Here is a 112015-nt window from a genome sequence, read left to right as displayed (position 1 = left end):
TCAGCAGGCAGAAAATCAGCGCCGAATCTTCCGGTTTCCAGTATTCAGGCTTGTAACCGGTGGCCGCGAGGTCCGCTGGCAGCTTGTCGCGGTAGCGGAACAAGTAGGCGTTGACGCCGCGCGCATAGACTTCGAAGAAGCGTTTGAGGCGCGGCGAAGAGGCTTTGTACAACTCGCCGGCGCTTTTCTTCAGATTGACCGCACGCATGTAGCGGTCGGCGTCCAGCAGGTCGGCGCCGGACATTTCTGCCAGACGGCCTTCGGCCAGCAGGCGCAGGGTAACCATTTGCGTGATGCGGTCGCTGGCGTGGACGTAACCCAGGGCGAACAACGCGTCATGGAAGCTGTTGCTTTCGATCAACGGCATGCCCATGGCATTGCGGCGCACCGAAACGTTCTGCGCCAAGCCCTTGAGCGGCTGCACACCGGAGGTCGGCGGGAGGGTGTCCTGAGCGTCCCAGGTCTGACAACCGGACAGGCTCAAGACACCGGCCACTGCTGCGGCAACGCCGAACCGGGGAAGAAAATGTGTAAGGGCTGGCGAGGCCATGGCAAAGCTCCTGCGGGGGTAAAGGCGCAATAAAGGCGCTACGTTAGTGAGCAGGAGGAGGGCGCGCAAGCGGCGGGCGGGGTTATTTCAAGATTTGTCTGATAAACCACAACTTCGGGGGAATGTTGGCCCTTGTGGCGAGGGAGCTTGCTCCCGCTGGTCTGCGAAGCAGACCCAAAACCAGTCACCGCGTTTTAAGCGTCAAATTGCGGTTGCCGGGTTTGCGACTGCTGCGCAGTCGAGCGGGAGCAAGCTCCCTCGCCACAGGAGGAGACGTTGTCTTCAGGATTTTGGTGGGTTGATTTTGGCCACCAGGGCATACGCTTTCACGGTCGCAGGGCGATTCTGGATGTGGTTGAACCAGCGCAGCACGTTCGGGAAGTCTTCCAGATTCTGGCTCTGCCACTTATGGGAAACGATCCACGGGTAAATCGCCATGTCGGCAATGCTGTATTCGCTGCCGGCGACAAACTCATTGTTCGCCAGTTGCTTGTCCAGCACGCCGTACAGGCGCGCGGTCTCATCGATGTAGCGCTTGATCGCGTAGGGGATTTTTTCCGGTGCGAACTGGCTGAAGTGATGGTTTTGCCCGGCCATCGGCCCCAAACCGCCCATTTGCCAGAACAACCATTGCAGCGCCAACTGACGACCGCGCAGGTCCTTGGGCAGGAACCGACCGGTTTTTTCCGCGAGGTACAGCAAGATCGCCCCCGACTCGAACACCGACAACGGTTCACCGCCATCCACCGGCTCATGATCGACGATGGCCGGGATTCTGTTGTTCGGCGAGATTTTCAGGAACGCGGGTTTGAACTGCTCGTTCTGGCTGATGTTGATCGGGTGAACGTTGTAGGGCAGGCCGGCCTCTTCCAGGAATATCGAGATTTTGTGGCCGTTGGGGGTGGTCCAGTAATAAAGGTCGATCATGCAGTGCTCCACATCAGGATGGTGTCAGGTGGGACAGCAACCGCGGGCATCAGGTCGTCCTGTTTGCGTTCGATGGCTTGCCTGTTATTGGAGGTGATGCTGAAGTGGGTGAAATTCAATGACCCCGCAGGAGAAAAAACCGGCATGGAGCTCAAGTCCCGCGCAGCACTGATCATCATCGATCAACAAAAAGGCATTCTGCATCCCCGACTCGGTCGCCGGAATAATCTTCAGGCCGAGGAGCGAATCCTTGATCTGTTGGCGTTTTGGCGCCGAACCGGGCATCCGGTGATTCACGTGCAACACCTATCCCACTCACCGGATTCAGTGTTCTGGCCGCAGCAGTCGGGCGTGGAATTTCAGGAGCGATTCCAGCCAATGGCCAGCGAGCAGCTGATTCAGAAACAGGTGCCAGATGCCTTTTGTGCGACGGGGCTGGAGGCGAGTTTGCGTGAGGCGGGGATTGAGCAGTTGGTGATTGTCGGTGTGGCCACTAACAACTCGGTGGAGTCCACGGCACGAACGGCCGGGAATCTGGGGTTTGAAACGTGGGTGGCGGAGGATGCGTGCTTTACCTTCGACAAGGCGGATTATTTTGGAAATGCGCGTTCAGCGGAGGACGTGCATGCGATGTCACTGGGGAATTTGCACGGGGAGTATGCGACGGTCGTCAGTACTGCGCAGATTCTGACTGGAGAGTGACCTTGGCGGCCTCTTCGCGAGCAAGCCCGCTCCCACATTTAACCGAGATCTTCCAGGAAGAATGCGATCGAATGTGGGAGCGGCGGTGCGACGATTCGACTTGCTCGCGAAGGCGATTCAACAGGCAAAGAAGTTCTTCGCCCGAAGCATCAAGCGCCGTGGCACTTCTTGAATTTCTTGCCGTTGCCGCACGGGCAAGGGTCGTTGCGGCCGACGTCTTTCAGGGCGTTGCGCACCGGTTCCTGGTGAGCGTGGCCGCAGTTCGGGCCGTGAACATGGCCATGGTCGTGATCATGGTGGTCGTGATGCTCGTGATGGTCATGATCGTGGTTGCAGTCAGGGCCATGGACGTGGGGTTGCTGGGTCATCGGGTGTGCTCCGGAATTAAATCGGCGGGGATTATCACGCCATTGCGCGCAAGGTGCACGTCATGCGCGATGAATAAACCGGTTTCCAGTACACCTTCCAGACGATAGGGGATGGGTTGGTCGGGTTTTTTCAGCATTTTCACCAGATCGCGGACCTTGGGCCACAGGTTGGTACGGATCGGCACCTTAAAGTAGGCACTGTGCTTGGGGCTCACCGTAAACCAGTGATCGTACTCACCTTCGGTCAGCAAGATGTCACCCAAATGAATCCGGTATTCGAGGCTGCGCACGGTCAAGTCGCTGTCGTTGGGGTTGTCGATGCGAAAGTGCAGGATGAATTTCTGCTCCAACAGTTTTGCCCGCACCACTTCGACCTTGACCAGATGCACCTCGGGGTCCGGCTCGTCGTCATCGAACCACGACGCACAGCCCGCGAGCCCCAGAAACAGGAGCAGGCTGAGCATATTAAGTGCGTGTCGCCGGGTGATCATGGTCGTGTATCTCCCTTGAACCTGTCGCTCACCTCAACTGTTGAAATATCCCGCGCAACATTTCTTGAATTTCTGCCCGCTGGCGCACGGGCAGGCGTCATTGCGCCCGGCCTTGAGTTGCACTGTCGGGTCGATGAAGTACCAGTGGCCGGCGTTCTGCACGAAGGACGAGCGCTCGCGGTGGCTGTGTTCGCCGCTGCCATCGTGCCAGCGCGCGGTGAAGGTCACGAAGGCGTGTTCCGGCTGGCCGCCGAAGACTTCTGAGCTTTCCACCTCCAGGCCCAGCCAGGTGCTCTGCGCGCTCCAGTCGCTGATCGATTGGCGATTGAGGCCGGCCTGTTGCGCGGGCAGAGTGGTCGCCACCAGATAATCGATCAGCCCCAACACATAGGCGCTGTAGCGCGAACGCATCAAGGCTTCGGCACACGGCGCCGGATGCCCTGCGTGGTAATGACCGCAGCAGGCATCGAGCAGGGTGCCGCTGCCGCAAGGGCAAATGGATGTACTCATTGCATTACCACCAATATTTCCCGAAGTTTTCCGGATTGGCCCAAAAGCGTGAGTTGAGCCAGTCGGGTACTTGTTTGTAGTCAAGCAGATCATAGGTGAACAGGGTCAACACTTGTTCATCGCGCTGGAAGCGCTCGCTGGCTTGCAGGGCCAGGGAGAAAAAATCCGTCTCCTGCCAGCCGCTCGCCGACAAGTCCGCCAGTACCGCAATGCGGCTGGCGTTGAGGTTGCGAATCCCGCCGAGCAGGTTCAGTCCATCGCGCTTGGGCAAATGTTCGAGGCAATCGACCGCCAGCGCCAGATCGAACCGGCGCGCCGCCAGTTGTGCCGGCAACGGTCCCGGTGCCGCATGGGCCACACACGAATCCGGGTGGGCCAGCTTGAATGCTTCGAGGGCGGGGAACTCACTGGCACCGATCAGCAACAGCTGCGCGGGGGCGTAACGGTCGAGCAAAGCGGCCAGCGCCTGTTGCGGCGTGCGCGAAGAAATAGCTGCAGTCATCAAAGATCCTCAATCAGAGCACCAAGACTAGCCTGCCCAAACGTCCGGGCCTAGAGCGGGTTTAGCGCAAATGCGCCAATCCGACGTGTACACAAGATGAAACAGCAATGGCCTATTGCTGGCGGAGTTTAATAGTCGGGTCTTTACTACCAGAATCGGTTCTAAGCCGATCCATCAGGAGAAAACTAGATGAGCATAGTTCGGACAGCATTACCCTTGGTTCTGCTCACCAGTGTGTTGACTGGTTGCGCAGGTTTGCAGAAAACCGACTGGCCGACCTGCGCGGCTGTCGGTGGTGTCGTGGGTGCGGGTCTCGGCGCGACCGAGAGCTCCGCATGGGCAGGCTATGGTGCGCTGCTCGTCGGCGGCACGGCAGCGGCCTATTGCTGGGTTCACGGTGATGGGGACGAAGACGGTGATGGTGTACCGGATAGCCGCGACAAGTGCCCGGGCACACCGCACGGCGTGAAAGTCGATGCCAACGGTTGCCCTCCACCTGCACCGGTGGTTGAAGAGGCTGTAGTGGTCAAGGAAGAAACCATCGTCATCCGCGATGTTCACTTCCAGTTTGACAAAGCCACACTCACACCATCCGACAAGCAGGTTCTAGACAAGATTGCCACTAAGTTGAAGGCGGAAGCGCCTACCGCTCAACTGACCGTTACGGGCCATACCGACAGCGTGGGCAGCGATGCCTACAACCAGAAACTGTCGGATAAACGCGCTCACTCGGTGGTTGAATACCTCATCGCGCAAGGCGTACCACGCAGCAGCTTCGTGTCTGTGGTCGGTGCCGGTGAAAGCCAGCCGGTCGCCGATAACAAAACTGCTGACGGCCGCGCGCAGAACCGTCGTACGGAAATCCATATCCAGCGCTAAGTCCCTCCGCTCCGCGGCTTGTGTAGTCGCGGATGCGGGTCTTTACTCCTGTGTAACCGGTATGGGCCGGTAACACAGGAGCTTTCAATATGAGCGTTCTCACAAGGACCGTCCTACCGGTTCTGCTGCTTGGCAGCCTGTTGACCGGTTGCGCAACTCACAGTGATGGCACTGCCCCCCTCAATCAACGCACCTGGCCGATCTGCAGCGTCATTGGCGGACTGGTCGGCGGCGGCTTGGGCGCCATCGAAAGTGGCGGCTGGGCGGCCGGAGGAGCAGCGCTTGGAATCCTGACTGGCGGCTTGATCTGTTACGCCCAGGATGGCGACGAAGATGGCGACGGCATTTTCGATCGACGTGATCGTTGCCCCGATACCCCGGCCAATACCCCGGTCGATCACCGTGGTTGTCCGCTGCCGCAATACCCGGCCAGCGTGAAACCCGCCGAACCTGTACCCGAGGAAGTCATCACCCTCAACGATGCGGGCGATGTGCTGTTCGCGTTCAATAAATCCGACGTGACCCCGGCGGCGCAAAATCAGCTGAATGCGCTGATGCCGAAATTGCAAAGCGCCGATGTGGTGAGTATCAAAGTGGTCGGCTATACCGACAGTGTCGGTTCCGATACCTACAACCAATTTTTGTCGGAACGTCGCGCCACCAGCGTGGCGGCTTATCTGATGAACCAGGGTCTGGACCCGAACAAACTCACCAGTGAAGGCAAGGGCGAAAGTCAGCCCATCGCCGATAACTCGACTGACGAAGGCCGTTCGAAAAATCGTCGCGTGGAATTGCACATTAATCGCTAAGCCTCGAAATAGAGCCATCGGCACACCAAACCGGTGATGTCGATGGCCATTCGGCGGTCTTCATGAAGAATTTTCCGTTGCCCTCTGGCGCATCCCGCGTGGAAGCCGTTACTGTGCCCCCAAAGAATAATGATCAACGGGGGAGCGTATGAAGGTGTTTTGGGGGCTGGGGAAGTTATTGACCCTGCTGTTCTGGTTGGTGGTGCTGGTCAATCTGCTCACGCCGTTTGTTTATCCGCTGCACCCGTTGGTCAAACTGGCCGGGGGCCTGCTGGCACTATTTCATGTGCTGGAACTGGTGTTCTGCAACCGCAGCCTCAAAGGCCGCGCCCACCCTTGGCGTGACCGTCTGCAGATTGCCATTTTCGGCGTCTTCCATCTTCAAACCATTCCAGCTCCCTCCGCACCGAAGGCTTCCCATGCGTAATCTCTGTCTGCTCGCCGCATTTATCAGTCCATTGGCCTGCGCTCAGGTTGTCAGTGTCGAAGCCAACTCGCTGATGCGCTTGCCCAACACGGCCAGCACCTTGCAATTGGAGCGGCTGGAAGTCGCCGATTACGGCACTTTGCTGATTCCCTCGAACGTCACCGAAGTGACGGTGGGCGAATTGCACCTGGGGCGTGAGGCGCGAATTGCGATCGTGCCGGGTGAACAACCGCTGGAATTTAAAGTGCACCGTGCCGAGTTGTCGGAAGGCAGCCAGATCACCGCGCGGGGCGCGCCGGGGAGCTTCCAGAAGGCGGCACGCTCGGGGCGCAACCTGACTTTGCAGATCAAGGCGTTGAACGCACCGCAATTGTTGGTAGATGCTCGCGGCGGCGCGGGCGCACCGGGGTTTTTCGGTCTTGACGGCGCCAATGGCCAGGACCCGGGTTGTACGTATGGTCAGGCCGGTCGCGGTGCCGATGGCAGCGATGGCAGTGATGGTCAGCCGGGGGCTGCGGGCGCGCTGGTAAAGCTGGAAGTGCCGCTCGATTACCCGGCGGATAAAATCAAGGTGCAGGTCGCTGGCGGTGCCGGAGGTCTTGCCGGTTCTGGTGGCAAACCGGGGGCGGGTGGCCAGTCCAAAGGCTGTCTGGTGTACAAGGCCGATGGCGGCAAAAGTGGCCGTCCGGGTGCGGATGGCCAGCCTGGGCCTACTGGTGCGGCGGGTTCTGTAACCATTCAGCGTCTATAAAACCGACCGGGACCCTTTGTGGCGAGGGGGCTTGCTCCCGCTGGGTTGCGAAGCAGCCCCAAGTGCGTGAGCGTTTCCGAGATTTTGCCAGTGCTGCGCACTGGAGCGGGAGCAAGCTCCCTCGCCACAAGGAGTGAACGACTCAGAACATCGGCCGGGCCGCAGCAATCGCTACCAGCAACAGACCCACCAGCAGATTAATGCCCACCAACCGCCGAATCTTCCCGAGCACCGCAGCACCCGCCGGCCAATCCTGCGCCGTCACCGCTGTGCGCAACTCCGGCAGTATCAACGCCTGGATCCGGATAAACAGCGCCGTCATCACTATGTACAACCCCATCATCACCTGCACATAACGCGGCGCGGTCTCGAACCCGATGTGTTGCAGATGAATCATGCCGACCCCGCTGATCGGCAGCAGCACCACCGCGACCCAGACCCAGCGGAAAAATCCTTGAAACACTTCCACCCACAGCTTCAAGCGGGCCGGGCCTTCCAGCGCTTTCATGGCAGCGGGGCGCAAGACCATCCAGGCGAAAAACATGCCGCCCACCCACACCAGGGCGGACAGGACATGCAGGGTATAAACGATGCCAAAAGGTGTCATTGGGGTACTCCGTTCTGCGCGGGATTCATTAGCGGGGTATGATAGCCGCCGAACTGAACTACTGAAAATTTATCCAGCGTTTTTAGCGCCCGACAATCCATGATCAGCACCGAACTCAAAACCACGATCCAGGGCGCCTATTCGCGTTTTCTCGAAGCCAAGAGCCTCAAGCCGCGCTACGGCCAACGCCTGATGATCGCCGAAATTGCCAAGGTCCTCGGGGATATCGACACCGACGACGAAGGCCGGCGCAGTGGCGACCCCGCGATTGTTGCGGTGGAAGCCGGCACCGGTACCGGCAAAACCGTGGCCTACAGCCTGGCGGCGATCCCGACCGCCAAGGCGGCCGGCAAACGCCTGGTGATCGCCACGGCCACCGTCGCCCTGCAAGAGCAGATCGTCTACAAGGATTTGCCCGACCTGATGCGCAACAGCGGGCTGAATTTCAGCTTCGCGTTGGCCAAGGGCCGTGGGCGCTACATGTGCCTGTCCAAGCTCGACATGTTGCTGCAGGAAGGCCACGCACAAACGGCCACGGCGCAGTTGTTCGAAGAAGAAGGCTTCAAGATCGAGGTCGACGAGGCCAGTCAGAAGCTGTTCACCAGCATGATCGAAAAACTCGCCGGCAATAAATGGGACGGCGACCGCGACAGTTGGTCCACGGCGCTGGAAGATGCCGACTGGGCGCGTCTGACCACCGATCACAGCCAGTGCACCAACCGCCATTGCCCGAACTTCGGCCAGTGCGCCTTTTATAAGGCCCGCGAAGGCATGGGCAAGGTTGACGTCATCGTCACCAACCACGACATGGTGCTGGCCGACCTCGCCTTGGGCGGCGGTGCCGTGCTGCCGGACCCGCGCGACACTATCTACGTGTTCGACGAAGGCCATCACCTGCCGGACAAGGCCATCGGCCACTTCGCCCATTACACGCGCCTGCGTTCGACCGCCGATTGGCTGGAAACCACCGCGAAAAACCTCACCAAACTGCTGGCCCAGCACCCGCTGCCCGGCGATTTGGGCAAGTTGATCGAGCAAGTGCCGGAGTTGGCCCGCGAGATCAAGACCCAGCAACAATTCATGTTCACCGCCTGCGAGCAGGTCGCCGACTTCAAACCCGGCGAAGACGTTGAAGGTCGCGAGCGGCCGCGACACCGCTTCGTCGGCGGGGTGATTCCCGAGCACATGCGCGAGATGGGTGTCGAGTTGAAGAAGGGCTTTGCCCGGCTCACCGACCTGTTCACCCGGCTCACCGAGTTGCTCAAGGAAGGCATGGACGGCGAGGTGAACATCGGCATCGCCAGTAATCAGGCTGAAGAGTGGTATCCGCTGTTTGGCAGCCTGTTGTCCCGTTCCTCGGGCAACTGGGAGTTGTGGGTGGCATTCACCGCTGAAGACCCGGAAGACAACCCGCCCATGGCCCGTTGGCTGACGTTGGCCGAAAGCGGTTCGCTGTTCGACATCGAGGTAAACGCCAGCCCGATCCTTGCGGCGGAAATGCTCCGGCGCAACCTGTGGAACGTGGCTTACGGCGCGTTGGTAACGTCGGCAACCCTGACGGCCCTCGGCACGTTCGACCGTTTCCGCATGCGTGCCGGTCTGCCGAAAAAAGCCGTGACCGCCGTGGTCCCGAGCCCGTTTCACCACGCCGATGCCGGCGTGCTGCGAGTGCCGGACCTGAAGGCCGATCCGCGGGATGCACCGGCCCACACCGCGGCGATCATTCGTGATCTGCCGCAACTGGTTGAAGGCTCCCGGGGCACGCTGGTGCTGTTCTCTTCGCGCAAACAGATGCAGGACGTGTTCGACGGCCTCGACCGCGACTGGCGCAAGCAAGTTTTCATTCAAGGCAACCTGTCGAAGCAGGAAACCTTGAACAAGCACAAGGCGCGCGTCGATGGCGGGGATTCGAGTGTGCTGTTCGGCCTCGCGAGTTTTGCCGAAGGGGTCGACTTGCCGGGTGCGTACTGCGAGCACGTGGTGATCGCGAAGATTCCGTTCTCGGTGCCGGATGATCCCGTCGAAGCAGCGCTGGCGGAATGGATCGAGGCCCGTGGCGGCAATCCGTTCATGGAGATCTCCGTGCCGGATGCCTCGCTGAAGCTGGTCCAGGCCTGCGGTCGCTTGCTGCGTACCGAAGAGGATCGCGGCACCATCACCTTGCTCGATCGACGTCTGGTCACCCAGCGTTACGGCAAAGCCATCCTTAATGCGCTGCCGCCGTTCCGTCGCGAAATTTCCTGATACACCGGTGGGCACATTTGCCCACCGCGTTGTCTATCTCTCTACCATCGCTTTTCCACTGACCATTGAAGGTCGTTAGGGAGAAACACGTTCCTATGATTCGCCGTTCGTTGCCCGCCGTATTTGCCCTGATGTTCGCAGCCCCTTTGCTGGCGGCCCCCGCCGGCCAACAGACGCTGTTCAACTTTGTTCGCCCCGCTGATGTGGTCCAGGTGGCGACTCAGGACGCCAACCTGCCGCAATCCAATGCGGAGCAAACAGCCGAAGGCGAAGTGTTGCGTCGGGTGACATTCAACCCGGTGGCCCAGCCGAGTTTGCGTTTGACTCCGCAAACCGGTGCCTGGGACTGGTCACAGTCGGGCGTCATGAGCCTGCGAATCCAGAGCGCAATGGATTGGGCCGTGACCCTGTACGTGAAAATCCAGAGCAATGACGGCAAGACGCTGGTCAGTCGCGTCGATTTGCCGGCCGGTCCTGCGCAGACCTTGCTGGTACCGTTGGTGGCAAGTTCATCGTTGAGCCAGGGCATGAAAGCCGGGCCGCCGATGCCGATGATGGTCGATGGCCAGCGCATTTTGCTGGCCAGCAGTGCCGGTGAACTGGATCGCCGCCAGGTGGTGTCGGTGACCTTGTCGATGGATCAACCGAAAGTGGCCCAGAACATCTTGCTCGAACGCTTTGGCGTGCAGGACGGTGAGGCCGTGACCCACGCCGTTTATGGCGGGCTGGTGGATGCTTACGGTCAGTCGACCCGGGCCAAATGGCCGGAAAAGATCAGCAGCGATGAACAACTGAAAAGCGCCGCCGCCAAGGAACAGCAACAACTGAAAACCTGGCTGGCCGAGCGTGAGAAATCCTCTCTGGACACCTTCGGTGGCTGGACCAAAGGCCCGACGTTCAAGGCCAGCGGCTTTTTCCGCACTGAAAAGCGCGACGGTCGCTGGTACCTGGTGACCCCGCAAGGGCATCCGTTCTATTCGCTTGGGGTCAACACCGTGACCCCGGACGTCAACCAGACCTACGTCGCCGGCCGTGAGTGGATGTTCGAGTCCCTGCCGAAACCCGACGAAGCGCTGGCCAGCCATTTTGGCGAAGGTGACAACCGTGGCGGTAACGGTGCCGATCAGGGCCGAGGTTACAACGCCGGTCGCTGGTACGATTTTTACGGTGCCAACTTGCAGCGCCTGTATGGCGAACCGTGTGCGCTGGGCAGCGACACCAAGGCCGGCGTTGCCGAAGCGGCCAAGGCCGGTGCGGTCGAAGCGACGGTCGAGAAGGCTGCCGAGCAACCGCTAACCCCTACGACCGCCGAAGCCGGAGTTGCCGAAGCCGCCAAGACCGGCGCGGCCGATGCAACCGTTGCGAAAACGGCTGAGCAGAAACCCTCCGAACCCTGCAAAGCAGTGGTCGATGAGCAACGCTGGACCGGCCACACCCTGGATCGCCTGCAAGCCTGGGGCTTCAATACTATCGGCAACTGGAGCGCCCCGGCGCTCGGCGATGCTGATCGCGTGCCGTACACCTTACCGCTGTCGATCGTCGGCGATTACGCCAGCATCAGCACCGGCACCGACTGGTGGGGCGGCATGCCCGACCCGTTCGATCCACGTTTCGCCATGGCCACCGAACGCGCCGTGGCCATTGCCGCCCGTGATCATCGCGACGATCCATGGCTGATCGGCTACTACGCCGATAACGAATTGGCCTGGGCCGGTCCCGGTGATGACCCGAAAGCACGTTACGCCTTGGCTTACGGCACCTTGAAAATGACCACCGACGTGCCGGCCAAACGGGCGTTCCTCAAGCAACTGCGCGACAAATATCGCAATCAGGCGGGGCTGTCCAAAGCGTGGGGCATCGACTTGCCAGCTTGGGAGTTGATGGAAGACCCGGGCTTCGTGCCGCCGCTGCCTAGCGCTGACCACCCGGAAATCGAGGCCGACTTCACATACTTCCAGAAGGTCTTCGCTGATACCTACTTCAAGACCATTTCCGACTCGCTGAAGTGGCACGCGCCGAACCAGCTGTTGCTGGGCGGTCGTTTCGCCATCAGCACCCCGGAAGCCGTGGACTCCTGCGCGCAGTATTGCGACGTGTTGAGCTTCAACATGTACACCCTGCAACCGCAGGACGGTTACGACTTCGCCAAGCTGCGCAGCCTCGACAAACCGGTGCTGATCACCGAATTCAACGTTGGCTCGGCGGATCGCGGTCCGTTCTGGGGCGGCGTGACGCAACTGGCCAAGGAAGAAGACCGTGGGCCGGCGTACGCGAACTTCCTCAAGCAGGCGCTGAGTGAACCTTCGATTGTCGGCGTGCATTGGTTCCAGTACCTGGACCAACCCGTGACCGGGCGTTTGCTGGACGGTGAGAATGGTCACTTTGGTCTGGTGGGGATTACGGACCTGCCGTTCCAGGGGTTTGTGGAGTCCGTGCGCAAGAGCAACCTAGCGGCTGTCGATCAGTTAGGCAAAGAGGCCGCGAAAGCGGCGGCCGAGGCAGACAAGGCCAGTCACGATGCCGAAGGCGGCAGAAAGGCCGAGGCTGGCAAAGGCCCGGGCAGGGGAGCTGGTGGGCATTCTGGCCAGGGGCACTGAGTCCTGAAATACCGCGTCAACGTTCTTCGCGAGCAAGTCGAATCGTCGCACCGCCGCTCCCACATTTAACCAAGTTCTTCCAGAAAGAATGCGATCGAATGTGGGAGCGGGCTTGCTCGCGAAGGCGTCATCAGCATCAGCAATATGTTCAGGCAAGCAGATAACCTGCCGACCGCCCAGCCCAACCCTGTTCCCAAATCCCTCTAGGGCTGGAACAATGCGGGCCACTTTGTATAGCGATTATCCGGGAGCAATGCGGGTGCAGATTCAGGGTCATTACGAGCTCAAGTTCGAAGCCGTGCGCGAAGCTTTTGCGGCACTGTTCGACGATACTCAGGAACGTGGCGCAGCCTTGTGCATCCAGGTCGGCGGTGAAACCGTCCTCGACCTCTGGGCCGGCACCGCCGACAAGGATGGCAGCGAAGCCTGGCACAGCGACACCATCGCCAACCTGTTCTCCTGCACCAAGACGTTCACCGCGGTCACGGCCCTGCAATTGGTGGCTGAAGGCAAGCTGCAACTGGACGCCCCGGTTGCCCTTTATTGGCCCGAATTTGCCGCCGCCGGCAAAGAATCCGTGACTTTGCGTCAATTACTCTGCCATCAGGCAGGCTTGCCGGCGTTACGCGAATTGCTGGCCCCGGAAGCCCTTTACGACTGGCAAACCATGGTCGACGCCCTCGCGGCCGAAGCGCCGTGGTGGACGCCGGGCCAAGGCCACGGCTACGCCGCGATCACTTACGGCTGGCTGGTGGGCGAGTTGCTGCGCCGCGCCGACGGTCGTGGGCCGGGCGAATCCATCGTCGCTCGCGTCGCCAAGCCATTGGGCCTGGATTTCCATGTCGGTCTGGCCGATGAAGAATTCCATCGCGTGGCGCACATTGCGCGTGGCAAAGGCAACGTCGGCGATGCCGCCGCCCAGCGCCTGCTGCAAGTGACCCTGCGTGAACCGACTGCCATGACCACCCGGGCCTTCACCAATCCGCCGTCGATCATGACCAGTACTAACAAACCCGAGTGGCGGCGCATGCAGCAACCCGCCGCCAACGGCCATGGCAATGCGCGCAGCCTGGCCGGGTTCTACGCCGGCCTGCTGGATGGCAGTTTGCTGGAAGGCGAAATGCTCAATGAGCTGACCCGTGAACACAGTCTCGGCGACGACAAGACTTTATTGACCCGGACCCGATTCGGTCTGGGTTGCATGCTCGATCAACCGGACGTTCCCAACGCCACCTACGGCCTCGGCCCGCGTGCGTTCGGCCATCCGGGCGCTGGCGGCTCCATCGGTTTTGCTGACCCGGAACACGATGTCGCCTTCGGTTTTGTGACAAATACACTGGGGCCGTACGTCTTGATGGATCCACGCGCGCAAAAGCTTGCGCGAGTATTGGCCACTTGTCTGTAAAACCCGCTCAAGGGTTCCAGTACTGGAACCCGGCAGCCTTTTCAGTTTCAAATCGTCAGTTTGTGCGGGCCGCTTCGGTCTGATTTTTCATTACTTCATATTTCGTGGATATCCAATGTCATCCAAACCAACGCTCGCCCTGGCCCTGTGCTTTGCTATCACCGGTTGTGCACAGACCCCAAAAAGTGATTCCGATGGTGGCAGCTGGTGGCCGTTCGGTTCGTCCGACAAAATCGCCGCTAAAGAACCGACCCCAGCCCCGGCCCCGGCACCGCTCAAAGCCGCTGCCACCGCACCTGTTGCCAAAAGTGAGAGCGCCAGCCCTTGGTACTGGCCGTTCGGTTCCGATGATGCCGCTGCCAAGCCTGAAGTAAAACCCGAAGCCAAACCGGTCCCGGTCGCCAAAGCTGATGCCGACGCGGGTAGCCCTTGGTACTGGCCGTTCGGCGGCAAGGATCAGAGCGCTCCCAAGGTTGCGCCAATCGACCCGAAAGTCACCCAGGCCTGGCTCGACGACTACGAGCCGCGTCTGCGCGAAGCGATCAAGGACAGCAATCTGCAACTTGAACGCCGTGAAAACGTGTTAGTGGTGACGGCGCCGGTAGAAGGCTCGTTCAACCCGGATCGTCCAGCCATGCTGTTGCCGGTCACCCTCGGTCCGTTCACCCGTGTCGCGAAAATCCTTGAAGTCGATCCGAAAACGGCCGTGCTGGTACTCGGTCACAGTGATACGACGGGTGCCGCACCGGCCAACGTGAAACTGAGCCAGGAGCGTGCACAAGCCGTCGCCGCCATCTTCCGCCTCAGCGGTTTGCAGCGAGATCGCCTGATGCTCCGCGGCATGGGCGGTGACGCCCCGCGTGCGGCCAACGACAGTGTTGAAGGTCGTGCCTTGAACCGTCGCGTGGAATTGCTGGTAACCCCGCAAAACACCATGGTGGCGTTGTTGGCCAAGTACAACATGCCGGCTCCGGCGCCAGTGACTATGATCGCGTCCAAGGACATCAAGCCAGTGGCCACACCGGTCACCCCGGCACCTGCGGCGAAGAAAGCGGCTGTGCCGGCGACGAAAAAGGCCCCGGCGAACAAAGCCACCGCCAAGAAAGCGCCTGCTAAAGCCGCAACACCGGCGAAAAAGACTGCGCCGGCCAAAGCGACTGCAGACACCAAGAAAGTCGACGTCGCGGCTGACGTCACCAAGAAGTGATTCGTTAACCAAAAGGAATGCGCCATGACCCAGGGCCTGGCTGATATGCGTCGTGACTACACCCGTGATGGTCTGACCGAGGCGCAAGCTCCGGAAGAGCCGTTCGGGCTGTTCCACCAGTGGTTTGCCGACGCGGTGAAAACCGAGCAACCGCCGGTGGAGGCCAATGCCATGACCCTGGCCACGGTCGATCAGGACGGTCGGCCACATTGCCGCATTCTGCTGCTCAAGGGCCTGGACGAGGAGGGCTTCACCTTCTTCACCAACTACGACAGCGCCAAAGGCCAGCATCTGGCGGCGAACCCGTTCGCTGCCATGACGTTCTTCTGGCCGACCCTGGAACGTCAGGTGCGCATCGAAGGGCGGGTGGTGAAGGTCACGGCTGAAGAGTCCGACGCTTATTTTCAGGTCCGACCGCTGGGCAGCCGTCTCGGTGCCTGGGCATCACCGCAGAGCCGGGTGATTGCCGATCGTGCCGAACTGGAAGCGCTGCTCAAGAACACCGAGCAACGTTTCAGCGATACAGCGCCACACTGCCCGGATCACTGGGGCGGTTATCGTTTGCTACCAGAGCGCATCGAGTTCTGGCAGGGGCGTGCCAGCCGTCTGCATGATCGCCTCAACTACCGCCTACAGGGCGCCGACTGGATTCTTGAACGCCTGGCACCCTAGGCAGTCTATCGTTCGGGATACCCTGCTGCAGCGGCCTCAAGCCACTGGGGCAGGTCCCGACGCTTGATTTTCTGTGCGTGAGCGTTCGCCAGTTGCTGGAGCATGAAAGCTTTTTTCTGTTCGTCCTTCCCAGCCAAAGCCAATGCCAGGTCGCGGTCCATCCAGCGTTTTATCCGAACGTACAGCCACCCATGGAAGTACAGACCGGCGACGGTAGTGATGAAAACGATGAAGTAATCCATGACAAGCCTTGGGGCGTGAATGTGTTGTGGCGCCTGTACCTGGCCTGAATCAAAACATTTTTATCCCGGCGATGCCGTGACAGGCGTCAAGCTGCGGGGTTTAATGAATACCTGTCCTTTGGAGTTGATGCTATGCGTAAGTCTGTTTTGTTGGTTGCTTCCTTTTCCACGATGGCGATGTTGCTCACTGGCTGCCAATCCAGCCTGACCGGTGACTCCTACTCCCGTGATGAAGCGCGTCGTGTGCAAACGATTCGTATGGGCACCATCGAAGCGCTGCGCCCAGTGAAAATCGAAGGCACTAAAACCCCAATCGGCGGCATCGCCGGTGCTGCGGTCGGCGGTGTTGGCGGTAGCACCATCGGCGGCGGCAAAGGCAGCATCGTTGCCGCAGTCATCGGCGCAGTCGCCGGCGGCCTGGTAGGTTCGGCGGCCGAAGAAGGCCTGACCCGCACTCAAGGCGTCGAAATCACCGTCCGCGAAGACGACGGCAGCATGCGCGCCTATGTTCAGCAAGTTCAGGAGAATGAAGTGTTCCGCGTTGGCGAGCGGGTGCGGATTGCTACTGTAGATGGCACGAGCCGCGTATCGCACTAAGCGGGAATGGATAAAGAAGAACCCCGATCAGGTGACTGATTGGGGTTTTGTCGTCAGATATCCCAGATTCAATATTGTCAGTCGTTGCTACAGAGACCCATGTAGAACGTCAGGTCTTCTCTTAAGGGGTCACCCACCAAGTCCATAATCACACGGGCTTGATCGGGAGAGATTGTGTGCTCACCCATAGGTACATCCCACAAGGTTGACCAGCCCATGACCTTCAGTACGGCTGTCTCTAAGGCTGGTGGAACATCCTTTTCATATTGCAATGAATTGTCGGGATTCGGCTCGGGTAAAAATCCGGTGATTGCGATAAATATCATTCTTGTCCCTCATCATTACTTTGTTGATGTCCGTCTTTCAGGTTTGCCTTCTCCGGTCTGTTCGCCAGTTTTTGCATCGAACTCCCCTAAGTGATCCCCTGCCCAGTTGTACACTTCGACGGCGCCATGTTGGTAGTCCCATTCATAAATGCGTCTCTTACTTTCCCAGCGTTTTCGACTTCCTTTAGTCTGAACAGGGATCGCATCGGGGAATGCCGACAGCGTCTTTGGCGGAGGATGGTAACTGTGGTCGCCACTAACAGGCCTTGCCACTACCACGTATAAAGGCTTCACCCCCGACCCCACCGGAAACACAAGAATGAAATCCTTGTACTCAGGCGGATACACCGGGTTCACGATAATGCTGGCCGCCGCCGGCGTTGGCGGATACACCCAGATATGCGGCGCCTGCGGGGCGGCCTCCAGCGCTGGAATGCCGAGGATGTCCGAGCCATCCACTGCTGGCGTCCAGATCAGTTCCACACCCTCCCCGAGATCCGCCACCTGCTGGCTGCCGCGCAGTGTGAACTGCACGACATCGACCATTTCCCAGTCGCGGTTCTTGCCGGTATAGAACCCATAGCCCTTGAGACTGCCATCAGCCTGTTGCTCGACCTGAAGCCGAACGCGAGTTCGCGCCTGTTTCAGGGCACGCAGTTGTTCATCGGTATAGAGCGCGCTATCACCCAGGCTCGGCGTCCAGAACAAGGCGACGACACCGGCCAAAGTGGCGGCAGTGGCAGCCTCAAGTGCCAACAAAGGCACAGCGAGCGACGGGGCTCTAAGTGCCAGTCGACCAATGCCGAGCGAGACGGTACTGCCACTGATGGTTTCGAGATTCAGCAGCCCGGCATCGTCTGCACCACGAGCGCCGAGCCAGGCGATTTCGCCGTAATCCTTGAGGCTGTCGGTCGGAACCACACCCGAAGGATTCGAGTAATCGATGATGGCGTCCGGCAGGTTGCAGGACTTGGCAAAGACGCATCCCGCGCGAGGGATTTCGGGTTTTTTCGTCGAGGCCTGAAGCCGATCTTCAAACGCCTGCTGCCGGGCGAGCATGGCGTCGTAAGCGCTTTGTCGCGCATCGCGCTGAGCCAGTTCCGTGGCCGTCATGAAGCGGTAGGTGACGTGATGGCCGTCACCGGAGGGTGGGTTTTTAACCCTGGGAACTTCCTTGTTGCCAGCCACTGATCTTCCTTGTATTCGTCCGTCGACAGCTCCGATAAAGGAGCTGTGCGACGTTAACGAACGAGGTGGATCGTGGCTGTAGGACGAATCCTTGATGCGGTTAGGAGCGTTCTCTTTCGCTCAGGATTGCAGCACGGCGCTCTTGCGACTCGCCATCGCTGTCACCGCATAACCGATCAATGCCGCGAGAATCGAACCGGTCAGAATCCCCATCCGGTCCATCCCGGCGTAGTCGCTGACGCCAGGCTCAAATGCCAGGGAGCCGACAAACAGGCTCATCGTGAAACCAATCCCGCAGAGGATTGCTACACCCAGCACATGGCCCCAGTTGGCGCCTTGGGGCAGGGCGGCGATGCCAATTTTAACTGCCAGCCAGGTAAGGCCAAACACCCCGACGGTTTTACCCAGCAGCAGACCGGCCGCAATGCCCATCGGTACATGGTGGGTGAAGCTTTCAACGGTGACACCGCTCAGGGACAGACCGGCGTTGGCGAAGGCGAACAGCGGCAGGATGCCGTAAGCCACCCACGGGTGCAGGGCGTGTTCAAGGGTCAGCAGTGGCGAGGATTCGGCGTTTTTGGTACGCAGCGGAATGCAGAACGCCAGGGTCACACCGGCCAACGTGGCGTGGACGCCGCTCTTGAGCACGCACACCCAGAGGATCAAGCCGATGATCATGTACGGTCCGAGCTTCACCACGCCGAGCCGGTTCATGGCGATCAGCGCGATGATGCAGGCGCCCGCCAGTGCCAGCGACAGCGTAGACAGGGTGCCGGAATAGAAGATCGCGATGACAATGATTGCGCCCAGGTCGTCAATGATCGCCAGGGTCATCAAAAACAGCTTCAGCGATACCGGTACGCGCTTGCCCAGCAAGGCGAGTACACCGAGGGCGAAGGCGATGTCGGTGGCCATCGGGATGGCCCAGCCGCCCAGTGCTGTCGGGTCGTCACGGTTCAAGAACCAGTAGACCAGCGCCGGCACGACCATGCCGCCAATCGCCGCAGCACCAGGCAGGACGATTTGCGAGGGTTTGGACAACTGGCCGTCGAGAACTTCGCGCTTCACTTCCAGGCCGATCAGCAGGAAGAACATCGCCATCAAGCCGTCGTTGATCCACAGCAGCAACGGCTTGGCGATTTTCAGCGCGCCGATCTGCGCGACGACAGGGGTGTCCAGCAGCCCGTTGTAGAGCCACGACAGGGACGAGTTGTTGATGATTAAAGCCAGGGCTGCCGCAGCGATCAGTAACAGACCGCTGGCAGCTTCCAACTGAAAGAAACGCGTGAAAGTGCTACGCAGAGGCAAGGTCGCTCTCCATCGATGAATTCAAAAGGTGGCACACCCTAACCCGTACTGTTAGTTGTTAAAACAAAAGTTATATTCTTTTTTGTTATATGCCGTAACAACGTGAAGGAAGGGACCGGACTTGAGCCTAGCAGTTGCCGGCCGTATTGAACGTCAGCTGTACCTGTGCGTGCTGTAGGTTTTTTCCTAAGCTTGAAGGCTGAGCCTTAAAAAAAGGCCGACTCAACGAGAAAACCATCATGAGCGACAACCGACAGTGGGCCCGCGAAGCCATCCGGATCATCGAAGCGGACTTCCAGCGCAGCGCCGATACCCATCTGATCCCTTTGGCGCTGCCGGGTTTTCCGGGCATCGAATTGTATTTCAAGGATGAATCCAGCCACCCCACCGGCAGCCTCAAGCACCGCCTGGCGCGCTCGTTGTTTCTGTATGCGCTGTGTAACGGTTGGCTCAAACCCGGTGCGCCGGTGATCGAGGCGTCCAGCGGTTCGACGGCAATTTCCGAGGCGTACTTCGCCAACTTGCTGGATTTGCCCTTTATTGCAGTGATGCCGGCGACCACCTCGAAAGAGAAGATCGCGCAAATTGCTTTCTATGGCGGCAAGAGTCATCTGGTCGACGATCCGACCCAGATCTACGCCGAATCCGACCGGCTGGCCCGCGAGCATGACGGTCATTTCATCGACCAGTTCACCTACGCCGAACGCGCCACCGACTGGCGGGCGAACAACAACATCGCCGAATCGATCTTCCATCAGATGCGTTTCGAAAAGCACCCTGAGCCGAGCTGGCTGATCTCCAGCCCCGGCACCGGCGGCACCACCGCGACGCTGGGGCGTTACGTGCGTTATCGCCAGCATTGCACCCGCGTGTTGTGCGCCGATGCCGAGCGTTCGGTGTTTTTCGATTACTACCAGACCGGCGATGCCAGCCTGCGCCTGGAGTGCGGTTCGCGGATCGAAGGGATCGGCCGGCCACGGGTGGAAGCATCGTTCCTGCCCAAGGTGATTGATGCCATGGTCAAAGTGCCGGACGCGTTGTCCCTGGCGGCCATGCACTATCTGGCGCAGCGGTTGGGGCGGCGGGTGGGCGGATCGAGCGGGACCAACCTGGTCGGTGCCTTGATGGCGGCTCAGCAGATGGCGGCGGCGGGGGAGTCGGGGTCGATCGTGGCGATTCTGTGTGATGGCGGCGAACGTTATGCCACCACCTATTACGATCAGGATTGGCTCAAGGGCCAGGGGTATGAGTTGAGTGGTTTTATGGACGCGGTGGCGGCGAGTGTCGAGCGTGGTGAGGGGCTGCCACCGACGGTACTGCGCGCTAACATCTGACACACCGAAGATCAAATGTGGGAGCGGGCTTGCTCGCGAAAGCGGTGGATCAGTCAACATCTCTGTTGAATGTGAAACCGCTTTCGCGAGCAAGCCCGCTCCCACTTTTAGTTTGTGTCAGGCATCGAGGCCGAGGATGTCGCGGGCTACGGCTTCGGCGATCCGAATACCATCCACACCCGCCGACAGAATCCCGCCCGCATATCCCGCGCCTTCACCTGCCGGGAACAAGCCCTTCACGTTCAGGCTCTGCATCGACTCATTACGCGTAATGCGCAGCGGCGACGAGGTGCGTGTCTCGATCCCGGTCAATACCGCATCATGCAGCGAGTAACCGCGAATCTGCTTCTCGAACGCCGGCAACGCTTCTCGAATCGCTTCAATGGCAAACGCAGGCAAGGCCAACGCCAAGTCACCCAATGCAACGCCCGGCTTGTAGGACGGTTCAACACTGCCCAACTCGGTAGACGGCTTGCCGGCAATGAAGTCGCCGACCAGTTGCGCTGGCGCTTCATAGTTGCTGCCGCCCAGCACAAAGGCATGGGATTCCAGGCGTTCCTGCAATTCGATGCCGGCCAGCGGGCCGCCCGGGTAATCGACTTCCGGGGTGATGCCGACGACGATCCCGGAGTTGGCGTTGCGCTCGTTACGCGAGTACTGGCTCATGCCGTTGGTGACGACGCGGTTCGGCTCGGACGTCGCCGCGACCACGGTGCCGCCCGGGCACATGCAGAAGCTGTAGACCGAACGACCGTTCTTGGCGTGGTGAACCAGTTTGTAGTCGGCCGCCCCGAGTTTCGGGTGGCCGGCGTACTTGCCCAACCGTGCGCGATCGATCAAAGACTGCGGGTGTTCAATGCGGAAACCCACCGAAAACGGCTTGGCTTCCATAAACACGCCACGGCCGTGGAGCATACGGAACGTGTCCCGGGCACTGTGGCCGAGGGCAAGAACCACGTGTTTCGAATGGATCTGCTCGCCACCATTGAGCTCGACGCCGACCAGTTGGCCATCCTCGATCAACACATCGGTGACGCGTTGCTGGAAGCGGACTTCGCCGCCCAGTGCGCGAATCTGCTCACGCATGTTTTCCACTACACCGGTCAGACGGAACGTACCGATGTGCGGTTTGCTGACGTAGAGAATTTCGTCCGGAGCACCGGCCTTGACGAACTCGTGCAGGACTTTGCGGCCGATGAATTTCGGGTCCTTGATCTGGCTGTACAGCTTGCCGTCGGAGAAAGTCCCCGCGCCGCCTTCGCCGAACTGCACGTTCGATTCCGGGTTCAGCACGTTTTTACGCCACAAGCCCCAGGTGTCCTTGGTGCGCTGCCGCACTTCGGTGCCGCGCTCGAGGATGATCGGCTTGAAGCCCATTTGCGCGAGCAGCAGCCCGGCGAAAATCCCGCACGGCCCGAAACCGACGACAACCGGGCGTTGCTGCAGATCGGCCGGTGCGTGGCCGACCACTTTGTAGCTGACATCCGGCGCCACGTTGACGTTACGGTCATCGGCGAACTTGTGCAGTATCGCGGCCTCATCCTTGGCGGTGAGGTCGATGGTGTAGATGAAGCACAGTTCGGAGGACTTTTTGCGCGCATCGTAGCTGCGCTTGAACAAGGTGAAATCGAGCAGGTCATCGCTGGCGATGCCCAGGCGCTGCACGATGGCAGGGCGCAGGTCTTCTTCGGGATGGTCGATCGGCAACTTCAGTTCAGTGATTCGTAACATGGCAGGACCCGGTTCGCGGGGCGCACAACTGCGCCAAGGCGTTGGAAACCGGTGATTATAAGCCCCAAAGACGGATTCCGTGAGGCCTAAACGATCAGTCGTTACGCGCACCACCGAAATACGCGCAACCACGCTGTACCTGGCCATTGATGCGCAGTTCGGCGCTCATGTGCTGGACGCTGCCGGTGGTGTTGTCGGTGCAGCGTTGCGGCGCAACCCACAGTTCAATGTGCTGGTTATTGGCTTCTGTGCTGAGGTTGAAACGGCCGTCGCCCAGCTGTTCTTCCACATAGGGGACGGCCAATGGCGGTTGACCGGCACGATCGATCACCATGCCTTTGCCGCTGACCTTGACGTTCCACTCAGGTGAGTGACCGGCCGCGCGCAGGATCTGCAGTTTGAAATTGGGATCGTCGCACGCCGTGCCCGAACGCTCGACGCGGTACAGCTGCTCGAGATCGAGGCGGCTATCGACGATGCGACCGCGCACATCGGCAAACAACTTGCCCTTGGTATCGGCCAGAGACGCAGCCTGTTGCAGCACGCTGGTGCCGCCGGTGTCGTTGATCACATAGCTGCTGGTCGCATTGCAGGGCTGGAACAGCAATTTGCCGTCCGCCGCCGTCAATTGGCCTTGCATGCGGGTCTGGCCCACGAGGGAAGAGCTTTCACGCGGGCCATCAAACAACTGACAGGCGGCAAACAGCGGCAGCAGGGCAACGACGACTAAGGAACGGGCAACACGCATCTTTGGCTCTCCAGACAAGTGCCGCCACGTTACTCAGGCACGCTCGTGATCACAAGGCTTGTGTGTCAGGGATTGAGTTGCCGGGTTCGTCCCAGCATAGTGGCGCCCTTGTCCAGGATCGGGCCCACTTGCGCATGAACCAACACCTGTCTGTTTTTCCCAAACGGTTGTACGCACTGGATGCGCTGCGCGGTATCGCGGCGTTGGCGGTGGTGTTCTGGCATTGGCAGCACTTCTTTTTTCAAGGGGCGTTGCCTGGCCCGCTGCAAACCGAACAGCAACCGTTCTTCAGCATGTTTGCCTTGTTTTATCGACACGGTGGCGATGCGGTCGCGTTGTTCTTCAGCTTGTCCGGGTTCATCTTTTTCTGGTTGTTCGGTCACGCCGTGGCGCGAGGGGATCTGACCGCAAGACAGTTCTTCGTCGAGCGTTTCAGCCGCATCTATCCGCTGCATCTGGCGACCTTCGCCGCTGTTGCGCTGTTGCAGATGGCCTACACACGGTACACGGGCAACGCCTTTGTTTATCCGTTCAACGATCTCTATCACGGCGTGTTGAACGTGTTTCTCGCCCCAGCCTGGGGATTGGAACAAGGTTGGTCATTCAACGCCCCGGCCTGGTCGATTTCGGTTGAGGTGCTGCTCTACGCGGCGTTTTTCCTGCTGTGGCGCTATTCGCCCCTGCCCATGCTGACCAGCCTTTTCTTGATCGCCGTGGCCGCTTACGTGTTTCCTGCGCAGTACAAAATCACGCTGGGCGTGTTCAGTTTTTTCTGCGGTGGCGTTGGCTATGTGTGGGTGGCGTGGCTGCTGCATCGGTTGCCCCCGCGCTGGGTGGGAACGGGGTTGACGATCGGGTGTGTGGCGGGGTGGTGGTTGTTCGGCGCTGATCAGCCGTTGATCAAGTTTGCATTGTTGTTCCCGCTGACGATCATGGCCATTGCAGCCTGTCATCAGGTACTGGAACCCGTTGCCCGACGCTTGGCGTGGCTAGGGGATATCAGCTACGCCTCCTATTTGCTGCATTTCCCGCTGCAAATTATCGCCGCGCTGTTGGCCGATAAATTCTTTCCAGGGCGAAGCGTCTTTTACCAGCCGTGGACGTTGCTGCTGTTCTTTGTGGTGCTGATCGGTGCCAGCCTGATCTGCCATCGCTGGTTCGAACGGCCAATGCAACAGTGGCTGCGCCAATTTGGGGGCAAGCGTCTGGCGAGCGGCGTGATCGCTCGCCAGTAACGCCCGTCAGAAAGGACGGTCAGCCGACGTGAAAGGTCTGACCTGTCTGCAAGCCTTCTACGCTTTTGGCGTAGGCCAATGCCACATCGGCTGCGGGAACCGGTTTGAATCCACGGAAGTAAGGCGCGTATTTGCCCATGGCTTCCAGCAGCACATTCGGGCTGATCGAGTTCACGCGCAGGCCGCGAGGCAGTTCGATGGCGGCGGCGCGCACGAAGCTATCCAATGCACCGTTGACCAACGCTGCCGAGGCGCCGCTGCGAATCGGGTCGTGGCTGAGCACGCCGGTGGTGAAGGTGAACGAGGCGCCGTCATTGGCGAACTCGCGACCGATCAGCAACAAATTGACCTGGCCCATCAGTTTGTCCTTGAGGCCCAGGGCGAAGCTGTCTCCGGTCATTTCATCCAGCGGGGCGAAGGTCACGTTACCCGCCGCGCAGATCAGGGCATCGAACTTGCCGGTCTGTTCGAACAGCTTGCGGATCGAGCTGCTGTCGCTGATATCCACTTGAAAGTCGCCACTGCTGCGGCCGATGCGGATGATCTCGTGACGCTGGGACAGTTCCTTGTCGACGGCCGAGCCGATGGTGCCGCTTGCGCCTATCAATAGAATTTTCATCGTGCTGATTCTCGATTGGTTGAAAGTGATCTCAGTCTAGAGTGGTTTTTTCCGTTGATAAGCGCACTAATAGGCAACCTTTGGTTTTCAAATGGAAACAATCCATGAGCGAAATGGATGACCTGGCGGCGTTCGCGGTCTTGATCGAAGCGGGCAGTTTTACCTTGGCCGCGCAGCAACTGGGTTGCAGCAAGGGCCAATTGTCCAAGCGCATCAGCTTGCTGGAAACACGGTTTTCGGTGGTGTTGCTGCAACGCACTACGCGCCGTTTAAGTCTGACGGCGGCAGGCGCGGCGCTGTTGCCACAAGCTCAGGCGCTTGTCGTCCAGGTCGAAAGGGCGCGTCAGGCATTGGCGCGGTTGAAGGACGACATGGCCGGGCCGGTGCGCATGACCGTTCCGGTTTCGCTGGGGGAAACCTTCTTCGATGGTTTGTTGCTGGAGTTTTCCGGCAAGTATCCGCAGGTGCAGATCGAACTCGATCTGAACAACAACTTTCACGACCTGTCCCGGGATGGCTTCGATCTGGCGATTCGCTCCGAGGTGGGCAAGGACGAGCGTCTGGTAGCCCGGCCGCTGTTGGCCTGGCACGAGATGACCTGCGCCAGTCCGGCTTATCTAGAACAGTATGGTGAGCCGCTGGCGCCACAGGCCCTGGCCGAACACCGTTGTCTGCTTAACAGCCATTACAGCGGTCGTGAAGAATGGCTCTATCACCAGCAACATGAGTTGCTGCGCGTGCGGGTGTCGGGGCCGTTTGCCAGTAACCACTACAGCTTGCTGAAAAAAGCCGCACTGGCCGGCGCTGGCATTGCGCGTCTGCCGTCGTATTTGCTGCAAGCGGAATTGGCAGACGGGCGATTGCGCTGGCTGCTGCGTGATTATCAGACGCGGCGCATGCCGATGTACCTGGTTCACCCGTATCAGGGCGGTTTACCGAAACGCACGCAAGTGCTGGCGGATTACCTGATTGGCTGGTTCAAACGCAGCGGCGAGGCGCTGGATCGCCTTCAGCGTTAGATTTTAGGTTCGTACACAAATTAAATGTGGGAGCGGGCTTGCTCGCGAAAGCGATGTGTCAGTCAGTATAAATTCTGAATATTGCACCGCTTTCGCGAGCAAGCCCGCTCCCACATTAGATCTTCATCGCCGGAAGTTTTCGGGGTGTTATCAGCGGACGAAGCGTCGGGCGATCAGGTGATCAATAGAGAGTTTCCCCGGCCCGGTCGCCATCAAATACAGCAACGCCGCCGCCCAGGTGCCGTGAGTCGGGTAGGCATCCGGGTACACGAACAGTTGAATCGTCAGGGTCATGCCCAGCAAGGCCAGCGCCGAAAACCGCGTGGCAAAGCCAATCAATATCAGCACCGGAAAAAAGTGTTCGGCGAATGCGGCCATGTGCGCAGCAATTTCTGGCGACAGAAGTGGCACGTGGTACTCACTCTTAAACAATGGAATGGTCGAGTCGGCCAGGCGCGGCCAGCCGAACTGGAACGTGCCGTCGATCAAATCAATGGCGAGGCCTTCGACCTTGGTTTGTCCGGACTTCCAGAACACCGCCGCGATGGAGAACCGCGCAATCAAGGCGATCAGGCTCTGTGGAATCATCTCCAGCAGCGCGATGGCGCGGCTGATCGGGTTCTGAGTGTTCATGGCGATACCTTGTTGTGGTGTAGGTGAGTAATGGCGTTGTGGCTGATCAGTTGGGCCAGGGTTTGGCCGAGGTCGAACGCGGGGGCGGATTCCGCGGCCTGAATCAGCGGCTGGCCGTTTTGCAGGTTCTGAATGAAGGCGCTGGCGCCGGGTTCGATGACGAAGACTTCAACATCCAGACCGTTGCGCAGGATCAACGCGTGTTGCCCGTGGTCCAGATCAATCCCGGCCAATGTTGAATTGTGCTGATGGGCGGCCCAGATCGAGACCACGGCGAAGGCCGACGTCAGCAGTTTGAGCGAGGGGTGAAGTTCGACGGTCAGCTCGCTCAGGGTTTGCGGGTCAGCGAGCGTTGCGCCGATCTGTTCAGGGCTCAACGGCTGGGCGTCGGCCGCGTGATAAGCGAGGGTGCGCAGGCGTTCCAGCCGCGCGACATCGGCCAGATACGGCACGCTGCCCGCCGGTTCGAAGCTTTGGATAAAGTCCGCAAAATCGTGGCCGTAATCCTTGATCAATGGGCTCTGAGGTGCATTGCCGAGCAAATAGATCGCGGCCATGGCACGGAAAAATTCATCGCCAACCAATTGCCCGACCACGGGGTAGCTGTGCGCCAAGGCGTTGATCAGCGAGCTCTGTACGTTATTGCGATACACCGCGAACCGGCTGTCGGGATCGGCGCCGTTGGTACTGAACAAACCCTTGGGACAGTTCAGTCGGGGATCAAGCAGGGCCGCAGCAAATGCGGCTTGCGTGCTCATGACCGACCTCGCGCAAACTGCAACAGTTCATCGGCCTGACGCGCCTCGGCGTGCAAGACGCTGAAGGCCGGCAACTGATTGTCGCGCTCGATCAGGGTCGCTATCGGGCCCGTTCGCTCCAGCACGTGCTGGTACAACGCCCAGACGGCGTGATCGATGGGGGCGCCGTGATCATCGATCAGCAGACGGTCACCGAGGCTGTCGGTGTCTTCGGCGAAGCCGGCCAGATGAATCTCGCCGACGGTATGGAGGGGCAGGGCGTCTATGTAGGCTAACGGATCGCCCTGATGATTGATGCTCGAGACGTAGACGTTGTTCACGTCCAGCAACAGACCGCAGCCCGTACGGCGGATGACTTCGCTGATGAAGTCCGCCTCATCGAACGTCGAGCGTTCAAACGCCAGATACGTCGCCGGGTTCTCTAGCAGCATCGGGCGTTTGAGGGTGCTTTGGACTTGATCAATGTGTTCGCAGACGCGGCTCAGCGTCGGCGTGTCATAGGCCAGGGGCAGCAGGTCATTCAGAAACACCGGGCCATGGCTGGACCAGGCCAGGTGTTCGGAAAAGGATTGGGGTTGATAGCGCTCGATCAGTGCGCCGAGGCGCTTGAGGTGCTGAGAGTCCAGCGGACCCTGGGACCCAATCGACAAGCCGACGCCATGCAGCGACAGCGGATACTGCTCGCGTATCAAACCCAGGTAGTGATGAAACGGGCCGCCGGCCACCATGTAGTTTTCGGCGTGGACTTCGAAGAAACCGATGTCCGGTTGCGAACCGAGCACTTCGCGAAAGTGCTCGGTCTTGAGCCCCAGCCCGGCGCGGGGCGGGAGCCCGAACGGTAGATTGTTCATGGTCGACACTCGGGCGGGGTTGGGATCAGGCTTTGGCTTTGAAGGCTTCCATTTGCCCGAAACCGGTCGGCGAGGTCGTGCTTTCGGTGGTGGCGCAGGTGCCTTTAGGGACCAGTTTCCAGGCGTTAGGCTGGAAGTCGGTTTTCGACGTGGCGGCGCAGGTGGTGCCGGCGCCTGCTGCGCAATCGTTGTGACCTTTCATGGCCACGCCGAAGCATTTTTCCATGTCGTCGGCCGCGTGGGCGGTGGACACGGCGGCCATGCTCAAGGCCGAACCAAGGGCCAGAACCAAGGCAGTGGCGGACAGGGTGCGGGTGGTAGCAGTCATGATGTTTCTCCGGTTTTTGAGGTTTGGGTCAGCAGCGTTTGTGCTGGCTTACCCCTCTAGAGAAAGGTCATGGCGATGCGTTACAGCCGTGCCCAAAACTTTTGAAAAAACTTCAAAACTCCACCAATCTACTGTGGGAGCGGGCTTGCTCGCGAAGGCGTAGGGTCAGTCAGTATGTACGTTGAATGACACACCGCCTTCGCGAGCAAGCCCGCTCCCACAAGGGATCTCCGTTGTCTGGAAGGTTTGTGGCAGGCACAAAAAAACGGCCCGAAGGCCGTTTTTTGTTTACCGCAAAGACTTAACCACCCAGATACGCTTCACGCACTTTCGGGTCAGTCAGCAGGGCTTCACCGGTGCCTTGCATCACCACCCGGCCGTTCTCGAGAACGTACGCGCGGTCGGCAATTTTCAGCGCCTGGTTGGCGTTCTGCTCGACCAGGAACACGGTCACGCCATCCTTGCGCAGTTGTTCGATGATGTCGAAGATCTGCTGGATGATGATCGGTGCCAGGCCCAACGAAGGTTCGTCGAGCAGCAGCAGCTTGGGTTTGCTCATCAGCGCACGGCCGATGGCGAGCATTTGCTGTTCGCCGCCGGACATGGTGCCGCCGCGTTGGGCAAAGCGTTCTTTCAGGCGTGGAAAAAGTTCGAGAACCTTGTCCATCTGTTCCTGATAATCGCCCTTGTCGGTGAAGAAGCCACCCATGGCGAGGTTTTCTTCCACGGTCAGGCGGGAGAACACCCGGCGACCTTCCGGGACCACGGCAATGCTCTTGCGCATAATCTGCGACGAGCTTTGACCGACCAGTTCCTCACCCATGTAGCGGATGCTGCCGCTGTGGGCCTGCGGCGAACCGCAGAGCGTCATCAGCAGGGTCGACTTGCCGGCACCGTTGGCGCCGATCAGGGTCACGATTTCGCCCTGGCGGACTTCCACGTTGACGCTGTGCAGGGCCTGGATCTTGCCGTAGAAGGTGGAAACGTTTTCGAATTGCAGCATTTACGCTTCCCCCAGGTAGGCTTTGATCACTTCGGGATTGTCGCGGATCTGTTCCGGCGTGCCGTTGGCCAGGGGCGTGCCCTGGTTGATCACGACGATGTGGTCGGAAATGCTCATGACCAGTTTCATGTCGTGCTCGATCAGCAGCACGGTCACGTTGTGCTCTTCACGCAGCACGCTGATCAGCGCCTTGAGGTCTTCGGTTTCCTTCGGGTTCAGACCGGCAGCCGGTTCGTCGAGCATGAGGATCCGCGGACGGGTCATCATGCAGCGAGCGATTTCCAGACGACGTTGCTGACCATAAGCCAGGGTGCCGGCTGGACGGTTGGCGAAAGCCTTGAGATTGACCTTTTCCAGCCAGTACTCGGCGAACTCCATGGCTTCGCGTTCGCTTTTGCGAAAGCCCGGGGTCTTGAACAGGCCGGCCAGGAAGTTGGTGTTCAGGTGACGGTGCTGGGCGATCAAGAGGTTCTCGACCGCGGTCATGTCCTTGAACAACCGCACGTTCTGGAAGGTCCGCACCACGCCTTTGAGGGCGATCTTGTGACCCGGCAGGCCTTCAATCGGCTCGCCGTCCAGCAAGATGCTGCCGCCACTCGGCTTGTAGAAACCGGTCAGGCAGTTGAACACGGTGGTCTTGCCGGCGCCGTTGGGGCCGATCAGTGCCACGACCTGTTTTTCCTTCACGGTCAGGGCGACGCCGTTGACCGCCAGCAAGCCGCCGAAGCGCATGCTCAGATTTTCGACTTTAAGGATCTCGCGGCTCATTTGCGCAGCTCCATGTGAGGACGTTGCATGGGCAGCAGGCCTTGAGGGCGCCAGATCATCATCAGCACCATCAAGGCGCCGAACATCAACATGCGGTATTCACTGAACTCACGCATCATTTCCGGCAACAGGATCATCACCGTGGCCGCCAGCACGACGCCCAGTTGCGAGCCCATGCCGCCCAGCACCACGATGGCGAGGATGGTCGCCGACTCGATGAAGGTGAAGGACTCCGGAGTCACCAGGCCCTGACGCGCGGCGAAGAAGCTGCCGGCGAAACCGGCGAAGCACGCACCCAGGGTGAACGCAGAAAGCTTGATCGCCGTCGGGTTCAGACCCAGCGCCCGGCAGGCGATTTCGTCTTCACGCAGCGCTTCCCAGGCACGGCCCAGAGGCATGCGCAGCAAGCGGTTGATGACGAACAGGGCGAACAGCGACAACAACACCGCGATCAGGTAAAGGAAAATCACCTTGTTCACCGGGTTGTAGACCAGGCCGAAGTATTCGTGGAACGTCTGCATCCCCTCTGCGGCGGTTTTATCGAAGGTCAGTCCGAACAGCGTTGGCTTGGGAATGTTGCTGATGCCGTTCGGGCCACCGGTGATGTCGGTCAGGTTCCGCAGGAACAGACGGATGATTTCACCGAAGCCCAGGGTCACGATCGCCAGGTAGTCACCGCGCAAACGCAACACCGGGAAGCCCAGCAGGAAGCCGAACGTGGCCGCCATCAGGCCGGCAATCGGCAGGCAGATCCAGAAGCTCAGGCCGTAGTAATGCGACAGCAGCGCATAACTGTAGGCGCCAACGGCATAGAAACCGACGTAGCCGAGGTCGAGCAGACCGGCCAGGCCGACCACGATGTTCAGGCCAAGGCCGAGCATCACGTAGATCAGCACCAGCGTGGCGATGTCCACCGCGCCGCGCGAGCCGAAGAACGGCCACACCAGCGCACCGATGATCAGCGCAATGATGATCCAGCGCTGGGTGGTCGGCAGGGTCAGGAAGTTACTGGCCTTGGCCGGCATGCCCGGCATGCTTGGCGAGGATTTCCAGGCCGCGCTGATCGACTTGTCGAACAACACCCGCAGGAACATCAGCACCGAGCAGACGGCGATGATGAGCAGCGTGGTATTGCTGGTGCCATGGACTTCCAGGTTGATGCCGACGATGGTCAACTTCAGCCCGAGTACCGGATACGCCACAGCCCAAACTAACAGTGCGCTGAACAACGCCTGTCTAAGATTCCTAGTCATACTTTTTCAACCTCCGGACGGCCCAACAGGCCGGTTGGCCGGAACAACAACACCAGAACCAATAGACCGAAAGCCACGACGTCCTTGTACTGGTCGCCGAAGATGTCGGCACCAAAGGCTTCCGCTACCCCCAGCACGATCCCGCCGAGCATGGCGCCGGGGATGCTGCCGATACCGCCCAATACCGCTGCGGTGAAGGCCTTGAGGCCGACGAGGAAACCGGCGTTCGGGTTGATCACGCCATACTGCATGCTCAGGAGCACGGCCGCGATGGCCGCCAGTGCAGCACCGATGACGAAGGTCAGGGCGATGATGTTGTTGGTGTTGATACCCAGCAGGTTGGCCATCTTGATGTCTTCGGCACAGGCACGGCAGGCGCGACCCAGGCGAGAGCGGGAGATGAACATTGTCAGGCCGAGCATGGCGACGAAGGTCACCACGAACACCACGATTTGCATGTAGGAAATCAGCACTTCATGTGCGCCACCTGGCCCGATGGTGAAGTTCCCAGGGATCAGGTTGGGGATGGATTTGTCCTTGGAGTCTTGCGCCAGCAGAACCGTGTTCTGCAGGAAGATCGACATGCCGATGGCGGAAATCAGCGGAATCAGACGGTTGCTGCCGCGCAAGGGGCGGTAGGCGATCCGTTCGATGCTGTAGCCGTAGGCACTGGTCACGACGATGGTCGCGAGGAAAGCGGCAGTCATCAACAGCGGAACGCTGTCGAGTCCCATCATGGACAGGCCCGCGATGGCGATGAACGCCACGTAGGAACCAATCATGTACACCTCGCCGTGGGCGAAGTTGATCATTCCAATGATGCCGTAAACCATCGTATAGCCGATGGCGATCAGGGCATACGTGCTGCCAATGGTCAGGCCATTAACCAGCTGTTGGAAAAAGTGATAGATGTCAGGCATTACAGCGCTCCTAAAAACCTGATACGCATTTCACTGGTGGAGTCATTTTCCCGCTCGAGCCCCGTGGATCTGCATCCACTTCGAACGCGAGGTTTGCCAGCGAACCGCTGATGACGGTTTTGAGATTTTCAGGTGGGGAGACTGGCGGATCACGCCAGCGCGGCCCAAAACGTTCGTAAAACAAAGCCCACGGCACGCCGTGGGCTTTGTTGGCAGTCAGTCAGGCAAGGCCTTACTGAGGCGAAGCTTCAGTTTTTGGTTTGCCGAAGTGCCACTCGTAAACCACAAATTTGAAGTCTTTCAAGTCGCCCTTGGCGTCGAACTGCAGATCGCCAGTCGGGGTCTTGAAGGTGCCAGCGTGGATGGCAGCAGCCACTTTGGCTGTGTCTTCGCTCTTGGCGGCTTCGATACCACCGGCAATTACTTCAACAGCCGAGTAGGCCGGGAACACGAACGGACCGCTCGGGTCTTCTTTCTTCGCCTTGAACGCGTCAGCCAGGGCAACGTTGGCCGGATCCTGGTCGAAGGATTTCGGCAGGGTTACCAGCAGACCTTCGGAAGCGTCTTTGGCGATCTGCGAAATGGAGTCGTTACCCACGCCTTCCGGACCCATGAACTTGGCTTTCAGGCCTTTTTCCTGGGATTGACGCAGGATCAGACCCAGCTCCGGGTGGTAGCCGCCGTAGTAGACGAAGTCGACGTTGGCTTGCTTGAGCTTGGCGATGATCGAGGAGAAGTCCTTGTCGCCGGCGTTGATGCCTTCGAACACGGCAACCTTGACGCCTTTGCCTTCCAGGGTTTTCTTCACGGCGGTGGCGATGCCTTCACCGTATTGCTGTTTGTCGTGCAGAACAGCAACGATTTTCGGTTTGACGTGATCAGCGATGTAGTTACCGGCGGCAGGGCCCTGGGCGCTGTCCAGACCGATGGTGCGGAACACCATTTTGTAACCACGAGCGGTGATGTCCGGGCTGGTGGCAGCCGGGGTGATCATGATCACGCCTTCGTCTTCGTAGATGTCCGAAGCCGGTTGAGTGGAGCTGGAGCACAGGTGACCGACCACGAACTTGACGCCGTCGTTGACGACTTTGTTCGCGACCGCTACCGCTTGTTTCGGATCACAGGCGTCATCGTATTCAACGGCTTCGAGTTTCTTGCCGTCTACGCCACCTTTGGCGTTGATTTGTTCGATGGCCATTTTGGCGCCACTGAACTGCATGTCGCCGTATTGGGCTACAGGACCGGTCTTAGGGCCGGCGATGCCGATCTTGATGGTGTCAGCTGCGAACGAATGGCTGGCAACCCCGGCCAGAACCATAGCGGCAAACAGTTTGGAAATCTGCTTAGTAGCCTTAGTCATAGTGCTCCACTCTTACTGTTGTAGTTTTTATAGTCCTGGCGCCGTAGCAGCAGAACCGGGTCAGATATCTTCGATATCCTCCGGAAAATGCCCCCGGCAACTGTACCGGTACAGTGTAGAGCGCCAATTGTTAGCCTGGGAAGCTAGCGCCGGGGGGCAAAACCTGAGGGTGTCGCTTTTTTGAAAGAAAAAGACAGAATAGCGGCGGGATGTTAGCTGGCTAATTGCTTGATTCAGCGGCATTCCTTGGCTTTTCTGCTCTTTTCAATCGGTGACTCAATTGCAACCGGGTTTTTCTGGCGGACCACCGACGTTATCATTCGCGTCGATTTCTTTTCCGGACAGGACCCATGACTCAAGAACCTAGCACCCTCTATGCCAAGCTGCTTGGTGAAACCGCATCTATTACCTGGAAAGAGTTGGAGCCGTTCTTCGCCAGGGGTGCCCTATTGTGGGTCGACCCCGGTCTGGATTTGATTGCTGCTGCCGAGGCTGTGGCTACTGACGAAGGCGAGAAAGTGGCCGCCTGGCTGGCTGCCGACCAGGTCGCCAAGCTGTCTGAAACGCGGGCGCTGGATCTTTTTGAGCGTGACCCGCAGCTGTGGGCCGTGGTGGTTTCGCCGTGGATTCTGATCCAGGAAAGGGCGACGAGCTGAATCGCTGCGCCTTCTTGGTGCGTCGAGCGGGCAGGGAAAAGTGTGTAGGTGAGTAGCGTGATGGCATGTTGCCGTAGAGAAAGGCCACAGGCGTGGCCAGCATCACGGTGACGTAAACGTAACGGGAACAGTTTGTCGGGCGGCCTGGGAGCTGCTTAATTGTTTCTGGATGTTGGATTTGTGTTGAATCTGATGCCGCCTTCGCGAGCAAGCCCGCTCCCACATTCGACCGCATTCCTTCAGGAGGAACTCGGTTAAATGTGGGAGCGGGCTTGCTTGCGAATGGGGCGATGCGGTATCGGATCAGACAGTAAACGTCTTGCCCGTATGGTTATTCAGCGAAATAACCTTGGTCTTGCCAATGCGGTGACGGTAGATCTCACGCAAGTACTTGACCGCTTTCTTCACGCAATCACGCGACAGGCGAATGTCGTTGATCGAGACAAACTTGTCCTTGTCGTTGATCAGCTCGCGGTACTTCTTCTCGTACATCGGTTTGATCGCGTACCAGTTGGTATCGAGGATCTTCGCCGGGTTCTCGAATTCGTTGAGCAATTCGTCGATGCGGTCTTCGTCGAATTCTTCATTGATGATGAAGTCGAGGATCGAGTTATCCAGCGTCTCGTCGAAGCGGTACGGGTTCTTCGCGAAGCAGCGCTTGATGAACGCGACGATCAGCGTCAGGAAATCGTCCGACAGGCACGGGCTCTTGGCGATCAGGGTGGTCAGCGACAAGTTGGCCGAGGCGCCGATCACCAGTGCGTAACGCTTGAGCGTGGTGTTCGGGAACAGGCTGTTGAGGTGAGTCTTCAACCGGTTCAAGTCCATGTAGGACAACTTGTAGTCTTTGGGCAACGAAACGATCGACACCACCGACGAGCAGTTCTTGAAGAAGTGCAGGTCGTGCAACGCGGCCGCGTCGTAGCCGGAATTCTTGTACTGCTCAAGCGAGGCACGATAGCGCTTGGACTCGATCGGCAGCAGGCTGATGCCTTCGATCGCCTGGGTCACTTTGTTGAAGTGCGGCAGGTCGATGGAGCGGAAGAACAAATCATCGATGTTCAGGCGCTGCGGCTCTTTCTCGAACACCTTGAACTTGTCGCTGCTTGGCGGCGGGGTTTCCGGCACCACGGACTCGGCGTAGGCAATCGCCACCGGACCGGCCAGGCTCATGAACAGGTCGTTGGCGTCCAGGCGAATGGTTTCGCCGATGTCGATGCCGGCGCGACGGAAATAGTTCTGGTCGTAATCGGTCGTGACCGCCTGCGCCGTCAGAATGTTGAAGATCTGCTGCGAGATGTATTGGTTGGCGTGTTTTTCCATCGCATTGACGTCAATGTTCTGGATGTTGCCGTCATCGCTTTCTTCGGCATAACGCATGATGTCGTTGGAGATCAGCATCATGGCGTTCCATGGGCGGATACGGCCCATGACGCTGGCTTCGCTGCTGTCTTCGTTGTCGAAGTTGTAGGAGAAGTCCCACTCTTCCGACAGGTATTTACACAGCAGGCGACCGGCATTGATGTGCAGCGCCTCGGACATTTCGCTGCGGTGATCGGAAATGTTCGGCAGTACGCAAATGCCGCTGGTGAAAATCGGCTCGAAAACGAAGGAATGACCGCTCTTGCCGTCATGTTCGTCCATCGGCTTGGTGTCGAACGTCTTGTTCATGTACGAGTGCTGCTGGGCCAGGCCGAATTCCGAGGCCATGCCCGAACCGGTACCGCCGCCGGCACTGAAGATCGAGAAATACAGGCGCGACTGGTTGGCCTTGATCCCGCAGCTGTCGATCAGGTACGAGTGAATCATCTTCCAGTCAGGGCTGGAGAAACGCTGGGTGTCCTTGTTCAGGATGATCTTGGCCAGGTACTGACCGAGAATCGGCGCGTTACCGGCACCACCGGCGTGGACTTCCGACAAGTCCATGATTTTCATTTTGCTGTAGTCGCGCAGGAAACCGCTTTTTTCGCCCTTGCGCGAGAAACGGATGCGACCGGCAATGTCTTTGTCGAGGTCACCAAGCATCACCAGCGGTTCCACCAGGAACACCGGTTTGGCGCCCTTGTTGCTGCCCAGGCGCAGGTTGTTACGAATCCATTGCGCCGGGCTGTAGCCCTTTTCCGCAAAGCGTTTGTCCGGCGACAGACGGTCTTCGTTATTGAATTCATTGAGGTAGAACTTGCGGGCGTTGTACACCAGCTCCGCGACGTCCAGGGCAATGTTCGAGCCGCAACGACCGAGACCGATCAGGCACACCGACGGGAATTCCTGGTCGTTGTGCTGTTCGCTGGCGCCTTCCAGATGGGGCGGGCGCGGGAACACCATGTCGCGCAGGCCATCGAGGTTATCGAGGATACGGTCAGTATTGGTTTCAGTGAAATACAGGTATTGCTGAGTGGCCAGCGGGCGCGTCGGGGTCAATGGCTTCGACGATGAGGGGCTGTTCGCCGCGGGGCTCAGAGTCAGATCGGAGACCGTAGCGGCCGGGTTATTTTTAGAAGTCATTGGGCGCCATCTACCTGGACTGGTTGGCTGAGCGACAACTGTCGTCAAACCTTCACGGAATGGGATCTCGCGTCTTTTTTTTGCGCGTATTTGGCCAAAGTCTCAGGGACTCGCCTGAGCAGCAGTGGGTGGAATCCTTTCCTTAGTCATGATGGATCGGCCAATATTCGGCGATCTTTAATCAAAAGGAGGCTAAATGATGTCAACGCTACCTTCGTTGGGGTTCGCCGGAATTGGCCTGATGGGCCTGCCCATGTGTCGGCGCCTGCTGGCCGCGGGCTATCCGTTGACCGTGTGGAACCGCAACCCGGCCAAGTGCGCGCCGTTGGTGGAGGCCGGTGCCCGACAAGTGGCAACCCCTGCTGAGTTGTGCCAGCACGCCGACATCGTCCTGCTGTGCCTGGCGGACACCGCGGTGGTGCGTGAGGTGGTGTTTGGCCCGGCCGGGGTGGCCTCTGGGGCGAAAAGCGCGCAGTTGCTGGTGGATTTTTCCAGCCTGGAACCCAGCGCTACACGCGAAATGGCCAAACAACTGATCGACAGCACCGGCATGAGTTGGCTGGATGCACCGGTGTCCGGCGGCGTGGTCGGCGCCGAGGCTGGCAGCCTGGCGATCATGGTGGGTGGCGAAGCCGCGGATCTGCAGCGAGTGCGTCCGCTGTTGCTGACCCTGGGCCAGCGAGTCACCCACATGGGCGGCGTCGGGGCCGGGCAGGTGACCAAGGCGTGCAATCAGATGATCGTGGCGTGCAATGCGCTGGTTATTGCCGAAGTGGTGGCGTTGGCCGAGAGTTCCGGGGTGGATGCCCGTTTGATCGCCGAAGCGCTGGCCGGTGGGTTTGCCGATTCAAAACCGTTGCAGATCCTCGCCCCGCAAATGGCGAATAGCCAATTTGAACCGGTGAAATGGCATGTGCGCACGCTGCTCAAAGACCTCGACACCGCCGTGAAATTTTCCCGCGAACAGGGTTCGGCCACGCCACTCAGCGGGTTGGCTGCGCAACTGATGCGACTGCATGGGAGCCAGGGCTTCCTGGAAAAAGATCCATCGACGTTAGTGCAGATGTACCGCGAGCCAGGCTCAACGGTGTGACGTTGCACGAATGCCGGCGCTGGTTGATTTCGTTCAGCACCGGACGCAAATCGGCCAGCGGCACCGGACGACTGAGCAGGTAGCCCTGAACAAAGTCACAGCCCAGGCGTTCGAGAAAATCGTACTGCTCAAAGGTTTCGACGCCTTCGGTGACCACCTGCAAATGCAGGCTGTGGGCCATGACGATAATGGCCTGGACGATCTCCATGTCCTGGGCCGCTTTGGGAATGTCCTGGATAAACGAGCGGTCGATCTTCAGCGTGTTCAGCGGCAGGCGCTTGAGGTAGGCCAGGGACGAATAACCGGTACCGAAGTCATCGATCGACAACGAGACCCCGAGGGCACGAATCTGCCGCAGCAGCACCAACGTGTTGGCGAGGTTGCCCATCAGCGCATTTTCGGTGACTTCCAGCTCCAGCCGATGTGGCGCTACACCGGAGGCGCGCAGTGCAAGTTCGATTTCGTCGGCCAGCTCTTCACGCGCAAGGTTCAGCGGTGAGCAGTTCACGGCGATCTTCAGTTCTTCGCAGCCGTGGCGGGACAGTTCACCCAGGTCTTCGCAGGCTTTGCGCAGCACCCAGTTGTCGAGTTCGCGGATAAGGCCGTTCGCCTCGGCAATGGCGATAAACCGATCAGGCGCCAGCAAACCGTGAACCGGGTGTTGCCAGCGAACCAGGGCTTCGAGCTTGCTGACCTGGCCGGTTTTCAGGTCGAAGATCGGCTGGTAATACAACATCAACTCATTGTCTTTACGCAACGCGTGCCGCAGTTCCTCTTCGAGTTGCAGCTCCATCGTGGCGCGGGTTTTGAGAATGGAGCTGAAAAAATTCAGGCCGTTGCGGCCATCGTCCTTGGACTGGTACAGCGCCAGGTCGGCGTTCTTCAATAGTTCTTCACAGGTCCTGCCATCTTGGGGGAACAGGCTGATGCCGATACTGGTGGTCATGACCATGTTGCGCCCGGAGAGCTCGATGGGCTCCTTCATTTTCAGCATGATGCGCTGGGCCATGTGCTGCGCTTCTTCGGGATCGTTCAGGCCGATGAGAATGCAGAATTCGTCACCGCCAAATCGGGCCACGACATCGTTGTGGCTGCGCACCGAACTCTTGATATGTCCGGCCAGCACCTTGAGCAGCTCATCGCCCGCGTCGTGGCCAAGGCTGTCGTTGATGCGCTTGAAGTGGTCGATGTCGAGGAACATCACCGCGAGCATGCCGCCTTCATTGGTCTTCTCGATCAGTTTCTCAGCGAATATCTGATTGAAGCCGCGACGGTTGATCAGGTTGGTCAAGGCGTCGTAATGCGCCACTTGTTGCAGCGACAGGCGCGCCTGATCCAGTTGGCTGAGCAGCGAATTGACCCGCTGCAGATCACGCTCCTTGTGTTGCAGCTTCTTGTCCGCCAGTGCCGCGCTGATGCTGCTGCCGATGATCAGCAGCGTCATGACCGCCACCGTCAACGCCAGTTGCAGATGACTGTGTTCACCGGCCGGCGCCATGACGCTATCGCGGGGCACCACCAGATTGAAGGCAGCCATGCCGGTGAAGTGCATGCTCAGGATGCCGGCGCCAAGGAGGAGGCTGGCGCTGTATTTAAGTAGCTGGTGAAACATTCCGGTGCCGTCACGCAAATAGCGCGACAGCAACAGCGCCGAGAGGCTGGCGCCAATCGCGATGACGATGGACAAGGCGAACAATGCCGGCTGGTAGTAGGCCGTGGCACTCGAATGCATCGAAGCCATGCCCACGTAGTGCATGGCGGTAATGCCCAGCCCGACCCACACGGAAGCCTTGAGGCAATGCCGGACATTCAGGTCGGGGAGACTCAGGGTGTGCATCACCAGCCACGCCGCACACAGGGCGATTGACAGTGAAATCAGAGTGACGGGGAGTTGGTAGTGAATATCGACAGGTGCCTGGAACGCCAGCATGCCGATAAAGTGCATGGCCCAGATGCCGCCCGCCAGGCACCCGCTGCCGACCCAGCGCCAACGGCGTTGCGAGGCCGGGTTTTCCGCATGCGCCACACGCTCTGCCATGTCCAGCGTGGCAAAGCAGCCAACACACGCCACCACATAAGCCAGCAGCACCAGAAAAGGGTCATGCGCGCAATTGAGTATGAATTGCCCGCTCTCTGGTAGCTCGGTAATGAAATGCAGACCAAGCCACTCCATAGCACGCCCCGTCGTTGTCATCCAGGCCGGCACAATGAGCGCTGGCGAATGTCATCGAGTATAGAGGCCTTGCCTGGAGTGCAAGGGGTGATGGCAAAATGGCTCCATATGTTTTTGGCATCACACTAATCGCGTTTGGTACTAAGCCTCAGGCAATTTGTTCGTAAGGTATTTCGAACCCCGGTTGCAAGGGCGCAAGGCCAAATGCCGCCCGGGCAGCATCGCAATCCACGTTGGCCTGACCATTTTCCCAGGACGCCTCAAACTCCCGGCAGGGGCTGGAACGTTCGTTGTAAATCGAGCATTTGACCTCGCTGCCGACTGTTCCCACAAGGCTGATGCAGCGGGCGGGTTTGCAGTCGGTGCCGAGCATCGCCACACGACTGGGGCTGATCGACGCGACCAGATCATCCGGTACCGTCCCCCCGGAAGAGGCGCATTCACCCCAGAAAAAAGACACACGGAAATAGGAACAGCAGGCACCGCAATTCAGACACGGACTGACTTCGGACATGGTCGATTATCTACGCAGGAGGGGGTACGCAGGGGAGCGGACAGGGGGGCTATTCTAGGCTTCGCAACGGGCTTTGGAAGGGGGTATGAAAGGTATTTTTCAGCGACGGACGGCACCGTGAAAATAGCGGCCGGATCCCCGTGAATCCTGGGCCTGGCGATCAGCCCGTCTGCGTGAATGCCATGGCCTGATATCAGCCTTGTAAATAATGACAGACAGTGTGGGTGGGCCTGTCTAGATTGACGATTCCGGGGACAGTGAGGCCCCAATAACAATAAAAGAGACGGACCCCATGCAGAACTCGACCCAAGCGGCGAATGCCTGGCGCATTCTGTTCCTGTTGTTCCTGGCCAACCTGTTCAACTTCTTCGACCGCACCATTCCCGCCATCATCATCGAACCGATCCGCATGGAATGGCACCTCAGCGACTTTCAGCTGGGGATCATCGGCACCGCTTTCACCCTGGTTTACGCAATTGCCGGCCTGCCGCTGGGGCGGATGGCCGATACCGGTTCGCGCAGCAAGTTGATGGGCTGGGGCCTGGCGGTCTGGAGCGGGTTGACGGCAGTCAATGGGCTGGTGGGCAGCTTCTGGAGTTTCCTGATCGTGCGCATGGGCATCGGCATCGGTGAAGCCAGTTACGCACCGGCCGCCAACTCGCTGATCGGTGATTTGTTTCCGGCGCATCGCCGGGCACGGGCGATGGGCATCTTCATGCTGGGTCTGCCGCTGGGGCTGTTGCTGGCGTTCTTCACCATCGGCGCGATGGTCAAGGCATTCGATAGCTGGCGTGCGCCTTTCTTTATCGCGGCGGTGCCGGGGCTGATCCTGGCGATCTTCATGTTTTTCATCAAAGAGCCGAAACGCGGCGCAGCTGAAACCGTGCAGGTGTCGCAGGAGCGCGTGGACCGGCCGATCCGCCGGGTGCTGGCGGTGCCGACGTTCCTGTGGCTGGTGATGGCGGGGCTGTGTTTCAACTTCGCGACCTACGCCTGCAACTCATTCCTGGTGCCGATGTTGCAGCGCTACTTCCTGATGCCGTTGCAGGAGGCTGCGGTGGCAACGGGCGTAATCGTCGGCGTGACCGGTTTGTTCGGCCTGACACTCGGCGGCTGGGTCGCCGACAAGATCCACCAGAGAGTGGCCAATGGTCGGCTGTTGTTTGCAGCGTTCAGCCTGATTATCTCGACCGTATGCACGGCGTGGGCGCTGCACTCCGGACGTATCGAAATTGGCGTGTTTGTCGCGATCTTCAGTGTGGGTTGGTTGTTTGCCTATAACTTCTATACCTGCGTCTACACCGCGATTCAGGACGTGGTCGAGCCGCGTTTGCGCGCGACGGCGATGGCGTTGTTCTTTGCCGGGCTGTATTTGCTCGGCGGTGGATTGGGGCCCGTGGTGGTGGGCGGTTTGTCCGATCACTTTGCGCACACAGCAATGCTGGCGGCGGGTGCCGAACAGATGACCGAGGCGTTCAAGGCCGTCGGGCTGCATGACGCGATGTACCTGATTCCGGTGGCGTTGTTCTTCACCATGGTGTTTCTGTTTATGGCGTCGCGGTGTTTTGTGCGGGATGCGAAGCGGATGAAGGAAGGGTTGGTGGCGGTGGTTGAGCCTGGGGTTTCTGTGGCGACTGCCTGATCGCCTTCGCGAGCAAGCCCGCTCCCACATTTGACCGAGTTCTTTCAGGAGAAATGCGGTCGAATGTGGGAGCGGGCTTGCTCGCGAAGAGGCCTTCTGCATCACCATTACCATCAGCAGCCAAAAAAAAGGCCCGCATCACTGCGGGCCTTCTTTATTTCGCCGGGTAGAGCAGGGGATTTAACCCGCCACCAACACCCGAATCGCTTCCAGCCGCAACGCAGCCTTTTCAAGCATGGCCAACCCTTGCTCGCGCTGTTTACGCAGGGCAACCAGTTCGCTGTCGCGCACGGTCGGGTTCACGGCTTGCAACGCTGTCAGGCGCGCTAGTTCTTCATCGGTATCCGCTGCCAGACGACGCTGCGCCTCGGCCACACGCTCGGCATGACGCGGCAGGATCTTCTCTTCGCCGGCGTTGATCCGTGGCGTCAGCTGATCACGCTGAGCCTGGATAAACTTGTTGGCGCTGGCACGCGGGACGCTTTCCAGTTGATCGTTCAAGGTCTCGAACGACACCCGGGCCGACAGGTCATTGCCGTTGGCATCGAGCAGGCAGCGCAGGGCGGCCGGCGGCAGGTAACGGCCCAGTTGAAGTGAGCGCGGGGCCACCACTTCGCTGACGTAGAGCAGTTCCAGCAACACGGTGCCAGGCTTGAGCGCCTTGTTCTTGATCAGCGCAACGGCGGTGTTGCCCATCGAGCCGGACAAGACCAGGTCCATGCCGCCCTGAACCATCGGGTGCTCCCAGGTGATGAACTGCATGTCTTCGCGAGACAGCGCCTGGTTGCGGTCGTAGGTGATGGTCACGCCTTCGTCGTCGCCCAGCGGGAAGCTGGCGTCGAGCATTTTTTCGCTCGGCTTGAGGATCAGGGCGTTTTCCGAATGGTCTTCGCTGTCGATACCGAAGGCGTCGAACAGGGTTTCCATGTAGATCGGCAGGGTGAACTGATCGTCCTGCTCAAGAATGTCTTCGACCAGCGCATCGCCTTCGCCAGCGCCGCCGGAATTGAGTTCCAGCAAGCGGTCACGGCCGGTGTGCAAGTCGGCTTCCAGACGCTCACGCTCGGTGCGGGCTTCGTCGATCAGCGCTTGCCACTCGCCGTCGTCGGCCTCTTCCAGCAGCGGCAGCAGGCGCGGGCCAAACTGATGCTGCAAGGCGTTGCCGGTCGGGCAGGTGTTGAGGAACGCGTTCAGCGCTTCGTGGTACCACTGGAACAGACGCTCTTGCGGGCTGGTTTCCAGGTACGGCACGTGCAGCTCGATGATGTGCTTCTGGCCGATCCGGTCCAGACGACCGATACGCTGCTCCAGCAGGTCCGGGTGTGCCGGCAGATCGAACAGCACCAGGTGGTGCGAGAACTGGAAGTTGCGACCTTCACTGCCGATTTCCGAGCAGATCAGCACTTGTGCACCGAATTCTTCGTCGGCGAAGTAAGCAGCGGCGCGGTCACGTTCGAGGATGTTCATGCCTTCGTGGAACACCGTGGCAGGGATGCCGGAACGCACGCGCAGGGCGTCTTCCAGGTCCATGGCGGTTTCCGCGTGGGCGCAGATCACCAGCACTTTGGTGCGCTTGAGCATCTTCAGGGTGTCGATCAGCCACTCGACGCGCGGGTCGAATTTCCACCAGCGTTCTTCTTCGTTTGCGTCCGGCTGAGCCTGGAAGCTGACTTCCGGGTACAGCTCGGCGTGATCACCCAATGGCAGTTCGAGGTATTCGTCGGGGCATGGCAACGGGTACGGATGCAGTTTGCGCTCCGGGAAACCCTGCACGGCGGCGCGGGTATTACGGAACAGCACGCGGCCGGTGCCGTGGCGATCCAGCAGTTCACGCACGAGGCGCGCGCTGGCTTCTGTGTCGCCATCGTTCACGGCGGTCAGCAAGGCTTCGCCTTCGTTGCCGAGGAAACCGTGAATGGTCTTGTGTGCTTCCGGCGACAGGCGCCCCTTGTCCAGCAGCTCCTGAACGGCTTCAGCCACCGGGCGATAGTTTTCGCTCTCGGCGCGGAAGGCGGCCAGGTCATGGAAACGGTTCGGGTCGAGCAGGCGCAGACGAGCGAAGTGGCTGTCCTGGCCCAGTTGTTCCGGGGTCGCGGTCAGCAGCAGCACGCCGGGAATAGTCTCGGCGAGTTGTTCAACCAGGGTGTATTCCGCGCTGGCCTTGTCTTCATGCCACACCAAGTGGTGGGCTTCGTCGACGACCATCAGGTCCCAACCGGCGGCAAACAGTGCGTCCTGGGCTTTCTCGTCTTCGACCAGCCACTCCAGCGCAACCAGCGCGAGCTGGGTGTCTTCGAAGGGGTTGGTGGCATCGCTTTCGATGAAGCGCTCTTCGTCGAACAATGCGACTTGCAGGTTGAAGCGACGGCGCATCTCGACCAGCCACTGGTGCTGCAGGTTCTCGGGAACCAGGATCAGCACGCGGTTGGCGCGGCCCGAGAGCAGTTGGCGATGGATCACCAGACCGGCTTCGATGGTTTTACCCAGGCCGACTTCGTCGGCCAGCAGAACACGCGGCGCAATGCGGTCGGCGACTTCGCGGGCGATGTGCAGTTGGTGCGCGATCGGTTGTGCACGCACGCCACCGAGGCCCCACAGCGCGGACTGCAACTGGAGGCTGGTGTGTTCCAGGGTGTTGTAACGCAGGGAGAACCAGGCCAGTGGGTCGATCTGCCCGGCGAACAAACGGTCGCTGGCTAGACGGAACTGAATGAAGTTCGACAGTTGGGTTTCCGGCAGCGTCACGCTTTCGTTCTGCGCGTTGAGACCGTGGTAGACCAACAGGCCATCGACGTCGTCGACTTCCTGGACCGTCAGCTTCCAGCCTTCGAAGTGAGTGATCGAGTCACCGGGCGAAAACCGCACGCGGGTGAGGGGCGCATTCCGTAGCGCGTACTGGCGAGTCTCGCCAGTGGCCGGGTAGAGCACGGTCAACAAGCGGCCGTCCTGTGCCAGAACGGTGCCTAAACCCAGCTCGGCTTCGCTGTCACTGATCCAGCGTTGCCCCGGTTGATACTGCTGCGCCATGCTGCCTGACTCCCACCTTGAAAAAGCGGGCTATCTTAACGGAAGGAGGCCCTCAGGGCCAAAGGACTCTCATAAAAACTCGCAGTCTTACGTTAGCCCAATGAGGTCGCGCTTGCCGGACAGGGCACCTAATCGTGCCAAACGGGTCACAGTTTGCGACCGATGGCTAAAGTCGTCATCCCCGCAGCCGACAGCCTGCTGACAGGAGACTAAAAATTATGCTGCTACCGATGCTCCCCTTGAGTGCCGTGCCGATCACCTCACAGCACGACCCGATTCGCCAGCGCCCGGATATTCCGCCGGTGGTGCCGGTGCAGGAAAGCTCGAACGAAAGCACGATCGACCTGCAGCAGCGCGATCCCGAAGAAGCGGCTTTTCAGCTGCGCGAGGAACAACGCCGCAAGCTCGAGCGCGAGCGTCGCCGCCGCGAGGCCGATGAAGACCCTGAGGAGCACCTGGCCATTCCCGGTGACGAACTGAATGCCGATAACACCGTGCCGGTGGCGCCGCTGATGGAAGATCAGCCGCGTCAGGGTTTGTGGGTTGATATTCAAATTTGAGTTGTGGCGGGTCAGACCGCATTATTGCGATATACCTGTCAAACGATGCCCTGAGCACCATGAGCCAAGACGATAAGCTGATTGATCTCAACTCTGAACGCGCCAAGCGGGTTCACGACCTTAATGAAAAACGTTTGAACGAAGTTCGTCAGGCGTTTGAGCAGGCAATGCCTTTGGGCAAAGCCAAGAAGAAACCGAAGAACAAACCGAAAAAGCGTTGAAACCTCCTGCATCTTTTGATGCAGGTCAGTTATTACCCCGCCTTTACGCCCGGTCTCGGGCGACATTGATCCAGGTCAATTTTCTCTTCTGCCTGTTTGGTTAACTTAGCCCTATCGCAACAGGGCAAGCCCAGGAGGCCAGTCATGTTTTTCGACAACGTGGTGATCGCCGGAGTGCTGACTGTCGGCCTCATGGTTATGTTTTTCGCAGGGTTTGGATTTTTTATCTGGAAGGATTCGCACAAGCGCAAACCGTAGTTCTTTCTGGATGTAATGAGCACGCAAGGCATTTTGGGCAACTTCGGTTGCCTTTTTTTTGCCTGCAATTCTTATGGGTAAACAGAGATTAAATGTGGGAGCGGGCTTGCTCGCGAAGGCGGACTGAGCGCCAACAAGGATGTTGAATGTTATGGCCTCTTCGCGAGCAAGCCCGCTCCCACAGGGGATTTGTAGTGATTGATCGATTGCAGATGCAAAAAAGGCGCGAACCTCACGGAACGCGCCTTTTTATTGAGCAGCGATGTATCAGCTACCCAGCGCCTTCGACGCCAGCCAGAACAGGCCGGCCGACAGGCCCACCGTCGCAGGCAGGGTCAGGATCCAGGCCAGCAGGATGGTTTTCACCGTGCCGCCTTGCAGACCGCTTTTGTTCGCGACCATGGTCCCGGCCACGCCCGAGGACAGCACGTGGGTGGTGGAGACCGGCAGGCTGAAGATGTTGGCCAAGCCGATCATGCACGCAGTCGTGATCTGCGCCGACATGCCTTGGGCGTAAGTCATGCCTTGCTTGCCGATCTTCTCGCCGATGGTCAGTACCACGCGTTTCCAGCCCACCATGGTGCCCAGGCCCAGTGCCAGTGCGACCGCCAGAATCACCCAGAACGGCGCGTATTCGGTGGTGGTGGTCAGGTCTTTGCGCAGTTTGTCCAGGTCAGCCTTTTCACGGGCATTGAGGCTAGGCAACTTGCCGACTTTCTTCGCCGTGTCATCCAGGCAGAGCAGGTAGCGACGCACTTCGATGCGGCTTTCCGACGACAACGAGTGGTAGTCCGATACACCTTTAAGCGTGCCGAGCAGGGCAGTGATGGTCGGTTCGGTCTGTTGCGGGTTGCAACGGAATTTCTCCGGCAGATCACCTTCGATGCTTTTGCCCAGTGCCAGGTATTCACCCAGAGTGTCGGCGTTGCGCTTGTAGAACTGGCTCAGGTGCAGGGTCGCATCGCGGGTCCGTTCGATCTGGTACGTCGTACTGCCCAGGTCGAGGACGAACTGCGCCGGCACGATACCGATCAGCACCAGCATGATCAGGCCGATACCTTTCTGGCCATCGTTGGAGCCGTGCACGAAGCTCACGGCCATGGCCGAGATCACCAGGACCAGACGGTTCCAGAACGGTGGGTGCTTCTTGTCATCGAGCTTGCGACGCTGATCCGGTGTCTTGTGCATCTTCGACAGTGGACGCCACCATTTAAGGCCGATCAACACCAGTGCCGCGACGAGGAAGCCGGCCATTGGCGAGAACACCAGGGAGGCACCGATGTCGATCGCCTTCTGCCAGTTCACGCCATCGGCCAACGGAATGTCGTTGATCAAGGCGTTGGCCAGGCCGACACCGAGGATCGAACCGATCAGGGTGTGGGAGCTGGAGGCCGGGATACCGAAGTACCAGGTGCCCAGGTTCCAGGTGATGGCGGCAGCGAGCAGCGAGAACACCATGGCCAGTCCGTGACCGGTGTTCACATTGATCAGCAGTTCTACCGGCAGCAGGTGGACGATGGCATACGCCACGCCAACACCGCCCAGCAGCACGCCGAGGAAGTTGAACACCCCGGAAAAGAACACCGCCAGATGGGGCGGCATGGCTTTGGTGTAGATAACAGTGGCCACCGCGTTTGCGGTGTCATGAAAGCCGTTGATGAACTCGAAGGCGAGGACAAAGGCCAGGGCGAGCAAGAGGCTCACAAGCACCCAAGCATCCAGTCCGCTGAATAAATCGATCATGAAGGTTTTCTGACCCGGTCGTAAGGGGGCGCGATTATGCCAGAAAAGACTGCTAATCAATGCACTTGCTGCTCATCGGTAACATTCTTCAACGAATTAATTGGCAAGGGACGCCAATCTCCCAGCGTTTTACCGGGTTTTGTAAGTCGTTGAATTATCTTGAAAATACCGCAGGCGCAAGGGTTTCTCTCGTGCACTCGAGAGGCTTGAACGCTTGTGTGAAATATCTGAGAAGAGGGTCAGAAACGAGCCATTTGCCTCATCCGAGGGGTGAGGTGGCCGCTGCCCGCTTGTAGCGGGCACGAAAGGCTTGATCGATGCCACACGCTTTTTAGCGGGAGCCGACGCAGACCCCTGAAAGAATTCAGGCCGAGGCGGTCAAGGCTCTTCGGCTTTGAGTTCCTTTTCCATCTTCTGCAGTTCTTGGGTGAACGCCTGGTCCTGAACGGTGGCGCGTTTACGCCAGGGTTTACGTTCCGGTTCGGGCTGGGCGGCGTAGGTGGTGACTTCCCCGCCGTAAACTTCCTTGTAACGTTGTTCCTGGCGCTCAAGTTCCGCGCGCAGTTCGTCTTTCGTCACAGTGCTACCTGTATGAGTTGGGATAATTTCCGGTGAAACGCGCTGCATCGAGTCGATTGACCACGCTCGTAGAAAGGGAAATGCCTGAGAAGGCAACCTTTTGACGGCATGTGAACAATACTTCCATGTTGCAGGCGGCCACGACACCAGAGAAAAACAGCTGACGCAGCATCAGGTTCCTGTTTCAGCGAGCGCATTGGCGGAGCATATAAAATGAACGTCAAGCGCTTGCTGCGGGCAACGACAATGGGACATCGCGCTGCCGGGTGACAGAGTCGGTGGATAAAAAACCGTTTCGCCACTGGATTGCATTATAGCGGTCGATTCGAAGAACACTATCACCGAGGCGTTAAAAGTAGTTCGTCATGTGTGATTGTTTTGTTACTGACAAGTGTTAACGGCAACTAGGATGCCGATGATGTCATTGTGCAGCGATGTCTTTCTGGCGCCATTAAGGTGAACAACTTAAACCCGTTACATCGACCTTTAAGAAGTCGATCAGACAAAAATAAAAACCGGTAGTTAATGGCGTGAGTCGCATCAGGCTCTGTATGGCATCGATTGCGATTATCGGCCTGTCGTCCGATAATCGCCCAATCTTGGCGGTCCCGGTCTTGTGTGCAGGAGCAGGGGCCGCGTGTAATAGCCGCTGATCCGCCTCGGAAAGGTCCTGTCATGAACGATCAAATGCGCAACTCTTTCACTTCAGTGGCGCCGCCGATCGTCGCCTCACCCGCGAAGCGAATCCAGGCCCTGACCGGCGACCCTGACTTCATGACCTCCCTGGCGCGTGGCCTGGCGGTGGTGCAAGCGTTTCAAGAGCGCAAGCGTCACCTGACGATCGCCCAGATCAGCCACCGCACGGAAATTCCCCGCGCCGCCGTGCGCCGTTGCCTGCACACCTTGATCAAACTCGGCTACGCCACCACCGACGGCCGCACCTATTCGCTGCTGCCCAAGGTGTTGACCCTGGGCCATGCCTATTTGTCTTCGACGCCGCTGGCAGTGTCGGCCCAGCCGTACCTGGACCGTATGAGCGAGCAACTTCATGAGGCGTGCAACATGGCCACGCTGGAAGGCGATGACATTTTGTACATCGCGCGCTCGGCGACCACGCAGCGTCTGATTTCGGTCGATCTTTCAGTGGGCGGCCGCTTGCCGGCGTATTGCACTTCGATGGGGCGGATTCTTCTCGCCGCGCTGGACGACACTTCGCTGCGAGAATACCTCGATCACGCAGAGCTGCAAGCCAAGACCAGCCGCACCCTGCACACGCCCGAGGCGTTGCTCGAATGCCTGCAAGAAGTACGGCAACAAGGCTGGTGCATCGTCGATCAGGAACTGGAACAGGGCCTGCGTTCGATTGCCGTGCCGGTGTACGACGCGTCCGGCCAGGTGGTGGCCGCCTTGAACGTCAGCACCCACGCCGGCCGTGTCAGTCGCAACGAACTGGAGCAACGCTTCCTGCCCGGACTGCTCAGCGCCAGCCGCGACCTCAGCGCACAGCTCTTCGCCTGAGCTTCTGTCTAAGCTGTTCGATAAACGCACAGACTTGCGTTTATCGAATTGACGCTCTTTCCCTTGGATCATTACTGTCGCGGCAGCGCCAGCTCAGGCTGGCACCTGTCCGACTGCGTTCTTGCGTGGAATAAAAATAATGAACCAGCCCCAGTCTGCTGTAGGTAACTGCCTCGACGTGCAGTCCTTCATCAATGCTCAACCCATTTCGCGCTATCAGTGGCGAGTGGTGATCCTGTGTTTCCTGATTGTCTTCCTCGATGGCCTCGACACCGCGGCCATGGGTTTTATCGCGCCTGCGTTGTCGCAGGATTGGGGGATCGACCGCGCCAGTCTCGGCCCGGTCATGAGTGCTGCGCTGATCGGCATGGTCTTCGGCGCACTGGGTTCCGGCCCGTTGGCTGACCGCTTCGGGCGAAAAGTCGTACTGGTTGGCGCGGTGTTTTTGTTTGGTGCATTCAGTCTGGCGTCGGCCTACAGCTCCAATGTCGATCAATTGTTGGTGCTGCGTTTTCTCACCGGCCTGGGCCTTGGCGCCGGCATGCCGAATGCCACCACGCTGCTGTCGGAGTACACCCCGGAACGCAAGAAGTCCTTGCTGGTGACCAGCATGTTCTGCGGCTTCAACCTCGGCATGGCCGGCGGCGGGTTTATCTCGGCCAAGCTGATCCCGGCGTTTGGTTGGCACAGTTTGCTGTTGATCGGCGGGATTCTGCCGCTGATCCTCACCGTCGTGCTGCTGTTCTGGCTGCCGGAATCGGCGCGTTACCTTGTAGTCCGCAACCGCGGCACCGACAAAGTACGCAAGACTCTGGCGCCCATCGACCCGACCGTCGTCGCCCAAGCCTCAAGCTTCAGCGTGCCGGAACAGAAAACCGTGAAGGCGCGTAACGTGTTCGCGGTGATCTTCTCCGGCACCTACAGCACCGGCACCTTGCTGCTGTGGCTGACCTATTTCATGGGCCTGGTGATCGTGTACCTGCTGACCAGTTGGCTGCCGACACTGATGCGCGACAGTGGCGCGAGCATGGAGCAGGCCGCGTTCATTGGCGCGCTGTTCCAGTTTGGCGGGGTGCTGAGTGCGGTGGGTGTAGGCTGGGCGATGGACCGGTTCAATCCGCACAAGGTCATCGGTATTTTCTACCTGCTGGCCGGGGTGTTTGCCTACGCGGTGGGGCAGAGCCTGGGCAACATCACGCTGTTGGCGACGTTGGTGCTGGTAGCGGGGATGTGCGTCAACGGTGCGCAATCGGCGATGCCTTCCTTGGCGGCGCGGTTTTATCCGACACAAGGGCGGGCGACCGGGGTGTCGTGGATGCTCGGGATTGGCCGGTTTGGCGCGATTCTCGGGGCGTGGATGGGCGCGACGTTGCTCGGGTTGGGCTGGAATTTTGAGCAAGTGCTGACGGCGCTGGTGATTCCGGCGGCGTTGGCGACTACGGCGGTGGTGATCAAGGGCATGGTCAGTCATGCGGATGCGACCTGACAGCATGATCCGGAATATCGAGTGGTTTTGAAGGCCCCTTCGCGAGCAAGCCCGCTCCCACATTAGAACGCGGTCAACTGTGGGAGCGGGCTTGCTCGCGAAGCTTTTGATCTTCAATAAGCAGCCAACAATCTGTTCGATAAACGAACACATAGTCGATTATCGGATTGTTTGGTGTTTTGCACAGGCTTAACCTTCAGTCATTCCGGCGCTGCGCATCGCGCCTTTTTCATCCACTGTCGGTTGATAACAAAACGGGAGCCTGCCCCATGGCTGAAATCCTTTCGCTGCACGACGCGGTGAAGCAATTCGTAAACGACGGCGATACGGTCGCGCTCGAAGGCTTTACCCATCTGATCCCTACGGCGGCGGGTCATGAAATTATTCGTCAGGGCAAGAAAGACCTGACGCTGGTGCGCATGACCCCGGACCTGATCTACGACCAGTTGATCGGCGCCGGTTGTGCTCGCAAATTGATTTTCTCTTGGGGTGGCAACCCGGGTGTAGGTTCGCTGCACCGTCTGCGTGATGCCGTTGAGAAGCAGTGGCCGCATCCACTGGAGATCGAAGAGCACAGCCACGCCGACCTGGCCAATGCCTACGTCGCCGGCGCCTCCGGCCTACCGTTCGCGGTGCTGCGGGCCTACGCCGGTTCCGACCTGCCGAAAGTCAATCCACTGATCAAAACCGTCACCTGCCCGTTCACCGGTGAAGTGTTGGCGGCCGTGCCGTCGGTGCGTCCGGATATCACCGTGATTCACGCGCAGAAGGCCGACCGCAAAGGCAACGTGCTGCTGTGGGGCATTCTTGGTGTGCAGAAAGAAGCCGCACTGGCCGCCAAGCGTTGCATCGTTACCGTCGAAGAAATCGTTGACGACCTCAATGCACCAATGAACTCCTGCGTCCTACCGACCTGGGCCTTGAGCGCGGTTTGTCACGTCCCTGGCGGCGCGCATCCGTCCTACGCCCACGGTTACAACGAGCGTGACAACCGCTTCTACCAAGCCTGGGACCCGATTGCCCGCGACCGTGAAACCTTCACCGCGTGGATCAACGAATACATCCACGGCTGCGCTGACTTCAGCGAGTTCCAGGCCAAGCTGGCCGCTGCTTCGGAGGCCAAGTAATGACTTACACCACCAATGAAATGATGACCGTCGCCGCCGCTCGCCGTTTGAAGAACGGTTCGGTGTGCTTCGTCGGCATCGGCCTGCCGTCGAAAGCGGCCAACCTGGCGCGACTTACTTCTTCGCCAGACGTCGTCCTGATCTACGAATCGGGTCCGATTGGCGCCAAGCCAAGCGTACTGCCGCTGTCGATTGGTGACGGTGAGCTGGCGGAAACCGCCGACACCGTGGTCCCGACGGGTGAGATTTTTCGCTATTGGTTGCAGGGCGGGCGCATCGACGTCGGTTTCCTCGGCGCTGCGCAAGTCGACCGTTTCGGCAACATCAACACCACCGTGGTCGGCGACTACTTCTCGCCGAAGGTCCGCCTGCCGGGTGCCGGTGGCGCGCCGGAAATTGCCGGTTCGGCCAAAAGTGTGTTGATCATCCTCAAGCAGTCGGCGCGTTCGTTTGTCGACAAACTCGACTTCATTACCTCGGTCGGCCATGGCGAGGGCGGTGATTCGCGTAAGCGTCTTGGTCTGCCGGGCGCAGGGCCAGTCGGCATCATTACCGACTTGTGCATCATGGAACCGGAAGCCGGCACCCATGAATTTGTGGTCACCGCGCTGCACCCGGGTGTGACCCGTGAGCAAGTGGTCGCCGCCACCGGTTGGCCGATTCGTTTCGCTGACACGGTTGAAAACACCGCCGAGCCCACCGACGTCGAACTGACCGCACTGCGCGACCTCGAAGCCCGCACCGCCGCCGCCCACGGCCAAGCACCCGGAGAAGCCTGATGCGTGACGTTTATATCTGCGACGCCATTCGCACCCCCATCGGCCGTTTCGGCGGCGGTCTGTCCGCCGTTCGTGCGGACGACTTGGCCGCTGTGCCGATCAAGGCGCTGATGGAACGCAACCCGTCGGTGGACTGGACGGCGGTGGACGAGGTGTTCCTCGGCTGCGCCAACCAGGCCGGCGAAGACAACCGTAACGTGGCGCGCATGGCATTGCTGCTGGCCGGGCTGCCGGAAAGTATTCCCGGTGTCACGCTCAATCGCCTGTGCGCGTCGGGCATGGACGCCATCGGCACGGCGTTCCGCGCCATCGCCAGCGGTGAAATGGAGTTGGCGATTGCCGGCGGCGTCGAGTCGATGTCCCGCGCACCGTTCGTAATGGGCAAGGCTGACGCGGCGTTCTCGCGCAACATGAAGCTGGAAGACACCACCATCGGCTGGCGTTTCATCAACCCGTTGATGAAAGCGCAATACGGTGTGGATGCGATGCCGCAGACCGCCGACAACGTCGCCGACGATTACGAAGTGTCCCGCGAGGATCAGGACGCGTTCGCGCTGCGCAGCCAGCAGCGCACAGCCGCCGCGCAGGCCGCCGGATTTTTCGCTGAAGAAATCGTCGAAGTGCGGATTGCCCACAAGAAGGGTGAAACGGTCGTGACGCAGGATGAGCATCCGCGCGCCGACACCACTCTGGAAATGCTGGCCAAACTCAAACCGATCAATGGCCCCGACAAAACCGTCACCGCCGGCAATGCTTCGGGCGTCAACGACGGTGCGGCAGCGTTGATTCTGGCCTCGGCCGAAGCGGTGAAAAAACACGGCCTCACTGCCCGCGCTAAAGTGCTGGGCATGGCGAGCGCTGGTGTCGCTCCACGGGTGATGGGCATCGGCCCGGTCCCGGCGGTGCGCAAACTGACCGAGCGTCTAGGCGTGGCGGTCAGCGATTTCGACGTGATCGAACTCAACGAAGCCTTCGCCAGTCAAGGCCTGGCGGTGCTGCGCGAACTGGGCATTGCCGACGACGCGGCCCAGGTCAACCCGAACGGTGGCGCCATTGCCTTGGGCCATCCGCTGGGCATGAGCGGTGCGCGCCTGGTCCTGACCGCGTTGCATCAATTGGAAAAAACCGGCGGCAAGAAAGGCCTGGCGACCATGTGTGTCGGTGTCGGCCAAGGTCTGGCGCTGGCGATCGAACGCGTCTGACACGCCGCGTCGACAAATAAGAACAGAGGAAAGCGCAATGACTGACAAGCCTGGTTACCGTCGTCCGCAGGAAGGCACTCAGCCGGAATACCTGCACCCGACGTATCAATCCACCAACCTTCGCTCGCCGTCCAAACCGTTGGTGTTTCTGCCGCACTCGCTGTCGGAAATCACCGGCCCGACCATCGGCGCCGAACGCGTCAACGAGAAGGACAACGACCTGACCGTTCAGCACAAGGGCGAGCCACTGGGTGAGCGCATCATCATTCACGGCCGCGTGCTGGATGAAAACGGTCTGCCGGTGCCGGGGATTCTGGTGGAGATCTGGCAGGCCAACGCCGCCGGCCGCTACAACCATGCCCGCGACCTGCACGATGCGCCGCTGGACCCGAACTTCACCGGCACCGGCCGCACCGTGACCGATGCCGATGGCTGGTATCAATTCCAGACCATCAAGCCCGGCGCCTACCCATGGGGCAACCACCACAACGCGTGGCGCCCGGCGCACATCCATTTCTCGCTGTTCGGGCCAAGCATTCTGACGCGGCTGGTCACGCAGATGTATTTCCCCGGCGATCCGCTGCTGGCTTATGACCCGATCTACAACTGCGTGCCCGACACCCGCGCCAAAGAGCGCTTGATCGCCACGTTTGATCTGGAAAAAACAGTCCCTTCCTATGCCCTCGGTTATCGCTGGGACATCGTCTTGCGCGGCCGCGACGCCACGCCGATGGAGAAATAAGATGACGCTGAACGCGACCACATCCCACACCGTCGGGCCGTATTACCACATCGGCCTGACCTGGCTGAACCGCGAAGACCTGACCGTTGCGCAAACCCTTGGCGAACGCGTGGCGATCACCGGGCAAGTCATCGACGGCAACGGCGATGTCGTCAACGACGCGATGCTGGAAGTCTGGCAAGCCAACGCCGCCGGCAAGTACGACCACCCGGAAGACGATCAGGACAAACCGCTGGACCCGAACTTCGAAGGCTTTGGCCGGGTGCCGGTGGATGCGCAAGGGCGCTTTCGTTTCACCACCATCAAGCCGGGCACGGTCGAAGGCCTGAAAGGCTCGACCCAGGCGCCGCATTTGGTGGTGCTGGTGTTTGCGCGCGGGTTGGTGAAGCATTTGCTGACGCGGATTTACTTTGACGGTGAAGCGGCGAATGTGTCGGATCCACTGCTGGAGTGCGTACCGGCCGAGCGTCGCAGCACGTTGCTGGCGAAGCAGGATGCGTCGGGTGTTTACCAGTGGAATGTGATTCTGCAAGGCACTGATGCCGAGACGGTGTTCTTCGATTATTGAATGAACAACGCCAATCCCATGTGGGAGCGGGCTTGCTCGCGAAAGCGGTGTGTCAGGCAACGTTTACATCGACTGACACGCCGCTTTCGCGAGCAAGCCCGCTCCCACAAGGGATCATCTCCAACAGGGGGATCTGCGTTGGTAATGCATCTGGGGAACAGGACTGTTGCGAAGTGTGTCTAGACTCTCACTGTCCCCATTGAGTGAAAAACAATGACAACGACCGCTGCTTCAACAGAACACTACACCGGCGAAGAGCGCAGCAAGCGTATCTTCGCCATTGTCGGCGCCTCGTCCGGCAACCTCGTGGAATGGTTCGACTTCTACGTCTACGCCTTTTGCGCGATCTATTTCGCCCCGGCCTTTTTCCCCTCCGACAACCCCACGGTGCAGTTGGTCAACACCGCTGGCGTGTTCGCCGCCGGGTTCCTGATGCGCCCCATTGGCGGCTGGATTTTCGGTCGGGTGGCGGACAAGCACGGGCGCAAGAACTCGATGATGATCTCGATTCTGATGATGTGCTTCGGTTCGTTGCTGATCGCGTTCCTGCCGACCTACAAGGACATCGGTGTCTGGGCGCCGTTGCTGTTGCTGTTCGCGCGTTTGATTCAAGGGTTGTCGGTGGGCGGCGAGTACGGCACCACCGCCACCTACATGAGTGAAGTGGCGCTCAAGGGCCAGCGCGGTTTCTTCGCTTCGTTCCAGTACGTGACGCTGATTGGCGGACAATTGCTGGCGGTGTCACTGGTGGTGATCCTGCAACAGTTCCTCAGTGAAGATGAGCTGCGTGCCTACGGCTGGCGGATTCCGTTTGTGGTCGGTGCGGCGGCCGCGCTGATTTCGCTGTTCCTGCGCCGTTCGCTGAAAGAAACCAGCAGCAAGGAAATGCGCGAAAACAAGGACGCCGGCAGTATCGCAGCACTGTTCCGCGACCATAAAGCCGCGTTCATCACCGTGCTCGGTTACACCGCCGGTGGCTCGCTGATTTTCTACACCTTCACCACGTACATGCAGAAATACCTGGTGAACACCGCCGGCATGCAGGCCAAGACCGCCAGCTACATCATGACCGGCGCGCTGTTCCTTTATATGTGCATGCAACCGTTGTTCGGCATGCTCGCCGACAAGATCGGCCGCCGGAACTCGATGCTCTGGTTCGGCGCCCTCGGGACGTTGTGCACCGTGCCGATTCTGTTGAGCCTGAAAAGCGTCAGCAGTCCGTTCCTGGCCTTTGTGCTGATTACCGTGGCGCTGGCGATCGTGAGTTTCTACACCTCGATCAGTGGTTTGGTGAAAGCCGAGATGTTCCCTCCGGAAGTGCGCGCCCTCGGCGTTGGTCTTGCCTACGCGGTGGCCAATGCGATCTTCGGTGGTTCGGCGGAATACGTGGCCCTGAGTCTGAAAGCCGTGGGCATGGAAAACTCCTTCTACTGGTACGTTACGGTGATGATGGCGGTGGCGTTCCTGTTCAGTCTGCGTCTGCCCAAGCAGGCTAAGTATTTGCACCACGACCTTTGATCTTTCCGCGCGGGCCTGAGCGGCCCGCGCCTTCAAGGACTGTTTATGAACGATCGACCGGGCAATCAATTGTTCGATGCCTATTTCACTGCCCGCGATATGCGTGAAGTGTTCTGCGATCAGGGCCGCGTGCAGGCCATGCTCGACTTCGAATCGGCGCTGGCCCGGGCCGAGGCGCGTGTCGGGCTGATTCCGCAAACCGCTGTCGCGCCCATTGAAGCGGCGTGTCAGGCCGGGCATTACGATTTCGCTGCCCTCGGTGAGGCGATTGCCACGGCGGGCAATTCAGCCATTCCATTGGTCAAGGCATTGGGCAAGCAGATCGCGGCCAATGATGCCGAAGCCGAGCGCTATGTGCATTTGGGCGCGACCAGTCAGGATGTGATGGACACCGGTCTGGTGTTGCAACTGCGTCAGGCACTGGCCTTGATCGAAAGCGATCTCGCGCAACTGGGCGACACCCTCGCCACTCAAGCCAAGCGTTATGTCGCCACGCCGCTGGCCGGGCGCACCTGGTTGCAACACGCCACACCGGTCACCCTCGGCATGAAAATCGCCGGGTGGCTGGGCGCAGTCACCCGCAGCCGCCAGCGTTTACAAGAGCTCAAACCGCGTCTGCTGGTGCTGCAATTCGGCGGTGCCTCCGGAACCCTGGCCGCCCTCGGCGCGCAAGCGATGCCGATTGCCGAAGCGCTGGCCGGGGAGTTGCAACTGACCTTGCCGGATCAGCCTTGGCACACCCAACGTGATCGTCTGGTGGAGTTCGGTTCGGTGCTGGGATTGATCGCCGGCAGCCTCGGCAAACTCGGCCGTGACATCAGCCTGTTGATGCAGACCGAAGCCGGTGAAGTGTTCGAACCGTCGGCGCCGGGCAAGGGCGGTTCTTCGACCATGCCGCACAAGCGCAACCCGGTGGGTGCTGCGGTGCTGATCGGTGCGGCGACGCGCGTTCCCGGTTTGCTCTCGACGCTGTTCAGCGCCATGCCGCAGGAGCACGAGCGCAGCCTCGGTCTGTGGCATGCCGAATGGGAAACCTTGCCAGAGATTTGCTGCCTGGTGTCCGGCAGCCTCAAGCAAGCCCTGCTGGTGGCGCAGGGGCTGGAGGTGGATGCGGCTCGCATGGCGCGCAACCTCGATTTGACCCAAGGCCTGGTGCTGGCCGAAGCGGTGAGCATCGTCCTCGCCCAACGGGTCGGCCGTGACACCGCGCATCATCTATTGGAGCTCTGCTGCAAACGTGCGGTGGCTGAACAGCGGCATCTGCGCGCTGTTCTCGGCGACGAGCCGCAAGTGACCGCCGAGCTTTCGGCGGCTGAACTCGATCATTTGCTGGACCCCGCCCATTACCTCGGCCAGGCCCAGACCTGGGTCGAGCGGGCGGTGGCTGAACATTCTGCGTTGACTGCCTGAAGGAGATTGCTGTGGCTTTTGTACAACTCGCCGAGGGCGAACTGCACTACCTAATTGAAGGGCCGCAAATAGGCGGGCCTGAAGATGCGCCGGTACTGGTGCTATCCAACTCGCTGGGCACCGACCTGCACATGTGGGACGCGCAGATAGCTGCGTTCACTGAACACTTCCGGGTGCTGCGTTTCGACACCCGTGGCCACGGTCAATCGCTGGTGACGCCGGGGCCGTACAGCATCGAGCAATTGGGCCATGACGTGTTGGCGCTTCTGGATGCCTTGCACATTGAGCGTGCGCATTTCTGCGGTTTGTCCATGGGCGGTTTGATCGGCCAGTGGCTGGGAATCAACGCCGGTGATCGACTGAACAAACTGGTGGTGTGCAACACCGCGGCGAAAATCGGCGATCCGTCGATCTGGAACCCGCGCATTGAAACGGTGCTGCGTGACGGTCCGGCCGCGATGGTCGCGCTGCGCGATGCCTCGATTGCCCGCTGGTTTACCCCTGACTTTGCCGAAGCCAATCCAGCTGCCGCCAAGCGAATCACCGACATGCTGGCCGCCACGTCGCCTGAAGGCTATGCAGCCAATTGCGCCGCGGTGCGGGATGCCGATTTCCGTGATCAGTTGTCGTCGATCAAGGCGCCGCTGCTGGTGATTGCCGGCACCGAAGACGCAGTGACACCGCCGTCCGGTGGGCACTTCATTCAAGAGCACGTGCCGGGCGCCGAATACGCCGAGTTCCACGCCGCGCACTTGTCCAACGTCCAGGCCGGCGCCGCGTTCAGCGAGCGGGTGTTGGCGTTTTTGAACGCTCATTAAGGGGATGGTTGTGGACGAAAAACAACGTTACGACGAGGGCATGAAAGTCCGTCGCGCAGTACTCGGCGACGCTCACGTCGACCGCAGCCTGACCACCCTGACCGAGTTCAACTCGGAATTTCAGGAGATGATCACCCGCCACGCCTGGGGTGATATCTGGACCCGCCCGGGCCTGCCGCGTCACACCCGCAGCCTGATCACCATTTCCATGCTGATCGGCATGAACCGCAACGAAGAACTGAAACTGCACCTGCGCGCCGCCGCCAATAACGGCGTGACCCGTGGCGAGATCAAGGAAGTGATCATGCAGAGCGCGATCTACTGCGGCATCCCGGCGGCGAATGCGACGTTCCATTTGGCGGAGTCGGTTTGGGATGAGTTGGGGGTTGAATCGCGGGAGTAAAATTCGGTTATTTTGGTGTCTGTGCTGACGCCTTCGCGAGCAAGCTCCACATTCGAGCGCATTCTCCCTGAGGGAACTCGGTTAAATGTGGGAGCGGGCTTGCTCGCGAAGGCGGTGTATCAGTCGACATGGTTATTGAATGACACACCGCAATCGCGAGCCGGCTCACTCCAGGTGTTTACAGCAAGCTGATCGGATAGCTGACGATCAACCGGTTCTCGTCGAATTCGTTGTTGCTGAAATCGCGGCGGATGGTCGAGTTGCGCCATTTGACGTTGAAGTCCTTTAGCGCGCCGCTTTGCACGGTGTAGCCCAGTTCCGATTCGCGGCCCCATTCCTTGCCGTCGGTGATGGTGCCGGTGTGGACGTTGTCGCCGCTGATGTAGCGGTTCATCAGGGTCAGACCCGGAATTCCGAGGGCGACGAAATTGTAGTCGTGGCGTACCTGCCAGGATTTTTCCTGCGCGTTGTCATAACTGGCGTTGTAGCTGTCGTTGGCCAGGGTGCCGCCGCTGGTGCCGTTGACGCGCATCCAGGCGCTGTCACCGGTGAGTTTTTGCAGGCCGACGTAGAAGGTGTTGCCGCCGTATTTGGCTGAGAACAGGCCGGACCAGGTCTTGTTGTCGAGATCACCGGCGCGGGCGCTGCCGTCATCCTTGCCGTAGAAAAAACCGAGATTCGCGCCCAGGGTCCAGTCGCCCAGTGGCTGGCTGTGGATCAGGTTGACGAATTGCTGGCTGTAGATGTCCTTGAGTTCGGCATTCCAAAGGCCGATCTGAGTGCGCTTGTCGTTGAAGGTGTATTCGCCGCCCTCGAAGTTGAATCGGTCGGAGGTGAAGGCCGGTTTACCGTTCATAAACATGTCGCTCATGCTGCTGTCGTCGCGCGGGCTGTTGGCGCGGAACTGGCCGCCGTAGAGCGTCAGGCCGGCGATTTCCTTCGAGGTGATCTGGCCTCCACGGAAAGTTTGTGGCAGCGAGCGACCATCGTCCGAACGCAGGATCGGGAGCACCGGCATCCATTCACCGACTTTCACCTCGGTCTGGGACAACTTGGCCTTGAACGCGACGTTGGTGCGACCGAAGTTGTCCGCCGGGCGACCGTCATGGTCCAGCGGCAGCAACTGTGTACCACCCGTGCCTTTGCCGCCGTCGAGCTTCACCGAGTACAAACCCAACACATCCATACCGAAACCGACAGTGCCGTGGGTGAATCCGGATTTGGCGTCGAGGATGAAGTTTTGCGTCCACTCTTCAGCCTTGCCCTGGGCCTTGGTCGGGTTGGTGAAATTGCGGTTGATGTAAAAGTTGCGCAGGTTCAGGTTGACCTTGGCGCCGTCGATGAAACCCGCTTCCTCGGCCTGGGCGGGCAGGGCCGCGCCGGCCACTGCAATGGCCAGAAAGCCGGGGAAGAAATACTGCGCGGTGGAAGGCGTCATGGGCTCGGGTCTCTCTAATTGTTGGGGATGAAACGGGGTGATGCCGCAACCGTGGGGTGCAGACAAAGATTTGATCGATTGAAAAAAACGCAGCGCAATCAACCGGACATGGCAGGGCGCGGGGGCATGACGTTGAACCTGATGTTGTTGGTCTTGTGCGAAGAATGGTGCGGGTAATGTACTGGATGGTTCAATTGCTGAAAGCGGGTTTTGGGCGATTATCGAACGTAAGATCACCCATGATTTATGTTGCTGGTGCTGGCCCCTTCGCGAGCAAGCCCGCTCCCACATTTGACCGCATCCTTCTGCAGGAACCTCATTAAATGTGGGAGCGGGCTTGCTCGCGAAGGGGCCAGTGAACACACCACACATTTTCCCGCACCCAACAAAAAGCCCACCAAAAGGTGGGCTTCCTGTTTGTCACAGCGCTATCAGAACATCTTCATCTTCGGCGCTTCTTCTTTCAGCGGTTCGACCTTGGCGGTCTGCTCGTTCCAGCCACCACCCAGTGCCTTGTACAGATTGACCGCGCTGACCAACTGCGCCAGACGGTCGGTGATCAGCACTTGTTGCGCGTTGAACAGCTGACGCTGGGCATCGAGGAAGGTCAGGTTGCTGTCGACACCAATGCGGTAACGACGCTCGGCTAGGCGGTAGTACTCCTGGTTGGCGGTGACGTTGTCACGTTGCGCCTGCAACTGCTCGGTGTAAGTTTTACGGGCGGCCAGGCCATCGGCGACTTCCTGGAAGGCCGTTTGAATGGACTTCTCGTAGTTCGCCACGCCGATGTCTTTCTGGATTTTCGAGTAATCCAGGCTGGCGCTCAGGCTGCCGGCGTTGAAGATTGGCAGGTTGATCTGCGGCGAGAACAGCCAGGTGCCCGAACCGCCCTTGAACAGACCGGACAAGTCCGGGCTCAGGGTGCCGGCGTTGGCCGTCAGGCTGATGCTCGGGAAGAACGCAGCCCGTGCCGCGCCGATGTTGGCGTTGGCAGCTTTGAGGTTGTATTCGGCCTGGAGGATGTCTGGACGACGTTGCAGCAAGTCTGATGGCAGACCGGCGGGCACGTCGCTCAGCAAGTCGTCAGACAGCGGTTTGGCGGCTTGCAGGTTGGCCGGGATACCGGTGCCGAGCAGCAGCACCAGGCTGTTTTGATCCTGAGCGACCTGGCGGGTGTACTTCGCCAGTTGAACCCGGGCGGTTTCCACCGAGGTGCGCGACTGGGCGAGGTCCAGCGCCGAGGCTACACCGACTTCGGCACTGCGCGCGGTGAGCTTGTAGCTCTCCTCGAACGCACCGAGGGTGTCCTGGGTGACTTTCAGCAGTTCCTTGTCAGCCTGCCAGGCCAGATAGGCGTTGGCCACGCTGGCCACCAGGCTGAGCTGAGTGCTGCGTCGACCTTCTTCAGTGGCGAAGTATTGCTGCAGCGCTTCTTCGCTGAGGCTACGAACCCGACCGAACAGGTCGAGTTCATAGGCACTGATGCCGACCGTGGCCGAGTAGGAGCTGGTGATGCCCGCCTGACCGGTCTGCGAAGCGTCAGCCGGAACGCGCTGACGGCTGCCGGTGCCATTGGCCGAAACGGCCGGGTACAGGTCGGCACGCTGGATGCGGTACTGAGCCGCAAAGGCGTCGATGTTCAGCGCCGCGACACGTAGGTCACGGTTGTTTTCCAGTGCGACCTGGATCAGCTGTTGCAGGGCCGGGTCATGGAAAAACTGCTTCCAGCCTTGCTCCGCCGCCGCCTGGCTTGGCGCCTGGGCCGGCGAATACGCCGGGCCCTGCGGGTATTGGGCTGCCACCGGTGCTGCGGGCTGCTGATAATCGGGTATCAGCGAGCAACCACCGAGCACAAACGCGGCAACGGCTAGGGAGAGTAGCGACTTGCTCATTGGCCAGCCTCTTTAGGAGTTTCAGTGGCGTCATCCTGGTCGACTTTTTTGCGCTGACCGATGGACGACACAGTGACGAAGAACAGTGGGACCCAGAAGATCGCCAGAACGGTGGCGGTGATCATACCGCCAATCACCCCGGTGCCGATGGCATGCTGGCTACCCGAACCTGCACCGGTGGAAATCGCCAGGGGTACCACGCCGAGAACGAAGGCGAGCGAGGTCATGATGATCGGTCGCAGACGCATCCGGCAGGCTTCAATCGCCGCATCGCGCAGGCTACGCCCTTGTTCATGCAGTTCCTTTGCAAATTCGACAATCAGAATGGCGTTTTTCGCCGCCAGACCGATGGTCGTCAACAGACCCACCTGGAAGTACACGTCGTTGGACAGGCCACGCAGGCTGGTCGCCATCAGTGCACCGATGATCCCCAGCGGCACCACCAGCATCACCGCAATCGGGATCGACCAGCTTTCATACAGCGCCGCCAGACACAGGAACACCATCAGCAGCGACAGGGCGTACAGCGCTGGCGCTTGAGAACCGGACAAGCGTTCCTCGTACGACAGGCCGGTCCAGGAAATACCGACACCTGCCGGCAGCTTCGCGGCAAGGGCTTCGACTTCGGCCATGGCTTCACCGGTGGAGTAGCCCGGTGCCGGAGAACCGAGGATTTCCATCGCCTCCACGCCGTTGTAACGGGCCAGCTTCGGCGAGCCGTAAATCCATTCACCCTTGGCAAACGCCGAGAACGGAACCATGGTGCCGGCGCTGTTGCGCACATACCATTTCTTCAGGTCTTCCGGGCTCATACGCGAACCAGGCTGGCCTTGCACGTACACCTTCTTCACTCGACCACGGTCGATGAAGTCGTTGACGTAGCTACTGCCCAGCGCGATCGACAGGGTGTTGTTGATATCGGCGATGGTGATGCCCAGAGCACTGGCCTTCTCGTCATCGATTTCCAGTTGGTATTGCGGTTCGTCATTCAGGCCGTTCGGACGCACCTGAGTCAGAATCTTGCTTTGCGCTGCCATGCCGAGGAACTGGTTGCGTGCTTGCATCAGTTTTTCGTGACCGATACCGGCGCGGTCCTGAAGGAACACGTCGAAACCGGTGGCGTTACCCAGCTCCAGGACCGCCGGTGGCGCAAAGGCAAACACCATGGCATCGCGGAAGGTGAAGAAGTGCTGTTGGGCACGGGCCGCGACTTTGAACACATTGTTGTCGGCGTTACGTTCGTCCCATGGCCGAAGCATGATGAACGCCATACCCGAGCTCTGGCCACGACCGGCGAAGTTGAAGCCGGTCACGGTAAACACCGAGTTCACCGCATCGCCTTCACCGCCATCCTTGCCCGGACGCAGCAGGAATTCACGCATCTCGTCCACGACCACCTGGGTCCGCTGGGCGGTAGAACCGGCCGGCGTCTGCACCTGGGCGAACAGTACGCCCTGGTCTTCTTCGGGCAGGAACGCCGTCGGAATCCGGGTGAACAACCAGATCATGCCGACAATGATGAGGAGATAGGCCAGCAGGTACGGGGCCTTGCGCGAGAGCATGCTGCCCACGCCGCGCTCATAGCTTCTTACGCCACGGTCGAAATTACGGTTGAACCAGCCGAAGAAGCCACGCTTGGGTGTGCCGTGCTCACCCTTCGGAATGGCCTTGAGCATGGTGGCGCAAAGCGCCGGCGTGAAGATCAGTGCAACCAGTACCGACAAGGCCATGGCCGAAACGATGGTGATCGAAAACTGCTTGTAGATCACGCCGGTGGAGCCGCTGAAGAACGCCATGGGCAGCAGTACCGCCGACAGCACCATGGCGATACCGACCAGTGCGCCCTGGATCTGCCCCATGGATTTTTTGGTGGCCTCCTTGGGTGACAGGCCTTCTTCACTCATGACCCGTTCGACGTTTTCCACCACGACGATCGCGTCGTCCACCAGCAAGCCGATGGCCAGGACCATACCGAACATGGTCAGGGTGTTGATGCTGAAACCGGCGGCCGCGAGGATGCCGAACGTACCCAACAACACCACCGGCACCGTCATCGTGGTGATGATGGTGGCGCGGAAGTTTTGCAGGAACAGGAACATCACCAGGAACACCAGCACGACGGCTTCGACCAGGGTGTGAACCACGCCTTTGATCGACTCGGTCACCACTGGAGTAGTGTCATACGGGAACACCACTTCCATCCCTTGCGGGAAGAACGGCTTGAGGTCGTCGATGGTCTTGCGCAGGGCTGTGGCGGTATCCAGGGCGTTGGCGCCAGTGGCCAGCTTCACGGCCAGGCCGGACGCCGGAGCGCCGTTGAACTGGGCGTTGATGCTGTAGTTTTCACCACCCAAACCAACGTCGGCGACATCTTTCAAGCGAACCTGGGAACCGTCCTTGTTGACCTTGAGCAGGATTTTATTGAACTGCTCAGCGGTCTGCAGACGCGTCTTGCCAATGATCGTTGCGTTCAGCTGTGTGCCGGGCAGGGCTGGCAAACCACCGAGTTGACCGGACGAGACCTGCACGTTTTGCGCGGCGATGGCGGTTTTGACGTCAACCGGAGTCAGGTTGAAGTTGTTCAACTTGGCCGGGTCGAGCCAGATACGCATGGCGTACTGGGAACCGAACACCTGGAAGTCACCGACACCGGCGGTCCGCGAGATCGGGTCCTGCATGTTCGACACGATGTAGTTGGACAGGTCGTCCTTGGTCATGCTGCCGTCACGCGAGACCACGCCGATGACCAACAGGAAGTTCTTCACCGCCTTGGTCACGCGGATACCTTGCTGCTGCACTTCTTGCGGCAGCAATGGGGTGGCCAGGTTCAGCTTGTTCTGGACCTGAACCTGCGCGGTATCGGAGTTGGTGCCTTGTTCGAAGGTCGCGGTAATGGTCATGGTGCCGTCGGAGTTACTTTCCGAAGACACATAACGCAAATGGTCGATACCGTTGAGCTGTTGCTCGATCACCTGTACCACGGTGTCCTGCACCGTTTGTGCCGAAGCACCCGGATAGGCCACAGAGATGGCGATCGCCGGAGGCGCAATGCTCGGGTACTGGTTGATCGGCAGCTTGAGGATCGATAGTGCCCCGACCAGCATGATCACCAGGGCAATTACCCAGGCGAAAATCGGACGGTCGATAAAAAATTTCGACATGGTTTACTCCCCTTTGCCGCTGGAAGCCTTATCAGCTGCCTGTGCGGGGGCCGGGTTCTTAACGCCAACGTTAGTCGCTTCAGTGGCTTTGACTTCAATGCCAGGCTTGACGAATTGCAGCCCTTCGGTGATCAGGCGATCGCCTGCTTTCAGACCGTCCTCGATCAGCCATTGGCTGCCGACGGTGCGGCTGGCCTTGAGCTGACGCAGCTCGACCTTGTTGTCAGCACCGACGACCAGGGCGGTCGGGGTGCCTTTCAGGTCACGGGTCACGCCTTGTTGCGGGGCCAGAATCGCTGCTGCGTTGACACCGGACTGCAACTGGGCGTGCACGAACATGCCCGGCAGCAGGGTGTGTTCCGGGTTCGGGAACACGGCGCGCAGGGTCACGGAACCGGTAGTCTGGTCAACCGAGACTTCGGAGAATTCGAGCTTGCCGTCCTGCTTGTACTGGCTGCCGTCTTCGAGGGTCAGTTTGACAGTCGCCGCGTTGTCGCCAGCCTTTTGCAGGCGACCGCTTTCCAGTTCGCGGCGCAGTTGCAGCAATTCCACCGAGGACTGCGTCACGTCGACGTAGATCGGGTCTATTTGCTGGATCACTGCCATCGGATCGGCCTGGCCGCTGGTGACCAGCGCGCCTTCGGTCACGTTCGAGCGGCCGATACGACCGGACAGCGGCGCGTAGACCTTGGTGTAGCGTACGTTGATCTGGGCTGTTTGCAGGGCAGCTTCCGATTGCAGACGGTTGGCCACTGCCGTGTCGTATTCCTGACGGCTGACGGCTTGTTCGTTGACCAGTTGCTTGTAGCGGTCGGAGATCGACTTGGTCTGTTGCAGGTTGGCTTCGGCACTTTTCAGTGTGGCGTCATACACCGACGAATCGATCTGATAGAGCTGTTGGCCAAGCTTGACGTCGCCGCCTTCCTTGAACATGCGCTTGAGAATGATGCCGTTCACCTGAGGGCGCACTTCGGCGATGCGATATGCGCTGGTACGGCCCGGCAGATCGGATGTCAGCGTAAACGTTTGCGGTTGCAGGGTAACGACGCCGACCTGAGGAGGCGGTGCGGCTGGTGCTGCCTCTTCCTTTTTGCATCCGCTGAGCAGCGTTGCCAAAGCGACGGCAGTGACCAGAGCGGTAACAGCTGGCTTAAATTGCATGAAAATCCTCGGGTCAGGCGCGCAAAGTGCGCACTAGAAAGGTGGAAAGGTAAAAATAGGGTGCTAAGTGGATAAGTAGCTTGCTAAGGAATATACTTACGTTCATGGTTGTTTGTAAACACCTTGGCTGCGTACCCGATTCGCTACAAAAGCCGTTCGAAGGTTTTAATTCTAAGACGGGGACGGCGCCCAAGAGCGATCGCCCCACTTTTATTCAGCTGATGTTCAGACATCACTGAAGCATCCAGATTGAGGTTTTACTGCCATGGTCCGTCGCACCAAAGAGGAAGCTCAAGAAACCCGCGCCCAGATACTCGAAGCGGCAGAGAAAGCCTTTTATGAAAGGGGCGTGGCGCGCACGACGCTGGCGGACATCGCGACCCTGGCCGGCGTGACTCGCGGTGCGATCTATTGGCATTTCAGCAACAAGGCCGATCTGGTGCAGGCCATGCTGGATACCTTGCATGAGCCACTGGATGAAATGGCCAGGGCCAGTGAAAGCGAAGAGGAACTCGATCCGCTCGGCTGCATGCGCAAACTGCTGATTCATTTGTTTCATCAAGTTGCACTGGACCCGAAAACCCGACGCATTAATGAGATTTTGTTTCATAAGTGCGAATTCACCGATGAAATGTGCGATCTGCGCCAACAGCGCCTGACGGCCAGCCTTGATTGCAAGGTGCGAATCGGCCTGGCCCTGAGTAATGCCGTGAATCGAGGGCAAATGCCCGCAGACCTCGACACGGCGCGCGCAGCCATCAGCCTGCACGCTTACATCGACGGTATTCTGTACCAGTGGCTGCTGGCCCCCGACAGCTTTCAATTGCACGCCGAAGCGGAACGTTGGGTCGAGACCGGACTGGACATGCTGCGCTTGAGCCCAAGCCTGCGCAAATGAAACAAAATGCGTAATTGGCTTCGCGAACGTCAACTTTCGAGGCGGGTGCCGATTCCATGGGGTGCTTTTATATACTCACGCTCGCCAGGATGACAGGTAGCGAGCACCGTATTTTGTAGGGATTTTGTGTCTTGGGTGTGAATGTGTGTGATCACGCCACCTTAAAAACAAAAAGCCCCGGCTCTCACGAGTCGGGGCTTTTTGCAGTTCAGTGACTGATGCTTACAGCGCCGGGTAGTCGATGTAACCGACCGGGCCTTTTGCATAGAACAGTTCTGGACGTGCTTCGTTCAGCGGCGCATCGGCCTTCAAACGGGCCGGCAAGTCCGGATTGGCAATGAACGGCACGCCGAAGGCGACCGCATCAGCCTTGCCGCTGGCCAGCCAGGCGTTGGCGCTGTCTTTGGTGAAGCGTTCGTTGGCGATGTACGGGCCGCCGAAGGCTTCTTTCAGTTGTGGGCCGAGGCTGTCGCCGGCTTCTTTTTCGCGGGAGCAGATGAAGGCGATGCCACGCTTGCCCAGTTCGCGAGCGACGTAGGTGAAAGTTTCCGCCAGGTTGTCGTCGCCCATGTCATGGGAGTCAGCGCGCGGTGCCAGGTGCACACCCACGCGGCCGGCGCCCCAGACTTCGATGGCAGCGTCGGTCACTTCCAGCAGCAGGCGCGCACGGTTTTCCAGGGAACCGCCATAGTTGTCGGTGCGCTGGTTAGTGCTGCTTTGCAGGAACTGGTCGAGCAGGTAACCGTTGGCGCCGTGGATTTCCACACCGTCAAAACCCGCGGCCTTGGCGTTCTCGGCACCGGTGCGGTAAGCGTCGATGATGTCGGCGATCTCGGCGGTTTCCAGGGCACGCGGCGTTGGATAGTCGGCCAATGGGCGAACCAGGCTGACGTGACCTTTTGGCTGGATGGCGCTCGGTGCGACCGGTGCCTCACCGTTCAGGTACGACGTGTGGGACACCCGGCCGACGTGCCACAGTTGCAGGAAGATTTTGCCACCCGCGCCGTGGATCGCTTTGGTCACGTTAGCCCAGCCGCGGACCTGGTCGTTGGACCAGATGCCCGGGGTATCCGGGTAGCCGACGCCCATTGGCGTGACCGACGTGGCTTCGCTGAGGATCAGGCCGGCGGAAGCGCGCTGGACGTAGTACTCAGCCATCAATGCGTTCGGCACGCGGCCTTCGTCGGCGCGGCAACGGGTCAGCGGCGCCATGATGATGCGGTTGGCCAACTCGATGTCGCCCAGTTTGATCGGATCGAAAATAGTCGTCATGAAAGCACCCTAGTGAGGTTTAAGTGGATTAGCGAGTCGCTGGAGCCAGTTCGGGATTGCCGCTCTGGCGGAAAGTAATCAGGGTCACCAGCAGGGCGAGTACCGCCAGTGCGGCAGCCGCGAGAGGTACGCTGGTCAGGCCGAAGCCGTGGGCGATGACGCTGCCGCCGACCCAGGCACCCAGTGCGTTGCCGATGTTGAAAGCGCCGATGTTCAAGGTCGACACCAGGTTCGGTGCCGCTTTGCCAAAGGTCACCACGTTCACTTGCAGGGCAGGCACGGCGGCAAAACACGCGGTGGCCCAGAGGAACAGGGTGATTTCGGTCGGGATCAGCGCAACGCTGGTCCACGTCAGTACGGTGGAGACCACGGCCATGCTGATGAACACGCCGATCAACGTCGCGGCCATGCCTTTGTCCGCCAGTTTGCCGCCGATGATGTTGCCAACCGTCAGGCCCAGGCCGATGAGCATCAGGGTCCAGGTCACGCCACGTGGCGAGACACCGGTGACTTCGCCCAGCAGCGGCGCGACGTAAGTGAAGAGGGTGAAGACTGACGCGGCGAACAGCGCGGTCATGCTCAGGGACAACCAGATGCCGGCGCCCTTGAGCGCGGCCAGTTCGGCGCGCATGTCGAGTTTTTCTTCATCGCGCTTGGCCGGCAGGAAGCGGATCAGGCCAATCAGGGCGATCACACCAATCACCGTCACGGCCCAGAAGGTCGAACGCCAGCCAGCCTGTTGACCGAGCGCGGTGCCCAGTGGCACGCCGAGCACGTTGGCCAGGGTCAGGCCGGTGAACATCAAGGCCACGGCCGAAGCGCGTTTGTTGGCGGGCACCAAACCTGCTGCCACCACCGAACCGATACCGAAGAAGGCACCGTGGCAGAGGGCTGTGACGACGCGTGCAAACATCAACACGTTGTAGTCACCGGCGAGGGCGCAGAGCAAGTTACCGATGATGAAGATCCCCATCAACGCCACCAGTGCGGCCTTGCGCGGCAGTCGGGCGGTGGCCAGCGCCATGAACGGCGCCCCGATGGCCACGCCCAAGGCGTAACCGGTCACCAGCCAGCCGGCGCCGGGGATCGACACACCGAGGTCCGCCGCCACGTCGGGCAACAAGCCCATGATGACGAACTCGGTGGTGCCGATGGCGAAGGCGCTCAAGGCCAGAATGAGGAGCGAGAGGGGCATTGTTTAATTCCTTTTCGGCTGACTGACGTAAAGGGTCAGAGCTCGTTGCTGAAGGTCTTGAGGAATGCCTGGATGGTTTCCTCATTACGTTTGAAAAAATGCCACTGGCCGACTTTGCGGCTGCTGATCAGGCCGGCGCGTTGCAGGGTCGCCAGGTGCGCGGATACCGTGGACTGCGACAAGCCGCAACGTTGATCGATCTGCCCGGCGCAAACACCGTGCTCATTGCTGTGTGACTGGTCCGGGAATTCAACGGTCGGGTCTTTGAGCCAGTGCAGGATTTCTCGCCGTACTGGGTGTGCCAGGGCTTTTATTATTTCGTCGAGATTAATGGTCATGGGGGTGAGCTCGTGATGGTTAAAACGCTATATCGCGATAAGGCGAACTTTAAATCGGTATTTCGCGATATACAAATATGATTTGGCTCTGAGCCGCTAACAATTCGGTATATCGGGTTATAACGATACGTGGGGTGTAAAGATCCAAAGGTGCAGTGCTAAGCTGCGCCCATGAACTATCTCGCACATCTTCATCTCGGTGGCCAGCGTCCCGGCCAATGGCTCGGCAGTCTCTATGGCGATTTCGTCAAAGGACAGCTGCAAGGGCAATTCGCGCCGGAGATCGAAGCGGCCATCCAGCTGCATCGCAGCATCGATGTGTTTACCGACCGTCATCCGCTGGTGGATATTTCGTTGTCGCGGTTCTCCACCACGCGCCGGCGTTACGCCGGGATCGTGCTCGACGTGTTTTTCGACCACTGCCTGGCACGGGACTGGACGTTGTACGCCGACCGGCCACTGGAACTGTTCACGTCGGATGTGTACAGGGTGCTGGCGGCCGAGCCGCAGTTGCCGGAACGCCTGGCGAGAATCGCGCCGCACATGGTGGCGAATGACTGGTTGGGGTCGTATCAGGAGTTCGAGGTGCTGGAACAGGTGCTGCGGGGGATTTCCCGACGGTTGACCCGGCCGGAGGAACTGGCGGGGGCCATGCAGGAATTGCGGATGCTGTATGAACCGTTGAGTGAAGACTTCAGGTTGTTCTACCCGCAGCTTCAGACCTTCGCCCAAAACTACCCAACAACATAGAACTAATGTGGGAGCGGGCTTGCTCGCGAAAGCGGTGTGTCATTCAACATTAATGTCGACTGATGTACCACTTTCGCGAGCAAGCCCGCTCCCACATTAGACAGGTGTTTAAGCAGCGATAGCGGGTCGCATCGGGATTTGTTGCTTCTCCGGAGTCGCCCCAAACAACGCTTTCTGCACCGCTTGCTGCGCTTCGAACGCCAGCGCCGCACGCTCGCGTCCTTCGCAAGCAATCGGCTTGAGCAGGTGAATCTCCACATCCCCCCGGTCATTGGCAAACAAGCGCATCAAGTGCGACAGCAGATCATCATCGCCAATGAACGGTGCCAGGGTGTCGAGCTGACCGTCACGCAGGTAACGAATCGCCACCGGTTGTAGTTGCACCTCTGAATCAATCGCCGCCGACAGCAAGCGCCCATGAAACGTGCGCAACGAACGGCCATCGGTGGTGGTGCCTTCCGGGAACATCAGCAGCGGATGCTCCTGTTCTAGGTGGCGGGTCATTTGTTTGCGGATCAGCTGACTGTCGCCCGACCCACGACGGATAAACAGACTGCCAGCCTTTGCCGCCAACCAGCCTGCGACCGGCCAGGTGCGCACTTCGGCCTTGGACAGGAATGACAGCGGCGTGAGCATGCCCAGAAGCGGGATGTCGGTCCAGGACACGTGATTGCTGACCCAGAGCATCGGTTGCTTGGGTAGTTCACCGTGAACGGTGACCTGGAAGGGCAGGGCATTGCTCAACCGCGCCATGAAAAACCGCGACCAGCGTTGGCGGCGGACCATCGAGTGGGCGATGCCCGTGCGCTCGAACAGCCCGAACAGGCTGGCCATGCTCAAACCGAATGCGACCACCACCAATACTCGCGCAATCCGCGCGTACACCCGCAAGCGGCTCATCACATGGCCGCCTTGAAGTGCTTGGCGTAACGCGGGCAGAGCTCGTCGCGCTTGAGCAGGATGAACACGTCGGCCACCTGGAAATCTTCGTCCCAGCACGGCTCGCCGCAGATCTTCGCGCCGAGGCGCATGTAGGCCTTGAGCAGCGGCGGCATTTCGGCGATCACGTTGGAAGGGATATCCAGGGTCGGCAGCGGCTTTTTCGGCTCGGCGCGCAGGTGTTCGGTGCACAGGTAGCGTTCGCGCAGGCGCTGCATGATCGCGTGGGCCTGAATGCCGCCGTCCTGCATCGGGATGCTCGCGCAGCCCATCAAATAGCTGTAGCCGCCCTCATTCAATACTTCGGCCAGCTCACCCCAAAGCACGGCGATGGTGCCGCCGTTGCGGTAGGCCGGGTCGACGCAGGTGCGGCCGATTTCCAGGATCGGGCCTTTGAGATGTACCAGGCCGTGCAGGCTGAATTCTTCTTCGCTGTAGAACTTGCCCAGGCTGCCGGCCGCCGTGTGATCGAGCAAACGGGTGGTCGCCACCAGGCGCCCGGTATTCAAGTCACGCACGCCGATGTGGGCGCAATGAACATCATAGTCATCCATGTCCAGACCCAGCTCAGCGCCCTTCAGCTTGGCGTTGAACTCGCCGCTGAACACGTTGAAGCGCAAGGCCTGGGCTTCCTGCAAGGCTTGGCTGCCGATCAGGCGTTCGGCTTGCAGTCGGCGGTCGTTGCCGGTGTCGCGGATGCGGGCGATCTGAGTCATGGCGATTCTCCGTGCGGGCTGCTCACCCGTCTTGGGTTACAGCGGATCGACTTTCTTTATGCAGCCGTTTTGTGCAAGGTCAGGCTATGTAGCCCCGGTGTCATCGCCATTAAGCTTTGGTGATGCTTATATGACAGCCTACGAGGAGCCTCTTATGCCCTGGCAAAACCTGTTGAACCGCCACGAACGCCTGCCCGCCAACGCAGATCTGGCGGAAGGTTTCGTGACCTTATTGCACCAGTTGGGCATGGTGACGCCGTTTGAACTGGCCGTGGCTGGCGGGCGTTTGATGGCCACGCCGGGGCTGGCGTTTCTGGTGGGGTATCAGGCGGCGTTGCGCATGCTCTGGCCGAGCGCACCGCTGAGCCTCGGCGCGCTGTGTGCGACTGAACAGCGCAGCCTGCGACCGGCGGACATGCACACCCGCCTCACCGATTTACGCCTGAGCGGGCGCAAGGATTTCGTCACCGCCGGTGATGCCGCCGAATGGCTGCTAATCGCGGCCCGCAGTGAAGCGCCCGGAGACCCTGTACGCCTGAGCCTGGCGGTGGTCTATCCCGGTGAGCCCGGAGTGCGTCTGGAAAAACTGCCGGCGATCGCGCTGATGCCGGACATCAGTCATGGTCGGTTATTTCTCGACAATGCCCAGTGCGAGTTGTTGGCGGGGGATGGCTGGGATGCTTACGTCAAACCGTTCCGCACCCTTGAAGATGTGTACGTATTGAGCGCGATGACGGCGTGGTTGTATGGCATTGGACAGGACAGTGACTGGCCGCAAGCATTGCAGTTGCGGATACTGGCGTTGCTGGCCGGGTGCGCGGAAGTCAGCCGGCAGGCGCCGAACAATGCGGCCGGGCATGTGTTGCTGGGTGGGTTGTTTGCGCAGTTCGAGGGGCTCAAGGTCGAGATCGATCAGGCGCTGGCCGATGGGTCGCCGCATTGGGCGGCGATGTGGCAGCGGGATCAGGCGGTGATGGAGTTGGCGGCGGGGGCCCGGGGGAAGCGGTTGGCCAAGGCATTAGCGGGATCTTCATTGAGTTGACTGGCCCCTTCGCGAGCAAGCCCGCTCCCACATTAGATTTGTAGATGACGCAGATCTAATGTGGGAGCGGGCTTGCTCGCGAAGGCGGCCTCCAGAGCAACACAAACCCAAAAACTGTCATCAACCTCAACTAGGCTCAGCAAGTTAATCCTCCCGAGCCCACGCCATGTTCAAAGGCTTGTCCCTGATTGTCATGCTGCTGCTCAGCCACCCGGCCCACGCCGAAAACTGGCCAGCCGAGCAATGGTCAACCGGCCCGGTCATCACCGGGCCAGCGCTTCAAGCCCTGGAAACCTATGCCTTTCCACCCCGCGACGACAGCACCCGAACAGGCATCCGCACCGACGCCTTGCTGGTGATTCGCGACGGACAATTGATCTACGAACGCTACGCCGGCCCGACCACCGCCGACACGCCGCACCTGACCTGGTCCATCAGCAAAAGCTTGATGGCCACGGTGCTGGGAGTGGCGTATGGCGAAGGACTGTTCAAACTCCAGGACCCGGTGCAGACGTTTTATCCGCCGATGAAAAAACACCCCGACGTGACGATGGCTGACCTGCTGCATTGGGCTTCGGGGCTGGATTGGCAGGAAGACTATGAATACGCCCCGTTAAAATCTTCGGTGGTGGCGATGCTCTACACCCGTGGACATCAGGACATGGCCGCGTTCACCGCCGAGCATGCCGAGTACGCCAAGCCCGATCAGGCTTTTCGTTACTCCAGTGGTGACAGTGGTCTGCTGGCTGCCGCCCTCAAAACCATCGTCGGTCCGAAACGTTATCCGGACTATCCCTGGACCGCGCTGTTCGACCCCTTGGGCATTCACCACGCCGTCTGGGAAACCGATGCCACCGGTGTTTTCGTCGCGTCGTCTTACGCCTACCTGACGGCTCGGGATCTGGCGCGAGTCGGTCTGTTGATGGCGCGCGACGGTCGCTGGCAGGGTCGTCAATTGCTGCCTGAAGACTGGGTCGCCTTCAATCGCCAGCCGTTTGCTCACTACAAAGCCCATCAGGATGACGCCGTTCCCGGCGGTCAATGGTGGCTCAATCGCGCGGTGGATGGCGCCGCGCAACCCTGGCCCGATGCTCCCGCCGATACCTACGCCGCACTGGGCCATTGGGGCCAGGCGATGTACGTGATCCCCAGCGAAAACCTGGTGATCGTGCGCTATGGCGATGATCGCGACGAGAGCTACCAGCACAACGATTTGCTCAGACTCGCGCTCAAGGCTTTTGCTCAGAAGGTGCAGCCATGAGTTTTCTTCGGAGTAGACCGTTCAGCGCATTGTTCCTGGTATTGCTGCTCGCGCTGCTCGGCTGGATCTGGCAGGAGCGCGTGGCGCTGTGGGCGTTCCCCGACATCATCAGCGCCTACACTGCCAAGGAATATTGCTCGTGTCGGTATGTGATGAACAACGAGGCCCGGTATTGCCACAGCTACGTAAAGCAGTGGCTGCCCACCAGCCGCTTTGTCGATGACGCCTCCAGCAAACGCGTCACGGTCAGCGGCATGGGCCGCAGCAACAGTGCTGTGTGGATGGGTGAACGCCAAGGCTGCCGCCTGCAATAGTGATTGCGCTGCAGCTTTCTGTGGCGAGGGGGCTTTTGTGGCGAGGGAGCTTGCTCCCGCTGGAGTGCGAAGCGCTCCCAAAATCATCAAACTGGTTTCTCCAGTCAGAAAGCGGATGCTGGTTTTGCGGCTGCTTCGCAGCCGAGCGGGAGCAAGCCCCCTCGCCACAAATGCTCAGTGGCAGTGACGGACAGTTTGCATCTTGCTCACGGGCGGTTAAGGTTCGTGCAGGTTTATCTGCAAATGAGTCTCTATGTTCAACCGCTCCCTCTGTAAAACCCTCGCGTTCCTGCTGTTGGCCTGTGCCACGCTGTCGGCCCATGCCGATTGGTATCTGGACGGCGAGTCCTCGCGGTTGTCGTTCATCAGCACCAAAAACGCCAACCTCTCCGAAGTGCAGCGTTTTCTGGTGCTGCACGGCAAGGTCGACGCCAAAGGCCTGGCCGAGGTGGAAGTCGAGCTGGAGTCGGTGAACAGTGGCATCCCGTTGCGCGATGAACGCATGCGCAAGGAGCTTTTCGAGATCCAGACCTTTCCCGAAGCGTTGATCACCGCACAGATTGATCTGCGCCCGATCAACGACCTCGCGCCCGGCGCACAGTTGGAGTTGCGCTTGCCGCTGACCGTCAACCTGCATGGCAAGCACCATCAATACAACGCCGAACTGTTGGCGACGCGTCTCGATGACCGACGCTTTCAAGTGGTAACGCTGGAGCCGCTGGTGATCAATGCCGAAGATTTTGATCTGGCCCCCGGGCTGGAAGTGTTGCGCAAGGTCGCCGATTTGTCGGCCATCAGCCTGTCGGTACCGGTGGGTGCGGTACTGATTTTCACGGCGCGCTGACCATGGCCGGCGCAATCTTTCCCTGGCGTGAAGGTAACCACTTTGAGCTGCTGATCGACGGTCCGCAGTTTTTCCCACGCATGCTGGTCGCGATTGCCCGCGCCGAAGAACAGGTCGAGTTGGAGTTGTATCTGGTGGAGGCGGGCGCCTGCGCCGAAGCCATGGTGCAAGCCCTGGTGTCGGCAGCCGAGCGCGGTGTGCGCGTGCGCTGCCTGTTCGATGACTATGGCAGCCTGGCGTTCACCCTGACCTTGCGTCAGCGCCTGACGGCGGCCGGGGTCGAACTGCGTTTCTACAATCGCCTGAACTGGCGGCGTTGGGTCGGCAACTTCTACCGCGATCACCGCAAGCTGTTGCTGGTCGATCAAAGTCTGGCGGTGGTCGGTGGCACGGGGGTCACTGATGAGTTCTGGACGCCGGGTGAAGACACCAGTGAATGGCACGAAGTGATGGTGGAAATCACCGGGCCTTTGGTCATTGACTGGCAGTTGCTATTCGACCGCCAATGGATCGCCAACCGCCATCGGCGCGCCTGGAAACCGGCTTCGCATTTCGGTTTGCCGCGCCTGCCGCGAGTACCGTCGGTGGGTGAAGGCATGGGCCGGGTGGCCTATGCGGACGCCCGCCAGCACCGTGACATTCTGCAATCGCTGGTTCGCGCGTTGAACAGCGGCCAGCAACGTATCTGGCTGGCGACGCCGTACTTCCTGCCGACCTGGAAAGTCCGCCGCTCGTTGCGCCGAGCCGCCGCCCGGGGTGTTGACGTACGCCTGTTGTTGACCGGGCCACGCACCGATCACCCGTCAGTGCGCTACGCCGGACATCGCTACTACCCGCGACTGCTCAAGGCCGGGGTCAAAATCTTCGAGTACCAGCCGTGTTTCCTGCACCTGAAAATGGTCCTGATCGATGATTGGGTGAGCATCGGCTCGTGCAATTTCGATCACTGGAACCTGCGCTTCAACCTGGAAGCCAACCTTGAAGCGCTGGACCCAGGGCTGACGCTGGCAGTGGCGGGGAGTTTTGAACGGGACTTTGCGCAGAGCCAGGAAGTGAGCCTGGAGGCATGGCAGCGCCGACCGCTGTGGCGGCGGGTCAAGCAACGGGTCTGGGGATGGGTGGATCGGCTGGTGGTGAATCTGCTGGATCGCCGCGGATAGCCACCACACCGCAAAACCCCTGTAGGAGCCGAGCTTGCTCGCGCAGGGGTACAGCGGCGATTACAAAGTTTGTATGCAACCCCAATCAAATGTGGGAGCGGGCTTGCTCGCGAAGGGGGCGTGTCAGTCAACGATGATGTCGACTGACACTCCGCTTTCGCGAGCAAGCCCGCTCCCACATTGGGTATGCGTTGCCTGGGGGATTACAGCAATTCAAAGCTCTGCTGCGTCACGTCCTGGGAGTCCAGGCCGATCTGCACGTTGAACTTGCCCGGCTCGGCAGCGAACTTGAGCTGGGTGTTATAGAACTTCAGGTCGTCCTCGGTGATGGTGAAGTGCACGACTTTCTGTTCGCCGGCCTTGAGCATGACTTTCTGGAAGTTCTTCAGTTCCTTGAGCGGCCGGATCATCGAGCCGGTCACGTCCTGGATGTACAACTGCACCACGGTTTCTCCGTCACGCTTGCCGGTGTTTTTCAGCGTGACGATGGCGTCGAGCTTGCCAGTCTTGTTCAGCGTGGTCGACGACAGGGCCATGTCGCTCAGGCTGAAATCGGTGTAGCTCAAACCGAAACCAAACGGGAACAGGGGACCTGTGGTGTCATCGAAATACTGCGAGGTGTAGTTGCCCGGTTTGCCCGGCGTGAACGGCCGGCCAATGCTCAGGTGATTGTAGTAGGTCGGAATCTGACCCACCGAGCGCGGGATGGTGATCGGCAGTTTGCCCGACGGGTTGTAGTCGCCGAACAGCACGTCGGCGATGGCGTTGCCGCCTTCTGTGCCGGTGAACCAGGTTTCCAGAATCGCGTCAGCCTGTTCTTTCTCTTCGAGAATCGACAGCGGACGGCCGTTCATCAACACCAGCACCAGTGGCTTGCCGGTGGCTTTCAAGGCGCGGATCAGTTCGCGCTGGTTTTGCGGAATGTTGATGTCCGTGCGGCTCGACGATTCGTGCGACATGCCACGGGATTCGCCAACCGCTGCCACCACTATGTCAGCGTCCTTGGCCGCTTTCACCGCTTCGTCGATCAACACGTTGGCCGGACGCGGATCATCCACCACTTCCGGGGCGTCGAAGTTGAGGAAGTTCAGGTAATCCAGCATCTTCTTGTCGCTGGTGATGTTGGCGCCACGGGCGTAGATCAGCGCCGATTGCGAACCCAGTGCAGCGGTCATGCCGTCGAACAGCGTGACCGATTGCGCAGGGCGACCGTTGGCGGCCCAACTGCCCATCATGTCGATCGGTGCCTTGGCCAGTGGACCGACCAAGGCGATTTTTGCGGTTTTCTTCAGCGGCAGGGTTTCGCCCTGGTTCTTCAGCAACACCATGCTGCGGCGCGCGACATCGCGGGCCTCGGCGCGGTGCAGACGACTATCGGCGTTGGTGTCGGCCGGATCATCTTCAGCCTTGCCGATGCGCAGGTACGGGTCCTTGAACAGGCCCATGTCGTACTTGGCGGCGAGCACTTCACGCACGGCGTTGTCGATGTCGCTTTGCTCGATCTCGCCTGCCTTCAACAGCCCCGGCAGCTCTTTGCCGTACAGGGTGTCGTTCATGCTCATGTCGATGCCGGCCTTGATCGCCAGCTTCGCGGCTTCGCGACCGTCAGCGGCCACACCGTGTTTGATCAGCTCGAAAATCGCCCCGTGGTCGCTGACCGCCAGGCCTTTGAAGCCCCACTCCTTGCGCAACAGGTCATTCATCAGCCAGGTATTGGCGGTGGCCGGCACGCCGTTGATCGAGTTCAGGGCAACCATCACCCCGCCGGCACCGGCGTCAATCGCCGCGCGGTACGGAGGCAGGTAGTCCTGGTACATCTTGACCGGGCTCATGTCGACGACGTTGTAGTCGCGACCGCCCTCGACCGCGCCGTACAAGGCAAAGTGCTTGACGCTGGCCATGATGCTGTCGGCCGAGTTGGCGCCTGAGCCCTGGAAAGCTCTGACCATCACGCCGGCAATGCGCGACACCAGATAAGTGTCCTCACCGAAGCCTTCTGACGTACGGCCCCAACGCGGATCGCGGGAGATGTCGACCATCGGCGCGAAGGTGAGGTCGACGCCGTCCGATGAGGCTTCCTTGGCGGCGATGCGCCCGGACAGGCCAATGGCGTCCATGTCCCAGCTCGAGGCCAGGGCCAGCGGGATCGGGAAAATGGTGCGGTGGCCGTGGATCACGTCGTAGGCGAAGAACATCGGGATCTTCAACCGGCTGCGCATGGCCGCGTCCTGCATCGGACGGTTTTCCGGGCGGGTGATCGAGTTGAACGTGCCGCCGATGTTGCCGGCCGCGATTTCCTTGCGGATCAGTTCGCGTGGCATTTCCGGGCCGATGCTGATCAGGCGCAATTGGCCGATCTTTTCATCGAGGGTCATCTGCTTCATCAGGTTGCTGATGAAGGCGTCCTTGTTCTCCAGAGGTGCGGGCGTCGTGGCGGCCAATACGTTATGACTGGCCAGGCTGACGAACAGGCCCAGCAAACACAGCTTCTTCATGAATAGTTTTCTCAAAAGCCTAAACGGCCGTGAATACGCGCCGGTCAGCCAAAAGTTAGGGAGCGACTATTGTTGTTCAGGTAAATGCAGCACACTTCTGCGTGTTTTTTGTGCAGGGGCATCTTTTAGCCCATTGGCTCGATGCAATCCAGTGGCGGCGACAGATTATGCCCCAAGTGCCCGGTCAGAAGGGTGTGATTGGTTTTTCAACGGAATGTGCCAGGGGAGTGACCCAGATGAATGCAAGACACCACTATCGCTCGAGCCTGCAGGTTGCAGCCTTGATGTTGCTGACCACGTTGCTCGCGGGCTGCGGCATCAACACGATTCCGACCCTCGACGAGCAGGCCAAGGCCGCGTGGGGCCAGGTGCAGAACCAGTACCAGCGCCGCGCCGACTTGATCCCCAACCTGGTGGAAACCGTCAAAGGCTATGCCAAGCATGAAGAAGAAACCCTGACCGCGGTGATCGAAGCACGGGCCAAGGCAACGTCGATTCAGGTGGACGCCAAGACCCTGGATAACCCGGAAAAGCTCAAACAGTTCCAGCAGGCCCAGGATCAACTGACCGGCGCCTTGAGCCGTTTGATGGTGGTCTCCGAGCGTTATCCGGACCTCAAGGCTAACCAGAACTTCCTCGCCTTGCAGTCGCAACTTGAAGGCACCGAGAATCGCATCGCCGTGGCCCGTCGTGATTTCATCCTTGCGGTGCAAAAGTACAACACCGAGATTCGTACCTTTCCCGGTCGCCTGTGGCACAGCGTGATGTACAGCGATTTGCCGATTCGCGAAACCTTCGAGGCGACCACTCCGGATGCCGATAAGGCGCCTCAGGTAAAGTTCTGACCGGCTAAAAGCATCACCACGGATGAGGTTGCCAATGCGCGTGTTGAAAGTGGGGCTGATGCTGTTGCTCTGGGTGTGTGCCCTGACGGCGCAGGCCGAGTTGAAGTTTCCGCCGTTGACCGGGCGGGTGGTCGATAACGCCCAGATGATCGAGCCGTCGGTGCGCGAGCAACTGACACAGCAACTTCAGGCCCATGAAAGCGCCACCGGCGAGCAGTTGGTGGTGGTCACGTTGCCGGACTTGCAAGGCACCGATATCGCGGACTTCGGCTACCAACTGGGGCGTGCCTGGGGCATTGGCCAGAAGGATAAAAATAACGGCGCGCTGCTGATCGTCGCGCGCGATGAGCGTAAATTGCGCATCGAAGTCGGCTATGGCCTCGAAGATCGCCTGACCGACGCGCAAAGTTCGGTGATCATCAATCAAGTGATCACCCCGGCGTTCAAGGCTGGCAACTTCAGCAAAGGCATCAGCGACGGGGTCGCGGCGATGCTGGTGGTGTTGGGCGGCAGTCCGCTGGATGAACCCTCGACGGTCTATGAGCCGCGAGGGAATGAGGACAGCGACTTCGTGGCGCGCCATCCCGGCGTCTTCGTGTTTCTGGTGATGCTGTTCATCCTGACGATTTTTGTGTTGCAGATGCTCGGGCTTCTGCCCGCCGGCCGAGGGGGCTCGGGCGGATCGGGCGGTGGTTTCGGCGGTGGTGGTTTTGGTGGCGGCGGTGGAGGCGGGGGCTTCAGCGGCGGCGGGGGCAGTTTCGGGGGCGGCGGTTCGTCGGGCGGCTGGTGATAACAATAATGAGCAGGCACTTTTCAACATGGCATTACTGACTGAACACGAACAACGCAAAGTCGCCGAGGCGATTGCCCGGGTCGAGCGCGATACCGACGCCGAACTGGTGACCGTGCTCGCCGCCCGCGCCGATGACTATGCGTACATTCCACTGCTGTGGGCCAGCCTGCTGGCGCTGATGGTGCCGGGGATCGTGCATTACCTCAGCGGCTGGCTGACCTTGCACAGTCTGCTGCTGGTGCAATGGATCACCTTCATCGTGCTGTGTCTGGTGTTCCGCCTCCCGAAAGTCACCACGCACCTGGTCCCGCGCTCAGTACGGCACTGGCGCGCCTCGAACCTGGCGCGCCGGCAATTCCTGGAGCAGAACCTGCACCACACAGTCGGTAGCACCGGGATGCTGATTTTTGTCTGCGAAGCGGAGCGCTATGTGGAAATCCTGGTGGATGAAGGGATTTCCAAACGGCTGGACAACAAGAACTGGGATTCGATTGTGGCGGCGTTCACCCAGCAGGTGAAACAGGGACAGACGTTGCAAGGGTTCGTGACCTGCATTGAGGCGTGTGGCGAGTTGCTCAAAGTGCACGTGCCGGTGACGCAGGTGCGCAATGAACTGCCGAACCGGTTGGTGGTGTTGGGCTGACCAGGCTTCATCAGTCAATCTGACACACTCATTGTGGCGAGGGAGCTTGCTCCCGCTCGACTGCGCAGCAGTCGCAAAACCGTCCACTCTGTTTGTCTGACAGACCGCAGCTGCTGGTTTTGGGGCCGCTTCGCGACCCAGCGGGAGCAAGCTCCCTCGCCACAAAAGCCTACCCGGCACTTATGTAGTCTTGCCCAGCATTCGTGCCGTTCGGGAAATTACCCGTGCCCTGCATCGACATCCCCCCTAAAATACCCGCCATTCCCCGATTCGCTCCGCCCGAGGCCGTTTTGCCCATGTCCGTCACCGCCACTCCCGCCAGCCTCGCGCCGGATCACCACGCGCAGTTCATCGACCTGCTGCAAACCAGCCTCGACGCCAATGCCTTCATCAAACTGGTGCTGGCCAAGTACGTCGGCACCGAAGCGGATTTGCAGCGCCTGATCATCAAGCAGCTGACGGTCAAGGATCAGCCTTGCCTGTCCTTCGTCTACCGCTACAAAACCCGCGACATCACCAAGAACCTGCCGCTGGCCGAAGGCGTCGCGACCCTCGCCGCGCTGCTGCCGGCTTCGTTCAAAAATGCGCATTTGCTGTCATTGACCGACGAAGCCCAGCTCGAATACAGCAAAAAGGGCAAGTCTTCACTGTTCAAGAGCAAACCTCAGCAATTGCGTGAAGTGCCGTCCGCCGAGCACAACCGCGAGAAAAACCGTTTCCTCGATTTGAGCCGGCCATTCCTCGCCGACCTTGGCGTGACCAACAGCAAGCACGAGCTGATCCCGGCGATGTCGCGCAAGTGGAAGCAGATCAACAAGTTCATCGAAGTCTTCAGCCATGCGCTGACCACCTCACCGCTGGCGCTGGACAAGCCGGTGCAGGTAGCGGATTTCGGTTCGGGCAAGGGTTATCTGACGTTCGCCATCCACGACTACCTGCGCAACACCTTGAACGCCGAAGGCGTGGTGACGGGTGTCGAGCTGCGCGAAGAAATGGTCAACCTGTGCAACGCCGCTGCGGCAAAACTCGAGCACCCGGGGCTGGTGTTCAAGTGCGGTGACGTGCGCAGCGTGGCGCCGAGCGAGCTGGACGTGATGATTGCGCTGCATGCCTGCGACATCGCCACCGACTATGCAATCCACACCGGCATCCGCTCCGGCGCTTCGATCATCATGTGCTCGCCGTGCTGCCACAAACAGATCCGCCTGCAGATCCAGAGCCCGGCACTGCTCAAGCCGATGCTGCAATACGGTTTGCATTTGGGCCAGCAAGCGGAAATGGTCACCGACAGCTTGCGCGCGTTGTTCCTCGAAGCCTGCGGTTATGAAACCAAGGTGTTTGAGTTCATCTCGCTGGACCACACCAACAAGAACAAGATGATCCTGGCGGTCAAACGCGCCGAGCCGGTGGACCCGGCCCAGCTGTTGGTGAAGATTCAGGAGCTGAAAGCGTTCTATCAGATCACTGAACACTGCCTCGAAACCCTGCTGCGGGCTGACGGCTACCTCTGATCCTTGTAGGAGCCCGGCTTGCCGGCGATGGCGATTTCAAAGGCGCCATCGCCAGCAAGCTGTGCTACTACGGATTAGGCTGTGGCCACTCGCGCTGGTTTGACTGTGGTCTTGCGGCCCAGCATCACCGTCACGATCACCCCGGCAGCAAACAGCCAGGTGATCGGCTCGATGTGTTCACCAAAGAACAACGCCGAAAACGCAATCGTGAAGAAAATCTGCAACAACTGAATTTGGCTGACCCGGGCTATGCCGCCCATCGCCAGACCGGCGTACCAGGCAAAGAAGCCGATGAACTGCGAAAACAGCGAGACATAACCAAACGCCCACCAGGTCTTCGCCGAAATCTCGCCTTGATGTTGCAGCGCCAGATACACCACCGGCCCTATCAACAGCGGCGTCGACAGCACCAATGCCCAGCAGATCACCTGCCAACCGCCCATCTCCTTGGCCAATCGACCGCCCTCGGCATAACCCAGCCCCCCCACCGCAATCGCCCCGAGCATCAACAAGTCACCGGCCTGAATGCTGCCGGCACCGCTGATCAGCGCGTAACCCAACACCAACGCACTGCCCAACGCGGCGCAGGCCCAGAAGGCTTTCGACGGTCGCTCATGGGAAAGCCATGCGGCGTACAGCGCCACGCACAGCGGTTGCAGGCCGTTGACCAAGGCACCGTGGGACGCCGGCAAGGTTTGCATGGCCCACGCCGACAACACCGGAAAACCAAGAATGACCCCGGCGATCACCAGCGTCAGGCCTTTGACCTGTTTCCAGGTCGGCCATTTCTCCCGTCGCCACAGCAACAGGATCGCCGCTGGCACCGCCGCGAACAGCGCCCGGCCGAGGCCATTGAGCAGGGGATGCAGTTCCTGCACGACGATCCGAGTGAAGGGCAGGGTGAGGCTGAAAATCACAACGCCGAGCAGGCCGAGGGCCATGCCGGTGTTTTCGCGCGAGGACATGATGGGGGACCAGAATTCAGGGTGGTGGGAAGAGTCTTCATCTAGCCACAAACCGCGGCGGCTGCGCTGTTACAGCTAGGCGCAGAGTTATCCGTACAGTTTGAAGGCCCCTTCGCGAGCAAGCCCGCTCCCACATTCAACCGCAGTCCACTTGGAGGAACGCGGTTGAATGTGGGAGCGGGCTTGCTCGCGAAGAACGATAACGCGGTAGTAGCTGGTTATTACCCGACCCTCAGGATAAGGACTACCTTGAATACTCCTGCCAATGTTCCCCCAAAGGAGTCCTCTCCATGGCTGCCAAGAAAATCCTGATGCTGGTCGGCGATTACGTCGAAGACTATGAAGTGATGGTGCCGTTCCAGGCGCTGCTGATGGTCGGTCACACCGTCCACGCCGTGTGCCCGGACAAAACCGCTGGCCAGACTGTGCGTACGGCGATCCACGATTTCGAAGGCGACCAGACCTACAGCGAAAAACCCGGCCACCTGTTCGCCCTGAACTTCGACTTCGCCAAAGTCGCTGAGTCTGACTACGACGCGCTGCTGATCCCCGGCGGCCGTGCGCCGGAATACCTGCGCCTGAACGAAAAAGTCCTGGACCTGGTTCGCGCCTTCGACAAGGCTGGCAAGCCGATTGCCGCCGTGTGTCATGGCGCGCAATTGCTGGCAGCGGCTGGCGTTCTGGAAGGCCGCGAGTGCAGCGCTTACCCGGCCTGTGCACCGGAAGTGCGACTGGCCGGCGGTACGTTCATCGACATCCCGGTGACGCAGGGCCATGTTCAAGGCAATCTGGCCACTGCCCCGGCATGGCCGGCGCACCCGAACTGGCTCGCCGGTTTCCTCGGGTTGCTGGGCACCAAAATCACGCTGTAACGAGGGACCTGTCCATGTGCGAGCTTTACGTCAAAGCCGATCCGATCCTCTACGAATCGCGCTCCCGCTCGCTGCGCATCTGCGGGGTGGTCACCACCCTGCGGCTGGAGAATCAGTTCTGGGACATCCTCAGCGAAATCGCCGAAGTCGATGGCATGACCACCAACCAGCTGATCGCCAAGCTGTATGAAGAGGTGATGGACTACCGGGGGGAAGTGGTGAATTTCGCGTCGTTTTTGCGGGTGAGCTGTATGCGGTATCTGAGTCAGCGGCGGGTGGCTGCGCCGGAGTTGTCGGTGGTTCGGGCGGTGGCTAAGTAGCGAATACCGCGTCGACTCATTCGCGAGCAAGCCCGCTCCCACATTTAATCGCATTCTCATGAGCGACTCGGTCAAGTGTGGGAGCGGGCTTGCTCGCGAAGGGGCCGCTACAGGCGACAGAATCAGCAGGCTGGTCTTTACTCTGAAGCGCGAAACCTCTCAATCGCCAAGGAGAAAGAGCATGTCCGGATGGTACGAAGTGAGCAAAAGCAGCAGTGGCCAGTTCAGGTTTGTCCTCAAGGCCGCCAACGCCGAAACCATTCTGACCAGCGAGCTGTACACCACCCGCGCTGCTGCCGACAAAGGCATTGCATCGGTTCAATCCAACAGCCCGCTGGATGAACACTACGAGAAAAAGACCACCAAGGATGGCCATCCTTACTTCAACCTCAAGGCCGGTAACCACGAGATTATCGGCGGCAGCGAGTCTTACTCCTCCGCTTCCGCGATGGAAAAGGGCATCGCCAGTGTGAAAGCCAACGGGCCGACCACGGTGATCAAGGACAAGACCTTGCCGGTGCTCTAACTAGCGCCGACAACCAAATGTGGGAGCGGGCTTGCTCGCGAAGGCGGCTTAATATTCAACGATGATGTTGAATGTCAAACCGCTTTCGCGAGCAAGCCCGCTCCCACATTTGACCGCGTTTGATCCGAAGGAACGCGATTGAATGTGGGAGCGAGCTTGCTCACGAAGGCGTCAGCCGCCTCGCAGCTAAACCTCAACGGGAACCGTAAGCTTCGGATTCCCCAACGCATGCGTCTTCGAATCAAAAAACCGCAGCTCTGATCCCGTCCCCTCGAACACCTTCGAGTAATGCCGCTTCTGATGCTGGATAAACGCCTTGCTGCGTGGATTAATCGAGATCGCCACCACCGACGGTTTCGCCTGGCGCAACGCGTGAACGATATGGCTGTCCTGCTCACCCAGCGCATGACCAAAGACGCACAACCCATCGCCATGCCCCAACAACTGGTCATAACAAAACGACAGGTAATCCGAGCTGCGAATGGTCTTGAGCTTGTCCTGCGCCGGCCCTTCGTTCACGAACAGCGGCACGTCATCCAGGGTCTTGATCGTGTTGTTGATCGCGAAACTGCCGAGCAGCGTGCCCTCGGTCGACATCAGCTTGCGCGCCGTGCCGTCCTGATTGCGCACCAGGTGCAAACCACCGTGCAGGTACAGCAAACGGGTTTTATCGGTCGCCGTGGCACTCAAGTCAAAGCCCGGCTCGGCGCCCTGGAACAGGTCGGTGATCGCGTCCGGCTGATGCTGAATCGACCAGTAGTTGAGCAAGTCATAGTTGGTGGTAAACACCGTCCGATAGTTGCCCAGTTCCGAACGGATGGTCGCCAGCGTCGAAGGCACCACCAGCCGCCACGGAATATGCACCGCGTGCACGGTGTTGATCAGCGCTTCCTTGATCGCGTAGTAGCGATTGCGCGGTGCGGCGGAGCTGACGGCCAACGCCTTGTTCACGCGGCTGGTGGTTTTCAGCGCGCTCAGCACCTGTTCGAAACTGCGCGTCTGCATCGCCTCGAACACACTTAGCTCGGACTGGCTCAGCGGTTTTTCTTCGACGGTGCGCGCATTCTCGAACAGCGAGTCGTAACCAAAATCGTCCCACACCGCCCGGCTGGCGCCGTTGCCGACCAGCAGGCCGCTGAACGAGGCGGTGGCGCGCAAGGCGTTCCAGTCTTCAAGTTGGGCATCAACATCCTGGAAATCGGTCATTGCGGTCAAAGTCTCAAAGCAAAAGGTCTGATGGGCGGCGACTTTATCACGACCATGACTTGAGCCAGATCAAGTTACGGCGTGAGCGAAGGGTCGATGCTGTGGGCGTCCCGCTGGATCGGCGTCGCCGATTCGGCCCAGCCAGGAGAATCGCTCATGAGCAGCACGTTTTTCATTCCCGCCGTGAACATCATGGGTACGGGTTGCCTCGACGAAGCCATGGACGCCATTGGCAAGTACGGCTTTCGTAAAGCGCTGATTGTCACCGATGTTGGGCTGGCCAAAGCCGGCGTAGCGAAAATGATTTCGGGAAAACTGGCGATGCAGGACATCGACTCGGTGATCTTCGACGGCGCCAAACCCAACCCGAACATGGCCAACGTCGAGCTCGGCCTGGGCTTGTTGAAGGAAAGTCGCTGCGATTTTGTGGTGTCTCTCGGGGGTGGTTCGCCCCACGACTGCGCCAAGGGCATCGCGTTATGTGCGACCAATGGCGGGCAGATCCGCGATTATGAAGGTGTCGATCAATCGAGCAAACCACAGCTGCCGCTGATCGCGATCAACACCACCGCCGGCACCGCCAGCGAAATGACACGTTTTTGCATCATCACCGACGAATCGCGCCACGTGAAAATGGCCATTGTCGATCGCAACGTCACGCCGCTGCTGTCGGTCAACGACCCGGCGCTGATGGTCGCCATGCCTCATGGGCTGACGGCAGCCACCGGCATGGACGCATTGACCCACGCCATCGAAGCGTACGTCTCCACGGCCGCTAACCCGATCACAGATGCCTGCGCACTGAAGGCGATCACGTTGATCAGCAACAACCTGCGGCTGGCCGTGCGCGACGGCAGTGACATGGCTGCGCGGGAAAACATGGCCTACGCGCAATTCCTGGCTGGCATGGCGTTCAATAACGCGTCCCTGGGTTATGTTCACGCCATGGCTCACCAATTGGGCGGGTTCTACGATTTGCCTCATGGCGTCTGCAACGCGGTACTGCTGCCCCACGTTCAAAGCTTCAACGCTCAGGTTTGCGCCCCGCGCCTGACCGACGTGGCTCATGCGATGGGCGCCGATATTCGTGGCCTCAGCCCTGAAGAGGGAGCTCAAGCGGCTATTGCGGCGATCCGTCGACTGTCCAGTGATGTGGACATCCCTGCCGGATTGCGTGAGCTCGGCGCCAGACTCAACGACGTCCCCATGCTTGCCACCAATGCGCTGAAAGACGCCTGCGGTTTTACCAATCCGCGGGCGGCGGATCAGCGCCAGATCGAGGAGATTTTCCGTAACGCCTTTTAGGCCGTTTTGCGAGCGGGCGCGAGCATGACACACAGCATCGCGCCCAACGCCAGCAAGGTGCAGAGCAACGACAACGGCCATGCCTGCTGACTGGCGATCAGGCTGGCGATACCGCCGATAACGGCAGCCATCAATTGGTGGATGAAGCCGCTCAACGCCATCGCATAAGCTCCGCCAACCGGTGAACCGTCGTTGGCCAGCGACAGGCTGATCGGGTACGTCAACGACTGCCCGAACACCGCCACGCAATAGGGCAGCCAGAACAGCAGCGCGATGGCGGTGCCGACGATGCTGCCCAGCAACATCACCGCACTCCCTGTCAGCACTAAAGCGACGCCCGCCGTCATCAGACGGCGCTGTCCGGTGCGCAGTACCAAGGCATTGACCCCCAGCGCCCCCAGAAAATACGCCGCGCTGATCGGCCAGCCCAGCAAGCCGTATTCCACGGCCGACCAGTTGAACGGGCCTTGCAGAATCAGCGGTGCGGCGGTGTTGAAGGCGATGATCACCCCATAACCGAGGCCACCTGTGAGGGCCGGCAGCAAGAAGGCACGATCGCGCAGAATGCGCCAGTAACTGGGCCACGCAGACGACTGAATGTTGTCCTCGGTCAGCACCGCGAAAGAAACCCGTGCCACGACTGTCGCCATCAACAGGCTCGTGCCACCCAGCAGATAGAAAATCGCCGACCAGCCCAGCGCCACCTGGATCACCGACCCCAGGTACTGGCCGATGCCCAGCGCAATCACGAACGAAATCGAAATCCACGACAACGCCTTGGCCAGAAGGTCACCGCGGAAACTGTCGCGGATCAACACCCGTGCCATGACTGAAATCCCGCTGGCACCAATGCCTTGAAGTAGCCGAAAAAACAGAAACGCTTCAAGCGTCTGGCCCAGCGGCAGTGAAAGGTTGGCCAAGCCATAAATGCTTAGCGCCGCGAGCAGCACCGGTTTGCGGCCGATGCGCTGGCCGAGGCTGCCCCAGAACAACATCGGCAGCGCCATACCGATCAGATACACCGCCAGTCCCCAGGACACCTGCGAAGCGTCGGCAGACAGATGCCGAGCCATCTCCGGCAGCGCCGGCAGGTAAATGCTCATGCCTAACTGCGCGAGAAAAACCGTGCTGCAGGTGACGAGGAGGGTGGTGCTGCTCTTCATGGAATCATCCCTGGATGTCTAGCGGGCGTCCCCGGTGCATGTGCGCAAAAGCTCGGTGACGAGTTCACAAAAATGTCGAATCAGCGTCGGCTCCATGTCGGCGCGCAGCGTGATTCTGATGGCGGCCTTGCCTTGTGCAACCACGGGGAAAAACACGGCCCAGGTAAAGAAGCCGAGGTTGGATAACTCGATTGCAATGCGGTTGGCCAGCCTCGCTTCACCGCAGTGGATCAAGCGAATCGCCATGTTGCTGCCGTATTGTGCGGTTCGAATCAGGCTGTCGAAGAGGCGGATATTAACCTGAAGTTTTTCCTGTAACGCAGTAAATGCAGGCGTGTGATGCAGCTGGATGGACGCTCTACCCGCACCGATGGACGCGCTGTTCAGGCTTTGCGACCAGTTGCTGGGGCCGCCGTAGCGTTGAATGAGCTTTTTCTGCCGTTCATTGCCCAGCATCACCAGCCCGCCGCTGGCGCCAAATGACTTGGCCAATGAGGCGACAATCAAGGCGTCATCCGCCAGGGACTGCAACCTGGGGCGCACGAGGCCCGCACCGAAAGTGCCAACAGCGGACAACGCGTGGGAGTCGTCGAGGTAAAGAAACAGGCCATAGCGGTCCTTCAGGTACATCAGGCTGTCCAGGTCGGCGACCCCGCCCATGCTGTACGCGCCGTCGGCCACATACGCGACCCTGGTATGTTGCTGGCACTGCGTTTCCAGAAAATCCATGTCGTTGTGCGGGCTGGTCACGACCCTGGTTTCGTCGGCGCAGGCGGCTTTGAGGTGACTCATCGAATAGTGCGCCAAGCGGTCGAATACCATCACCGGCGGCCGGTTTTCGGTGAACACGCCGCTGGCCAGCAGCGGCAGGATGCCGGCACTCGCCGCGCTGCACGACAAGGTGCTCAGGCACGTGGCGCCGAACAACGCTGACAGCTCGGTTTCGTACTGATCGAGGATCGCCAGTTTGCAGCGGTTTTTCGAGTTGGCGATGCGCAGGGTGCCGGTTTCCCACAAGGTGGTCATGGCGCCGTCGAGCAGGTCGGGATGGTGATCCAGGCCTAGATAGGAAGTGGTGCAGAAGTGATGAAAGGCGCGTCCGTGCTGGTCAACCATGCGGTTGCTGCTTCTGATGTCGACATTCAGTCCCGCGACCTTTCCGGCTTCCGCGGTTTCCCAGTCGTGATCGGCCAGCGAGATCAGTTTTCGATAGTTGGTGAAGGTGTTGGCGGCGTTTGTTGTCTGGTCCATGTGACGTGTCTGTCCTTGAGTGATGAAACTGTCCGTGTGTTTCCAGACTTTACAGCGTGCGGCGTGGGCGCTGAATCGGCCGTTTCCTGTTCGGTTGAGTGTTACAAGAGATTTACGTGTAGGGCGATGGCGTGTGAGGTTGTGGGCCAAAACCGGGCTATCCTGCCGACTCAGCCGAACTGAAGTCATCGAGCCCTCCATGCTGCAAAAAAGCCTGATCCGCCGTCTCGACCTGATCACCCTCCAATTGTTCGTCGCCGTCCACGAAGAAGGCACGCTGACCCGCGCGGCTACTCGTGAAGCGATTGCAGTGTCGGCGGCCAGCAAACGCTTGATGGAACTGGAAGAGGCACTGGGGATCAGTCTGTTCGTGCGCCAGGCCAAAGGCATGACCCCGACACCGGCAGGTGAAACGCTGCTGCACCATGCCCGACAGATGCTGTTCAACGTTGAGAAAATGGGCCTGGAGCTGGGTGAGCACAGCCACGGCATTCGCGGTTATGTGCGGATGCTCGCCAACCTGTCGGCGATCATTCAGTTTTTGCCCGAGGACTTGCGGGACTTTTCCGAGCGCCATCCGCAGGTCAAGACTGACCTCGAAGAACGCCCCAGCAGCGGGGTGATCCAGGGGGTGCTGGATGGGGTGGCGGACTTGGGCATTTGCTCCATCGACAGCGACATCAAGGGTTTGCACAGCGTGCTGTACCGTCAGGACAAGTTGATGGTGTTGATGCTGCCCGATCATCCGTTGGCCCGCCGTTCGAGCCTGGCGTTTGCGGACACGCTGGACAGCGATTACGTGGGGCTGCATTCAGCCAGTTCGATCAACATGCGCACCCATGCGGCGGCGCGTCAGGCGGGCAAAGTGTTGCGGCTGCGCATTCATGTGCCGGGTTTTGATGCGATGTGCCGGATGGTCCAGGCCAACATGGGCATCGGGATTTTGCCGCAGAAGGCTTATGAATTATTTGGCCGGGCGTTGGGGCTGCATGCGGTGCCGTTGACGGATGAGTGGTCGGATCGGGCGTTGATCATTGTGGTGCGGGATGAGGCGGGGTTGTCGCCGGTGAGCCGGATGTTGTTTGAGCAGTTGCGTGGGGTGGTCTGATGTTTCTTTAGTGGCTGTGCCGGCCCCTTCGCGAGCAAGCCCGCTCCCACATTCAACCGCATTCTCATGGAGGAACTCGGTTAAATGTGGGAGCGGGCTTGCTCGCGAAGGCGGTCCTCAGGTCGTGGCAATCCCGGGAGCGTTCGCGTTTCACGAACGCCCGTTGCCAACTGAAGGTTGGATTCCTTAACCCCGGCTCCTCTAGCCTTGGCGCCTATTCCAAGAACAAGAGGTATCCGCGATGACTGCCCCGTTAAGTGCAATCAAAGTGATCGAGATCGGCACGTTGATCGCCGCCCCCTTCGCCGCGCGCATGCTCGCCGAGTTCGGCGCCGACGTGATCAAGATCGAAGCCATGGGCCAGGGCGATCCCCTGCGCAAATGGCGCAAGCTGCACGAAGGCACGTCGTTGTGGTGGTACCTGCAATCGCGCAATAAGAAGTCCCTGGCACTCAATCTCAAATCCCCCGAAGGCATCGAACTGGTCAAGCAACTGGCGACCAGCGCCGACGTGCTGATCGAAAACCTGCGCCCCGGCGCCCTGGAAAAACTCGGGTTGGGCTGGGACGTGTTGCACGCCCTCAATCCCAACCTGACGCTGGTACGGATTTCCGGTTACGGCCAGACCGGCCCCTACCGAGATCGCCCGGGATTCGGCGCCATCGGCGAGGCCATGGGCGGGATTCGCTACACCACCGGCACCCCCGGCTCACCGCCAGCGCGGGTGGGCGTCAGCCTCGGCGACTCCCTCGCCTCGCTGCACGCAGTGATCGGTGCCTTGATGTCGTTGCTGCGGGTCAAGACCGGGCAGGGCGGCGGGCAAGTGGTCGATGTATCACTGGCCGAAAGCGTATTCAACGTCATGGAAAGCCTGGTGCCGGAATACGACATGCTCGGCCATGTCCGTGAGCGCAGCGGCGGTGCCTTGCCGGGCATCGCCCCGTCCAATACCTATCTGACGGCCGATGGCGCTTACGTGGTGATCGCCGGCAACAGCGACCCGATCTACAAGCGCTTGATGGAGGTCATCGGCCGGCGCGATCTGGCGGATGCGCCGGAATTTGCGCATAACGACGGCCGTGCCTTGAAAAGCAATGTGCTCGACGCCGCGATTACCCACTGGACTAGCAGCCTGCCGATCGACGCTGTGCTGTCGGCGCTGGAAGCCGCAGAAGTCCCCGCCGGGCGCATCTATTCGGTGGCCGACATCGTCGCCGACCCGCATTATCAGGCGCGGGAGATGTTGCTCAGCGCCGACCTGCCGGGCGGCGCAACAGTGAAAATGCCGGGCATCGTGCCGAAACTCTCGGAAACCCCGGGTGGCGTGAACTGGTCGGGGCCGAGTCTGGGCCAGCACACCGACGGGATTCTCGCCGGGCTGGGCCTGACGGACGCTGATATCGAACGCCTGAAAACTGAAGGGGTGGTGCAATGATCACTGATTTTTCCCAGACCCTGATCGTTCAGGAAGTCTCGCCGCGCGACGGTTTGCAGATCGAGCCGACGTGGGTTGAAACCGTCGACAAGATTGCCCTGATCGATCAATTGTCGCTGGCCGGGTTCAGCCGTATCGAGGCCGGTTCGTTTGTCTCGCCCAAGGCTATTCCGGCGTTGCGCGATGGCGAGTCGGTGTTCAAGGGCATCACCCGCCAACCGGGGGTGATCTACGTCGCGTTGATCCCCAACCTCAAGGGCGCGCAACGGGCGTTGGCGACGCGGGCCGATGAGCTGAACCTGGTAATGTCCGCCAGCCAGACCCATAACCTGGCGAACATGCGCATGCGCTGCGAAGACTCGCTGGCCGCGTTCGGCGAGATCGTGCACTACGCCGGCGGCACGCAGGTGCGGCTCAACGGCAGCATCGCCACCACGTTTGGTTGCCCGTTCGAAGGCAGGATTGATGAGGATCGCGTGCTGCAAATCGTTGAGGCCTATCAAGAACTCGGGATTCAAGGCATTACCCTGGCCGATACCACTGGCATGGCCAATCCGCGACAGGTCGACAGGTTGGTACGACGGGTGTTGCAACGGGTTTCGCCCGCGGATTTGACCCTGCATTTCCACAACACCCGCGGCCTCGGCTTGTGCAACGTGCTGGCCGCTTATGAGGCCGGTGCCCGACGCTTTGATGCCGCGCTCGGCGGGCTTGGCGGTTGCCCGTTTGCGCCGGGTGCCTCGGGCAATATCTGTACCGAAGACTTGGTCAACCTGTGCGATGAAATCGGCATTCACACCGGCATCGACCTGCCGCTGCTGCTGCGATTGTCCCGAGGGTTGCCCGCGCTGCTGGGCCACGAAGTGCCGGGTCAACTGGCCAAGGCCGGCCGCAATTGCGACCTGCATCCGACGCCTTCCTGACCCACCCAAAATCCCCATGTGGGAGCGGGCTTGCTCGCGAATGCGGTCTGACATTCAGCATTGTTGTCGACTGACACACCGCCTTCGCGAGCAAGCCCGCTCCCACAGTAAAGCTCCTCTACAGTCCCACTCAACCAGACAACAAAAACAATCGGACACCCACGGGAAGTCCGCCTGGAGAACCACCATGAGCCTCAATGTATTGGAGGCGGGCGCGAGCCCGTCCGTTAGCCACGACGAAGAAAAAGCCCTGGTCAGCAAGGTCGCCTGGCGCGTGATGCCGCTGATCATGGTTTGCTACCTGTTCGCGTTTTTCGACCGTATCAACATCAGTTTCGCCAAGTTCCAGCTACAGACCGACCTGAGCCTGAGTGACACCGCCTACGGCCTCGGCGCCGGGCTGTTTGTGGTTGGCTACGTGCTGTTCGAAGTGCCGAGCAACATGATGCTGTACAAGGTCGGCGCGCGGCGCTGGATCGCCCGGATCATGATGTCCTGGGGGCTCGCCACTGCGGCCATGGTCTTCGTCAATAGCGAATGGCAGTTCTATGCGCTGCGCTTTGTGATCGGTGCGATGGAAGCCGGTTTTGCACCGGGCGTGTTGTATTACCTGACGCTGTGGTTTCCGCAGCACTTTCGCGGCCGGATCACCTCGATGCTGTTTCTGTCGTCGGCGTTTGCCGGTCTGGTCGGCGCGCCTTTCTCCGGGCTGGTGCTGCAACACCTCGACGGTTTCCTCGACATGCGCGGCTGGCACTGGTTGTTCCTGCTGGGCGGCGTGCCGTGCATCGGCCTCGGTTTGCTGGTGCTGACCTTGCTCAAGGACCGCATTGAAGACGCCCATTGGCTGACCGCTTCCGAGAAGACTCTGCTGGCTAGCCGCATTGCTATTCATGAACCGCACAAAAGTGGTGGCTCGTTGCTCGCGGCGCTGCGCATTCCGGGATTCCTGACACTGGGGCTGATCTACTTCCTGATTCAAGTGGCGTCCTACGGCTTGAATTTCTGGGCCCCGCAACTGATCCGCAGTGCCGGCACCGAAAGCCCGGTGATGATCGGTTTGCTCACCGCCATTCCTTACATTTGCGGCGCGATCAGCATGGTGGTGATCGGGCGCTTGTCCGACTCGACCGGTGAGCGGCGCAAGTTTGTCGCCGGCTTGGTGGCGGTGGGCGCGGTAGGGTTCTTCTGCGCCGGGATCTTCGCTGATCACACGACCTTCCTGATTGTTGCGCTGGGCTTGCTTGGCGCCGGGATCATCGCGTCGATCCCGAGCTTCTGGACCCTGCCGCCAAAACTCCTGGCCGGTGCCGGCGCAGGGGCGGCGGGCGGGATTGCGGTGATCAACACCCTGGGCCAGTTTGGCGGGATCGTCAGCCCGGTGATGGTGGGGCGGATCAAGGACCTGACCGGCAGTACCACACCGGCGCTGTATGTGATCGGTGTCTGCGCGCTGATCGCCGTTGCGCTGCTGATGTGGGGGTTGCCGCAGAAGCTGCGTACGCTCGACAAGTTCTAAAATCTGCGTCGTTGGATAGGCCGCTTTCGCGAGCAAGCCCGCTCCCACATTTGATCGAAGTCGTACACAAATACAGTGCACCCTGGAGATCAAATGTGGGAGCGGGCTTGCTCGCGAAGACGGAATGACATGCACTGAATATCTTCCATATGACACATCAATCCGCCGCCACTAAGCCCTTTGCGGGCAAAGCCCCAAACTGAATCAACGCCACCCCCGCCACCAACAACACCGCCCCCAACACCCGCGGCAAGGTCATGTGCCGCTCCACCAACCCAAACAACCCGAAGTGATCCAGCACCAGTGACGCCACCACTTGCCCCGCCAACGCCAGCGCAATAAACCCCGATGCCCCAAGCTTCGGTACCAGCATCAACGCCAACGCAACAAAACACACCCCAAACGCCCCACCGGCCCACATCCACAGGGGCGCCTTGCTGATAAACCCCATCGATGGCAACGGCAATCTCAGCGCCAACATAACCGGCAACAGCACCACAATACTCACCAGCAACGACGCCAGCGTCGCCCACAACGGATGCCCCAGACCGCGCGTGAGGTTGGCATTGATCGCGCTCTGAAAAGGCACCACCGCCCCTGCAATCACGGCCAGTAGCAATACCCCGGCCCAGTGCAATGTACTCATGATCAATCTCCAACAGGTTTTGCTGGACTCTAGAGTATTCGTCGCGCAGATTTAAATTCCAAATTGCTATCCAGAACATGCATCAGATGAATGATCTACGGCGCATCGACCTCAACCTGCTGGTGATCCTCGACGCCTTGCTTAGCGAGCAGCACGTGACTCGCGCCGCCGAGCGCCTGCACCTCAGTCAGCCCGCGGTCAGCCACGCCCTGGCTCGGTTGCGCGACATGCTCGGCGATCCATTGCTGGTGCGCGCGGGCGCGGGGCTGGTCGCCACGCCGCGAGCGCTGGAGTTAATGGCACCACTGGCCGAAGCGCTGGCCCAGGTGCAATCGCTGCTGGCACCAAACGCGTTCGATCCGGCCACCGCCAAGCGCACCTTTCGCCTGGCGATGTCGGACTACGGCGCCGCTATTGTCTTGCCAGGGCTGATTCGAACCTTGCGCCGGGAAGCGCCGGGGATCGACCTCCAAGTCTCCCACGCCAGCCGCGAAGGCATGCTCGATGGCGTGCTCAACGGTGACATCGACGTGGCGGCGGGAGTATTCCCGGAAATGCCGAACGACCTGCGCAGCACCCCGTTGTTCGAAGAGCACTACGCCTGCCTGATCGACCGCAACAGCCTGCCCGCCAACGGCACCCTCGACCTGCCAACCTACCTCGCCCGCCCGCATGTCCTGCTGGAAATGCGCGGCAGCGGCACCCCGGAAATCGAACGGGCCCTGACCGCGTTGCGAGAGCGCCGCCGAGTGGCCGTCAGCCTGCCGCACTGGAGCGTTGCGCCAGAGTTCATCAGTGGTACGGATTTGATTTTGACGGTGGCTTCGCGAGGTTTGCTCAACATCGATCAGCAGTCGCTGATCGTCGTCCCGCCACCGTTTCATATCCCGTCGTTTACGTTCGTGTTGGTGTGGCACAAACGGCGGGGAGGGGATCAGGCGTTGAATTGGTTGAATGGGCGGATTGAGGACGCAATAGCGCGCGGTTAATCGTGATGTTCCTGCACGCTGAGTATTGTGGTCGAGACGAGCAATACGATTTTGAGATTCCTTTATCAGCTGATATCAGTTACCCATTTGCCAACTACTGCTTTCAGTTCTTTTGGGCTAGCGAAATCACCATTGTCCGCTTCACTCAGGGCTCGCTGAATGTCGTCGATCATCAGGGCCTCGTGCGCCGAGTGCGCGCGGGCCGGTCCTGGCGATGGCGTTTCGCTAAGATTTTTTGGGTTTGGCCTTTTCCATTGGTGTTGCGCTCCAGATACTGACATTCAGAACATACCCGCGAGGTAACGAAATTGCTAACCGGCCTCAACCACCTCACCCTCGCCGTCACAGACCTGAATCGCAGCGTGGCGTTCTACCAAAAACGCCTGCAACTGCGCCTCGAAGCGACGTGGGACACCGGCGCCTACCTCTCGCTCCCCGGACTCTGGTTGTGCCTTTCCCTCGACCCTCTGCGCAAATCCGAACCCACCGCCGACTACACCCACTACGCCTTCAGCCTGGACGCAGCAGATTTCGCCACGTTCGTCGAGCGCCTGCGATCCGCCAACGTTCAGGAATGGCGCGACAACCGCAGCGAAGGCGCATCGTTCTATTTCCTCGACCCGGACGGCCACAAGCTTGAAGCCCATGTTGGCGATCTGGCGTCACGGCTGGCGGCCTGTCGGCAGCGGCCCTATGCCGGAATGAAGTTCTTCGACGATCAGTAAGTCCGCGCGCAAGGACCTGAGATAGACTGGCGCCCATTCACCAGACAGTTCAATAGGATTTCCTGATGACCCCATCGCTGCTAATGGCTGTTCTCGCCTCGGGCTTTATCTACGGCATCACGCCGGGACCGGGTGTGTTGGCGGTGTTCGGCATTGGTGCGGCGCGCGGTAGGCGGGCTGGGGCGGGGTTCTTGTGCGGGCATCTGCTGGGCGATGTGGTCTGGTGCAGCACCGCATTGATTGCGATTGTCGGCGCGCGGGAAATCGGCAGCACAGCCTTCGATGTCTTGGGCGTGTTCAGCGGGTTGTATTTGTTCTGGCTCGGTTTGCGTGCCGTGCGGGCGAAACGCAGCAGTGCCGAGGCACCTCAAGGCACGGCTCGCCAACCGTTCTGGCACGGCATTCTGTTCGGCCTGACCAATCCCAAGGCTTACCCGGTGGCGGTGGCTACGTTCACGGCGCTGCTGTCGAGCCGCGCGGAGTTGCTGCACTGGTCGATGCTGCCGTGGCTGATTGTCCTGAGCTTCGTTGGTGGCCTGATCGCCTACGCTATTCTCATCGGAATCGTCGGTGCGCGGCAGGTTCGCAACTTGTATCAGCGCCATGAACTGGCGATCACCCGTTTGTGCGGGGTCATGTTTATCGGTTTTGCCATTAATGCCCTGGCGCATGCGTTGCCGGGGCTGGTCACGAATAAGGCTTGAGGCCATAAGCAGGACACCATGGCATCCAGAAATTCCGCGCCGTTGGCGAGCTACATCGACCTGTTGCTGGACGCCGTTTGTGCGGTCGATAAACAAGGTCGCTTCGTTTTTGTCAGCGCGGCCTGTGAGCGCATTTTCGGCTACACCGTCGACGAACTGATCGGCCAGCCGATGATCGACATGGTGCATCCCGGCGACCGCCAGCGCACCCTCGACGCCGCGCGTGAAATCATGGGCGGCGAGCCCAAACTCAATTTCGAAAACCGCTACCTGCGCAAGGACGGTCAGGTGGTGCACATCCTCTGGTCGGCGCGCTGGTCGGAAGTCGATCAGTTGCGCATTGCCGTGGCCCGGGACATCACCGAACGCAAGCAGGCCGAGTCCCGGCAAGCGGCGTTGTATGCGATTTCCGAGGCGGCCCACGCGGCTGAAGATTTGCTGGCGCTGTTCAAACACATCCACTTGATCATCGGCGAATGGCTGCCCGCGCTGAATTTCTCCGTGGCGCTGTATGACGAACACTGCGCGCAGTTGAATTTTCCCTATCACGTCAACGACGACGAACTGCAACCCGAGCAGCCAGGCACCATCACCGGGCGCCTGTGTGCGGAAGTGATCCGCAGCGGTTTGCCAATTTTGCTGACCCCGGACCAGGGCCTTTCGCCCGCAGGCTTTGAAATGTTGGTCGAGGGCCCGAATTCACCCTGCTGGCTGGGCGTGCCCCTGAACTCGCAAAACGGCACCATTGGCGCGCTCATCGTCAAAAGCGTTCCAGGTGGCGAGCGCTACACCGAGCGGGACAAGGAGCTGTTGCAATACGTCTGCGCCCAGGTCGCGACCGCTATCGAGCGCAAGCAATTGCATGCCCGATTGCAGCGAATGGCGCAGTACGACCAGCTGACTCAACTGCCTAATCGCGAGCTGCTGCGTGATCGTCTCAAGGCCTCACTGGCGCTGGCTCGGGCCGATGGCGGGCGCATGGCGTTGCTGTACGTCGACCTCGACCGCTTCAAGGACGTCAACGACACCCACGGTCATGCGGTGGGCGACATGCTGTTGCAAGCGGTGGCCAATCGGATCAAGGGGTGCGTGCGTGAAACCGACACCGTGGCGCGTATCGGCGGGGACGAGTTTGTGGTGTTGTTGCACAGCATCCACGGCCTGGAAGACGCTGACAGCGTGGCGGAAAAAATCCTTCAGGTCCTGGCTCAGCCGCTGCGTCTGGACGGGCATAACCTGAACATCCACACCAGTATCGGCGTCGCTCATTACCCCGAGCATGGCACCGAAGAAAAGCAGTTGTTCAGGCATGCCGACGAGGCCATGTACGCTGCCAAACGCCAGCATCATCTACGACTCGAAATCTGAAATCTCGCCGCCGTTCGTCGCGGCGTTTTCAGGTTTTCTAAACCTTTTGGGGTTCGTTCATTCTGAATTTATGCGAGCTGTTGCTCGCCTGGATCATTTACCAAGAGGTAGAGAATCATGCCTAACTCAAGAAACTCGAACTCGGGAAACTTCGCCAACGATCGAACGAAGGCGTCTGAAGCCGGTCGCAAAGGTGGGAAAACCACCACAACGACTGTTGATAAAGACTCTACGAAACCCGAAATGGGCCGCAAAGGTCCTCAGAAGTCCAAGTAGTGATTGAAGGTGGTTTTGATCGAGAGGCGGGGGCGCAAGCTCCCGCTTGAATTTTTTCAGAAGGAGGGCGCGACCATGAGCCGGATGGCCACCCGAATACGTCATGCAGGTTTTGCCACGCTGCTGGGATTGTGCGCCAGCAGTGCCTTTGCCCAGTCCCCCGCCGAATTCATCAACGATGCCTCGGCCCAAGGCATGGCCGACATCGAAGCCAGTCGCCTGGCGCACCAGAAAACCGAATCCAAAGAGGTCAAGGACTACACCATCGTCGTCATCAACGACCGCACCACCGCCAACCAGCATCTGGCAAAAATTGCCAAACAACTGGATCTGCCGGTGGCCCCGCGCGAAGAGGTGGTCGACAAGGCAAAAGCCTTGATGCCGCAAGCGATGGACGGTGCAACCTTTGATCAGGCCTACGCCGCCAGTCAGGTGAAAACCACTCAGGAAGCCATCGAGCAACTTCAGCAAGAAGCGCAAACCACGGACATCCCGCAAATTAAAGCGTTCGCTGAAGAAACCCTGCCCAAACTGCAAAACCATCTGCAAATGGCCAGGGCGTTGCAGGCCGGTCTATAACCCGGTTTTTTACGACGTCTAAAGCAAACGGCGCGTGATTCACATCACGCGCCGTTTTGATTGTGTTCAGCACTTGTTCAAACCCTGTTTGCGCTGGCTCGTCGTCGCCAGCCCCGCCAGGTCATGCACATCTTTTTCGCCCATGGCCCGATAGTGCCTGCGCAGCGCCTCCAGTTGCTTGAGGTCCAGCAATTCCAGCCCCAGCATCGCGTTCTGCGCCTCTTTGTTCACCCGCAGCAACTCATCGATTTTCAAATGCAGGATGTCGGTGTCGCGGTTCTGCGTGTTCTGGATCAGGAACACCATCAGGAACGTGATGATCGTGGTTGAGGTATTGATGACCAGTTGCCAGGTGTCGTTGAAACCAAAAATCGGCCCGCTCAGGGCCCACAAAACTATAAGAGTCAGTGCGCCCATAAACGTCATGGGACTGCCGGCCCACAGGGCGAGTTTCTGCGAGATTTTTGCGAATTTCATTGCCGTGTTCCTTATTGGGATGCGCCTGAATGTGTGACAGCGCGGGCAGGATGAAAATTCTTTCGGGTTTTTCGTATTCATTGAAACCCGTATTGCACTGGCTTCGGATGTAAGAAAACTCTGTATTTCGCAAATCCTGATCGGAATCTTTCTTTGTGGTGGTTTGTGTCTAGTATCAAGGGCAGTCAATTTGCCAGCATGCAAGCACACGGATCGAAACCAGCTAAGAGGTCACTCATGGAATTCTTCGAAAAGTTAGCAAGTCTAGCCGCCAAAGTTCGTTTGCAGAGCGCTGCAATTCAGACGGAGGAAGCGACCAAAAACGCTTTTGTCATGCCCTTTATCAGCACAGTGCTGGGCTACGATGTCTTCGATCCGACTGAAGTGACTCCCGAATTCGTTTGCGATATCGGCACGAAAAAAGGAGAAAAAATTGATTACGCAATCATGAAGGGTGGAGAAGTTCAGATCCTTATCGAGTGCAAAAAAATAGGCGAGCCTCTCCACATCAATCACGCGTCTCAGTTGTTTCGTTATTTCCATGTCACCAGTGCTCGGATCTCCATCCTTACCAACGGTCAGGTCTATAAATTTTTCACTGACCTGGACGCGCCCAACAAGATGGATGAGAAGCCGTTCCTTGAACTCGACCTGCTGGACATCGATGAGTATTCCGTCCCGGAATTGGTAAAACTCACCAAATCAGCTTTCGATGTGGATTCGATCATCAGCGCCGCCGGTGAGTTGAAGTATGTCAGCCAAATCAAAAAGGTCATTGCGGCTCAAGTCAGCAAACCCGATGACGACTTCGTCAAAGTGTTCGCTTCGCGCGTCTACGACGGTGTAATTACTCAAAAGGTCCGCGAGCAGTTTCATGAACTGACTAGAAAAGCGGTCGTGCAATTTCTCAATGACCAAATCAACGAAAGGCTCAAGTCCGCAATGAGCGGCGCCATACAACCTGCGTTGGCCTCTTTGCCAGTTTCGTCCAGTGGGGCTGAGCAACCGGATGTGCGGGACGAGTCAGAGGACAAAGTCCTGACGACATTGGAAGAACTGGAGGGTTATCACATCGTTCGTGCCGTGGTCCGGTCTGTGGTCGATGCAAAGCGGATTGTTCAGCGCGACACTCAGAGTTACTTCGGTATTCTGCTCGACGACAACAACCGTAAACCAATCTGCCGGCTGCACTTCAATCGTTCACAGAAGTACATCGGCATTTTTGACGAAGAGAAGAATGAAACCCGACACGCGATAAATTCGATAGACGATATCTACGAGTATTCGGATCATTTGAAGAAGACAGTTGGGTATTACGCCTAGCATCGATTGCCGTAAACCAGAAAAGCTTGGCCCATACAGCCAATGCTGGTTAAGGATGATGCATATCTTGTGGCGAGGGAGCAAGCTCCCTCGCCACAGGTTTCTTATCGCTTGTGCTTTATCCGGCATAAGCCCATGCGGTCGGTTTTTTGTGGCTGTTGTTTGCTACTTCAGCTTCACGTCAACCGCCCAACTGAAGTAACCCAACGCCTCGCAGCTTGTACTGATCAGCATAAAGTTTAGCTCACACGCCTCCACCCCGGAGGATATTTGCGTGCATTCCCAATAATGATCGTCAGCCTGGTGGGTACCCGGCTCGGTCGGATTTTCCGGGTCTGGCGCAGGTACCGTCAGGTTGCTATGGACCACCAATCTGGGCGCTGACAGTACGCCGGCATCGCCCACGGACATCTCGTAAAACACCACGCTGTGTTCGGCGAGCAAGCTGACGGTTCTTCCACGGATATGGAACGCTGTCCCGTTATCTGCGTTCAACGTCATATTGCTGTCATTAATGTTACTTTTGTGTCCGCCAATGACAAGGATAAAACCGTCCTCAATCACCGTCGGCAGTTGCGGTTTGAGGCTGGGTTGCGGATAGCGTGAGAGTAGCGATTCGGCATCGACAATCAGCAATACATTGTTCGCGGTCCCGACGCTGGAGGACGGGGGTTTGATCGGTTCTGAAGTCATCATGGATTCCTTTCATGATGTTGGCACATGACGGCAGCCGCTTCGGTTCATGCAAGACATCCCGTTCCTGTCGAGGCGGCAACTGGTGTGGCAAGCCCCTTGTTGCCAAGGGGCCAGTCTCTCGTCAATTACGGATGGTAATAAACGGGTCCCACGAACAGCAGCCGACGATCTGGCAATCGCGGTTCACAATCAGGAAGTGGAAGTGATAGGTCACGCTGCCGGTAGAAAGTGTTTCCGAAGACCAGTAATGGTTATCGACTTTCTGGCAGCTTGGCACTGAAGGGTTGTTGGTGTTAGGGACGGCGACGCAAGCTGTGGCCTTGCGCGGCGTGGGTGTTGAGATCAAATCGTTGCCGACGTTGCCAATGAATTTGTAGAAAATTACGGCGGTTTCGAAGCTCTGCGACAGGCTGGTTTCACGCCAGCGAATCAAGTCGCCCACCTGGGCTTTCAAGTTGAGTTCGCCACCGGCCTGGCCATTGATCACGTTGTCATGGTTGGTGACCATGTACACATGATTGACGTCAATCAGCGTCGGCGAGGCAGGGTTTTTGCTGATGTTTGGGTAGTTTTTCAGGATGGTTTCGGTGTCGATTGAAACCAGTACATCCGTGACTCGAGACATAGTAAAGCTCCTTCTTCATAGTGAATGCCTGGCATCTTTCCAGGCACAACAACGCTTGCTTGCCTTGCGGTCGTTGCGCAAACACTACGGGCGGAACCCACCTGTCACGAACATGAGCTGGCCTTGCTCCTTGCGTGCAAACTAACGGGTTCGGGTTCCTTCCGACGGGCCGCGATTGGACTATAGATCCGAAATATTGGCTGTCAAAATTGATTGGCCTATGGCTCGACGAGCGGTCAACTCGTTGCGTTGGACAAAGGTCGGGATAGGGCCGCACACACGTGTCGAGGTATCGTATCGGACCGGTTGTCTGCTTCTGGCCCACAACAACGCACCGACAGGAGAACGCAATGAGTTGGTCCGCCAAACAATACGTCGCTTTTGAAGATGAACGCACCCGCCCGGCGCGGGACCTGCTCGCAGCCATCCCACCGGTGGACGCGCGGTCAGCCATCGACATCGGGTGCGGTCCCGGCAATTCGACCGAGTTGCTGGTCGAGCGCTTCAGCGGCGCTACGGTGCGTGGCGTCGACAGCTCGACCGACATGATCGAGGCCGCTCGCAAGCGCTTGCCAAACGTGCAGTTCGACACCGTTGATATCGGAACCTGGAACGATAGCGGCCCGTTCGACGTGATCTTCGCCAACGCCGTGTTGCAATGGCTGCCCGATCACGCGACGTTACTGCCGTCGCTGGCCGCCCGACTGACCGAGGGCGGCAGCCTGGCCATTCAAATGCCCGACAATCTCAACGAACCGTCCCATCGCCTGATGCGCGAAGTGGCGGCCGAAGGCCCACGGTCCAGTAAATTGGCGGACGCCGCCGGGCAACGTACAGAGATGGCCAGTGCCAGTGATTACTACTCAATGCTGCGGCCACACTGCGCGCGCGTCGATGTGTGGCGCACCACTTACCATCATCCGCTGGCAAGTGGCGCGTCGGGTGTGGTCGAGTGGTTCAAGGGCAGTGGTTTGCGGCCGTTTCTCGAACCGCTGGATGATGCGGAAAAGGCGCAATACTTAAAGCAATACCTCACCGCGATCGAGCAGGTTTATCCGACGTTGAGCGATGGTTCGGTGCTCTTGCCGTTTCCGCGGTTGTTTATTGTCGCGACTCGGTAAAAGGGTATAACAACCTGTGGCGAGGGAGCTTTCTCCCGATGGACTGCGCAGCAGTCCCCTTCTTTTTTGGTGAAGAGGGGGTGCTCCGCACCCCAGCGGGAGCAAGCTCCCTCGCCACAGGGTATCCATCGTTACGGCAATCAGTGCTCGACCGCTACCAGCAACATCATCGGCCGTTCCCGCTCTTCGGCCAGCGCCGGTTGCGCCGCCACCTCGGCGTCGCTCGGCCCCCATTCGTTGACATGCTGAATGCTGAAACCCGCGCCAATCAGCGTATTGAACAGCGTGCCAAGGGTTCGGTGCTGCTTGATCACGCCTTCTGCCAGCCAGTTCGTCACCCGCTCGCCTTCCCGTTGATAACTGTCCACCGGCCACCGCTTGCGGCCCTCGCCGTCGACCAGCCAACCCGGATTGCGCGGGGCCATGAAGATCGGATGTTCGATGGAAAACACAAAGCGCGAAGCAGGTTTAAGAGCCGCGTGAATCGAGGCGAACAACCCGGGCAGGTCCTTGATGTAATGCAGCGCCAGTGAGCTGTAGGCCAAATCGAAATTGGCTTTGGGTAAATCAAGTTGTTCCAGATCTGCCCATGAATACTGAATATTGCCCGCCGACGTGGTTTTGCGAGCCTGCTCCAGCATCTTCTCCGAGACGTCCAGACCGAGCACGCTGTCAGCACCTTGCTCACTGGCCCAACGGCTGAACCAGCCGTAACCGCAGCCGAGGTCCACAACCTTCAAGCCTTTCATCGGCGGCAGCATAGATTTGAGTGCCGGCCATTCCGGTGCTGCGTCGAGGCCGCCGATGGAACGGCCCATTTGGCTGTAGCCGTGGAAAAACTCCGGATCGTCGTAGATGTTTTGAGTCATGTCGGGTTGCTCTGTTGAGATCGTTCACGGGCGGCACTTAGGGCACGCCGATTGGTTTCCCTCGAAGCGTTGTGCGCGTGTTCGTTGATGGCCGCGCGGGGGGAGGGGGCGTTGGAGATGGTGAAAATGCGAGAGTATCCCGAAGAAACAAGGGTCAACAAGACGATCAACTGACCGAAAAACAGTTAACGCTCTTTCATGCGCAGCTCTCGGATTTTGCCTACAACCTAAGCGGGAATCACCCGCTATCCACTGGTGGGTAGATAGGAAATAGTGCTCCGCAGAATGGACCGCACGATGGGTGATGAGTGATTGACGTCCGACAGATTTTGCCGGCTTCGCAGAAAGCGACGCTCAGGTTGGCGGCTAAAAGCCGAGAAGGATGATCAATGCACCAGAACGACCGCGAAAATTTAGAACTCGATAAACTATTGGTCGAAACCCGAAAATTGTTGGCTGAGACTCGCAAGCTCGTAGCTGAAGAAACGAAGCTGAAACACGAAGCCCTCTGGTACCCATACGCAGTAGGGGCGGGGGTAGTGACCGCGATTGTCGCCATTGTGGGCTTCTGGATTAAAATCTGAGCACTGGTGCGCCACAACATGCCGATACTCAACATACATCGCTGGTACTTGAGCTTTGCAATCACACGGCTCACATTGTCAGGAACGGTTCACGGACTCAACACGGTCCGTGAGAGGAGAAAGAAACATGTCCACTCATCGTAGTAATCGAGCAAGCATCGAGCAATTGCATCGTGAGATGGAGGCTTTAGCTGAAGAGATGAGACGCCCGGCCCCGACCAAAATCCGCACTACGTTGTTGCCGTTCAGCATCGGTGCTGCATTCGCGCTGACCCTGTTTGTCGCCGTCGCTTTTGTCGCAAAGCATCTTTAATTCTCTGTCGGCTCGGATACCTTCTTTCGTACTATCGGAGGCGCTGAATCAAAGCTCATCGCTGTGCCCTCCCTGGCAACCTCCCACCCACTAGCGCTTGTCGGCTATCTACCGTCCACGACTGATCAGCGGTGTCGTATCCCTCACGGCTAAATTGATCGGCAGGCGTTGACTGGCAGTACCGGCCGAAGAGTCAGTGCTCCACACAAATCCCGCCCATAAAAAAACCGGCCACTCAGGACCGGTTTTTCTTTATATCTACAGCCCCCGTCAAAACAACCTCAACGTGAGACCAAAATTCGATTGGAGCGGGTGAAGGGAATCGAACCCTCGTTATCAGCTTGGGAAGCTGGAGTAATGCCATTATACGACACCCGCTCAGAGCGGCTGACTTTGTACCAGATGTGCGCGTGGAAATGAAGTTTTTCTTTGTGCTGGATAGCTTTAGCGTAGATGTAGCAAGGCACACACCGCAAAAACGGTCTATCGCGGGCAAGCCTCGCGCCTACAGGAATGCGTTCAACTACTGTAGGGCGATGCATGCTCGCGAGGACGCTGTTTCAGATTGCCAGTGCATGGTGATCCTGGACGTAGTGGTAACGCGTTCGGCTGGCGTGTGGTTCAGGTTTCAGGAACCCCAGCAGGGCATTGCGGCTGTCTCGGCAGGCGGCTTTGTGTTCCATGTCCAGAAAGTGACCGGTGGCTTCCAGTGTGGTAAAGGTGGCGTGTTGCACGTGGTTGGCGAACAATCGCGCGCCATCGGCGGCGGTGTATTCGTCCCATTCGCCGTTCATGAACAGTACCGGCACGTTGATTTTTTCCGCAGCCTTCAGGAAGCACTGGCGATCACTGTGCAGCAGGTCGCTGATGTGGAAGTGCATCTGCCCGTATTCGTGATCGGCCAGGCTGCTGACGTGCCGGTAGTTGAAGCGCTTGAACAGGGTCGGCAAATGTTTGCCAATGGTGCTGTTCACCAGGTTGCCGACCCGGTCGCCGTCGCGGCTGCCGAGGTAGTCGACGCCGCGCTCGAGGTAATCGAGCATATGCGCGTTGATCTCCGGGGAGAACGAGCTGATCACGGCTTTTTCGATCCGGCGTGGCCGGTGGGCGAGGGCGACCAGGGTTGCGGCGCCGCCCCAGGAAAACGACAGCACGTGTTCGGCGCCGAAGTGGTCGATCAGCTCCAGGAGGATCTGCCCTTCGATTTCCTTGGTCAGCGATTTCTCGTGCACGTTGTGGGCCTTGGACTTGCCCGCGTAGGGCTGGTCGTAGCAGACCACATTGAACTGCGGATGAAGGTTTTTCACGGTTTGTGCAAACGACGCAGTCGTGGCCATCGAGCCGTTGACCAAGATAATGGTCTTCTCTGCGGCGTCTGCGCGATAGAACTCCGTGTAAACCCGATACTGACCCTGTATATCCAGCACAGCGATTTCTGGCCTCATGTCATCAGACTCCTGGCAAGCGGGTATGCGCGCAAATGAGATTGCACGAGCTTTGTGACAGGTAGGCATTCGCCTGGAATTTGGAGGCCCATGTCGATCCGTACAGCAGGTCGACGGGTATTATTATTGGCGGGCAGTCTGCCGGTCTGAGGCGGAACCTTGGGGTTCTCTAACCGACAAAAAGTTTCTTAGAAGTATGTTGTGACTCGTCAGTCACATTTCGGCTGACGACCTGATTCAAGCAGGGGCGGCGTCATCGCGCAAGTGTCATTGGTGAATTGTTCGACAACTTCTGCTGAGCGGTCGCCTGCTTAGAACAATTGAATCTCTTCGGTGCGCAATGCGCGGTACTCGCCCGGTTTTAGCGCGTTATCCAGCTGCAACGGGCCCATGCGTTCGCGGTGCAGGCGCAGGACCTTGTTGTCGAAATGGCCGAACATGCGCTTCACCTGGTGGTACCGGCCTTCGACAATGCTCAGCCGCGCCGATTTCGGCCCCAGCAGCACCAGCTCGGCGGGTTGGGTGGTGAGGTCTTCAAAGGCGAAGTACAGACCTTCAGTAAACTTCAACGCGTATTCCGGGCCGATGTCCTGCTCGGTCTCGACGTAGTAGACCTTGGGCAGTTTGGTTTGCGGTTGGGTCAGGCGTCGCGACCAGCTGCCGTCATTGGTGATCAGCATCAGACCGGTGGTGTTGAAGTCGAGGCGACCGGCGATGTGCAACTCGTCCTTGTCCGGCTCGTGGATCAGATCGAGGACCGTCGGGTGCTCGGGGTCGCGGGTGGCGCTGACGCAGCCAGGTGGCTTGTGCAGCATGAAGTAGCGCGCGGGTTTGCCGACTTGCAGGACCTCGTCATCGACTTCGACGCGGCTGAACTCGAGCACCTCGGCGTGCGGGTCGCTGACGATGTTGCCGTCGATCCGCACGCGTTTTTCCACCAGCAACAGGCGCACCTGCTTACGGTTGAAGCGCGGCAGGTTACTGAGGAAACGGTCAACGCGCATGGCAAGGGTTCGGTGGGAAAAGGGCCGCGTATCTTACGTGATCGGCTGGGCGCTTGCTTACAGCTGCGCCTCGACCTGCGCGCAGCGTGGGCACAGGCAGGATTTGTCGCGCAGTTCCGGTGGCAGCGCTTCGAGCACGGCCGGGTCGATGCTGACGCCGTAGCACCAACAGGCGCGATCAGCGGTTTTCGGATCGGCCAGGGTGCAGTCGTTGGACGCACCGCAGGCCGGGCAGAAATCAGGCTTGTTCATGGATTATTCATAGCTGGAGTGAGACTTTTCCACGCAGGTGCGGTTACGGCCGGATTGCTTGGCCCGGTACATCGCATGATCGGCGCGAGAGAGCAGGGTGTGCAAGGTGTCATCCGGTTGCAAGGTGGTCAAGCCGATACTGACGGTCAGCTGCAAGGCCTGATCGTTGTAGGCATAACGCTGTGTTTGCACATGCTGGCGAATTTTCTCGGCGACTTTCAGACCGGTCTCACCGTCGGTGTCCTTAAGCAATACGATGAACTCTTCACCGCCCCAGCGGCAGACGATGTCGGCGTGCCGCAGGCAACTCTGCAGATCCCGGGCGAAGCCGATCAGCACCTGATCGC

General features: G+C 59.5%; 112 protein-coding genes and 1 tRNA gene (2 of these 113 cut by a window edge). 60 read left to right on the top strand and 53 right to left on the bottom strand.

The annotated features are described in order from the left end of the window. A protein-coding gene (locus EAH78_RS04800; protein WP_140666245.1) for a penicillin acylase family protein crosses the window boundary here: on the bottom strand, nucleotides 1-550 show its beginning. The gene continues 1901 nt to the left of window position 1, outside the view; 550 of the gene's 2451 nt are visible here — the first part of the coding sequence; the start codon lies at nucleotides 548-550; the stop codon falls past the left edge of the window. A gap of 282 nt (nucleotides 551-832) precedes the next feature. Further along, entirely contained in the window at nucleotides 833-1477 is a 645-nt protein-coding gene (locus EAH78_RS04790; RefSeq protein WP_140666243.1) for a glutathione binding-like protein, read from the bottom strand. Nucleotides 1478-1621: 144 nt separating this feature from the next. On the opposite strand from EAH78_RS04790, the gene EAH78_RS04785 reads away from it, so the two are divergent. Next, nucleotides 1622-2179, top strand: a complete 558-nt coding sequence (locus EAH78_RS04785; protein ID WP_140666241.1) for a cysteine hydrolase family protein — start codon at nucleotides 1622-1624, stop codon at nucleotides 2177-2179. 149 nt (nucleotides 2180-2328) lie between these two features. Here the strand turns inward: EAH78_RS04785 and EAH78_RS04780 are convergent, their stop codons facing one another. From EAH78_RS04780 to EAH78_RS04765, 4 genes are read right to left on the bottom strand one after another with little or no spacing between them, the layout of a single operon-like run. Beyond that, entirely contained in the window at nucleotides 2329-2547 is a 219-nt protein-coding gene (locus EAH78_RS04780) for an SEC-C metal-binding domain-containing protein (RefSeq protein ID WP_140666239.1), read from the bottom strand. Beyond that, nucleotides 2544-3038, bottom strand: coding sequence for an LEA type 2 family protein (locus EAH78_RS04775; protein WP_140666237.1), 495 nt, complete (start codon nucleotides 3036-3038; stop codon nucleotides 2544-2546). The genes EAH78_RS04780 and EAH78_RS04775 overlap by 4 nt, the downstream gene beginning before the upstream one ends. A gap of 33 nt (nucleotides 3039-3071) precedes the next feature. Continuing rightward, nucleotides 3072-3548 (bottom strand): YchJ family protein, encoded by a 477-nt coding sequence (locus EAH78_RS04770; protein ID WP_027925655.1) that lies wholly within the window; start codon nucleotides 3546-3548, stop codon nucleotides 3072-3074. A gap of 4 nt (nucleotides 3549-3552) precedes the next feature. Further along, complete coding sequence (locus tag EAH78_RS04765) at nucleotides 3553-4050, bottom strand: DUF6231 family protein (protein ID WP_140666235.1); 498 nt, start codon at nucleotides 4048-4050, stop codon at nucleotides 3553-3555. 189 nt (nucleotides 4051-4239) lie between these two features. On the opposite strand from EAH78_RS04765, the gene EAH78_RS04760 reads away from it, so the two are divergent. The 4 genes from EAH78_RS04760 to EAH78_RS04745 all read left to right on the top strand — a co-directional run bounded on the left by EAH78_RS04760 (nucleotide 4240) and on the right by EAH78_RS04745 (nucleotide 6916). Continuing rightward, nucleotides 4240-4929, top strand: coding sequence for an OmpA family protein (locus tag EAH78_RS04760; protein ID WP_140666233.1), 690 nt, complete (start codon nucleotides 4240-4242; stop codon nucleotides 4927-4929). Between the two features lie 89 nt (nucleotides 4930-5018). Next, the gene (locus EAH78_RS04755; protein ID WP_140666231.1) at nucleotides 5019-5738 is read left to right on the top strand and encodes an OmpA family protein; all 720 of its coding nucleotides are present in this window, start codon (nucleotides 5019-5021) and stop codon (nucleotides 5736-5738) included. A gap of 148 nt (nucleotides 5739-5886) precedes the next feature. Beyond that, nucleotides 5887-6165 carry a DUF1145 domain-containing protein gene (locus EAH78_RS04750; protein ID WP_140666229.1) on the top strand — a complete coding sequence of 93 codons (279 nt, stop codon included), beginning with the start codon at nucleotides 5887-5889 and terminating at the stop codon, nucleotides 6163-6165. Beyond that, nucleotides 6158-6916 carry a collagen-like protein gene (locus EAH78_RS04745; protein ID WP_140666227.1) on the top strand — a complete coding sequence of 253 codons (759 nt, stop codon included), beginning with the start codon at nucleotides 6158-6160 and terminating at the stop codon, nucleotides 6914-6916. The genes EAH78_RS04750 and EAH78_RS04745 overlap by 8 nt, the downstream gene beginning before the upstream one ends. A gap of 142 nt (nucleotides 6917-7058) precedes the next feature. On the opposite strand, the gene EAH78_RS04740 is transcribed toward EAH78_RS04745, so the two are convergent. Then, nucleotides 7059-7523 carry a CopD family protein gene (locus EAH78_RS04740; protein ID WP_140666225.1) on the bottom strand — a complete coding sequence of 155 codons (465 nt, stop codon included), beginning with the start codon at nucleotides 7521-7523 and terminating at the stop codon, nucleotides 7059-7061. 99 nt (nucleotides 7524-7622) lie between these two features. On the opposite strand from EAH78_RS04740, the gene dinG reads away from it, so the two are divergent. The 5 genes from dinG to pdxH all read left to right on the top strand — a co-directional run bounded on the left by dinG (nucleotide 7623) and on the right by pdxH (nucleotide 15648). Continuing rightward, the gene (gene dinG, locus EAH78_RS04735; protein WP_027925648.1) at nucleotides 7623-9767 is read left to right on the top strand and encodes an ATP-dependent DNA helicase DinG; all 2145 of its coding nucleotides are present in this window, start codon (nucleotides 7623-7625) and stop codon (nucleotides 9765-9767) included. Nucleotides 9768-9862: 95 nt separating this feature from the next. Next, nucleotides 9863-12364: a beta-galactosidase gene (locus tag EAH78_RS04730; protein WP_140666223.1), complete on the top strand. Its 2502-nt coding sequence runs from the start codon at nucleotides 9863-9865 to the stop codon at nucleotides 12362-12364. A 259-nt stretch (nucleotides 12365-12623) separates the two neighbouring features. Continuing rightward, nucleotides 12624-13769: a serine hydrolase domain-containing protein gene (locus tag EAH78_RS04725; protein WP_140666806.1), complete on the top strand. Its 1146-nt coding sequence runs from the start codon at nucleotides 12624-12626 to the stop codon at nucleotides 13767-13769. Nucleotides 13770-13884: 115 nt separating this feature from the next. After that, entirely contained in the window at nucleotides 13885-14976 is a 1092-nt protein-coding gene (locus EAH78_RS04720; protein ID WP_140666221.1) for an OmpA family protein, read from the top strand. A gap of 24 nt (nucleotides 14977-15000) precedes the next feature. Continuing rightward, nucleotides 15001-15648, top strand: a complete 648-nt coding sequence (pdxH, locus tag EAH78_RS04715) for a pyridoxamine 5'-phosphate oxidase (RefSeq protein ID WP_140666219.1) — start codon at nucleotides 15001-15003, stop codon at nucleotides 15646-15648. Nucleotides 15649-15653: 5 nt separating this feature from the next. On the opposite strand, the gene EAH78_RS04710 is transcribed toward pdxH, so the two are convergent. Continuing rightward, nucleotides 15654-15890: a hypothetical protein gene (locus tag EAH78_RS04710; RefSeq protein ID WP_140666217.1), complete on the bottom strand. Its 237-nt coding sequence runs from the start codon at nucleotides 15888-15890 to the stop codon at nucleotides 15654-15656. Nucleotides 15891-16022: 132 nt separating this feature from the next. Here EAH78_RS04710 and EAH78_RS04705 point away from each other — a divergent pair, with 132 nt between their 5' ends. Then, nucleotides 16023-16487 carry a glycine zipper 2TM domain-containing protein gene (locus tag EAH78_RS04705; RefSeq protein WP_140666215.1) on the top strand — a complete coding sequence of 155 codons (465 nt, stop codon included), beginning with the start codon at nucleotides 16023-16025 and terminating at the stop codon, nucleotides 16485-16487. Between the two features lie 77 nt (nucleotides 16488-16564). Here EAH78_RS04705 and EAH78_RS04700 read toward each other — a convergent pair whose 3' ends face one another. From EAH78_RS04700 to nhaA, 3 genes are all read right to left on the bottom strand, one after another. Next, nucleotides 16565-16813, bottom strand: a complete 249-nt coding sequence (locus tag EAH78_RS04700; RefSeq protein WP_140666213.1) for a pyocin S6 family toxin immunity protein — start codon at nucleotides 16811-16813, stop codon at nucleotides 16565-16567. Between the two features lie 15 nt (nucleotides 16814-16828). Then, entirely contained in the window at nucleotides 16829-18001 is a 1173-nt protein-coding gene (locus tag EAH78_RS04695) for an S-type pyocin domain-containing protein (RefSeq protein WP_140666211.1), read from the bottom strand. A 120-nt stretch (nucleotides 18002-18121) separates the two neighbouring features. After that, entirely contained in the window at nucleotides 18122-19309 is a 1188-nt protein-coding gene (nhaA, locus tag EAH78_RS04690) for a Na+/H+ antiporter NhaA (RefSeq protein WP_140666209.1), read from the bottom strand. Between the two features lie 236 nt (nucleotides 19310-19545). On the opposite strand from nhaA, the gene EAH78_RS04685 reads away from it, so the two are divergent. After that, nucleotides 19546-20643 carry a PLP-dependent cysteine synthase family protein gene (locus EAH78_RS04685; RefSeq protein WP_193560069.1) on the top strand — a complete coding sequence of 366 codons (1098 nt, stop codon included), beginning with the start codon at nucleotides 19546-19548 and terminating at the stop codon, nucleotides 20641-20643. 117 nt (nucleotides 20644-20760) lie between these two features. Here EAH78_RS04685 and EAH78_RS04675 read toward each other — a convergent pair whose 3' ends face one another. Further along, nucleotides 20761-22374 carry an NAD(P)/FAD-dependent oxidoreductase gene (locus EAH78_RS04675; protein ID WP_140666205.1) on the bottom strand — a complete coding sequence of 538 codons (1614 nt, stop codon included), beginning with the start codon at nucleotides 22372-22374 and terminating at the stop codon, nucleotides 20761-20763. Between the two features lie 94 nt (nucleotides 22375-22468). Then, nucleotides 22469-23122: a COG3650 family protein gene (locus tag EAH78_RS04670; RefSeq protein WP_140666203.1), complete on the bottom strand. Its 654-nt coding sequence runs from the start codon at nucleotides 23120-23122 to the stop codon at nucleotides 22469-22471. Between the two features lie 134 nt (nucleotides 23123-23256). Between EAH78_RS04670 and EAH78_RS04665 the strand changes: the two genes are divergently transcribed. Further along, nucleotides 23257-24357: an acyltransferase family protein gene (locus tag EAH78_RS04665; protein ID WP_140666804.1), complete on the top strand. Its 1101-nt coding sequence runs from the start codon at nucleotides 23257-23259 to the stop codon at nucleotides 24355-24357. Nucleotides 24358-24376: 19 nt separating this feature from the next. On the opposite strand, the gene EAH78_RS04660 is transcribed toward EAH78_RS04665, so the two are convergent. Beyond that, nucleotides 24377-24976: a short chain dehydrogenase gene (locus tag EAH78_RS04660; RefSeq protein WP_140666201.1), complete on the bottom strand. Its 600-nt coding sequence runs from the start codon at nucleotides 24974-24976 to the stop codon at nucleotides 24377-24379. Nucleotides 24977-25080: 104 nt separating this feature from the next. Here EAH78_RS04660 and EAH78_RS04655 point away from each other — a divergent pair, with 104 nt between their 5' ends. Further along, a complete protein-coding gene (locus EAH78_RS04655; RefSeq protein ID WP_140666199.1) occupies nucleotides 25081-25995 on the top strand; it encodes a LysR family transcriptional regulator in 915 nt (304 codons plus the stop codon). 150 nt (nucleotides 25996-26145) lie between these two features. Here the strand turns inward: EAH78_RS04655 and EAH78_RS04650 are convergent, their stop codons facing one another. The 9 genes from EAH78_RS04650 to EAH78_RS04605 form a co-directional block, all read right to left on the bottom strand. Then, a complete protein-coding gene (locus EAH78_RS04650; protein ID WP_140666197.1) occupies nucleotides 26146-26628 on the bottom strand; it encodes a DoxX family protein in 483 nt (160 codons plus the stop codon). Continuing rightward, nucleotides 26625-27386, bottom strand: a complete 762-nt coding sequence (locus EAH78_RS04645) for a DNA-binding domain-containing protein (protein ID WP_140666195.1) — start codon at nucleotides 27384-27386, stop codon at nucleotides 26625-26627. The genes EAH78_RS04650 and EAH78_RS04645 overlap by 4 nt, the downstream gene beginning before the upstream one ends. Then, the gene (bufB, locus tag EAH78_RS04640; protein ID WP_140666193.1) at nucleotides 27383-28237 is read right to left on the bottom strand and encodes an MNIO family bufferin maturase; all 855 of its coding nucleotides are present in this window, start codon (nucleotides 28235-28237) and stop codon (nucleotides 27383-27385) included. Before bufB ends, EAH78_RS04645 begins: the two co-directional genes overlap by 4 nt. Before the next feature lie 25 nt (nucleotides 28238-28262). Then, a complete protein-coding gene (gene bufA1 / locus EAH78_RS04635) occupies nucleotides 28263-28565 on the bottom strand; it encodes a BufA1 family periplasmic bufferin-type metallophore (RefSeq protein ID WP_140666191.1) in 303 nt (100 codons plus the stop codon). Nucleotides 28566-28866: 301 nt separating this feature from the next. Further along, nucleotides 28867-29568: an ABC transporter ATP-binding protein gene (locus EAH78_RS04625; RefSeq protein WP_123433777.1), complete on the bottom strand. Its 702-nt coding sequence runs from the start codon at nucleotides 29566-29568 to the stop codon at nucleotides 28867-28869. After that, entirely contained in the window at nucleotides 29569-30336 is a 768-nt protein-coding gene (livG, locus tag EAH78_RS04620; RefSeq protein WP_123433778.1) for a high-affinity branched-chain amino acid ABC transporter ATP-binding protein LivG, read from the bottom strand. Beyond that, nucleotides 30333-31589 carry a high-affinity branched-chain amino acid ABC transporter permease LivM gene (locus EAH78_RS04615; protein WP_027925629.1) on the bottom strand — a complete coding sequence of 419 codons (1257 nt, stop codon included), beginning with the start codon at nucleotides 31587-31589 and terminating at the stop codon, nucleotides 30333-30335. Before EAH78_RS04615 ends, livG begins: the two co-directional genes overlap by 4 nt. Further along, nucleotides 31586-32509 carry a high-affinity branched-chain amino acid ABC transporter permease LivH gene (gene livH / locus EAH78_RS04610; RefSeq protein WP_140666189.1) on the bottom strand — a complete coding sequence of 308 codons (924 nt, stop codon included), beginning with the start codon at nucleotides 32507-32509 and terminating at the stop codon, nucleotides 31586-31588. Before livH ends, EAH78_RS04615 begins: the two co-directional genes overlap by 4 nt. Before the next feature lie 232 nt (nucleotides 32510-32741). Beyond that, the gene (locus tag EAH78_RS04605) at nucleotides 32742-33869 is read right to left on the bottom strand and encodes a branched-chain amino acid ABC transporter substrate-binding protein (protein ID WP_123433780.1); all 1128 of its coding nucleotides are present in this window, start codon (nucleotides 33867-33869) and stop codon (nucleotides 32742-32744) included. 350 nt (nucleotides 33870-34219) lie between these two features. Here EAH78_RS04605 and EAH78_RS04600 point away from each other — a divergent pair, with 350 nt between their 5' ends. After that, nucleotides 34220-34525 carry a DUF2288 domain-containing protein gene (locus tag EAH78_RS04600; RefSeq protein ID WP_140666187.1) on the top strand — a complete coding sequence of 102 codons (306 nt, stop codon included), beginning with the start codon at nucleotides 34220-34222 and terminating at the stop codon, nucleotides 34523-34525. A gap of 303 nt (nucleotides 34526-34828) precedes the next feature. Here the strand turns inward: EAH78_RS04600 and EAH78_RS04595 are convergent, their stop codons facing one another. Further along, on the bottom strand, nucleotides 34829-37030 hold the full coding sequence (locus EAH78_RS04595) for a hypothetical protein (protein WP_140666185.1): 2202 nt from the start codon (nucleotides 37028-37030) through the stop codon (nucleotides 34829-34831). Between the two features lie 196 nt (nucleotides 37031-37226). Between EAH78_RS04595 and EAH78_RS04590 the strand changes: the two genes are divergently transcribed. Next, nucleotides 37227-38123, top strand: a complete 897-nt coding sequence (locus EAH78_RS04590; RefSeq protein WP_140666183.1) for an NAD(P)-dependent oxidoreductase — start codon at nucleotides 37227-37229, stop codon at nucleotides 38121-38123. Here the strand turns inward: EAH78_RS04590 and EAH78_RS04585 are convergent. Then, the gene (locus EAH78_RS04585; RefSeq protein ID WP_140666181.1) at nucleotides 38014-40296 is read right to left on the bottom strand and encodes a putative bifunctional diguanylate cyclase/phosphodiesterase; all 2283 of its coding nucleotides are present in this window, start codon (nucleotides 40294-40296) and stop codon (nucleotides 38014-38016) included. The two genes, EAH78_RS04590 and EAH78_RS04585, sit on opposite strands and share 110 nt — an antisense overlap. Before the next feature lie 148 nt (nucleotides 40297-40444). Further along, complete coding sequence (locus EAH78_RS04580) at nucleotides 40445-40810, bottom strand: YkgJ family cysteine cluster protein (RefSeq protein ID WP_140666179.1); 366 nt, start codon at nucleotides 40808-40810, stop codon at nucleotides 40445-40447. A gap of 292 nt (nucleotides 40811-41102) precedes the next feature. Between EAH78_RS04580 and EAH78_RS04575 the strand changes: the two genes are divergently transcribed. Then, nucleotides 41103-42452, top strand: coding sequence for a spinster family MFS transporter (locus tag EAH78_RS04575; protein ID WP_140666176.1), 1350 nt, complete (start codon nucleotides 41103-41105; stop codon nucleotides 42450-42452). A 180-nt stretch (nucleotides 42453-42632) separates the two neighbouring features. Here the strand turns inward: EAH78_RS04575 and rapA are convergent, their stop codons facing one another. Continuing rightward, nucleotides 42633-45479 carry an RNA polymerase-associated protein RapA gene (gene rapA, locus EAH78_RS04570; RefSeq protein ID WP_140666175.1) on the bottom strand — a complete coding sequence of 949 codons (2847 nt, stop codon included), beginning with the start codon at nucleotides 45477-45479 and terminating at the stop codon, nucleotides 42633-42635. A 218-nt stretch (nucleotides 45480-45697) separates the two neighbouring features. On the opposite strand from rapA, the gene EAH78_RS04565 reads away from it, so the two are divergent. From EAH78_RS04565 to ccoM, 3 genes are all read left to right on the top strand, one after another. Then, nucleotides 45698-46039, top strand: coding sequence for a hypothetical protein (locus tag EAH78_RS04565; protein ID WP_027925620.1), 342 nt, complete (start codon nucleotides 45698-45700; stop codon nucleotides 46037-46039). 59 nt (nucleotides 46040-46098) lie between these two features. After that, nucleotides 46099-46260, top strand: coding sequence for a hypothetical protein (locus tag EAH78_RS32280; RefSeq protein ID WP_007935839.1), 162 nt, complete (start codon nucleotides 46099-46101; stop codon nucleotides 46258-46260). Nucleotides 46261-46404: 144 nt separating this feature from the next. After that, nucleotides 46405-46518 (top strand): cytochrome c oxidase subunit CcoM, encoded by a 114-nt coding sequence (ccoM, locus tag EAH78_RS33110; protein WP_282381713.1) that lies wholly within the window; start codon nucleotides 46405-46407, stop codon nucleotides 46516-46518. A gap of 267 nt (nucleotides 46519-46785) precedes the next feature. Here the strand turns inward: ccoM and EAH78_RS04560 are convergent, their stop codons facing one another. Both EAH78_RS04560 and EAH78_RS04555 read right to left on the bottom strand, forming a co-directional pair. Beyond that, on the bottom strand, nucleotides 46786-48261 hold the full coding sequence (locus EAH78_RS04560) for an inorganic phosphate transporter (protein WP_140666172.1): 1476 nt from the start codon (nucleotides 48259-48261) through the stop codon (nucleotides 46786-46788). Nucleotides 48262-48639: 378 nt separating this feature from the next. After that, complete coding sequence (locus tag EAH78_RS04555) at nucleotides 48640-48840, bottom strand: hypothetical protein (RefSeq protein WP_007935837.1); 201 nt, start codon at nucleotides 48838-48840, stop codon at nucleotides 48640-48642. A 675-nt stretch (nucleotides 48841-49515) separates the two neighbouring features. On the opposite strand from EAH78_RS04555, the gene pcaR reads away from it, so the two are divergent. From pcaR to pcaC, 11 genes are all read left to right on the top strand, one after another. Further along, complete coding sequence (pcaR, locus tag EAH78_RS04550; protein ID WP_027925617.1) at nucleotides 49516-50358, top strand: pca regulon transcriptional regulator PcaR; 843 nt, start codon at nucleotides 49516-49518, stop codon at nucleotides 50356-50358. Nucleotides 50359-50497: 139 nt separating this feature from the next. After that, the gene (locus EAH78_RS04545; RefSeq protein ID WP_140666170.1) at nucleotides 50498-51844 is read left to right on the top strand and encodes an MFS transporter; all 1347 of its coding nucleotides are present in this window, start codon (nucleotides 50498-50500) and stop codon (nucleotides 51842-51844) included. A 269-nt stretch (nucleotides 51845-52113) separates the two neighbouring features. After that, complete coding sequence (locus EAH78_RS04540) at nucleotides 52114-52971, top strand: CoA transferase subunit A (RefSeq protein ID WP_123507421.1); 858 nt, start codon at nucleotides 52114-52116, stop codon at nucleotides 52969-52971. After that, nucleotides 52971-53750, top strand: a complete 780-nt coding sequence (locus tag EAH78_RS04535; protein WP_140666168.1) for a CoA-transferase subunit beta — start codon at nucleotides 52971-52973, stop codon at nucleotides 53748-53750. The genes EAH78_RS04540 and EAH78_RS04535 overlap by 1 nt, the downstream gene beginning before the upstream one ends. Then, entirely contained in the window at nucleotides 53747-54952 is a 1206-nt protein-coding gene (gene pcaF / locus EAH78_RS04530; RefSeq protein WP_193560068.1) for a 3-oxoadipyl-CoA thiolase, read from the top strand. The genes EAH78_RS04535 and pcaF overlap by 4 nt, the downstream gene beginning before the upstream one ends. Nucleotides 54953-54989: 37 nt before the next feature. After that, nucleotides 54990-55694 carry a protocatechuate 3,4-dioxygenase subunit beta gene (gene pcaH, locus EAH78_RS04525; protein ID WP_027925612.1) on the top strand — a complete coding sequence of 235 codons (705 nt, stop codon included), beginning with the start codon at nucleotides 54990-54992 and terminating at the stop codon, nucleotides 55692-55694. A 1-nt stretch (nucleotide 55695) separates the two neighbouring features. Then, on the top strand, nucleotides 55696-56262 hold the full coding sequence (gene pcaG, locus EAH78_RS04520) for a protocatechuate 3,4-dioxygenase subunit alpha (RefSeq protein ID WP_140666164.1): 567 nt from the start codon (nucleotides 55696-55698) through the stop codon (nucleotides 56260-56262). A gap of 213 nt (nucleotides 56263-56475) precedes the next feature. Beyond that, a complete protein-coding gene (locus tag EAH78_RS04515; protein WP_140666162.1) occupies nucleotides 56476-57780 on the top strand; it encodes an MFS family transporter in 1305 nt (434 codons plus the stop codon). A gap of 45 nt (nucleotides 57781-57825) precedes the next feature. Then, on the top strand, nucleotides 57826-59190 hold the full coding sequence (locus tag EAH78_RS04510) for a 3-carboxy-cis,cis-muconate cycloisomerase (RefSeq protein WP_140666160.1): 1365 nt from the start codon (nucleotides 57826-57828) through the stop codon (nucleotides 59188-59190). Nucleotides 59191-59201: 11 nt separating this feature from the next. Beyond that, complete coding sequence (gene pcaD, locus EAH78_RS04505) at nucleotides 59202-60008, top strand: 3-oxoadipate enol-lactonase (protein WP_140666158.1); 807 nt, start codon at nucleotides 59202-59204, stop codon at nucleotides 60006-60008. A gap of 10 nt (nucleotides 60009-60018) precedes the next feature. After that, entirely contained in the window at nucleotides 60019-60411 is a 393-nt protein-coding gene (gene pcaC, locus EAH78_RS04500) for a 4-carboxymuconolactone decarboxylase (protein WP_140666156.1), read from the top strand. A gap of 178 nt (nucleotides 60412-60589) precedes the next feature. Here the strand turns inward: pcaC and EAH78_RS04495 are convergent, their stop codons facing one another. The 4 genes from EAH78_RS04495 to EAH78_RS04480 form a co-directional block, all read right to left on the bottom strand. Further along, nucleotides 60590-61849 (bottom strand): OprD family porin, encoded by a 1260-nt coding sequence (locus tag EAH78_RS04495; protein WP_140666154.1) that lies wholly within the window; start codon nucleotides 61847-61849, stop codon nucleotides 60590-60592. Between the two features lie 431 nt (nucleotides 61850-62280). Beyond that, nucleotides 62281-63741: an efflux RND transporter outer membrane subunit EmhC gene (gene emhC / locus EAH78_RS04490; protein ID WP_140666152.1), complete on the bottom strand. Its 1461-nt coding sequence runs from the start codon at nucleotides 63739-63741 to the stop codon at nucleotides 62281-62283. Further along, a complete protein-coding gene (emhB, locus tag EAH78_RS04485) occupies nucleotides 63738-66902 on the bottom strand; it encodes an efflux RND transporter permease subunit EmhB (protein ID WP_140666150.1) in 3165 nt (1054 codons plus the stop codon). Before emhB ends, emhC begins: the two co-directional genes overlap by 4 nt. Before the next feature lie 3 nt (nucleotides 66903-66905). Continuing rightward, on the bottom strand, nucleotides 66906-68063 hold the full coding sequence (locus EAH78_RS04480; RefSeq protein WP_140666148.1) for an efflux RND transporter periplasmic adaptor subunit: 1158 nt from the start codon (nucleotides 68061-68063) through the stop codon (nucleotides 66906-66908). 265 nt (nucleotides 68064-68328) lie between these two features. Between EAH78_RS04480 and emhR the strand changes: the two genes are divergently transcribed. Beyond that, nucleotides 68329-68961, top strand: coding sequence for an efflux system transcriptional repressor EmhR (gene emhR / locus EAH78_RS04475; RefSeq protein WP_140666146.1), 633 nt, complete (start codon nucleotides 68329-68331; stop codon nucleotides 68959-68961). A 222-nt stretch (nucleotides 68962-69183) separates the two neighbouring features. Here emhR and EAH78_RS04470 read toward each other — a convergent pair whose 3' ends face one another. Genes EAH78_RS04470 through EAH78_RS04460 form a run of 3 tightly spaced genes read right to left on the bottom strand, consistent with a single transcriptional unit; the run spans nucleotide 69184 to nucleotide 71766 of the window. Next, a complete protein-coding gene (locus EAH78_RS04470; protein WP_027925598.1) occupies nucleotides 69184-70233 on the bottom strand; it encodes an alkene reductase in 1050 nt (349 codons plus the stop codon). Nucleotides 70234-70261: 28 nt separating this feature from the next. Continuing rightward, nucleotides 70262-71428: an MFS transporter gene (locus tag EAH78_RS04465; protein ID WP_140666144.1), complete on the bottom strand. Its 1167-nt coding sequence runs from the start codon at nucleotides 71426-71428 to the stop codon at nucleotides 70262-70264. Between the two features lie 35 nt (nucleotides 71429-71463). Beyond that, nucleotides 71464-71766 (bottom strand): ArsR/SmtB family transcription factor, encoded by a 303-nt coding sequence (locus EAH78_RS04460; protein ID WP_140666142.1) that lies wholly within the window; start codon nucleotides 71764-71766, stop codon nucleotides 71464-71466. Between the two features lie 171 nt (nucleotides 71767-71937). Here EAH78_RS04460 and EAH78_RS04455 point away from each other — a divergent pair, with 171 nt between their 5' ends. Continuing rightward, nucleotides 71938-72516: an ACP phosphodiesterase gene (locus EAH78_RS04455; protein ID WP_140666140.1), complete on the top strand. Its 579-nt coding sequence runs from the start codon at nucleotides 71938-71940 to the stop codon at nucleotides 72514-72516. A 108-nt stretch (nucleotides 72517-72624) separates the two neighbouring features. Here EAH78_RS04455 and EAH78_RS04450 read toward each other — a convergent pair whose 3' ends face one another. Then, nucleotides 72625-73416 carry a lysophospholipid acyltransferase family protein gene (locus EAH78_RS04450; RefSeq protein ID WP_140666138.1) on the bottom strand — a complete coding sequence of 264 codons (792 nt, stop codon included), beginning with the start codon at nucleotides 73414-73416 and terminating at the stop codon, nucleotides 72625-72627. Further along, nucleotides 73416-74171 carry an L-ornithine N(alpha)-acyltransferase gene (gene olsB, locus EAH78_RS04445; protein ID WP_140666136.1) on the bottom strand — a complete coding sequence of 252 codons (756 nt, stop codon included), beginning with the start codon at nucleotides 74169-74171 and terminating at the stop codon, nucleotides 73416-73418. The genes EAH78_RS04450 and olsB overlap by 1 nt, the downstream gene beginning before the upstream one ends. A gap of 154 nt (nucleotides 74172-74325) precedes the next feature. On the opposite strand from olsB, the gene EAH78_RS04440 reads away from it, so the two are divergent. The 5 genes from EAH78_RS04440 (at nucleotide 74326) to EAH78_RS04420 (ending at nucleotide 78792) form a co-directional block, all read left to right on the top strand. After that, entirely contained in the window at nucleotides 74326-75213 is an 888-nt protein-coding gene (locus tag EAH78_RS04440; RefSeq protein ID WP_140666134.1) for an acyl-CoA dehydrogenase, read from the top strand. A gap of 166 nt (nucleotides 75214-75379) precedes the next feature. Continuing rightward, nucleotides 75380-76474 (top strand): serine hydrolase domain-containing protein, encoded by a 1095-nt coding sequence (locus EAH78_RS04435; protein WP_140666132.1) that lies wholly within the window; start codon nucleotides 75380-75382, stop codon nucleotides 76472-76474. Then, nucleotides 76471-76788 carry an amidase gene (locus EAH78_RS04430; protein ID WP_140666130.1) on the top strand — a complete coding sequence of 106 codons (318 nt, stop codon included), beginning with the start codon at nucleotides 76471-76473 and terminating at the stop codon, nucleotides 76786-76788. The genes EAH78_RS04435 and EAH78_RS04430 overlap by 4 nt, the downstream gene beginning before the upstream one ends. Nucleotides 76789-77041: 253 nt before the next feature. After that, nucleotides 77042-77632, top strand: coding sequence for a YceI family protein (locus EAH78_RS04425; protein WP_140666128.1), 591 nt, complete (start codon nucleotides 77042-77044; stop codon nucleotides 77630-77632). Nucleotides 77633-77634: 2 nt separating this feature from the next. Beyond that, on the top strand, nucleotides 77635-78792 hold the full coding sequence (locus EAH78_RS04420) for a phospholipase D-like domain-containing protein (RefSeq protein WP_140666126.1): 1158 nt from the start codon (nucleotides 77635-77637) through the stop codon (nucleotides 78790-78792). 203 nt (nucleotides 78793-78995) lie between these two features. Here EAH78_RS04420 and bglX read toward each other — a convergent pair whose 3' ends face one another. Further along, a complete protein-coding gene (gene bglX / locus EAH78_RS04410) occupies nucleotides 78996-81287 on the bottom strand; it encodes a beta-glucosidase BglX (RefSeq protein ID WP_140666124.1) in 2292 nt (763 codons plus the stop codon). A gap of 236 nt (nucleotides 81288-81523) precedes the next feature. Between bglX and EAH78_RS04405 the strand changes: the two genes are divergently transcribed. The 4 genes from EAH78_RS04405 to EAH78_RS04390 all read left to right on the top strand — a co-directional run bounded on the left by EAH78_RS04405 (nucleotide 81524) and on the right by EAH78_RS04390 (nucleotide 85079). Beyond that, nucleotides 81524-82132, top strand: coding sequence for a LemA family protein (locus EAH78_RS04405; protein ID WP_140666122.1), 609 nt, complete (start codon nucleotides 81524-81526; stop codon nucleotides 82130-82132). A gap of 34 nt (nucleotides 82133-82166) precedes the next feature. Further along, nucleotides 82167-82922, top strand: coding sequence for a TPM domain-containing protein (locus EAH78_RS04400; RefSeq protein WP_140666120.1), 756 nt, complete (start codon nucleotides 82167-82169; stop codon nucleotides 82920-82922). 28 nt (nucleotides 82923-82950) lie between these two features. Then, the gene (locus tag EAH78_RS04395) at nucleotides 82951-83568 is read left to right on the top strand and encodes a TPM domain-containing protein (protein WP_140666118.1); all 618 of its coding nucleotides are present in this window, start codon (nucleotides 82951-82953) and stop codon (nucleotides 83566-83568) included. A gap of 296 nt (nucleotides 83569-83864) precedes the next feature. Further along, a complete protein-coding gene (locus tag EAH78_RS04390) occupies nucleotides 83865-85079 on the top strand; it encodes a class I SAM-dependent methyltransferase (RefSeq protein WP_140666116.1) in 1215 nt (404 codons plus the stop codon). A 74-nt stretch (nucleotides 85080-85153) separates the two neighbouring features. On the opposite strand, the gene EAH78_RS04385 is transcribed toward EAH78_RS04390, so the two are convergent. Further along, complete coding sequence (locus EAH78_RS04385; protein WP_140666114.1) at nucleotides 85154-86044, bottom strand: DMT family transporter; 891 nt, start codon at nucleotides 86042-86044, stop codon at nucleotides 85154-85156. Nucleotides 86045-86334: 290 nt separating this feature from the next. On the opposite strand from EAH78_RS04385, the gene EAH78_RS04380 reads away from it, so the two are divergent. The 3 genes from EAH78_RS04380 to EAH78_RS04370 all read left to right on the top strand — a co-directional run bounded on the left by EAH78_RS04380 (nucleotide 86335) and on the right by EAH78_RS04370 (nucleotide 87762). After that, nucleotides 86335-86916: a DJ-1/PfpI family protein gene (locus EAH78_RS04380; protein WP_140666112.1), complete on the top strand. Its 582-nt coding sequence runs from the start codon at nucleotides 86335-86337 to the stop codon at nucleotides 86914-86916. Nucleotides 86917-86930: 14 nt separating this feature from the next. Then, nucleotides 86931-87236 (top strand): ribbon-helix-helix domain-containing protein, encoded by a 306-nt coding sequence (locus tag EAH78_RS04375; protein WP_140666109.1) that lies wholly within the window; start codon nucleotides 86931-86933, stop codon nucleotides 87234-87236. A 181-nt stretch (nucleotides 87237-87417) separates the two neighbouring features. Next, nucleotides 87418-87762 carry a YegP family protein gene (locus EAH78_RS04370; RefSeq protein ID WP_140666107.1) on the top strand — a complete coding sequence of 115 codons (345 nt, stop codon included), beginning with the start codon at nucleotides 87418-87420 and terminating at the stop codon, nucleotides 87760-87762. Nucleotides 87763-87948: 186 nt separating this feature from the next. On the opposite strand, the gene EAH78_RS04365 is transcribed toward EAH78_RS04370, so the two are convergent. After that, the gene (locus tag EAH78_RS04365) at nucleotides 87949-88968 is read right to left on the bottom strand and encodes a DUF4917 family protein (RefSeq protein WP_140666105.1); all 1020 of its coding nucleotides are present in this window, start codon (nucleotides 88966-88968) and stop codon (nucleotides 87949-87951) included. A gap of 156 nt (nucleotides 88969-89124) precedes the next feature. Here EAH78_RS04365 and yiaY point away from each other — a divergent pair, with 156 nt between their 5' ends. Beyond that, complete coding sequence (gene yiaY / locus EAH78_RS04360; RefSeq protein ID WP_140666103.1) at nucleotides 89125-90273, top strand: L-threonine dehydrogenase; 1149 nt, start codon at nucleotides 89125-89127, stop codon at nucleotides 90271-90273. On the opposite strand, the gene EAH78_RS04355 is transcribed toward yiaY, so the two are convergent. After that, complete coding sequence (locus EAH78_RS04355; protein ID WP_140666101.1) at nucleotides 90270-91436, bottom strand: MFS transporter; 1167 nt, start codon at nucleotides 91434-91436, stop codon at nucleotides 90270-90272. The two genes, yiaY and EAH78_RS04355, sit on opposite strands and share 4 nt — an antisense overlap. An 18-nt stretch (nucleotides 91437-91454) precedes the next feature. Continuing rightward, a complete protein-coding gene (locus tag EAH78_RS04350) occupies nucleotides 91455-92687 on the bottom strand; it encodes an aminotransferase class I/II-fold pyridoxal phosphate-dependent enzyme (protein WP_140666099.1) in 1233 nt (410 codons plus the stop codon). Nucleotides 92688-92886: 199 nt separating this feature from the next. Here EAH78_RS04350 and EAH78_RS04345 point away from each other — a divergent pair, with 199 nt between their 5' ends. The 4 genes from EAH78_RS04345 (at nucleotide 92887) to EAH78_RS04325 (ending at nucleotide 97672) form a co-directional block, all read left to right on the top strand. Continuing rightward, complete coding sequence (locus EAH78_RS04345) at nucleotides 92887-93795, top strand: LysR family transcriptional regulator (RefSeq protein WP_140666097.1); 909 nt, start codon at nucleotides 92887-92889, stop codon at nucleotides 93793-93795. Nucleotides 93796-94036: 241 nt separating this feature from the next. After that, complete coding sequence (locus tag EAH78_RS04340) at nucleotides 94037-95230, top strand: CaiB/BaiF CoA transferase family protein (protein WP_140666095.1); 1194 nt, start codon at nucleotides 94037-94039, stop codon at nucleotides 95228-95230. Further along, nucleotides 95227-96153: a hydroxymethylglutaryl-CoA lyase gene (locus EAH78_RS04335; RefSeq protein WP_140666093.1), complete on the top strand. Its 927-nt coding sequence runs from the start codon at nucleotides 95227-95229 to the stop codon at nucleotides 96151-96153. Before EAH78_RS04340 ends, EAH78_RS04335 begins: the two co-directional genes overlap by 4 nt. A 187-nt stretch (nucleotides 96154-96340) precedes the next feature. Continuing rightward, the gene (locus tag EAH78_RS04325) at nucleotides 96341-97672 is read left to right on the top strand and encodes an MFS transporter (RefSeq protein WP_140666091.1); all 1332 of its coding nucleotides are present in this window, start codon (nucleotides 96341-96343) and stop codon (nucleotides 97670-97672) included. 157 nt (nucleotides 97673-97829) lie between these two features. Here EAH78_RS04325 and EAH78_RS04320 read toward each other — a convergent pair whose 3' ends face one another. Next, nucleotides 97830-98318, bottom strand: a complete 489-nt coding sequence (locus EAH78_RS04320; RefSeq protein WP_140666089.1) for a DMT family transporter — start codon at nucleotides 98316-98318, stop codon at nucleotides 97830-97832. Between the two features lie 77 nt (nucleotides 98319-98395). Here EAH78_RS04320 and EAH78_RS04315 point away from each other — a divergent pair, with 77 nt between their 5' ends. From EAH78_RS04315 to EAH78_RS04290, 6 genes are all read left to right on the top strand, one after another. Beyond that, on the top strand, nucleotides 98396-99307 hold the full coding sequence (locus tag EAH78_RS04315; protein WP_140666087.1) for a LysR family transcriptional regulator: 912 nt from the start codon (nucleotides 98396-98398) through the stop codon (nucleotides 99305-99307). Nucleotides 99308-99615: 308 nt separating this feature from the next. Further along, nucleotides 99616-100032: a fosfomycin resistance glutathione transferase gene (fos, locus tag EAH78_RS04310; protein WP_140666085.1), complete on the top strand. Its 417-nt coding sequence runs from the start codon at nucleotides 99616-99618 to the stop codon at nucleotides 100030-100032. Nucleotides 100033-100097: 65 nt separating this feature from the next. Further along, complete coding sequence (locus EAH78_RS04305) at nucleotides 100098-100736, top strand: LysE family translocator (protein WP_140666083.1); 639 nt, start codon at nucleotides 100098-100100, stop codon at nucleotides 100734-100736. 18 nt (nucleotides 100737-100754) lie between these two features. Then, nucleotides 100755-102104 carry a diguanylate cyclase domain-containing protein gene (locus tag EAH78_RS04300; RefSeq protein WP_140666081.1) on the top strand — a complete coding sequence of 450 codons (1350 nt, stop codon included), beginning with the start codon at nucleotides 100755-100757 and terminating at the stop codon, nucleotides 102102-102104. A gap of 117 nt (nucleotides 102105-102221) precedes the next feature. Continuing rightward, nucleotides 102222-102380 carry a KGG domain-containing protein gene (locus EAH78_RS04295; RefSeq protein ID WP_081744010.1) on the top strand — a complete coding sequence of 53 codons (159 nt, stop codon included), beginning with the start codon at nucleotides 102222-102224 and terminating at the stop codon, nucleotides 102378-102380. Between the two features lie 75 nt (nucleotides 102381-102455). Then, a complete protein-coding gene (locus EAH78_RS04290) occupies nucleotides 102456-102959 on the top strand; it encodes a DUF4142 domain-containing protein (protein ID WP_140666079.1) in 504 nt (167 codons plus the stop codon). Nucleotides 102960-103025: 66 nt separating this feature from the next. Here EAH78_RS04290 and EAH78_RS04285 read toward each other — a convergent pair whose 3' ends face one another. Then, nucleotides 103026-103436 carry a low affinity iron permease family protein gene (locus EAH78_RS04285; protein WP_140666077.1) on the bottom strand — a complete coding sequence of 137 codons (411 nt, stop codon included), beginning with the start codon at nucleotides 103434-103436 and terminating at the stop codon, nucleotides 103026-103028. Between the two features lie 237 nt (nucleotides 103437-103673). Here EAH78_RS04285 and EAH78_RS04280 point away from each other — a divergent pair, with 237 nt between their 5' ends. Next, nucleotides 103674-104759 (top strand): type I restriction endonuclease, encoded by a 1086-nt coding sequence (locus EAH78_RS04280; RefSeq protein WP_140666075.1) that lies wholly within the window; start codon nucleotides 103674-103676, stop codon nucleotides 104757-104759. A gap of 165 nt (nucleotides 104760-104924) precedes the next feature. Here the strand turns inward: EAH78_RS04280 and EAH78_RS04275 are convergent, their stop codons facing one another. Further along, nucleotides 104925-105452: an AidA/PixA family protein gene (locus EAH78_RS04275; RefSeq protein ID WP_140666073.1), complete on the bottom strand. Its 528-nt coding sequence runs from the start codon at nucleotides 105450-105452 to the stop codon at nucleotides 104925-104927. A 124-nt stretch (nucleotides 105453-105576) separates the two neighbouring features. Beyond that, nucleotides 105577-106080, bottom strand: coding sequence for an inclusion body family protein (locus tag EAH78_RS04270; RefSeq protein WP_140666071.1), 504 nt, complete (start codon nucleotides 106078-106080; stop codon nucleotides 105577-105579). A 350-nt stretch (nucleotides 106081-106430) separates the two neighbouring features. On the opposite strand from EAH78_RS04270, the gene tam reads away from it, so the two are divergent. Beyond that, nucleotides 106431-107201 (top strand): trans-aconitate 2-methyltransferase, encoded by a 771-nt coding sequence (tam, locus tag EAH78_RS04265; RefSeq protein WP_140666069.1) that lies wholly within the window; start codon nucleotides 106431-106433, stop codon nucleotides 107199-107201. Between the two features lie 140 nt (nucleotides 107202-107341). Here tam and EAH78_RS04260 read toward each other — a convergent pair whose 3' ends face one another. Beyond that, nucleotides 107342-108070: a class I SAM-dependent methyltransferase gene (locus tag EAH78_RS04260; protein ID WP_140666067.1), complete on the bottom strand. Its 729-nt coding sequence runs from the start codon at nucleotides 108068-108070 to the stop codon at nucleotides 107342-107344. A gap of 389 nt (nucleotides 108071-108459) precedes the next feature. Here EAH78_RS04260 and EAH78_RS04255 point away from each other — a divergent pair, with 389 nt between their 5' ends. After that, entirely contained in the window at nucleotides 108460-108654 is a 195-nt protein-coding gene (locus EAH78_RS04255; protein WP_140666065.1) for a hypothetical protein, read from the top strand. A 127-nt stretch (nucleotides 108655-108781) separates the two neighbouring features. Beyond that, the gene (locus tag EAH78_RS04250) at nucleotides 108782-108967 is read left to right on the top strand and encodes a hypothetical protein (RefSeq protein ID WP_140666063.1); all 186 of its coding nucleotides are present in this window, start codon (nucleotides 108782-108784) and stop codon (nucleotides 108965-108967) included. A 304-nt stretch (nucleotides 108968-109271) separates the two neighbouring features. Here EAH78_RS04250 and EAH78_RS04245 read toward each other — a convergent pair. The 5 genes from EAH78_RS04245 to EAH78_RS04225 form a co-directional block, all read right to left on the bottom strand. After that, nucleotides 109272-109345 (bottom strand) — tRNA-Gly (locus EAH78_RS04245). Between the two features lie 182 nt (nucleotides 109346-109527). Next, complete coding sequence (locus EAH78_RS04240) at nucleotides 109528-110412, bottom strand: alpha/beta fold hydrolase (protein WP_140666061.1); 885 nt, start codon at nucleotides 110410-110412, stop codon at nucleotides 109528-109530. Between the two features lie 311 nt (nucleotides 110413-110723). Beyond that, nucleotides 110724-111416, bottom strand: a complete 693-nt coding sequence (locus EAH78_RS04235; protein ID WP_140666059.1) for a pseudouridine synthase — start codon at nucleotides 111414-111416, stop codon at nucleotides 110724-110726. A 57-nt stretch (nucleotides 111417-111473) separates the two neighbouring features. Continuing rightward, nucleotides 111474-111668, bottom strand: a complete 195-nt coding sequence (locus EAH78_RS04230; protein ID WP_027925563.1) for a cysteine-rich CWC family protein — start codon at nucleotides 111666-111668, stop codon at nucleotides 111474-111476. Between the two features lie 3 nt (nucleotides 111669-111671). Continuing rightward, a protein-coding gene (locus EAH78_RS04225) for a sensor domain-containing diguanylate cyclase (RefSeq protein ID WP_140666057.1) crosses the window boundary here: on the bottom strand, nucleotides 111672-112015 show its 3' portion. 1144 nt of this gene lie beyond the right edge of the window; the window shows 344 of its 1488 coding nt (coding positions 1145-1488); its start codon lies off the right edge, out of view — the gene reads right to left on this strand; its stop codon occupies nucleotides 111672-111674.

This window comes from Pseudomonas arsenicoxydans, from assembly GCF_006438915.1.
Classification (GTDB): Bacteria; Pseudomonadota; Gammaproteobacteria; order Pseudomonadales; family Pseudomonadaceae; genus Aquipseudomonas; species Aquipseudomonas arsenicoxydans_A.
This window is presented reverse-complemented; position numbering and strand designations above follow the sequence as displayed.

Bases quoted from the DNA above. Each gene is read 5' to 3' on its own strand.
- EAH78_RS04515 (WP_140666162.1), top strand. From the start codon at position 56,476: ATGACAACGACCGCTGCTTCAACAGAACACTACACCGGCGAAGAGCGC.
- EAH78_RS04600 (WP_140666187.1), top strand. From the start codon at position 34,220: ATGACTCAAGAACCTAGCACCCTCTATGCCAAGCTGCTTGGTGAAACC.
- EAH78_RS04345 (WP_140666097.1), top strand. From the start codon at position 92,887: ATGCTGCAAAAAAGCCTGATCCGCCGTCTCGACCTGATCACCCTCCAA.
- EAH78_RS04745 (WP_140666227.1), top strand. From the start codon at position 6,158: ATGCGTAATCTCTGTCTGCTCGCCGCATTTATCAGTCCATTGGCCTGC.
- EAH78_RS04540 (WP_123507421.1), top strand. From the start codon at position 52,114: ATGGCTGAAATCCTTTCGCTGCACGACGCGGTGAAGCAATTCGTAAAC.
- EAH78_RS04655 (WP_140666199.1), top strand. From the start codon at position 25,081: ATGAGCGAAATGGATGACCTGGCGGCGTTCGCGGTCTTGATCGAAGCG.
- EAH78_RS04710 (WP_140666217.1), bottom strand. From the start codon at position 15,890: ATGGATTACTTCATCGTTTTCATCACTACCGTCGCCGGTCTGTACTTC.
- EAH78_RS04675 (WP_140666205.1), bottom strand. From the start codon at position 22,374: ATGTTACGAATCACTGAACTGAAGTTGCCGATCGACCATCCCGAAGAA.
- EAH78_RS04650 (WP_140666197.1), bottom strand. From the start codon at position 26,628: ATGAACACTCAGAACCCGATCAGCCGCGCCATCGCGCTGCTGGAGATG.
- EAH78_RS04450 (WP_140666138.1), bottom strand. From the start codon at position 73,416: ATGAGCCGCTTGCGGGTGTACGCGCGGATTGCGCGAGTATTGGTGGTG.
- EAH78_RS04230 (WP_027925563.1), bottom strand. From the start codon at position 111,668: ATGAACAAGCCTGATTTCTGCCCGGCCTGCGGTGCGTCCAACGACTGC.
- rapA (WP_140666175.1), bottom strand. From the start codon at position 45,479: ATGGCGCAGCAGTATCAACCGGGGCAACGCTGGATCAGTGACAGCGAA.
- EAH78_RS04400 (WP_140666120.1), top strand. From the start codon at position 82,167: ATGCGCGTGTTGAAAGTGGGGCTGATGCTGTTGCTCTGGGTGTGTGCC.
- EAH78_RS04740 (WP_140666225.1), bottom strand. From the start codon at position 7,523: ATGACACCTTTTGGCATCGTTTATACCCTGCATGTCCTGTCCGCCCTG.
- pcaH (WP_027925612.1), top strand. From the start codon at position 54,990: ATGACTGACAAGCCTGGTTACCGTCGTCCGCAGGAAGGCACTCAGCCG.
- EAH78_RS04460 (WP_140666142.1), bottom strand. From the start codon at position 71,766: ATGACCATTAATCTCGACGAAATAATAAAAGCCCTGGCACACCCAGTA.
- EAH78_RS04545 (WP_140666170.1), top strand. From the start codon at position 50,498: ATGAACCAGCCCCAGTCTGCTGTAGGTAACTGCCTCGACGTGCAGTCC.
- EAH78_RS04420 (WP_140666126.1), top strand. From the start codon at position 77,635: ATGGCCGGCGCAATCTTTCCCTGGCGTGAAGGTAACCACTTTGAGCTG.
- EAH78_RS04275 (WP_140666073.1), bottom strand. From the start codon at position 105,452: ATGACTTCAGAACCGATCAAACCCCCGTCCTCCAGCGTCGGGACCGCG.
- EAH78_RS32280 (WP_007935839.1), top strand. From the start codon at position 46,099: ATGAGCCAAGACGATAAGCTGATTGATCTCAACTCTGAACGCGCCAAG.
- EAH78_RS04350 (WP_140666099.1), bottom strand. From the start codon at position 92,687: ATGGACCAGACAACAAACGCCGCCAACACCTTCACCAACTATCGAAAA.
- EAH78_RS04390 (WP_140666116.1), top strand. From the start codon at position 83,865: ATGTCCGTCACCGCCACTCCCGCCAGCCTCGCGCCGGATCACCACGCG.
- EAH78_RS04270 (WP_140666071.1), bottom strand. From the start codon at position 106,080: ATGTCTCGAGTCACGGATGTACTGGTTTCAATCGACACCGAAACCATC.
- EAH78_RS04375 (WP_140666109.1), top strand. From the start codon at position 86,931: ATGTGCGAGCTTTACGTCAAAGCCGATCCGATCCTCTACGAATCGCGC.
- EAH78_RS04240 (WP_140666061.1), bottom strand. From the start codon at position 110,412: ATGAGGCCAGAAATCGCTGTGCTGGATATACAGGGTCAGTATCGGGTT.
- EAH78_RS04765 (WP_140666235.1), bottom strand. From the start codon at position 4,050: ATGACTGCAGCTATTTCTTCGCGCACGCCGCAACAGGCGCTGGCCGCT.
- EAH78_RS04595 (WP_140666185.1), bottom strand. From the start codon at position 37,030: ATGACTTCTAAAAATAACCCGGCCGCTACGGTCTCCGATCTGACTCTG.
- EAH78_RS04605 (WP_123433780.1), bottom strand. From the start codon at position 33,869: ATGACTAAGGCTACTAAGCAGATTTCCAAACTGTTTGCCGCTATGGTT.
- EAH78_RS04325 (WP_140666091.1), top strand. From the start codon at position 96,341: ATGAGCCTCAATGTATTGGAGGCGGGCGCGAGCCCGTCCGTTAGCCAC.
- EAH78_RS04705 (WP_140666215.1), top strand. From the start codon at position 16,023: ATGCGTAAGTCTGTTTTGTTGGTTGCTTCCTTTTCCACGATGGCGATG.
- EAH78_RS04385 (WP_140666114.1), bottom strand. From the start codon at position 86,044: ATGTCCTCGCGCGAAAACACCGGCATGGCCCTCGGCCTGCTCGGCGTT.
- EAH78_RS04720 (WP_140666221.1), top strand. From the start codon at position 13,885: ATGTCATCCAAACCAACGCTCGCCCTGGCCCTGTGCTTTGCTATCACC.
- EAH78_RS04295 (WP_081744010.1), top strand. From the start codon at position 102,222: ATGCCTAACTCAAGAAACTCGAACTCGGGAAACTTCGCCAACGATCGA.
- bufB (WP_140666193.1), bottom strand. From the start codon at position 28,237: ATGAACAATCTACCGTTCGGGCTCCCGCCCCGCGCCGGGCTGGGGCTC.
- EAH78_RS04770 (WP_027925655.1), bottom strand. From the start codon at position 3,548: ATGAGTACATCCATTTGCCCTTGCGGCAGCGGCACCCTGCTCGATGCC.
- EAH78_RS04430 (WP_140666130.1), top strand. From the start codon at position 76,471: ATGAGTTTTCTTCGGAGTAGACCGTTCAGCGCATTGTTCCTGGTATTG.
- bglX (WP_140666124.1), bottom strand. From the start codon at position 81,287: ATGAAGAAGCTGTGTTTGCTGGGCCTGTTCGTCAGCCTGGCCAGTCAT.
- EAH78_RS04750 (WP_140666229.1), top strand. From the start codon at position 5,887: ATGAAGGTGTTTTGGGGGCTGGGGAAGTTATTGACCCTGCTGTTCTGG.
- EAH78_RS04470 (WP_027925598.1), bottom strand. From the start codon at position 70,233: ATGACGACTATTTTCGATCCGATCAAACTGGGCGACATCGAGTTGGCC.
- EAH78_RS04290 (WP_140666079.1), top strand. From the start codon at position 102,456: ATGAGCCGGATGGCCACCCGAATACGTCATGCAGGTTTTGCCACGCTG.
- EAH78_RS04580 (WP_140666179.1), bottom strand. From the start codon at position 40,810: ATGTCCGAAGTCAGTCCGTGTCTGAATTGCGGTGCCTGCTGTTCCTAT.
- EAH78_RS04365 (WP_140666105.1), bottom strand. From the start codon at position 88,968: ATGACCGATTTCCAGGATGTTGATGCCCAACTTGAAGACTGGAACGCC.
- EAH78_RS04480 (WP_140666148.1), bottom strand. From the start codon at position 68,063: ATGCAATTTAAGCCAGCTGTTACCGCTCTGGTCACTGCCGTCGCTTTG.
- livG (WP_123433778.1), bottom strand. From the start codon at position 30,336: ATGAGCCGCGAGATCCTTAAAGTCGAAAATCTGAGCATGCGCTTCGGC.
- EAH78_RS04665 (WP_140666804.1), top strand. From the start codon at position 23,257: ATGAACCAACACCTGTCTGTTTTTCCCAAACGGTTGTACGCACTGGAT.
- EAH78_RS04340 (WP_140666095.1), top strand. From the start codon at position 94,037: ATGACTGCCCCGTTAAGTGCAATCAAAGTGATCGAGATCGGCACGTTG.
- EAH78_RS04755 (WP_140666231.1), top strand. From the start codon at position 5,019: ATGAGCGTTCTCACAAGGACCGTCCTACCGGTTCTGCTGCTTGGCAGC.
- EAH78_RS04785 (WP_140666241.1), top strand. From the start codon at position 1,622: ATGGAGCTCAAGTCCCGCGCAGCACTGATCATCATCGATCAACAAAAA.
- EAH78_RS04250 (WP_140666063.1), top strand. From the start codon at position 108,782: ATGTCCACTCATCGTAGTAATCGAGCAAGCATCGAGCAATTGCATCGT.
- EAH78_RS04700 (WP_140666213.1), bottom strand. From the start codon at position 16,813: ATGATATTTATCGCAATCACCGGATTTTTACCCGAGCCGAATCCCGAC.
- EAH78_RS04670 (WP_140666203.1), bottom strand. From the start codon at position 23,122: ATGCGTGTTGCCCGTTCCTTAGTCGTCGTTGCCCTGCTGCCGCTGTTT.
- EAH78_RS04370 (WP_140666107.1), top strand. From the start codon at position 87,418: ATGTCCGGATGGTACGAAGTGAGCAAAAGCAGCAGTGGCCAGTTCAGG.
- EAH78_RS04405 (WP_140666122.1), top strand. From the start codon at position 81,524: ATGAATGCAAGACACCACTATCGCTCGAGCCTGCAGGTTGCAGCCTTG.
- EAH78_RS04535 (WP_140666168.1), top strand. From the start codon at position 52,971: ATGACTTACACCACCAATGAAATGATGACCGTCGCCGCCGCTCGCCGT.
- yiaY (WP_140666103.1), top strand. From the start codon at position 89,125: ATGAGCAGCACGTTTTTCATTCCCGCCGTGAACATCATGGGTACGGGT.
- dinG (WP_027925648.1), top strand. From the start codon at position 7,623: ATGATCAGCACCGAACTCAAAACCACGATCCAGGGCGCCTATTCGCGT.
- bufA1 (WP_140666191.1), bottom strand. From the start codon at position 28,565: ATGACTGCTACCACCCGCACCCTGTCCGCCACTGCCTTGGTTCTGGCC.
- olsB (WP_140666136.1), bottom strand. From the start codon at position 74,171: ATGACTCAGATCGCCCGCATCCGCGACACCGGCAACGACCGCCGACTG.
- EAH78_RS04645 (WP_140666195.1), bottom strand. From the start codon at position 27,386: ATGAGCACGCAAGCCGCATTTGCTGCGGCCCTGCTTGATCCCCGACTG.
- EAH78_RS04315 (WP_140666087.1), top strand. From the start codon at position 98,396: ATGCATCAGATGAATGATCTACGGCGCATCGACCTCAACCTGCTGGTG.
- EAH78_RS04660 (WP_140666201.1), bottom strand. From the start codon at position 24,976: ATGAAAATTCTATTGATAGGCGCAAGCGGCACCATCGGCTCGGCCGTC.
- EAH78_RS04300 (WP_140666081.1), top strand. From the start codon at position 100,755: ATGGCATCCAGAAATTCCGCGCCGTTGGCGAGCTACATCGACCTGTTG.
- EAH78_RS04775 (WP_140666237.1), bottom strand. From the start codon at position 3,038: ATGATCACCCGGCGACACGCACTTAATATGCTCAGCCTGCTCCTGTTT.
- EAH78_RS04435 (WP_140666132.1), top strand. From the start codon at position 75,380: ATGTTCAAAGGCTTGTCCCTGATTGTCATGCTGCTGCTCAGCCACCCG.
- EAH78_RS04255 (WP_140666065.1), top strand. From the start codon at position 108,460: ATGCACCAGAACGACCGCGAAAATTTAGAACTCGATAAACTATTGGTC.
- EAH78_RS04625 (WP_123433777.1), bottom strand. From the start codon at position 29,568: ATGCTGCAATTCGAAAACGTTTCCACCTTCTACGGCAAGATCCAGGCC.
- EAH78_RS04280 (WP_140666075.1), top strand. From the start codon at position 103,674: ATGGAATTCTTCGAAAAGTTAGCAAGTCTAGCCGCCAAAGTTCGTTTG.
- emhB (WP_140666150.1), bottom strand. From the start codon at position 66,902: ATGTCGAAATTTTTTATCGACCGTCCGATTTTCGCCTGGGTAATTGCC.
- EAH78_RS04790 (WP_140666243.1), bottom strand. From the start codon at position 1,477: ATGATCGACCTTTATTACTGGACCACCCCCAACGGCCACAAAATCTCG.
- EAH78_RS04380 (WP_140666112.1), top strand. From the start codon at position 86,335: ATGGCTGCCAAGAAAATCCTGATGCTGGTCGGCGATTACGTCGAAGAC.
- pcaG (WP_140666164.1), top strand. From the start codon at position 55,696: ATGACGCTGAACGCGACCACATCCCACACCGTCGGGCCGTATTACCAC.
- emhR (WP_140666146.1), top strand. From the start codon at position 68,329: ATGGTCCGTCGCACCAAAGAGGAAGCTCAAGAAACCCGCGCCCAGATA.
- EAH78_RS04615 (WP_027925629.1), bottom strand. From the start codon at position 31,589: ATGACTAGGAATCTTAGACAGGCGTTGTTCAGCGCACTGTTAGTTTGG.
- EAH78_RS04780 (WP_140666239.1), bottom strand. From the start codon at position 2,547: ATGACCCAGCAACCCCACGTCCATGGCCCTGACTGCAACCACGATCAT.
- pdxH (WP_140666219.1), top strand. From the start codon at position 15,001: ATGACCCAGGGCCTGGCTGATATGCGTCGTGACTACACCCGTGATGGT.
- EAH78_RS04260 (WP_140666067.1), bottom strand. From the start codon at position 108,070: ATGACTCAAAACATCTACGACGATCCGGAGTTTTTCCACGGCTACAGC.
- EAH78_RS04395 (WP_140666118.1), top strand. From the start codon at position 82,951: ATGGCATTACTGACTGAACACGAACAACGCAAAGTCGCCGAGGCGATT.
- EAH78_RS04760 (WP_140666233.1), top strand. From the start codon at position 4,240: ATGAGCATAGTTCGGACAGCATTACCCTTGGTTCTGCTCACCAGTGTG.
- EAH78_RS04305 (WP_140666083.1), top strand. From the start codon at position 100,098: ATGACCCCATCGCTGCTAATGGCTGTTCTCGCCTCGGGCTTTATCTAC.
- EAH78_RS04335 (WP_140666093.1), top strand. From the start codon at position 95,227: ATGATCACTGATTTTTCCCAGACCCTGATCGTTCAGGAAGTCTCGCCG.
- EAH78_RS04235 (WP_140666059.1), bottom strand. From the start codon at position 111,416: ATGCGCGTTGACCGTTTCCTCAGTAACCTGCCGCGCTTCAACCGTAAG.
- pcaR (WP_027925617.1), top strand. From the start codon at position 49,516: ATGAACGATCAAATGCGCAACTCTTTCACTTCAGTGGCGCCGCCGATC.
- EAH78_RS04425 (WP_140666128.1), top strand. From the start codon at position 77,042: ATGTTCAACCGCTCCCTCTGTAAAACCCTCGCGTTCCTGCTGTTGGCC.
- ccoM (WP_282381713.1), top strand. From the start codon at position 46,405: ATGTTTTTCGACAACGTGGTGATCGCCGGAGTGCTGACTGTCGGCCTC.
- livH (WP_140666189.1), bottom strand. From the start codon at position 32,509: ATGCCTGACATCTATCACTTTTTCCAACAGCTGGTTAATGGCCTGACC.
- EAH78_RS04565 (WP_027925620.1), top strand. From the start codon at position 45,698: ATGCTGCTACCGATGCTCCCCTTGAGTGCCGTGCCGATCACCTCACAG.
- EAH78_RS04575 (WP_140666176.1), top strand. From the start codon at position 41,103: ATGCAGAACTCGACCCAAGCGGCGAATGCCTGGCGCATTCTGTTCCTG.
- emhC (WP_140666152.1), bottom strand. From the start codon at position 63,741: ATGAGCAAGTCGCTACTCTCCCTAGCCGTTGCCGCGTTTGTGCTCGGT.
- EAH78_RS04320 (WP_140666089.1), bottom strand. From the start codon at position 98,318: ATGAGTACATTGCACTGGGCCGGGGTATTGCTACTGGCCGTGATTGCA.
- EAH78_RS04590 (WP_140666183.1), top strand. From the start codon at position 37,227: ATGATGTCAACGCTACCTTCGTTGGGGTTCGCCGGAATTGGCCTGATG.
- EAH78_RS04510 (WP_140666160.1), top strand. From the start codon at position 57,826: ATGAACGATCGACCGGGCAATCAATTGTTCGATGCCTATTTCACTGCC.
- EAH78_RS04730 (WP_140666223.1), top strand. From the start codon at position 9,863: ATGATTCGCCGTTCGTTGCCCGCCGTATTTGCCCTGATGTTCGCAGCC.
- EAH78_RS04465 (WP_140666144.1), bottom strand. From the start codon at position 71,428: ATGCCCCTCTCGCTCCTCATTCTGGCCTTGAGCGCCTTCGCCATCGGC.
- EAH78_RS04285 (WP_140666077.1), bottom strand. From the start codon at position 103,436: ATGAAATTCGCAAAAATCTCGCAGAAACTCGCCCTGTGGGCCGGCAGT.
- EAH78_RS04355 (WP_140666101.1), bottom strand. From the start codon at position 91,436: ATGAAGAGCAGCACCACCCTCCTCGTCACCTGCAGCACGGTTTTTCTC.
- EAH78_RS04585 (WP_140666181.1), bottom strand. From the start codon at position 40,296: ATGGAGTGGCTTGGTCTGCATTTCATTACCGAGCTACCAGAGAGCGGG.
- EAH78_RS04495 (WP_140666154.1), bottom strand. From the start codon at position 61,849: ATGACGCCTTCCACCGCGCAGTATTTCTTCCCCGGCTTTCTGGCCATT.
- tam (WP_140666069.1), top strand. From the start codon at position 106,431: ATGAGTTGGTCCGCCAAACAATACGTCGCTTTTGAAGATGAACGCACC.
- EAH78_RS04560 (WP_140666172.1), bottom strand. From the start codon at position 48,261: ATGATCGATTTATTCAGCGGACTGGATGCTTGGGTGCTTGTGAGCCTC.
- EAH78_RS04455 (WP_140666140.1), top strand. From the start codon at position 71,938: ATGAACTATCTCGCACATCTTCATCTCGGTGGCCAGCGTCCCGGCCAA.
- EAH78_RS04440 (WP_140666134.1), top strand. From the start codon at position 74,326: ATGCCCTGGCAAAACCTGTTGAACCGCCACGAACGCCTGCCCGCCAAC.